Origin of the sequence: Pelosinus sp. UFO1, from assembly GCF_000725345.1 — a bacterium.
Lineage (GTDB): Bacteria > Bacillota > Negativicutes > DSM-13327 > DSM-13327 > Pelosinus.
Map to the genome: position 1 here is coordinate 1 of NZ_CP008852.1, position 115,343 is coordinate 115,343.

Annotated in this window: 85 protein-coding genes, 2 tRNA genes, 6 rRNA genes, 1 pseudogene and 3 riboswitches (1 of these 97 running past the window's edge); of the genes and pseudogenes, 80 read left to right on the top strand and 14 right to left on the bottom strand. The window is 41.1% G+C overall.

Features of this window, described 5'->3' with window-relative positions; all coding sequences use genetic code 11:
* The 12 genes from UFO1_RS00005 (at position 1) to UFO1_RS00060 (ending at position 14,619) form a co-directional block, all read left to right on the top strand.
* Positions 1-1,553 (top strand): 16S ribosomal RNA (locus UFO1_RS00005).
* 103 nt (positions 1,554-1,656) lie between these two features.
* Positions 1,657-1,733, top strand: a tRNA-Ile gene (locus UFO1_RS00010).
* 63 nt (positions 1,734-1,796) lie between these two features.
* Positions 1,797-1,872 (top strand) — tRNA-Ala (locus UFO1_RS00015).
* A 274-nt stretch (positions 1,873-2,146) separates the two neighbouring features.
* Positions 2,147-5,078: ribosomal RNA gene (locus UFO1_RS00020) — 23S ribosomal RNA — on the top strand.
* A gap of 100 nt (positions 5,079-5,178) precedes the next feature.
* A 5S ribosomal RNA gene (rrf, locus tag UFO1_RS00025) occupies positions 5,179-5,295 on the top strand.
* A 326-nt stretch (positions 5,296-5,621) separates the two neighbouring features.
* Positions 5,622-7,180 (top strand): 16S ribosomal RNA (locus tag UFO1_RS00030).
* Between the two features lie 307 nt (positions 7,181-7,487).
* Positions 7,488-10,419, top strand: a 23S ribosomal RNA gene (locus UFO1_RS00035).
* 91 nt (positions 10,420-10,510) lie between these two features.
* Positions 10,511-10,627 (top strand): 5S ribosomal RNA (rrf, locus tag UFO1_RS00040).
* Together the 16S, 23S and 5S rRNA genes with 2 tRNA genes alongside form the textbook arrangement of a ribosomal RNA operon.
* Positions 10,628-11,101: 474 nt before the next feature.
* Positions 11,102-12,154 carry an FAD:protein FMN transferase gene (locus tag UFO1_RS00045; RefSeq protein WP_038666278.1) on the top strand — a complete coding sequence of 351 codons (1,053 nt, stop codon included), beginning with the start codon at positions 11,102-11,104 and terminating at the stop codon, positions 12,152-12,154.
* Between the two features lie 29 nt (positions 12,155-12,183).
* Positions 12,184-13,110: a cobalt ECF transporter T component CbiQ gene (gene cbiQ, locus UFO1_RS00050; RefSeq protein WP_038666281.1), complete on the top strand. Its 927-nt coding sequence runs from the start codon at positions 12,184-12,186 to the stop codon at positions 13,108-13,110.
* 51 nt (positions 13,111-13,161) lie between these two features.
* Positions 13,162-13,956, top strand: a complete 795-nt coding sequence (locus UFO1_RS00055) for an energy-coupling factor ABC transporter ATP-binding protein (RefSeq protein WP_038666284.1) — start codon at positions 13,162-13,164, stop codon at positions 13,954-13,956.
* A 21-nt stretch (positions 13,957-13,977) separates the two neighbouring features.
* Positions 13,978-14,619 carry a CoA pyrophosphatase gene (locus UFO1_RS00060; protein ID WP_038666287.1) on the top strand — a complete coding sequence of 214 codons (642 nt, stop codon included), beginning with the start codon at positions 13,978-13,980 and terminating at the stop codon, positions 14,617-14,619.
* A 40-nt stretch (positions 14,620-14,659) separates the two neighbouring features.
* On the opposite strand, the gene UFO1_RS00065 is transcribed toward UFO1_RS00060, so the two are convergent.
* Positions 14,660-14,932, bottom strand: a complete 273-nt coding sequence (locus tag UFO1_RS00065) for a hypothetical protein (protein ID WP_236639296.1) — start codon at positions 14,930-14,932, stop codon at positions 14,660-14,662.
* A 327-nt stretch (positions 14,933-15,259) separates the two neighbouring features.
* Between UFO1_RS00065 and UFO1_RS00070 the strand changes: the two genes are divergently transcribed.
* The 12 genes from UFO1_RS00070 (at position 15,260) to UFO1_RS00125 (ending at position 29,240) form a co-directional block, all read left to right on the top strand.
* Entirely contained in the window at positions 15,260-16,513 is a 1,254-nt protein-coding gene (locus UFO1_RS00070; RefSeq protein WP_038666292.1) for a dicarboxylate/amino acid:cation symporter, read from the top strand.
* A gap of 190 nt (positions 16,514-16,703) precedes the next feature.
* A complete protein-coding gene (locus UFO1_RS00075) occupies positions 16,704-17,795 on the top strand; it encodes a glycosyl hydrolase family 18 protein (RefSeq protein WP_038666296.1) in 1,092 nt (363 codons plus the stop codon).
* Between the two features lie 234 nt (positions 17,796-18,029).
* Positions 18,030-18,251: a cation transporter gene (locus UFO1_RS00080; protein WP_038666299.1), complete on the top strand. Its 222-nt coding sequence runs from the start codon at positions 18,030-18,032 to the stop codon at positions 18,249-18,251.
* Between the two features lie 213 nt (positions 18,252-18,464).
* The gene (locus UFO1_RS00085) at positions 18,465-19,868 is read left to right on the top strand and encodes an LCP family protein (protein WP_038666302.1); all 1,404 of its coding nucleotides are present in this window, start codon (positions 18,465-18,467) and stop codon (positions 19,866-19,868) included.
* Between the two features lie 91 nt (positions 19,869-19,959).
* On the top strand, positions 19,960-21,750 hold the full coding sequence (gene mrdA, locus UFO1_RS00090; protein ID WP_038666305.1) for a penicillin-binding protein 2: 1,791 nt from the start codon (positions 19,960-19,962) through the stop codon (positions 21,748-21,750).
* A 98-nt stretch (positions 21,751-21,848) separates the two neighbouring features.
* Positions 21,849-22,493, top strand: a complete 645-nt coding sequence (locus tag UFO1_RS00095; protein ID WP_236639297.1) for a bifunctional precorrin-2 dehydrogenase/sirohydrochlorin ferrochelatase — start codon at positions 21,849-21,851, stop codon at positions 22,491-22,493.
* Complete coding sequence (gene hemA / locus UFO1_RS00100) at positions 22,462-23,778, top strand: glutamyl-tRNA reductase (RefSeq protein ID WP_038666311.1); 1,317 nt, start codon at positions 22,462-22,464, stop codon at positions 23,776-23,778. Before UFO1_RS00095 ends, hemA begins: the two co-directional genes overlap by 32 nt.
* Positions 23,738-24,670, top strand: a complete 933-nt coding sequence (gene hemC, locus UFO1_RS00105) for a hydroxymethylbilane synthase (protein ID WP_038666314.1) — start codon at positions 23,738-23,740, stop codon at positions 24,668-24,670. Before hemA ends, hemC begins: the two co-directional genes overlap by 41 nt.
* 38 nt (positions 24,671-24,708) lie before the next feature.
* On the top strand, positions 24,709-26,232 hold the full coding sequence (gene cobA / locus UFO1_RS00110) for a uroporphyrinogen-III C-methyltransferase (RefSeq protein WP_038666317.1): 1,524 nt from the start codon (positions 24,709-24,711) through the stop codon (positions 26,230-26,232).
* Positions 26,232-27,206 carry a porphobilinogen synthase gene (gene hemB, locus UFO1_RS00115; RefSeq protein ID WP_038666320.1) on the top strand — a complete coding sequence of 325 codons (975 nt, stop codon included), beginning with the start codon at positions 26,232-26,234 and terminating at the stop codon, positions 27,204-27,206. Before cobA ends, hemB begins: the two co-directional genes overlap by 1 nt.
* A 141-nt stretch (positions 27,207-27,347) precedes the next feature.
* A complete protein-coding gene (gene hemL, locus UFO1_RS00120; RefSeq protein ID WP_038666323.1) occupies positions 27,348-28,664 on the top strand; it encodes a glutamate-1-semialdehyde 2,1-aminomutase in 1,317 nt (438 codons plus the stop codon).
* A gap of 174 nt (positions 28,665-28,838) precedes the next feature.
* A complete protein-coding gene (locus tag UFO1_RS00125; protein ID WP_038666326.1) occupies positions 28,839-29,240 on the top strand; it encodes an HsmA family protein in 402 nt (133 codons plus the stop codon).
* A 250-nt stretch (positions 29,241-29,490) separates the two neighbouring features.
* On the opposite strand, the gene UFO1_RS00130 is transcribed toward UFO1_RS00125, so the two are convergent.
* Positions 29,491-30,801 (bottom strand): CitMHS family transporter, encoded by a 1,311-nt coding sequence (locus UFO1_RS00130; protein WP_371256717.1) that lies wholly within the window; start codon positions 30,799-30,801, stop codon positions 29,491-29,493.
* Positions 30,802-31,018: 217 nt separating this feature from the next.
* Positions 31,019-31,095: riboswitch (glycine riboswitch) on the top strand.
* Between the two features lie 8 nt (positions 31,096-31,103).
* A riboswitch (glycine riboswitch) is annotated at positions 31,104-31,205 on the top strand.
* Positions 31,206-31,356: 151 nt separating this feature from the next.
* Here UFO1_RS00130 and UFO1_RS00135 point away from each other — a divergent pair.
* The 26 genes from UFO1_RS00135 to UFO1_RS00260 all read left to right on the top strand — a co-directional run bounded on the left by UFO1_RS00135 (position 31,357) and on the right by UFO1_RS00260 (position 58,459).
* Positions 31,357-32,523: an ABC transporter substrate-binding protein gene (locus UFO1_RS00135; protein WP_038666331.1), complete on the top strand. Its 1,167-nt coding sequence runs from the start codon at positions 31,357-31,359 to the stop codon at positions 32,521-32,523.
* 268 nt (positions 32,524-32,791) lie between these two features.
* Positions 32,792-33,295, top strand: a complete 504-nt coding sequence (locus UFO1_RS00140; RefSeq protein WP_038666334.1) for a hypothetical protein — start codon at positions 32,792-32,794, stop codon at positions 33,293-33,295.
* Between the two features lie 184 nt (positions 33,296-33,479).
* Positions 33,480-35,150, top strand: a complete 1,671-nt coding sequence (locus UFO1_RS00145) for an ATP-binding protein (protein ID WP_038666337.1) — start codon at positions 33,480-33,482, stop codon at positions 35,148-35,150.
* A 228-nt stretch (positions 35,151-35,378) separates the two neighbouring features.
* Complete coding sequence (locus tag UFO1_RS00150; RefSeq protein ID WP_051788759.1) at positions 35,379-36,512, top strand: cyclic nucleotide-binding domain-containing protein; 1,134 nt, start codon at positions 35,379-35,381, stop codon at positions 36,510-36,512.
* A 42-nt stretch (positions 36,513-36,554) separates the two neighbouring features.
* Positions 36,555-38,282: a B12-binding domain-containing radical SAM protein gene (locus tag UFO1_RS00155; protein WP_038666340.1), complete on the top strand. Its 1,728-nt coding sequence runs from the start codon at positions 36,555-36,557 to the stop codon at positions 38,280-38,282.
* A gap of 155 nt (positions 38,283-38,437) precedes the next feature.
* A complete protein-coding gene (locus UFO1_RS00160) occupies positions 38,438-39,058 on the top strand; it encodes a viroplasmin family protein (protein WP_038666343.1) in 621 nt (206 codons plus the stop codon).
* Positions 39,059-39,071: 13 nt separating this feature from the next.
* Positions 39,072-39,536 carry a hypothetical protein gene (locus UFO1_RS00165; RefSeq protein ID WP_038666346.1) on the top strand — a complete coding sequence of 155 codons (465 nt, stop codon included), beginning with the start codon at positions 39,072-39,074 and terminating at the stop codon, positions 39,534-39,536.
* Between the two features lie 16 nt (positions 39,537-39,552).
* Positions 39,553-40,500 carry an AEC family transporter gene (locus tag UFO1_RS00170; protein WP_038666349.1) on the top strand — a complete coding sequence of 316 codons (948 nt, stop codon included), beginning with the start codon at positions 39,553-39,555 and terminating at the stop codon, positions 40,498-40,500.
* 451 nt (positions 40,501-40,951) lie between these two features.
* Positions 40,952-41,773 (top strand): nitrogenase iron protein, encoded by an 822-nt coding sequence (gene nifH, locus UFO1_RS00175; RefSeq protein ID WP_038666352.1) that lies wholly within the window; start codon positions 40,952-40,954, stop codon positions 41,771-41,773.
* Positions 41,774-41,814: 41 nt separating this feature from the next.
* Positions 41,815-42,141 carry a P-II family nitrogen regulator gene (locus UFO1_RS00180; RefSeq protein WP_038666355.1) on the top strand — a complete coding sequence of 109 codons (327 nt, stop codon included), beginning with the start codon at positions 41,815-41,817 and terminating at the stop codon, positions 42,139-42,141.
* A gap of 15 nt (positions 42,142-42,156) precedes the next feature.
* Entirely contained in the window at positions 42,157-42,567 is a 411-nt protein-coding gene (locus tag UFO1_RS00185) for a P-II family nitrogen regulator (protein ID WP_038666357.1), read from the top strand.
* Positions 42,568-42,585: 18 nt separating this feature from the next.
* Positions 42,586-44,199 (top strand): nitrogenase molybdenum-iron protein alpha chain, encoded by a 1,614-nt coding sequence (nifD, locus tag UFO1_RS00190; RefSeq protein WP_038666359.1) that lies wholly within the window; start codon positions 42,586-42,588, stop codon positions 44,197-44,199.
* A 1-nt stretch (position 44,200) separates the two neighbouring features.
* Positions 44,201-45,589 carry a nitrogenase molybdenum-iron protein subunit beta gene (gene nifK / locus UFO1_RS00195; protein WP_038666362.1) on the top strand — a complete coding sequence of 463 codons (1,389 nt, stop codon included), beginning with the start codon at positions 44,201-44,203 and terminating at the stop codon, positions 45,587-45,589.
* 213 nt (positions 45,590-45,802) lie between these two features.
* A complete protein-coding gene (gene nifE, locus UFO1_RS00200) occupies positions 45,803-47,176 on the top strand; it encodes a nitrogenase iron-molybdenum cofactor biosynthesis protein NifE (protein ID WP_038666365.1) in 1,374 nt (457 codons plus the stop codon).
* On the top strand, positions 47,169-48,548 hold the full coding sequence (locus tag UFO1_RS00205; RefSeq protein WP_038666368.1) for a nitrogenase component 1: 1,380 nt from the start codon (positions 47,169-47,171) through the stop codon (positions 48,546-48,548). Before nifE ends, UFO1_RS00205 begins: the two co-directional genes overlap by 8 nt.
* A gap of 156 nt (positions 48,549-48,704) precedes the next feature.
* Positions 48,705-49,928, top strand: a complete 1,224-nt coding sequence (gene nifB, locus UFO1_RS00210) for a nitrogenase cofactor biosynthesis protein NifB (protein ID WP_038674760.1) — start codon at positions 48,705-48,707, stop codon at positions 49,926-49,928.
* Positions 49,929-49,947: 19 nt separating this feature from the next.
* Positions 49,948-50,256: a 2Fe-2S ferredoxin gene (locus tag UFO1_RS00215; protein WP_038666370.1), complete on the top strand. Its 309-nt coding sequence runs from the start codon at positions 49,948-49,950 to the stop codon at positions 50,254-50,256.
* A gap of 28 nt (positions 50,257-50,284) precedes the next feature.
* Positions 50,285-50,914, top strand: a complete 630-nt coding sequence (locus UFO1_RS00220) for a Fe-only nitrogenase accessory AnfO family protein (RefSeq protein WP_038666372.1) — start codon at positions 50,285-50,287, stop codon at positions 50,912-50,914.
* The gene (locus tag UFO1_RS00225) at positions 50,911-52,023 is read left to right on the top strand and encodes a pyruvate carboxyltransferase (RefSeq protein WP_051788760.1); all 1,113 of its coding nucleotides are present in this window, start codon (positions 50,911-50,913) and stop codon (positions 52,021-52,023) included. The genes UFO1_RS00220 and UFO1_RS00225 overlap by 4 nt, the downstream gene beginning before the upstream one ends.
* 124 nt (positions 52,024-52,147) lie before the next feature.
* Positions 52,148-53,002, top strand: coding sequence for a homocitrate synthase (locus tag UFO1_RS00230; protein ID WP_038666374.1), 855 nt, complete (start codon positions 52,148-52,150; stop codon positions 53,000-53,002).
* A 279-nt stretch (positions 53,003-53,281) separates the two neighbouring features.
* Positions 53,282-53,989: an MgtC/SapB family protein gene (locus UFO1_RS00235; RefSeq protein ID WP_038666377.1), complete on the top strand. Its 708-nt coding sequence runs from the start codon at positions 53,282-53,284 to the stop codon at positions 53,987-53,989.
* 27 nt (positions 53,990-54,016) lie between these two features.
* Positions 54,017-54,637 carry a trimeric intracellular cation channel family protein gene (locus tag UFO1_RS00240; RefSeq protein ID WP_038666380.1) on the top strand — a complete coding sequence of 207 codons (621 nt, stop codon included), beginning with the start codon at positions 54,017-54,019 and terminating at the stop codon, positions 54,635-54,637.
* A 20-nt stretch (positions 54,638-54,657) separates the two neighbouring features.
* Entirely contained in the window at positions 54,658-55,632 is a 975-nt protein-coding gene (locus tag UFO1_RS00245) for a 3'-5' exoribonuclease YhaM family protein (RefSeq protein ID WP_038666383.1), read from the top strand.
* A 110-nt stretch (positions 55,633-55,742) separates the two neighbouring features.
* Entirely contained in the window at positions 55,743-57,086 is a 1,344-nt protein-coding gene (locus UFO1_RS00250) for a tetratricopeptide repeat protein (RefSeq protein ID WP_038666387.1), read from the top strand.
* Positions 57,087-57,171: 85 nt separating this feature from the next.
* Positions 57,172-58,026, top strand: a complete 855-nt coding sequence (locus UFO1_RS00255) for a hypothetical protein (RefSeq protein ID WP_038666390.1) — start codon at positions 57,172-57,174, stop codon at positions 58,024-58,026.
* Positions 58,027-58,096: 70 nt separating this feature from the next.
* Positions 58,097-58,459 carry a FlxA-like family protein gene (locus UFO1_RS00260; RefSeq protein WP_038666393.1) on the top strand — a complete coding sequence of 121 codons (363 nt, stop codon included), beginning with the start codon at positions 58,097-58,099 and terminating at the stop codon, positions 58,457-58,459.
* A gap of 178 nt (positions 58,460-58,637) precedes the next feature.
* On the opposite strand, the gene UFO1_RS00265 is transcribed toward UFO1_RS00260, so the two are convergent.
* The 3 genes from UFO1_RS00265 to UFO1_RS00275 all read right to left on the bottom strand — a co-directional run bounded on the left by UFO1_RS00265 (position 58,638) and on the right by UFO1_RS00275 (position 62,349).
* The gene (locus tag UFO1_RS00265) at positions 58,638-59,870 is read right to left on the bottom strand and encodes an LL-diaminopimelate aminotransferase (protein WP_038666396.1); all 1,233 of its coding nucleotides are present in this window, start codon (positions 59,868-59,870) and stop codon (positions 58,638-58,640) included.
* Between the two features lie 245 nt (positions 59,871-60,115).
* On the bottom strand, positions 60,116-60,973 hold the full coding sequence (locus UFO1_RS00270; RefSeq protein ID WP_038666399.1) for a zinc metalloprotease HtpX: 858 nt from the start codon (positions 60,971-60,973) through the stop codon (positions 60,116-60,118).
* A gap of 212 nt (positions 60,974-61,185) precedes the next feature.
* The gene (locus UFO1_RS00275; protein ID WP_038666402.1) at positions 61,186-62,349 is read right to left on the bottom strand and encodes a metallophosphoesterase; all 1,164 of its coding nucleotides are present in this window, start codon (positions 62,347-62,349) and stop codon (positions 61,186-61,188) included.
* A gap of 408 nt (positions 62,350-62,757) precedes the next feature.
* Here UFO1_RS00275 and UFO1_RS00280 point away from each other — a divergent pair, with 408 nt between their 5' ends.
* Positions 62,758-63,966 (top strand): YgeY family selenium metabolism-linked hydrolase, encoded by a 1,209-nt coding sequence (locus UFO1_RS00280; RefSeq protein WP_038666405.1) that lies wholly within the window; start codon positions 62,758-62,760, stop codon positions 63,964-63,966.
* 274 nt (positions 63,967-64,240) lie between these two features.
* A complete protein-coding gene (locus UFO1_RS00285; RefSeq protein WP_038666408.1) occupies positions 64,241-64,951 on the top strand; it encodes a Crp/Fnr family transcriptional regulator in 711 nt (236 codons plus the stop codon).
* Between the two features lie 145 nt (positions 64,952-65,096).
* Here the strand turns inward: UFO1_RS00285 and hcp are convergent, their stop codons facing one another.
* Both hcp and UFO1_RS00295 read right to left on the bottom strand, forming a co-directional pair.
* Positions 65,097-66,395 (bottom strand): hydroxylamine reductase, encoded by a 1,299-nt coding sequence (gene hcp, locus UFO1_RS00290; RefSeq protein ID WP_084159760.1) that lies wholly within the window; start codon positions 66,393-66,395, stop codon positions 65,097-65,099.
* Between the two features lie 228 nt (positions 66,396-66,623).
* A complete protein-coding gene (locus UFO1_RS00295; RefSeq protein WP_038666411.1) occupies positions 66,624-68,762 on the bottom strand; it encodes a cell division protein FtsA in 2,139 nt (712 codons plus the stop codon).
* 288 nt (positions 68,763-69,050) lie between these two features.
* Here UFO1_RS00295 and UFO1_RS00300 point away from each other — a divergent pair, with 288 nt between their 5' ends.
* From UFO1_RS00300 to UFO1_RS00320, 5 genes and pseudogenes are all read left to right on the top strand, one after another.
* Entirely contained in the window at positions 69,051-69,890 is an 840-nt protein-coding gene (locus UFO1_RS00300; protein WP_038666414.1) for a DegV family protein, read from the top strand.
* A 174-nt stretch (positions 69,891-70,064) separates the two neighbouring features.
* Positions 70,065-71,536 (top strand): annotated as a pseudogene (locus UFO1_RS00305) (DAK2 domain-containing protein).
* Positions 71,537-71,613: 77 nt separating this feature from the next.
* A complete protein-coding gene (locus UFO1_RS00310; protein WP_038666417.1) occupies positions 71,614-72,834 on the top strand; it encodes an EAL and HDOD domain-containing protein in 1,221 nt (406 codons plus the stop codon).
* A 193-nt stretch (positions 72,835-73,027) separates the two neighbouring features.
* Entirely contained in the window at positions 73,028-73,297 is a 270-nt protein-coding gene (locus UFO1_RS00315; RefSeq protein ID WP_038666420.1) for a hypothetical protein, read from the top strand.
* Between the two features lie 7 nt (positions 73,298-73,304).
* The gene (locus UFO1_RS00320) at positions 73,305-73,793 is read left to right on the top strand and encodes a hypothetical protein (RefSeq protein WP_038666423.1); all 489 of its coding nucleotides are present in this window, start codon (positions 73,305-73,307) and stop codon (positions 73,791-73,793) included.
* 158 nt (positions 73,794-73,951) lie between these two features.
* Here UFO1_RS00320 and UFO1_RS00325 read toward each other — a convergent pair whose 3' ends face one another.
* A complete protein-coding gene (locus UFO1_RS00325; protein WP_038666426.1) occupies positions 73,952-76,138 on the bottom strand; it encodes a Tex family protein in 2,187 nt (728 codons plus the stop codon).
* 141 nt (positions 76,139-76,279) lie between these two features.
* Between UFO1_RS00325 and UFO1_RS00330 the strand changes: the two genes are divergently transcribed.
* The 7 genes from UFO1_RS00330 (at position 76,280) to UFO1_RS00360 (ending at position 81,914) form a co-directional block, all read left to right on the top strand.
* Positions 76,280-77,977, top strand: a complete 1,698-nt coding sequence (locus UFO1_RS00330; protein ID WP_038666430.1) for a sensor histidine kinase — start codon at positions 76,280-76,282, stop codon at positions 77,975-77,977.
* A complete protein-coding gene (locus tag UFO1_RS00335) occupies positions 77,970-78,722 on the top strand; it encodes a LytTR family DNA-binding domain-containing protein (RefSeq protein WP_038666433.1) in 753 nt (250 codons plus the stop codon). The genes UFO1_RS00330 and UFO1_RS00335 overlap by 8 nt, the downstream gene beginning before the upstream one ends.
* A 246-nt stretch (positions 78,723-78,968) precedes the next feature.
* Positions 78,969-79,166, top strand: coding sequence for a hypothetical protein (locus UFO1_RS00340; RefSeq protein WP_038666436.1), 198 nt, complete (start codon positions 78,969-78,971; stop codon positions 79,164-79,166).
* A gap of 15 nt (positions 79,167-79,181) precedes the next feature.
* Positions 79,182-79,538 carry a spore coat protein gene (locus UFO1_RS00345; RefSeq protein ID WP_051788761.1) on the top strand — a complete coding sequence of 119 codons (357 nt, stop codon included), beginning with the start codon at positions 79,182-79,184 and terminating at the stop codon, positions 79,536-79,538.
* 167 nt (positions 79,539-79,705) lie between these two features.
* Positions 79,706-80,131 (top strand): Fur family transcriptional regulator, encoded by a 426-nt coding sequence (locus UFO1_RS00350; RefSeq protein ID WP_038666439.1) that lies wholly within the window; start codon positions 79,706-79,708, stop codon positions 80,129-80,131.
* A gap of 182 nt (positions 80,132-80,313) precedes the next feature.
* On the top strand, positions 80,314-80,952 hold the full coding sequence (gene deoC, locus UFO1_RS00355) for a deoxyribose-phosphate aldolase (protein ID WP_038666442.1): 639 nt from the start codon (positions 80,314-80,316) through the stop codon (positions 80,950-80,952).
* An 86-nt stretch (positions 80,953-81,038) separates the two neighbouring features.
* On the top strand, positions 81,039-81,914 hold the full coding sequence (locus tag UFO1_RS00360; protein ID WP_038666445.1) for a peptidase MA family metallohydrolase: 876 nt from the start codon (positions 81,039-81,041) through the stop codon (positions 81,912-81,914).
* Between the two features lie 57 nt (positions 81,915-81,971).
* On the opposite strand, the gene UFO1_RS25380 is transcribed toward UFO1_RS00360, so the two are convergent.
* Positions 81,972-82,139 carry a hypothetical protein gene (locus tag UFO1_RS25380; RefSeq protein ID WP_173406200.1) on the bottom strand — a complete coding sequence of 56 codons (168 nt, stop codon included), beginning with the start codon at positions 82,137-82,139 and terminating at the stop codon, positions 81,972-81,974.
* A gap of 147 nt (positions 82,140-82,286) precedes the next feature.
* On the opposite strand from UFO1_RS25380, the gene UFO1_RS00365 reads away from it, so the two are divergent.
* Complete coding sequence (locus UFO1_RS00365) at positions 82,287-83,636, top strand: phosphomannomutase/phosphoglucomutase (protein WP_038666448.1); 1,350 nt, start codon at positions 82,287-82,289, stop codon at positions 83,634-83,636.
* Here the strand turns inward: UFO1_RS00365 and UFO1_RS00370 are convergent, their stop codons facing one another.
* A complete protein-coding gene (locus tag UFO1_RS00370; protein WP_038666452.1) occupies positions 83,637-85,175 on the bottom strand; it encodes a PAS domain-containing protein in 1,539 nt (512 codons plus the stop codon).
* A gap of 134 nt (positions 85,176-85,309) precedes the next feature.
* Between UFO1_RS00370 and UFO1_RS00375 the strand changes: the two genes are divergently transcribed.
* Genes UFO1_RS00375 through rlmH form a run of 3 tightly spaced genes read left to right on the top strand, consistent with a single transcriptional unit; the run spans position 85,310 to position 87,691 of the window.
* Positions 85,310-86,098 (top strand): MBL fold metallo-hydrolase, encoded by a 789-nt coding sequence (locus tag UFO1_RS00375; RefSeq protein WP_038666455.1) that lies wholly within the window; start codon positions 85,310-85,312, stop codon positions 86,096-86,098.
* Entirely contained in the window at positions 86,098-87,210 is a 1,113-nt protein-coding gene (locus UFO1_RS00380; RefSeq protein WP_038666458.1) for a S1C family serine protease, read from the top strand. Before UFO1_RS00375 ends, UFO1_RS00380 begins: the two co-directional genes overlap by 1 nt.
* Before the next feature lies 1 nt (position 87,211).
* Positions 87,212-87,691 (top strand): 23S rRNA (pseudouridine(1915)-N(3))-methyltransferase RlmH, encoded by a 480-nt coding sequence (gene rlmH, locus UFO1_RS00385; RefSeq protein ID WP_038666461.1) that lies wholly within the window; start codon positions 87,212-87,214, stop codon positions 87,689-87,691.
* Between the two features lie 106 nt (positions 87,692-87,797).
* Here the strand turns inward: rlmH and UFO1_RS00390 are convergent, their stop codons facing one another.
* Positions 87,798-88,142, bottom strand: coding sequence for a CdaR family transcriptional regulator (locus UFO1_RS00390; protein ID WP_051788762.1), 345 nt, complete (start codon positions 88,140-88,142; stop codon positions 87,798-87,800).
* Between UFO1_RS00390 and UFO1_RS24225 the strand changes: the two genes are divergently transcribed.
* The 7 genes from UFO1_RS24225 to UFO1_RS00430 all read left to right on the top strand — a co-directional run bounded on the left by UFO1_RS24225 (position 88,085) and on the right by UFO1_RS00430 (position 104,410).
* On the top strand, positions 88,085-88,441 hold the full coding sequence (locus tag UFO1_RS24225; protein WP_236639299.1) for an LrgB family protein: 357 nt from the start codon (positions 88,085-88,087) through the stop codon (positions 88,439-88,441). The genes UFO1_RS00390 and UFO1_RS24225 overlap by 58 nt on opposite strands.
* A gap of 676 nt (positions 88,442-89,117) precedes the next feature.
* A riboswitch (cyclic di-GMP riboswitch) is annotated at positions 89,118-89,201 on the top strand.
* 157 nt (positions 89,202-89,358) lie between these two features.
* Entirely contained in the window at positions 89,359-99,180 is a 9,822-nt protein-coding gene (locus UFO1_RS23930) for a calcium-binding protein (protein WP_051788763.1), read from the top strand.
* A gap of 422 nt (positions 99,181-99,602) precedes the next feature.
* The gene (locus UFO1_RS23935; protein ID WP_051788764.1) at positions 99,603-100,784 is read left to right on the top strand and encodes a methyl-accepting chemotaxis protein; all 1,182 of its coding nucleotides are present in this window, start codon (positions 99,603-99,605) and stop codon (positions 100,782-100,784) included.
* 237 nt (positions 100,785-101,021) lie between these two features.
* Positions 101,022-101,495: a redoxin domain-containing protein gene (locus tag UFO1_RS00420; RefSeq protein WP_038666470.1), complete on the top strand. Its 474-nt coding sequence runs from the start codon at positions 101,022-101,024 to the stop codon at positions 101,493-101,495.
* Between the two features lie 157 nt (positions 101,496-101,652).
* A complete protein-coding gene (locus UFO1_RS00425; protein ID WP_038666473.1) occupies positions 101,653-102,732 on the top strand; it encodes a 6-phosphofructokinase in 1,080 nt (359 codons plus the stop codon).
* Positions 102,733-102,750: 18 nt separating this feature from the next.
* The gene (locus tag UFO1_RS25065; RefSeq protein ID WP_158442757.1) at positions 102,751-102,888 is read left to right on the top strand and encodes a hypothetical protein; all 138 of its coding nucleotides are present in this window, start codon (positions 102,751-102,753) and stop codon (positions 102,886-102,888) included.
* 136 nt (positions 102,889-103,024) lie between these two features.
* Positions 103,025-104,410, top strand: coding sequence for a PhoH family protein (locus UFO1_RS00430; RefSeq protein WP_038666477.1), 1,386 nt, complete (start codon positions 103,025-103,027; stop codon positions 104,408-104,410).
* Positions 104,411-104,495: 85 nt separating this feature from the next.
* Here the strand turns inward: UFO1_RS00430 and UFO1_RS00435 are convergent, their stop codons facing one another.
* Genes UFO1_RS00435 through UFO1_RS00445 form a run of 3 tightly spaced genes read right to left on the bottom strand, consistent with a single transcriptional unit; the run spans position 104,496 to position 108,924 of the window.
* On the bottom strand, positions 104,496-105,794 hold the full coding sequence (locus UFO1_RS00435) for a SpoVR family protein (protein WP_038666479.1): 1,299 nt from the start codon (positions 105,792-105,794) through the stop codon (positions 104,496-104,498).
* Positions 105,794-106,972, bottom strand: a complete 1,179-nt coding sequence (yhbH, locus tag UFO1_RS00440; RefSeq protein ID WP_038666482.1) for a sporulation protein YhbH — start codon at positions 106,970-106,972, stop codon at positions 105,794-105,796. Before yhbH ends, UFO1_RS00435 begins: the two co-directional genes overlap by 1 nt.
* A gap of 29 nt (positions 106,973-107,001) precedes the next feature.
* Complete coding sequence (locus tag UFO1_RS00445; protein ID WP_038666485.1) at positions 107,002-108,924, bottom strand: PrkA family serine protein kinase; 1,923 nt, start codon at positions 108,922-108,924, stop codon at positions 107,002-107,004.
* 440 nt (positions 108,925-109,364) lie between these two features.
* Here UFO1_RS00445 and UFO1_RS00450 point away from each other — a divergent pair, with 440 nt between their 5' ends.
* The 5 genes from UFO1_RS00450 to UFO1_RS00470 form a co-directional block, all read left to right on the top strand.
* A complete protein-coding gene (locus tag UFO1_RS00450; RefSeq protein ID WP_038666488.1) occupies positions 109,365-110,840 on the top strand; it encodes an RNB domain-containing ribonuclease in 1,476 nt (491 codons plus the stop codon).
* A 262-nt stretch (positions 110,841-111,102) separates the two neighbouring features.
* Positions 111,103-111,681, top strand: a complete 579-nt coding sequence (thpR, locus tag UFO1_RS00455) for an RNA 2',3'-cyclic phosphodiesterase (RefSeq protein WP_038666491.1) — start codon at positions 111,103-111,105, stop codon at positions 111,679-111,681.
* A 163-nt stretch (positions 111,682-111,844) separates the two neighbouring features.
* Entirely contained in the window at positions 111,845-113,038 is a 1,194-nt protein-coding gene (locus tag UFO1_RS00460; protein WP_144390850.1) for an amidohydrolase family protein, read from the top strand.
* Positions 113,039-113,278: 240 nt separating this feature from the next.
* Positions 113,279-114,643, top strand: a complete 1,365-nt coding sequence (locus tag UFO1_RS00465) for a sigma-54-dependent Fis family transcriptional regulator (protein WP_051788765.1) — start codon at positions 113,279-113,281, stop codon at positions 114,641-114,643.
* Between the two features lie 201 nt (positions 114,644-114,844).
* A protein-coding gene (locus tag UFO1_RS00470) for a CoA transferase subunit A (RefSeq protein ID WP_038666500.1) crosses the window boundary here: on the top strand, positions 114,845-115,343 show its 5' portion. 263 nt of this gene lie beyond the right edge of the window; only the first 499 of its 762 coding nucleotides appear in the window; its start codon is at positions 114,845-114,847; the stop codon falls past the right edge of the window.

Below are 115,343 nucleotides of genomic sequence, written 5' to 3' on the forward strand. Positions count from 1 at the left end.
TTATTGGAGAGTTTGATCCTGGCTCAGGACGAACGCTGGCGGCGTGCCTAACACATGCAAGTCGAACGGAGATTTCAGCAATGGAATCTTAGTGGCGAACGGTGAGTAACGCGTAGACAACCTACCTTCTAGATGGGAACAACACTGCGAAAGTGGTGCTAATACCGAATGTTGTATTTTAGATGCATATTTAAGATACTAAAGGTGGCCTCTATTTATAAGCTACCACTAGAAGATGGGTCTGCGTCTGATTAGCTAGTTGGTGAGGTAATGGCTCACCAAGGCGACGATCAGTAGCCGGTCTGAGAGGATGAACGGCCACACTGGGCTGAGACACGGCCCAGACTCCTACGGGAGGCAGCAGTGGGGAATCTTCCGCAATGGACGAAAGTCTGACGGAGCAACGCCGCGTGAGTGAAGAAGGTTTTCGGATCGTAAAACTCTGTTTTCAGGGACGAATGTGCGATATGTGAATAATGTGTTGTAATGACGGTACCTGACAAGAAAGCCACGGCTAACTACGTGCCAGCAGCGCGGTAATACGTAGGTGGCAAGCGTTGTCCGGAATTATTGGGCGTAAAGCGCGCGCAGGTGGGATAATAAGTCTGATGTTAAAGTTCGGGGCTCAACCCCGTGAAGCATTTGGATACTGTTATTCTTGAGTGCAGGAGAGGAAAGTGAATTCCTAGTGTAGCGGTGAAATGCGTAGATATTAGGAGGAACACCAGTGGCGAAGGCGACTTTCTGGACTGTGTCTGACACTGAGGCGCGAAAGCCAGGGTAGTGAACGGGATTAGATACCCCGGTAATCCTGGCCGTAAACGATGGGTACTAGGTGTTGGGGGTATCGACCCCTCCAGTGCCGGAGTTAACGCAATAAGTACCCCGCCTGGGGAGTACGGCCGCAAGGTTGAAACTCAAAGGAATTGACGGGGCCCGCACAAGCGGTGGGAGTATGTGGTTTAATTCGACGCAACGCGAAGAACCTTACCAAGGCTTGACATCGTCTGATGACTCTAGAGATAGAGAGTTCTCCTTCGGGAGACAGATAGACAGGTGGTGCATGGCTGTCGTCAGCTCGTGTCGTGAGATGTTGGGTTAAGTCCCGCAACGAGCGCAACCCTTATCCTATGTTGCCAGCACGTAATGTGGGAACTCATGGGAGACTGCCGTGGATAACACGGAGGAAGGTGGGGATGACGTCAAGTCATCATGCCCCTTATGTCTTGGGCTACACACGTACTACAATGGGCTTTAATAGAGGGTAGCGAGCCGCGAGGTGAAGCCAAACCCAAAAACAAGCTCTCAGTTCGGATTGCAGGCTGCAACTCGCCTGCATGAAGTCGGAATCGCTAGTAATCGCAGATCAGCATGCTGCGGTGAATACGTTCCCGGGCCTTGTACACACCGCCCGTCACACCACGAAAGTTGAGAGCACCCGAAGCCGGTGAGGTAACCAGCAATGGAAACCAGCCGTCGAAGGTGAGATCAGTGATTGGGGTGAAGTCGTAACAAGGTAGCCGTATCGAAGGTGCGGCTGGATCACCTCCTTTCTATGGAGATTTGAATCATTGAAATACATGGTTCTAATCCAAGGTCGACACATCTGGTTGTTCATCTACTTACATTGCTTAGTTTTGAGGGAATACCTCAAATGGCCCTATAGCTCAGCTGGTTAGAGCGCACGCCTGATAAGCGTGAGGTCAATGGTTCGAGTCCATTTAGGCCCACCATTATTTTGTTGTTTTGATTCGAGGTAACTCGGATTTTTTTAAACGAAAAATGGATTTTAACATGGGGAATTAGCTCAGCTGGGAGAGCACCTGCCTTGCACGCAGGGGGTCAACGGTTCGATCCCGTTATTCTCCACCATCTACTTTTATGTTCTTTGAAAACTGCACAGAAGAAAGCAAAGTAATAATTCTAATAGCAATATTAGGGTGATTACCGAGCATGTTAGGATTTTTTTTGAAACATGTATATTCGTTATTGAATATACCACCAACCAAAGGTTGGCAAGAAATAGTTAGATGCTAGGAGCGACGAGGACATGAAATGAGTCGTACGACTGTACGTCGAATGGAATGCCCGCAGAAGCGACAACGCAGATGACTGTTTATTGACAGCCGACTGTTAGTGAGACATAAGTCAAGCTAATAAGGGCATACGGTGGATGCCTTGGCGCCAAGAGCCGATGAAGGACGCGGTAAGCTGCGAAAAGTCATGGGGAGTCGCAAGCAGGCTTTGATCCATGAATCTCCGAATGGGGAAACCCAACAGTGGTAATGCACTGTTACCCATACCTGAGAGTATGAGGAGGGCACCTGGGGAACTGAAACATCTAAGTACCCAGAGGAAAAGTAATCAAGTGAGATTCCCTAAGTAGCGGCGAGCGAACGGGGAAGAGCCCAAACCGAGTCAGTTTACTGATTCGGGGTTGAGGACCGGCATAATTCGAGTCAGGCTTAGTCGAACTACCTGGAAAGGTAGACCATAGGGGGTAACAGTCCCGTAGGCGAAAAGCAGAGCAAGATGGCCGAGTTCCAGAGTACCACGAGACACGTGAAACCTTGTGGGAAGCAGGGGGGACCACCCTCCAAGGCAAAATACTCCTTGGCGACCGATAGCGTATAGTACCGTGAGGGAAAGGTGAAAAGCACCCCGGGAGGGGAGTGAAAAAGAACCTGAAACCGTATGTCTACAAGCAGTTGAAGACCCTTATGTGGTCAACAGCGTGCCTATTGAAGAATGAACCGGCGAGTTACAGTAACTAGCGAGGTTAAGCAGAAGATGTGGAGCCGCAGCGAAAGCGAGTCTTAATAGGGCGAATAGTTAGTTGTTGTAGACCCGAAACCGCAGTGATCTATCCATGGCCAGGTTGAAGCGCAGGTAAAATTGCGTGGAGGACCGAACTCGTGAACGTTGAAAAGTTTTGAGATGAGTTGTGGATAGGGGTGAAATGCCAATCGAACGCGGAGATAGCTGGTTCTCCCCGAAATAGCTTTAGGGCTAGCCTCAAGAAATAAGTACAGACGGTAGAGCTCTGATTGGGCTAGGGGCCTTATAGGTTACCGAACTCTGTCAAACTGCGAATGGCTGTACTCGGACCTTGGGAGTCAGACTGCGAGTGATAAGACCCGTAGTCAAGAGGGAAACAGCCCAGACCATCAGCTAAGGTCCCAAATGCCGTACTAAGTGGCAAAGGATGTGGAACTTCAGAAACAACCAGGATGTTGGCTTAGAAGCAGCCACCATTTAAAGAGTGCGTAATAGCTCACTGGTCGAGAGGTTTTGCGCCGAAGATGTCCGGGGCTAAAGTACGGAACCGAAGCTATGGATTTGTACCTTTGGTACAAGTGGTAGGGGAGCGTTCTATACGCTTTGAAGCAGTACCGTAAGGAGCTGTGGAGTATATAGAAGTGAGAATGCCGGTATGAGTAGCGAAAAGACAAGTGAGAATCTTGTCCACCGAAAGCCTAAGGTTTCCTGAGCAACGCTCGTCGTCTCAGGGTAAGTCGGGGCCTAAGCCGAGGCGTAAATGCGTAGGCGATGGACAACTGGCAAACATTCCAGTACCACCCACATCCGTTTGAGTGATGGAGTGACACAGAAGGGTAAGTAATCGCATGAATGGAAGAAATGCGTCTAAGCTTGTAGGGTGTTTAGTAGGCAAATCCGCTAAACGTATAGCCTGAGGAGTGACGGGGAGTTGCTAGCGATAGCGATGAACTTACTGATCCCACACTGTCAAGAAAAGCTTCTAGCGAGGCTGTGGGTGCCCGTACCGCAAACCGACACAGGTAGGCGGGGAGAGAATCCTAAGGTGCGCGGGAAAACCCTCGTTAAGGAACTCGGCAAAATGTCCCCGTAACTTCGGGAGAAGGGGAGCCCTTTTAGGTGATTACCCTTGCGGTATGAGCTAAAGAGGGTCGCAGAAAAGAGGCCCAAGCGACTGTTTACCACAAACACAGGTGCCTGCTAAAGCGAAAGCTGACGTATAGGTGCTGACACCTGCCCGGTGCTGGAAGGTTAAGGGGAGTGCTTAGAAGCAATTCGAAGGTGTGAACTGAAGCCCCAGTAAACGGCGGCCGTAACTATAACGGTCCTAAGGTAGCGAAATTCCTTGTCGGGTAAGTTCCGACCCGCACGAAAGGTGTAACGACTTGGGCACTGTCTCAACGAGGGACCCGGTGAAATTGAAATACCTGTGAAGATGCAGGTTACCCGCGACTGGACAGAAAGACCCCATGGAGCTTTACTGTAGCCTGACATTGAATTTTGGTAAATGATGTACAGGATAGGTGGGAGACTGCGAGATATGTACGCTAGTATGTATGGAGTCATTGTTGGGATACCACCCTTTATTTACTGGAATTCTAACTTTAATAGTAACGACATTAAGGACAGTGTCAGGTGGGCAGTTTGACTGGGGCGGTCGCCTCCGAAAATGTAACGGAGGCGCTCAAAGGTTCCCTCAGCGCGGCCAGAAATCGCGCGAAGAGTGCAAAGGCAGAAGGGAGCTTGACTGCGAGACGTACAGGTCGAGCAGGGACGAAAGTCGGACTTAGTGATCCGGTGGTACCGCGTGGAAGGGCCATCGCTCAACGGATAAAAGCTACCCTGGGGATAACAGGCTAATCTCTCCCAAGAGTCCATATCGACGGGGAGGTTTGGCACCTCGATGTCGGCTCATCACATCCTGGGGCTGTAGTAGGTCCCAAGGGTTGGGCTGTTCGCCCATTAAAGTGGTACGTGAGCTGGGTTCAGAACGTCGTGAGACAGTTCGGTCCCTATCCATCGCGGGCGCAAGAGACTTGAAGGGAACTGCTCCTAGTACGAGAGGACCGGAGTGGACGAACCAATGGTGTACCAGTTATCCCGCCAGGGGTACAGCTGGGTAGCTACGTTCGGAAAGGATAAACGCTGAAAGCATCTAAGCGTGAAACCAGCCTTAAGATGAGGTCTCTCATAGCGTAAGCTAGTAAGTCCCCTTGTAGATGACAAGGTTGATAGGCCAGGTGTGTAAGTCCAGCAATGGATTCAGCTGACTGGTACTAATAGGACGAGGGCTTGACTTAATTTAGTTAGTAGCGTAGCTACTAACGACTAACATGCAGTCTTTCTTCTGTGAAGTTTTGAAGGAACATATGAAAATATGTACTTCTTTAAAAACTTTAATCCGGTGACGATAGCTAAGGGGTTCCACCTGTTCCCATACCGAACACAGTAGTTAAGCCCTTATACGCCGAAAGTACTTGGTTGGAAACGGCCTGGGAGGATAGGTAGTTGCCGGTTAGAGCACTCATTCTTAGTGAGTGCTCTATTATTTTCTCTAAATAGTACTTGACATAACGTGTGACTTGATGTTATACTAAGTAAGTTGTCAGCGAGGCTGGCAATAAGTACTAAAAGAATTATGTTGACATGGTGAATAAAACTGTGTTATACTAATATTCCGGTTGCGAAAGCGACCATGTGTTCCTTGAAAACTAAACAATGTAAGTAAGATTAAAATAAGCCAGATGTGCGGTACTCGTTTGAGTACAAAACAAAGTTAGTCCACTTCGGTGAGATTAACAAAACTAGTTTTTTAAAGAGCCATCAAGGTTCTCTAATATAATTTATTGGAGAGTTTGATCCTGGCTCAGGACGAACGCTGGCGGCGTGCCTAACACATGCAAGTCGAACGGAGATTTCAGCAATGGAATCTTAGTGGCGAACGGGTGAGTAACGCGTAGACAACCTACCTTCTAGATGGGGACAACACTGCGAAAGTGGTGCTAATACCGAATGTTGTATTTTAGATGCATATTTAAGATACTAAAGGTGGCCTCTATTTATAAGCTACCACTAGAAGATGGGTCTGCGTCTGATTAGCTAGTTGGTGAGGTAATGGCTCACCAAGGCGACGATCAGTAGCCGGTCTGAGAGGATGAACGGCCACACTGGGACTGAGACACGGCCCAGACTCCTACGGGAGGCAGCAGTGGGGAATCTTCCGCAATGGACGAAAGTCTGACGGAGCAACGCCGCGTGAGTGAAGAAGGTTTTCGGATCGTAAAACTCTGTTTTCAGGGACGAATGTGCGATATGTGAATAATGTGTTGTAATGACGGTACCTGACAAGAAAGCCACGGCTAACTACGTGCCAGCAGCCGCGGTAATACGTAGGTGGCAAGCGTTGTCCGGAATTATTGGGCGTAAAGCGCGCGCAGGTGGGATAATAAGTCTGATGTTAAAGTTCGGGGCTCAACCCCGTGAAGCATTTGGATACTGTTATTCTTGAGTGCAGGAGAGGAAAGTGGAATTCCTAGTGTAGCGGTGAAATGCGTAGATATTAGGAGGAACACCAGTGGCGAAGGCGACTTTCTGGACTGTGTCTGACACTGAGGCGCGAAAGCCAGGGTAGTGAACGGGATTAGATACCCCGGTAATCCTGGCCGTAAACGATGGGTACTAGGTGTTGGGGGTATCGACCCCTCCAGTGCCGGAGTTAACGCAATAAGTACCCCGCCTGGGGAGTACGGCCGCAAGGTTGAAACTCAAAGGAATTGACGGGGGCCCGCACAAGCGGTGGAGTATGTGGTTTAATTCGACGCAACGCGAAGAACCTTACCAAGGCTTGACATCGTCTGATGCTCCTAGAGATAGGAAGTTCTCCTTCGGGAGACAGATAGACAGGTGGTGCATGGCTGTCGTCAGCTCGTGTCGTGAGATGTTGGGTTAAGTCCCGCAACGAGCGCAACCCTTATCCTATGTTGCCAGCGCGTAATGGCGGGAACTCATGGGAGACTGCCGTGGATAACACGGAGGAAGGTGGGGATGACGTCAAGTCATCATGCCCCTTATGTCTTGGGCTACACACGTACTACAATGGGCTTTAATAGAGGGTAGCGAAGCCGCGAGGTGAAGCCAAACCCAAAAACAAGCTCTCAGTTCGGATTGCAGGCTGCAACTCGCCTGCATGAAGTCGGAATCGCTAGTAATCGCAGATCAGCATGCTGCGGTGAATACGTTCCCGGGCCTTGTACACACCGCCCGTCACACCACGAAAGTTGAGAGCACCCGAAGCCGGTGAGGTAACCAGCAATGGAACCAGCCGTCGAAGGTGAGATCAGTGATTGGGGTGAAGTCGTAACAAGGTAGCCGTATCGGAAGGTGCGGCTGGATCACCTCCTTTCTATGGAGATTTGAATCATTGAAATACATGGTTCTAATCCAAGGTCGACACATCTGGTTGTTCATCTACTTACATTGCTTAGTTTTGAGGGAATACGTCCTTGTTGCTACAAGAAATTGTAGTGATAGGAAATGTAGTACCTTATATGTTCTTTGAAAACTGCACAGAAGAAAGCAAAGTAATAATTCTAATAGCAATATTAGGGTGATTACCGAGCATGTTAGGATTTTTTAAAAAACGTATGATCCTTTGGGATTGTACACCACTAATGATTGTTCATTTATGAGCAGTCGATTAGCAAGACATAAGTCAAGCTAATAAGGGCATACGGTGGATGCCTTGGCGCCAAGAGCCGATGAAGGACGGGGTAAGCTCCGATAAGCTAGGGGGAATCGCAAGCAGGTTTTGATCCCTAGATTTCCGAATGGGGAAACCCAACAGTGGTAATGCACTGTTACCCATACCTGAGAGTATGAGGAGGGCACCTGGGGAACTGAAACATCTAAGTACCCAGAGGAAAAGTAATCAAGTGAGATTCCCTAAGTAGCGGCGAGCGAACGGGGAAGAGCCCAAACCGAGTCAGTTTACTGATTCGGGGTTGAGGACCGGCATAATTCGAGTCAGGCTTAGTCGAACTACCTGGAAAGGTAGACCATAGGGGGTAACAGTCCCGTAGACGAAAAGCAGAGCAAGATGGCCGAGTTCCAGAGTACCACGAGACACGTGAAACCTTGTGGGAAGCAGGGGGGACCACCCTCCAAGGCAAAATACTCCTTGGCGACCGATAGCGTATAGTACCGTGAGGGAAAGGTGAAAAGCACCCCGGGAGGGGAGTGAAAAAGAACCTGAAACCGTATGTCTACAAGCAGTTGAAGACCCTTATGTGGTCAACAGCGTGCCTATTGAAGAATGAACCGGCGAGTTACAGTAACTAGCGAGGTTAAGCAGAAGATGTGGAGCCGCAGCGAAAGCGAGTCTTAATAGGGCGAATAGTTAGTTGTTGTAGACCCGAAACCGCAGTGATCTATCCATGGCCAGGTTGAAGCGCAGGTAAAATTGCGTGGAGGACCGAACTCGTGAACGTTGAAAAGTTTTGAGATGAGTTGTGGATAGGGGTGAAATGCCAATCGAACGCGGAGATAGCTGGTTCTCCCCGAAATAGCTTTAGGGCTAGCCTCAAGAAATAAGTACAGACGGTAGAGCTCTGATTGGGCTAGGGGCCTTATAGGTTACCGAACTCTGTCAAACTGCGAATGGCTGTACTCGGACCTTGGGAGTCAGACTGCGAGTGATAAGACCCGTAGTCAAGAGGGAAACAGCCCAGACCATCAGCTAAGGTCCCAAATGCCGTACTAAGTGGCAAAGGATGTGGAACTTCAGAAACAACCAGGATGTTGGCTTAGAAGCAGCCACCATTTAAAGAGTGCGTAATAGCTCACTGGTCGAGAGGTTTTGCGCCGAAGATGTCCGGGGCTAAAGTACGGAACCGAAGCTATGGATTTGTAACTTTGTTACAAGTGGTAGGGGAGCGTTCTATACGCTTTGAAGCAGTACCGTAAGGAGCTGTGGAGTATATAGAAGTGAGAATGCCGGTATGAGTAGCGAAAAGACAAGTGAGAATCTTGTCCACCGAAAGCCTAAGGTTTCCTGAGCAACGCTCGTCGTCTCAGGGTAAGTCGGGGCCTAAGCCGAGGCGTAAATGCGTAGGCGATGGACAACTGGCAAACATTCCAGTACCACCCACATCCGTTTGAGTGATGGAGTGACACAGAAGGGTAAGTAATCGCATGAATGGAAGAAATGCGTCTAAGCTTGTAGGGTGTTTAGTAGGCAAATCCGCTAAACGTATAGCCTGAGGAGTGACGGGGAGTTGCTAGCGATAGCGATGAACTTACTGATCCCACACTGTCAAGAAAAGCTTCTAGCGAGGCTGTGGGTGCCCGTACCGCAAACCGACACAGGTAGGCGGGGAGAGAATCCTAAGGTGCGCGGGAAAACCCTCGTTAAGGAACTCGGCAAAATGTCCCCGTAACTTCGGGAGAAGGGGAGCCCTTTTAGGTGATTACCCTTGCGGTATGAGCTAAAGAGGGTCGCAGAAAAGAGGCCCAAGCGACTGTTTACCACAAACACAGGTGCCTGCTAAAGCGAAAGCTGACGTATAGGTGCTGACACCTGCCCGGTGCTGGAAGGTTAAGGGGAGTGCTTAGAAGCAATTCGAAGGTGTGAACTGAAGCCCCAGTAAACGGCGGCCGTAACTATAACGGTCCTAAGGTAGCGAAATTCCTTGTCGGGTAAGTTCCGACCCGCACGAAAGGTGTAACGACTTGGGCACTGTCTCAACGAGGGACCCGGTGAAATTGAAATACCTGTGAAGATGCAGGTTACCCGCGACTGGACAGAAAGACCCCATGGAGCTTTACTGTAGCCTGACATTGAATTTTGGTAAATGATGTACAGGATAGGTGGGAGACTGCGAGATATGTACGCTAGTATGTATGGAGTCATTGTTGGGATACCACCCTTTATTTACTGGAATTCTAACTTTAATAGTAACGACATTAAGGACAGTGTCAGGTGGGCAGTTTGACTGGGGCGGTCGCCTCCGAAAATGTAACGGAGGCGCTCAAAGGTTCCCTCAGCGCGGCCAGAAATCGCGCGAAGAGTGCAAAGGCAGAAGGGAGCTTGACTGCGAGACGTACAGGTCGAGCAGGGACGAAAGTCGGACTTAGTGATCCGGTGGTACCGCGTGGAAGGGCCATCGCTCAACGGATAAAAGCTACCCTGGGGATAACAGGCTAATCTCTCCCAAGAGTCCATATCGACGGGGAGGTTTGGCACCTCGATGTCGGCTCATCACATCCTGGGGCTGTAGTAGGTCCCAAGGGTTGGGCTGTTCGCCCATTAAAGTGGTACGTGAGCTGGGTTCAGAACGTCGTGAGACAGTTCGGTCCCTATCCATCGCGGGCGCAAGAGACTTGAAGGGAACTGCTCCTAGTACGAGAGGACCGGAGTGGACGAACCAATGGTGTACCAGTTATCCCGCCAGGGGTACAGCTGGGTAGCTACGTTCGGAAAGGATAAACGCTGAAAGCATCTAAGCGTGAAACCAGCCTTAAGATGAGGTCTCTCATAGCGTAAGCTAGTAAGTCCCCTTGTAGATGACAAGGTTGATAGGCCAGGTGTGTAAGTCCAGCAATGGATTCAGCTGACTGGTACTAATAGGACGAGGGCTTGACTTAATTTAGTTAGTAGCGCAGCTACTAACGACTAACATGCAGTCTTTCTTCTGTGAAGTTTTGAAGGAACATATGAAAATATGTACTTCTAAAATCCAGTGGCGATAGCTAAGGGGTTCCACCTGTTCCCATACCGAACACAGTAGTTAAGCCCTTATACGCCGAAAGTACTTGGTTGGAAACGGCCTGGGAGGATAGGTAGTTGCTGGTTATATGGAAAAGCACTCACTTTTGTGAGTGCTTTTTTTATTGGCAAATGAATATTGTGTTGGTATTGTTGGTCGCGCCAGCTTCATATTATTAACGCTTCGCCATTAGCATTTAACCTCCCCTTATAATAACATGAAGCTGGCGCTTAGTCCGAACTTTATATTAAGATATAATGGCTGAATAAAGGTAATAAGCACTATAAATTTCAAAGAAGAAATTAGGGAATAATAAAGGTTTTAGGTATGAAAATAACGAAATATATAGTTTCTAGCGATTCTAGTTAATAATGAGACTAGATGTAATTGTCTTATGAAATAATAGATATTATAGTTGTGATTGTCTACTGAATATGGAATTTCATATTTTACGGGGATTAAAGTGACGAATACTTAGTGGAACTAATGAGCAAATTTGGGCGGCAATAAACAGCATTAATTAAGGCATAGGCTATAGTAAGGAGCAGGAAGGGGCTTACATGAAAAAGAAATTATCAATAGTATTAACAATACTTGTTATGATTAGTTTACTAGTTTTCGGATATTTACGGAATCATAATGTATCGGCTGCACAACCATATAAGGAAACCCAATTTCTTATGGATACTATTGTGGAAATTACAGCATATGGCCCAGGGGCAGAGGAAGCAGTTAAGGCAGCATTTGCGGAATTTCAACGATTACATACGATTACAAATAATTTTGATGAGAATAGTCAAGTATCAAAGATTAATCAAATGGCCGGCAAAGCTAAAGTAACTGTTGATCCAGATTTAGTTTATATTATAAAGTTTTCTCAAGAGGTATCTGATAAACTAGCAGACTCCTTTGATATGACAATTGGCCCATTAACTAAGTTATGGGGTATCGGTCATAAAGGGGAATTCGTTCCAAGTCAGGCTGAAATTGAAGCAGTGTTGCCTTTGGTGAATTATCATTTGGTAGAGGTGGATACCATTGAAAATACTGTATATTTGCCTAAAGAAGGTATGATGCTGGATTTGGGCGGAATTGCTAAAGGGTATGCAACAGATAAGGCAATTGAAGTATTGAAGGCAAAAGGAATTACATCTGCGTTGGTGAATGCTGGAGGAGATGTACGAGTAATCGGCAATAAGCCTGATGGCAAACCATGGAGAATTGGTATACAAAACCCTCGAGAGACAGAAGGAATTAGTGCAAAGTTAGCCTTAACGGATTGGGATACAATGGAGACCTCTGGTGATTATCAGAGATTTATTATAAAAAGCGGCATAAGATACTCTCATATTCTTAATCCTCGGACTGGATGGCAACCTAGGGAGGTCGCTAGCGTGACCATGGTCAATAATAGCTCAACCTATGGTGATATATTGAGTAAACCTATTTTTGTATTAGGTGTTGAGAAAGGACTAGAAATATTAAAACAGTTTCCTGGTAATGAGGCTGTAATTGTAACTATGGAGGGGAAAATTATTGTTACCCCTGGTCTTGAGGGCAAGATTGAATTACCATTAGAATCAGATAAAAAGCAACCGGAAACTAAGCCTTAGCTTATTCGGAAGGTGGAGTATGAAATACTGTGAATAAAAATAAATTGCCCAGTTGGTTAACAGCTACCTCGTACGCTAAGCTGCCAATTGTACAGTCTTCTTGGCATAGGGGGGATTATCTAGAAAAAACTCTAGATAATATTGGCCAGGTAATGGCTGAAGATATGTATCAAGATGTCGTTGCTAATCGTTCTAGATTGTTGCAAAGAATTCATCCAATTATTAAAATTATTGGGTGCACTGCATTGCTTATTTTAGTTGCCATATCCCATAATTTTTTATTCTTAGCAGGCATTCATCTTTTTACCTTAGCTATACTATTAATGTCTGGTATTAATATACTTGATTATATAAAGCGGGTATGGATACCCGCTTTTATTTTTTCTGGTATTATGATGTTGCCAGCAATAAGCAGTTGGATAACACCTGGAGATGAATTGCTGGTTATTTATCATTCGTGGTATTGGCATATAGGCGGATTTTCTTTGCCAGAGAAAATGATAATAACTAAGCAGGGGGTAAGAGCGGCCAGTTTTGTATTTATGCGAACTGCGACATCTTTAGCAATAATGGTCGCTCTTGTGAAAACTACACAATGGAATATTCTAACCAAGTCTTTAAGTAAATTAGGTGTACCTAGTGTGTTTGTAATGGTGCTTGATTTAACGTATCGTTATTTATTCTTATTTCTATTGTTGCTAAGTGATTTTATTTTTGGACGAAAAAGTCGTTTAGTAGGTAAAGAAGGGCCACTGAGCCAATGGGAATGGATTGGTGGAGCAGTTGGTGGATTTTTTCGGATGTCCTTAGAATACAGTGGAGAAGTGTCAGCAGCTATGATTGCTCGTGGGTATAATGGAGAAAATAAGCAAAGGTTAGATAAATCTGTTCGTTTACTGGATCTTTGCTTCTTGTGTGTAATTCTGGGCTTATGTATTTTATCTGGGATGCTGTAAAGTGATTACTAAGACATCTTGTGTAAAGTCAATGAGAGGAGCTGAGGGCTATTGTTATTTAATTTAAAAGATATAAGATATTGTTATCAAAGAGAAAAAGCGGCAATAGATGGGGTTTCTTTAGAAATTGATGCAGGGGAACAGATTGTGTTACTTGGACCAAACGGGTGTGGTAAATCTACTTTGCAGAAGGTAATCGCAGGATTAATCTTTCCGAGCCAAGGAGAGTTCTGGGCTTACAATACTAAAATTACAAAAAACAAGATGCAGGATAAGAACTTTGCAGCTGCATATCGACAAAAAATTGGTTTTGTTTTTCAAAATTCGGATGTGCAGCTTTTTTGTGCTAGCGTATTAGATGAAGTTATGTTTGGCCCATTGGCCATGGGACTTTCCTTTGACAAAGCAAAGAAGCAGGCAGAAGAGATCTTAGATTGTATTGGTATTACTTCATTAAAAGATCGATTACCTCATCACTTAAGTGGAGGAGAAAAGAAAAAAGTCGCCTTCGCCGCTGTGCTAGTTGTAAATCCAGAAGTATTAATTTTAGACGAACCAACAAATGGTCTCGACCCCAAAACCCAACGATGGATGAGAGGTATGCTTCGTCAGTTAAATGAATCTGGTAAAACGATTATTATTGCGACGCACCAGCTTGAATTAGTCCCAGACTTAGCAAAGCGAGTCGTTGTAATTGGTGATGGGCATACAATAATGGCCGATGATAAACCAGCCATTATTTTAGCAAATCAGGAGTTACTTTTAGCCGCTAATATTATTGATCAAGATCAACACGTGCATTTACACGGACAGTTACAACATGTGCATGTACATCGCCATGAATAGAATTAGGAGAATGATGTGGTAATGAAAGAATTCTGTGACAAACTTTCAGCTGCCTTAGCAGTTGCTATAGACAATAAAGGCAGCTACAATGAGTACTTTTCTGCATCTGTTTTGGTGCCCTTAGTATGGGACAATGGTGAAATTGCCGTACTTTTTGAAGTTCGATCCACCCAATTGTCCTGGCAACCTGGGGAGATCTGTTTTCCCGGTGGTCGCATTGAAAAAAACGATAAAAATCCCCTCTTTGCAGCTGTGCGTGAGACACAAGAAGAGCTTGCCCTGTCTAAGGATGATATACAGGTTTTAGGCTCACTTGAGGAAATACTTAGTCCCATTGGAGTTCGCCTACATCCCTATGTAGGATACCTTTCTCCCAAGCATTTAATTACCCCCAATGAAGGTGAGGTCGCAGAAGTCTTTACTGTGCCTTTGGAATATCTTATAAACTATGATCCTATGATTGGACATATGGAAATGGGTACTAGACCCTTAGAAGATTTTCCTTTTGCCTTAGTACCAGGGTATTCACAGGAGTGGCGGGTTCGCAAGAAGTATCAAGTATTATTTTATAAATATAAAGAGCATGTTATCTGGGGGTTGACGGCGCAAGTCCTAAAACGGTTTTTAGATGTATGTAAAAAAATAGGCAGTGAGGAAAAATAAAAATCCCCCTTATTATAAGGGGGATTTGTTTAGTTACTTTTTAGAAACTTTCAGCGATACGCCAAGCCTGTCCATGAATTACTTGGTTGTAGATCTCAGTAATGGTTTGAAATATGGTAGATCGTTTTACAGTTTGTTTTTTAGTAAGTAGGGAAAATTTAAACCAGTGACCTTCTCGGGAAAGCTGATAAATCGTGTTGTTGATTTCTAGACGAATGGCCTTACTAGGGGCTTTGCCTAAGGCATCCTCAAGCATTTTTACAGCATAGCCGTCAAGTGGAGGCATGGCAGTTATTACAGTTTCCTTTTTCAATATCAACACACTCCCTTTACTACTTGAATGAAATGTAGTTGCAAGCATTATACCACTTAGTGAAGAAAAAGTGTAATGGCTTTTTGGTAAAAAAATAGGGATAATTGGCTTTGTAACCTATTAACAGATAAGTGGCTACTTTATTTGCAAAATTCTGTTTTATTTTTGAAATAGAATCATATAAGAAAAAGCTTCAATAATTGTGTACAAAATACAGAAAATAACAGTAAAATGGTAGATTTTTCATGTTATAGCTGGTATACTAAAGTAGTTTTAAAGGGTGTATCCCATCGGGAGACATTAAGATAAAAAAGGGGAGGAATTACATTGGAGAAAAACAAAAAGGGTATAGGGTTAACTACTCAAATTTTTATTGCTCTTGTTTTAGGTGTTGTTTTCGGCTATGTTTTCCCTACGTATGGACAAGCATTGAAGCCAGTTGGTGATGCATTTATTCGTATGATTAAGATGATCGTTGTACCTCTGATTTTTAGTTCTTTAATTATGGGGATTGCCGGAACTGGTGACTTTAAAAAATTGGGACGCTTAGGGGCTAAAGCAATTATTTGGTTTGAAGTTGCAACTACATTGGCTTTGTTTGTTGGTTTACTTGTTGCAAATACTTTCCAACCTGGTGTAGGTGTCGCTCTTGCAACTGGTGCTGATGTTAGCACAGCTGCCGCAGCAGCGAAGAAAACAATTAGTATGGTAGATATGTTCGTTAATATTGTACCTACTAATGTTGTTGATGCTATGGGGCGTGGCGATATGCTCCAAATCATTTTATTCTCTACTTTCTTTGGCGTAGCAGCCGCTCATTTGGGAGCAAAGGGCAAGCCAGTTGTTGACCTTGCGATCAGTGTTGCGGAGATTATGTTCAAATTTACTTGGTATGTAATGAAATTAGCTCCTCTTGGTGTATTTGCTTTAATTTCATTTACCGTTGGTAAATTTGGTTTGGGTATGTTGATTCCTTTGGCAAAACTTATCGGGTCGCTGTATTTTGCCTTAATATTGTTCATAGTTTTACTACTCGCCTGTGCATCTCTCATCATTCGGATGAATTTCTTCCAGTTATTAAGAGCAATTAAGGAACCAATTTTGATTGCTTTCTCCACAGCTTCTAGCGAAGCAGCATTACCGATAGCAATGGAGAAGTTAGAAAAGTTTGGTGTGCCTAAACATATTGTTACTTTTGTATTGCCTACCGGGTATACTTTTAATCTAGATGGTTCTACGTTATATAGTGCGTTGGCAGTTATATTTATTGCCCAAGTTTATAATATTGACTTTCCGATTTCTACGCAGCTAGTTATGTTAGTTACTTTGATGATGTCAACAAAAGGTATTGCAGCAGTACCTGGTGCGTCTCTGATTGTTATCGCAGGTACAGCAGCGGCCTTTGGTTTACCTGTAGAAGGTATTGGTATTATCCTTGGCGTTGACCGGATTCTCGATATGGCTCGGACAGCCTGCAACTTGATTGGCAACTGTGTGGCCGCGGTTGTTGTGGCCCGTTGGGAAAATGAGTTACCTAATGAAGTATTGCAAGTAGCCTATACAAAAAATTACGACGAATAAATAAAATTAACAGAATAAAGACTATACAAAGGGCAGTATCTATGTTGATACTGCCCTTTGTATAGTAAAAAATAGAACATCTAGTGTTCTAATATTTTTTGTATAAGAAAATCCTCATCGCCAATACTATGATTAAGGGCAGAAAAAGCAAAATGAATGCTTGCTGCACTGAGTATAGTTTTGCGAAAGGGTGACTATATTGCGCTATTCAAAAATTTTAACAAGTATTGTGCTGTTACTTTTTGTGATTATGGTAATCGGAATTTCAGGAGGCTGTAGTAATAAACCAGCGCCAAAACCTTTGCCAGATACAACGGGTACAGCAGAGAACCCAGCAGGGAAAATTGCTATGCCGCCGCGCATGGTGCTTGGGTATTATGAAAATCCTTGGCCAGGCACACCTGATAAAACAGGGTCATTTCCAAGTATGAAATCTTTTGCCAAAAGCATGACTGGAGTTGGTCCCTTTTGGTATAAAGCCACTAAGAATGGGACTTTAGAAGCGAAAGATAGCCAACTTGTTTATGATTCTGCTAGGAGCCTAGGCCTGGCAATGTATCCGTTGATTACAAATAAAACAGGATCAAATGAACAAGTGCTAGGTGATCCAGCAATTCGTACGCTAGTAACGGACAATATTGTAAAACTAGTACAAGAGAAGCAATACGATGGTGTCAATATTGATTTTGAATTACTACCTCCAGCACAAAGAGATAATTTAACCAAGTTTATGGCAGAGTTATATCCAAAAATGAAGGCGATTAATAAGACTTTGATTATATCTGTATTTCCTCAGGTTGATGTAGCTGAAGATGTTTCAGGGGCTTATAATTATCCGGAGCTCGCAAAGAGTGCAGATTTTTTACAAATCATGACCTATGATAATCATTGGTCAACATCCAAGCCAGGGCCCATTGCGCCAATTGATTGGTATGAAAAAAATATTAAATACGCCATTGATAATTGTGGCGGGCCTCAAAAGGTCATTATTGGCGTAGGCTTTTATGGTTACGACTGGGTTGGCAAGGAAGGAGAGACGATTACCTATGTAGATGCGATTGTACGGGCGGAAGAAAATGGAGCTAAGATTGAGTATGATGAGGCGGCACAAGCGCCTCACTATAAGTACAAAGATCATGAAGTTTGGTTTGAAAATGATAAAAGTGTAGCGGCTAAGTTAGATGTTGTTGCAAAGTATAACCCAGCTGGAATTGCATTATGGCGTTTGGGACAAGAACAACCAGAAGTATGGCCTTTGATTGATACAAAATTTCCTAAGTAATGTAAAAATACCTGTCGAACCATCGGCAGGTATTTTTGCTAACAAATTCGAAAGTCTAAATAAGAATTGAGACTTTGACTAGAGTTTGTGACTTTGGAAGCCTTATTTTCTAAAGAATTTACTCTGATGAACAGGGTTGCAAGTATCTATAAAAAAGAATAATATAGTACATAAGAATAATAATTTGCGAAGTTTGTAGAAATACGTAATTCAATTATAACAGGGGGCGTAGTAATGAATGTTGAAAATTATATTCTTATAGTGGAAGGTATGAGCTGTGGGCACTGCAAAAATGCTGTAGAGAAGGCTGTTAGTACTTTGGCAGGAGTAATTTCAGCAGTCGTAGATTTACCAAATAAGACACTGGCTGTAGAGATTGATGCTAGTAAAGTAACATTAGAGAAAATAGAAGAAGCTGTCGATGATGAAGGTTTTACTGTTGTAGGTAAACAATAAAAATTTCTTTTATTTACTTATGACTAAGTAAATAAGCCGTGGTATATTGTGGTACAATGCACAAAAATCTTGACCTTTCATGTTACATTTTGTTATACTTAAAAGCAAGCCTCCCAAGTCGGAGGCTTGTTTATTGATTTTTTATTTGCAGTTTTTAAAATTAATACCTGGAGAGTGACATGTCTTGCAGGTAATAGAAGGGAGATGCGCATTATGGCAGAACTGGAAAAAAGATTAGCTGAGCGAAGAAGTGGCAAGGGAAAAAGTATTGTTACGATCTTAAGTATTCTGTTAGCATTAGTAGCAGTAGCCAGCGCGTCCTATTATTGGTTTAGTGGAGGAATTGAGCAAAGTAAGGAAAAGGGAAGTATTGTAACTCCTCAAAATAAAATCAATATTATGGTTATGGGAGTTGATGAACGTAGTGATGATGGAGGACGTTCGGATACGTTATTTGTTGTGACAATTGATACGAATACGAAAGAAGTCGCCATGCTTTCCATACCGAGGGATACTAGGGTTAAAATTCCGGGACACGGCTGGGATAAAATTAATCATGCTTATGCTTTTGGTGGTTACAAATTAACGCAACAAGCAGTAGAAAGTTTGTTAGGTATTAAAATTGACCATTATGTTACTATTAATATTGCAGGGTTTAAAAAGATTGTTGATGCCGTCGGCGGTGTTACAATTGATGTGGAAAAACGCATGTATTATACAGATCCCTACGATGATAATGGGGTCGGTGGTGGCGCTTTTGTAATTGATTTACGTAAAGGGGTACAACACATGGATGGCGAGACCGCTATTCAATATGTACGTTACCGTGATGAAGAAGGTGATATTGGCCGGGTTGAGCGTCAGCATCAGTTCTTAAAAGCATTAATGAAGGAAGTAGCTAGTCCGTCTGTTATCACTAAAATTCCTGGAATTATTAAAGAAGTGAGTAGTGTGGTTAAAACTGATCTATCGACAAGTGAAATGCTCACCCTTGCTAAAACCTTGAATGATGCATCGAAAAGTGGATTAAAAACAGATATGGTACCTGGAAAACCTGCTTATATTGATGATGTAAGTTATTGGTTACCTGATGTCATGTCATTAAGAAGACATGTAGCTCAGACATTGGGAGTAACCATGGAAGAAAAATATGTGGCTACAACTCAACGTGAAGTAAATGAATATGAAACCTCAATTCCTAAAGAAATGAAAGTGGTTGAAACTCCTAAGACAACCAAAACTTTAAATTCAGAAAAAACAACAACACCAGAGAAACCTAAAACTCCGGATAAACCTGGAGCTTCCACGGATGTAAGTAAACCTGTTATGAAAAGTGTAAATGCTAAAGTTAGTGTTGAAGTATTAAATGCTAGCGGTGTAGCAGATGCTGGTGACAAAGTTGCGGAAGTACTACGAAGTCAAGGTTTTGAAGTGTCGGGTGTAACGAGTACGCCTAACGCGTATAAAAATACAGTAGTCATCTCCAATTCTACAAATAGCACAGTGGTTAATAAATTAAGCTCATTACCATTTAAATATACGCTGCAAATTACTAAGGATGAAGGTAAATCTACAGATGGAATCGTTGTAATTGGTAAGGACTACGCAGCTAAATAATCAGGATTTAAATAGCCCATAGGGGCTATTTTTTTTTATTTGCGAGATACTATTTAGATAAGAATGTGAAGCTAAAAAGGAGTACCATCGAATGTGGATTACAGAGAAGTCTCGCAGAATTAATATTATGGCATGGATAGTTATTACTGTTATTGCCCTTTTAATTTTACGTTTGGCTTGGATGCAACTGCTACATGGTCCCCAGTATAAAAAAATTGCCGAAGAAAACCACATCCATCAAATTACAGCACAGGCACCTCGTGGTATTATGTATGATCATAATGGGGCTTTACTTGTCACTAATCGGCCTAGTTTCGCTATATCTATTATTCCTGCGAAATATAGTAAGGACTGGAATACTACATTGCTGTTAGCTAATATTATTGATGTGCAGCCTGATGAGATCGAAAGGTTGTTAAAAGTTGGATCAGAGTTCCCCTATACTCCTATCCAAGTTAAGCGAGATGTAGATGCAATGCTTCAGACAAAGATTCGTGAGCGAGAAGAAGATCTGCCAGGGGTAATTATTGAAGCGATGCCCATTCGAGAATATGTATACAAGGAATTGGCAGCTCATGTATTTGGTTATCTTGGCAGTATTAATGAAGAAGAATATGTAAAACGTAAAGAACAGGGGTATAAACCAACAGATTTTATTGGTAAGGATGGCTTAGAGCAAGAGTGGGAAGAAGTATTACGGGGGATAGATGGTGGATTGCAGATTGAAGTTAATGCTGCAGGCGAAGAAGTACAGATCATTGGAGATAAAAAAGCAATAGCCGGTAAGGGGTTAGTGCTTACTCTTGATGTAAACCTACAAAAGGCAGCCCAGGACGCCTTAATGCAGCAAATAGAAGAAGGACAGAAGAGGGGAGAACCAACAAAAGGCGGAAGTGTTATTGTTCTGGATGTAAAATCAGGAGCAGTGCGTGCTATGGTTAGTTATCCTTCATTTGATCCCAATCAATTTGCAAGTGGAATCAGTAATTCCCATTGGAATAAGCTTATCAATAATCCCTATCATCCTCTTACGAACAAAAGCATTCAAAATGTTTATCCTCCAGGTTCGGTTTTTAAAATTGTGACGGCAGCAGCTGCCTTGGATATGAATTATGTGACTAAGGATGAAATATTTGATGATAAGGGCGTGTACGTACTTGATGGGTGGAAATTCTTTGGATGGCAAACTAAGGGATTAGGAAAGCTCAATATTGTAGATGCAATCGCTTGGTCAAGTGACCCTGTTTTTTATGAATTAGGTCGCCGCATGGGAGTTGATTCCTTAGCGAGTTACGCTATGACCTTTGGGTTAGGAAAAAAGAGTGGGATTCGTCTGCAGGGAGAAGAGGAAGGCACTGTTCCTACAGAAAATTGGAAAAGGGTTACCTATGATGAACAATGGTATATTGGTGAAACTGTAATAGCCGCCATAGGACAAGGATATTATCTTGTAACACCATTGCAACAGGCAATGTTATTAATGGCGGTAGCAAATAAGGGAACTATTTATCGACCAATGCTGGTAGAAAAAATATTAACGGCAGATGGTGCAGTAGCAGAAACCTATCAACCGGAAGTCCTTCATACCATTTATTTAAAAGCTGAAACATGGGATTTACTTAAGCAAGGATTAGTGGCTGTAACCACTAAAGGTACTGGACTCGGTGTGTTTCAAGGAATGACGACCACAGTAGCTGGTAAAAGTGGATCTGCTGAAACAGGAACAGGCACGGTTCATTCCTGGTTTGCTTGCTATGCGCCAGCAGAAAATCCTGAAATTGCTGTCGCGGTCCTAGTTGAGGAAGGAGGCGAAGGTTCTGTTGCGGCAGCACCTGTTGTCAGAAAAATAGTAGAGGCGTATTTTGGGCTTAAAAAGAAATAAAAGGAGTATGCAATTAAAAGTTATACTTTCTACAATTGAATAGAGGATTATTACATTTTTAGTGCGAAATATGCTAAAATATGAAGGATGTGAAAAATGTGCCGTTCTATCCGATAAACTTACAAATAAGTCGCCAACCTTGTATTGTTGTGGGGGGCGGCAGCGTTGCTGAGCGCAAAGTAGCTGCACTTTTGCTTGCAGGTGGAGATGTTACTGTACTTAGCCCAGAGATTACCAAAGGGTTGGCCATTTTGGCAGAAAGAAGAGAGATTACTCATATTGCCCGGGGTTATCAGCAGGGAGATGTTAAAGGCTTTTTCATTATTATTTGCTCCACGGATAATCCTTCGGTAAATAAGCTGGTAGCGGCAGAAGGCAAAGAGCTTGGTGTTCTTGTTAATGTGGCAGATGCTCCTGAATTGGGCAATTTTAGTGTGCCAGCCCAAATTTCTCGTGGCGACTTATTGCTTACCATCTCTACCGGGGGGAAAAGCCCGGCAGTAGCCAAAAAGTTACGCGAGGAATTAGGTGAACGTTATGGTCCTGAATATGGTACATACCTTGAGTTGGTGGCAAAGGTTCGAGAACAAATAAAAAAAGAACTGCCAACAGCAAAGGAACGAGAAATCGTTTGGCGAAGAACCATAGATCAGGAAGTAATTAGCTTGCTGAAAGATGGCAAGATAAAAGAGGCGGAGGCTAAGATTTATAATGCAATTAGTTGTTCTGGGACTCAATCATAAAACCGCATCGGTTGATGTGCGGGAATGTTTTACTTTTTCTGAAGATACAATAAAAATGGCTCTGAATCGTCTTCATGAATATGAAGAAATCAGCGAATGCGTGATAATATCTACCTGTAATCGTACAGAAATGTACGCTGTTGTGGATGATGCAGAAGATGGCTTTCCAGTAATGCAGCAGTTTTTGCAACGAATTTCTGAAACTCCCTTAGATGTCGCAGACTTCTTTTATTATGCGGAAGAAGATTGTATTAACCATTTATTTCGTGTAACATCGAGCCTTGACTCCTTAATTATTGGTGAAGGACAGATTTTAAGTCAGGTAAAAAAGGCTTATTCCATAGCAAGGGATGTTGGTACTACAAGTACCGTTCTTAACACTTTATTTCATAGGGCGATTGCCGTAGGAAAGAAAGTCCGGACTGAAACCCGTATTGCTCATAGTGCAGTATCAGTAAGTTATGCGGCAGTTGAGTTAGCAAAAAATGTATTTGGCGATTTATCAACTTCCAATGTATTGTTATTAGGTGCGGGACAAATGGGTGAACTTACAGCTAAGCATTTAGTAGGAAATGGTGTTAAAGCTGTATTTGTTTCGAACCGTAGATATGAGAGGGCTGTTGAATTAGCGAGTCAATTTCGTGGTATAGCAGTACCTTTTGAGAATTTTATGAAAAGTGCTGTGGAAGCGGATATTATTATTACTTCTACAGGTGCTCCTCATTACATTATTAGAGCTTGGGATGTTGCTCACTTAATGCCAAAAAGGCAAGGACGTCCTATCATTATTATTGATATTGCTGTACCCCGAGATGTGGAGCCTGAGGTATCTGCGATTTCCGGTGTACGTTTATATAACATTGATGATTTGGAAGCAGTTGTGGAATCCAATCTGCGTCTTCGCGAGCAAGAAGCGGAGTTAGCTGAGAATATTATCAAAAAAGAATTAGAAGAATTACTGATCAAATTTCGCTATTTATCCTTGCGGCCTGTTATGGCACGTTTGACGGATAAAGCGGAAAGAATCCGTCAACGGGAATTAAAACGTGCCTTAACGAAATTGCCTGACATTACGGCAGAGGAACGTAGGGCTGTAGAGAACATGTCTAAGATGATTATTCGAAAGATGTTAAGGGACCCTATGGTTTGTATCAATGAAGGGGCCTGTACCCAGAATGAACAATTATATTTAGACGCAATACTAGATTTATTTAAACTCGATACAATAGGAGAGGGCAGACATCGTGAAAAGAAAAAAACTTGTTATCGGTACGCGCAGCAGTAAATTGGCTTTATGGCAAGCTAATTATATTGCCGCCTGTTTAAGAGATCAATATCCGGGGATAGAAGTAAATCTAGTCCATATCGTAACTACGGGTGACAAAATAGTGGATGTTCCTCTTGCTAAAATTGGCGGGAAAGGGTTGTTCACAAAAGAATTGGAGACTGCCATGTTACGGGGAGAAATTGATTTGGCAGTACATAGTCTTAAAGATATGCCGACGGAATTGCCAGAAGGCTTATTGTTGGCCGCTATTACAGAACGAGCTGATGCTGGTGATGCTTTTATTAGCCCGAAGTATGGCACCGTGGAAAATTTGCCACAGGGTGCTAAGGTTGGGACGTCTAGTTTAAGGCGTAAAGCACAACTGCTCAAGTATCGACCTGATCTAGTGATTCATGACCTACGGGGAAACTTAGATACGAGATTGAAGAAATTAGATACGGGAGATTTGGATGCGATTCTATTGGCAGTTGCTGGTCTAAAACGATTAGGCTGGCAGGAGCGAATTACCCAAGTTCTATCAAACGAAATTTGTTTGCCGGCAGTTGGACAAGGAGCCCTTGCAATTGAAGCGCGTAGTGATGATGGGGAAGTTTTAGAAATGCTTGCCTTTTTGAATCACCAAGAGACTCGCCTAGCTGTAGAGGCAGAGCGTGCTTATCTATCGGAGGTAGAGGGCGGTTGCCAAATTCCCATTGGCGTCTATGCGACCGTAAATCAGGATGTATTAAACTTAGAGGCTGCTATATTGTCTGTTGATGGTGTTCGCCAAATACGCAAGACGATTAGTGGTGCCCCAGCAGAGGCTAAAGAGCTTGGTCAAGCGTTGGCTCAGGAAATGCTAGATGCAGGTGGACGGGAAATTCTGCAAGAGCTAGATGTGAATCATTAAGTAACGGTTTTAAATGCAGCCTATCAGGAGGAGAGAATATGAAACAAGGTATGGTTTATTTAGTAGGGGCAGGTCCTGGTGATTATAAATTAATCAGTGTAAAAGCCCTAGAATATATACAGCAAGCAGATACCATAGTTTATGATCGATTAGCAGATGATCGACTTTTGTCAACAGCCCGGCCAGATGTAGAACTTATTTATGTAGGGAAGGCTTCTAGTAATCATACTATGCGTCAGGAAGACATTAATCAGTTACTTGTGGATAAAGCTAAAGAAGGTAAAAATGTAGTACGGCTAAAAGGTGGAGATCCTTTCGTTTTTGGACGGGGCGGGGAAGAGGCATTAACCTTAGTTGAGAATAAAGTATCATTTGAAGTAGTACCAGGTATCACTTCCGCCATTTCCGTACCTGCTTATGCCGGTATTCCTGTGACTCATAGAGGTATTGCGACTTCATTTGCAGTCATAACGGGTCATGAAGATCCAACTAAAGCAGAATCTACGATTAAGTGGTCCCACTTGGCTACTGCGGTAGATACCTTAGTATTTCTAATGGGGGTAGAAAACCTGCCTCATATTACAACAAAATTAATAGAAAATGGCCGCTCTGCGGATACTCCCGCTGCAGTCATTCGTTGGGGTACGAAACCTGAGCAACGGGTACTAGTTACAACAGTAGGCAAAGCAGCTGCTGATGTAGCAAGGGAGGGTATTAAACCTCCTGCTATATTTATCGTCGGAGAAGTAGTGAATTTACGTCAAGACTTGGCTTGGTTTGATCAGCGGTTGTTATTTGGTAAAACAGCACTTGTTACTAGGGCTCGTGAGCAGGCTAGTGCTTTAACTTGTCAATTAGAAAACTTAGGTGCGCAATGTATTGAAGCACCATCCATAAAATTGGTTCCACCAGAAAGTTATGCAGAACTGGATAAAGCCATTGATAAGCTTGCTACCTATAATTGGATGATTTTTACTAGTGTAAATGGAGTAGAACATTTCTTTACCCATTTATATAGTAAAAAACGAGATAGCCGAGCTTTAGGCAATGTGAAAATTGCTGCCATAGGAGCACAAACAGCAGCTTCGCTTAAAAATTACGGAATTTTAGCCGATATTGTACCTTTGGAATTTAGAGCGGAAGGTATTGTTGCGGCATTGAATGGACGGATTGAGCCAGGTATGTCCGTGCTCATTCCAAGAGCATTGGTAGCCCGGGATATTTTGCCAGAAAAGCTAAGAGAAATGGGCGCTACTGTAGATGTAGTACCAGTGTATCGTACTCTTACAGGGGATAGCGATGGCGAAATGCTGGCACAAAAATTGTCAGCCGGAGAAATTGATCTTGTTACATTTACCAGTTCTTCTACAGTGACTAATTTATTAGAGCTATTAGGTTCTAAGGGATCAGAACTTTTGAAAACTGCCAAAATTGCATGTATTGGTCCTATAACAGCTGGTACGTGTTTAGAAAATGGCATTAAGCCGGATGTAATAGCAGAGGAGTATACCATTCATGGGATGGTAGAAGCAATTACAACCTTATATAAGGAGGCTAAATAATGAACGAGCTTCTTCGTCCCCGTCGCCTTAGAGTATCAGCGGGAATACGAAAATTAGTAAGGGAAACGACTCTTGAGATAAATAATTTAGTTTATCCCTTGTTTGTTGTGCCAGGAAGTGGGATTCGTAAAGAAATTCCTTCTATGCCCAATGTATTTCATTTATCTGCGGATATGGCAGTCAAAGAAGCGGCTGAAGCATATGCCTTAGGCATACCCGCTGTTATTATATTCGGAATCCCTGAATATAAGGATGAACAAGGTTCAAGTGCCTGGGATATGAATAGCCCGGTACAAAAAGCGATGAGTTTGATTAAAGCAGCACTTCCTGATATTGTTGTGATCGGCGATGTTTGCCTATGTGAATATACGAGTCATGGCCATTGTGGTATGCTAGAGGGGCACGAGGTTGACAATGATAGTACACTGCCAGTATTGGCGAAAGTTGCTCTTAGCCAAGCCCAGGCAGGGGCAGATATCATTGCTCCTTCGGACATGATGGATGGCCGGATTTTAGCCATTCGTAATGTGCTAAATGAAAATGGGTACAAGAATGTATCCATTATGTCCTATGCAGTGAAGTATGCTTCGGCCTATTATGGTCCGTTCCGTGATGCAGCTGATTCTACACCGCAGTTTGGTGACCGTCACAGTTATCAAATGGACCCAGCTAATAGCCGAGAAGCTATGCGTGAAGTAGAGTTAGATATAGCCGAAGGTGCAGATATTATTATGGTAAAACCAGCGTTAGCCTATTTGGATATTGTTCGCCAAGTGAGAGATAACTTTGATTATCCTCTTGCTGTGTATAATGTGAGTGGTGAATACTCTATGGTAAAGGCAGCAGCAGCCCAAGGCTGGATTGATGAGAAACGTACTGTAATGGAAACTTTGCTCAGTATGAAACGGGCAGGTGCAGATATTATAATTACTTATCATGCTATGGATGTTGCCCGCTGGTTAAAAGAAGAATAAAGATAGCAAATATATAACCACCAAGACACAATGCCACTAGCATGGCACACAAAGGAGAACATAAAGGATAAGTCCTTTGTGAAAAATTTTGTGCCCTTTGTGTCTTGGTGGTTCAATTATTATTTTTTAGGGGGTCTACTAATGACATTGAACTTGGAAAAATCAATTAAGGCATTTCAAGAAGCGAAGGAATATATTCCTGGTGGCGTCAATAGTCCTGTTCGCTCTTTTCGTGGTGTAGGTGGTACACCACCCTTTATTGCTAAGGCAAAGGGAAGTTACTTATATGATATCGACGGAAACCAGTATATCGATTACATTGGTTCTTGGGGACCCATGATTTTAGGTCATGCCCATCCTGCAGTGGTGGAAGCTTTGACCCAGGCTGTAGGTAAAGGAACTAGTTATGGGGCACCTACTCTTTTGGAGACAGAACTAGCTAAATTAGTAAAGCAGGCTGTACCCTCAATGGAACTGGTTCGTATGGTTAATTCTGGTACAGAAGCTACTATGAGTGTCCTACGGTTGGCGAGAGCTTATACGAAACGTAATAAAATTGTAAAATTTATTGGCTGTTATCATGGTCATCACGACAGTCTATTAGTGAAAGCCGGATCTGGTGCGGCTACCCTAGGAGTTCCTGATAGTCCAGGCGTTTCTCAGGCTGTTGCTGGCGGAACAATTTCCGTAGGTTATAATGATATTGCCGCACTGAAAGAAACTTTTAGTAAATACGGTGAGGAGATTGCGGCCGTTATTATAGAACCTGTAGCAGGTAATATGGGTATGGTATTGCCGAAAGAGGGTTATTTAGCAGCTGTACGAGAAGTGACAGAACAATATGGTGCATTACTAATCTTTGATGAAGTAATGACGGGTTTTAGAGTAGCTTATAATGGCGCTCAGTCTGTGTTTGGCATAAAACCTGATCTTACCTGCTTAGGCAAAATTATTGGCGGTGGATTGCCTGTAGGTGCGTATGGTGGACGGCAAGATATTATGGAGTTAATTTCTCCAGCGGGTCCCGTATACCAGGCTGGTACACTGAGCGGAAATCCATTGGCAATGACGGCAGGTATTACAACGTTGTCAATACTATCTCAGGCACCTGAATTGTACGAAGTATTAGGCAAGAAAACAGAGAGCTTATGTGCAGGTATTCGGACACAGGCAGAAGAATTTGGATTCTCCTTGCAATATCATCAACTTGGCGCTATGTTTGGTATGTTTTTCACCGACAAACCAGTTTATGACTATGAAAGCGCTAAACAATCAGATATTGGTGCTTTCAATACTTTTTATCATGCAATGCTAGAAAAAGGGGTATATATGGCCCCTTCTCAATTTGAAGCAGGCTTTATGTCAGCGGCCCATTCAGAAGAAGATATTGCTGTAACCATTGAAGCTAGCGCTTATGCTTTTGGCAAAGTGGCAGAATATCATAAGCAAAAGAAATAATGCAGGGTAAAACCCGTATGCAGATTACCCACAGCCAAATGGCTGTGGGATTATTTTTTTAGGAGAGTAGTGTCAGTTTGTTTTTATGCAATAAATCATCGTTTATTTCGTCAATAAGAGTAGTAAAATGATTAAAGTTGAATCGATGATATTTGGTAGAAATGAGGAATTATCATGTCGAGTGGAATTATCTTTATAAATTCTGCCTTTGTATTCTATACCATTGGAGTTTGGAGTGAAAAAATACAAGGTGAGTTGAAAAGAGTACATTTGATCCTATTTTGGTTTGGGATTATTTGTGATGCTTTAGGAACAAGGGCGATGGGGGAATTATCTAAGACACACGTAGAGGGAGTTAACCAAGCTATTTCTCAGTATGTGCAAATACCTAGCAATTTTCACAGCCTTACTGGTATAGTGGCACTTTCATTAATGCTACTACATGCATGTTGGGCGACTATTATTATTGTAAATAAAAAAGATATTTGGACAAGGAAATTTCATCGTTATAGTTTGATCGTTTGGATACTATGGTTAATACCATTTGTAAGTGGAGCAGTTTTTCATTTCATGTAAAAAATTGATCAGGTAAGCTCGACTAACACACATAAGAAAAACGCTAAGCGTCCTTTTTGAACCACAAAGACACAAAGGTCACAAAGGGGGTCTATCCATTTCATTCCCATCTTCTTTGTGTGCCGCGATAGCGGCATTGTGTCTTTGTGGTTCAATCTTTTAACTAGAAACTTATAAATTCTGATACCATAAAAAAACTCCTACAGCTTTTCGGTTTGAAAAGACTGTAGGAGTTTTATCAATTCTATTATTATAAACTAATTGCTCCAGTTACTAATGCTACCACGATATTCAATACCATTAGTCCAAAAGCCCACCATATGCCACCTTTTTGTAGGTCGCCAAAGGTAATGTCACACATTCCGACCAATAACCATAACGCTGCCACCAGGGGACTCAGCATGTGTACTGGTGTTCCCAATAAGGAAGCCCGACCGATTTCCCCAGCACCTATTCCATAAGTAGCAGCCATCTGGTTCAGTACGGGTAGCACGCCAAAGTAGAAGGCGTCATTGGATAACAAGAAGGACAGTGGAGCACTTAACAGCGCTGTAATCATCCCCATGTGTGATCCCAAACCAGTTGGGATAATTCCTATTAGAAATGTTGCCATAGCATCTGTCATTTTAGTTCCTGTTAAAATGCCCATAAATATCCCAGCGGCGAAAACCACCGCGGTAACCTGTAGAGCTTCTTTAGCATGAGCCAACATACGCCCTTGCTGTTCTTTAACCTTAGGAAAGTTTACAATTAAAGCCAATGCGCTTCCCGCCAAAAAGATGATTGGAATCGATACTCCGATCTTCTTTTCTACAAGTAACAGGCCCATAAGAGTTAGGGTCATAATCAGATTAACCCAGAATAATTTAGGACGCTTAAACTCAGGATTTTTCGATACCACTTCTTTGGCGATACCGTCGATCATAGAATCTTCTATCTGGATAACTCCCAATCTAGCCCGTTCTCTTTTACCCAATACATATCCCATCAATGCTATATAGGCAAATCCAAAAATGATTACAGGAACCAAGGGATTAAAAATTTCTGCTGCATCGAGTTTTAACGCCGCTAAAACCCTAGCCGTAGGAGCTGCCCATGGGAACATATTCTTCACGGCAGTTACCATTGCACATATTACTGCTAAAATAACAGGATTAATACCGATCCTCTTGTACAAAGGTAACATTGCGGTACAGGTAATCATAAAGACTACAGCTCCCTCTCCTTCTAAAGAGGCAATGATTGACAAAAAAGTCGTTCCCACAATGATTTTTAACGGGTCACCTTTAACTTTCTTTAATATTTGAACAATGAGTCCATCAAACAAGCCCACATCCACCATAATTCCAAAATACATAACAGCAAACATCATCATAATTGCCGTTGGTGCTATGGTCTTAACACCATCCATCATTAACTTACCAATTGTGGGGGCAAACCCACCTAATAACCCAAATGCAATTGGTATAATAATTAGTGCAGCAAACCCAGTCATCCTTTTGGACATTATTAAGTACATGAAAGTAATAACCATAAGAAATCCAAGTAGAGTTAATATAATAAAACGACTCCTTTCAAATTAACAGATTCTTTTTAGATTATAAAATTAAATATTATGAAAATATAGAAAAAGGTCATTAAAAACATTTAGTTCATAAAGAAAATGGAGAGTTGAAAATTTTAAAAATACTTTTATAATACCATTGAAAAATGTGATGTATTGTTTTATAATGATACTTACAGTGAATGTTTTTCCTACAACTACATATGTTTACCGAATGAAGTTTGCGGGAGAGTGGCTAGAATAGCCCGCCGAAGGAGTAAAACTCTCAGGCACTCGGACCACCGAGTAGAACCGTAAGTGGACGGAACTCTGGAGAGACTCTTAAATTGAGCGCCGAAGGTGAAATACAGCAATGACAAGTTGCTGACAAATCTCTCAGGCAAAAGGACAGAGACAAAAATCGTGATTTACAGGGATATTTCTATATCTCTTATATTGTGATGCTGAAAACGCCTTTTTTGGTGTGTTCATTTGTTTTTCCAGAGTCAAATCAGAGATGATTTGGCTCTTTCATTTTTATATAGATAATTTAAAAAAAGGGGAGAAATTTTTATGAGTAAAATTAGTTTTAAGCTGGTAGTGGTATCTTTGGTAGTTCTAATGATGGCGGGGGCTCTCGCGGGTTGTGGTAGTTCTGCCTCGAAAGATATCAAAATTGGTATTCTCAATGAGATGACAGGTGGTAATGCGACGATGGGGACTTCGTCGGCAAATGGCGCAAAAATGGCAATTAAAGAAGCCAATGCAAAAGGTGGAGTACTTGGCAAGCAACTCCAAGCCGTCATAGCGGATAATAAAAGTGAACCTTCCGAATCGGCAAATGCTATGACAAAATTAGCAACACAAGATAAAGTAGTAGCCGTAACAGGTATCTTTGCTAGTTCCAATGCCATCGCAACTTCAAGCGTAGCGGAAGCAACTAAAATTCCTTTTGTGGCAGTAGGGGCTACAAATCCTAAAGTAACAGTAGACGAGAAAAGCGGTAAGGTGAAAGATTATACCTTTAGAGTCTGTTTTATCGACCCCTTCCAAGGGACAGTTGGAGCAAACTTTGTACTTAATACATTACAACTGAAAAAGGCAGTTATGTTAGTTGATAATAGTAGTGATTATAGTAAAGGTTTATCATCCTTCTTTAAAGATGCCTTTACCAAAGGCGGCGGAAATATTTTAGCGGAAGAAGCTTATTTGCAAAAGGATCAAGATTTTAAAACCATTTTGACAAAAGTTAAGGCATTAAATGCGGAAGTAATTTATATCCCGGGTTATTACGAAGAAGTAGGTAAAATTGTGAAACAAGCTCGCGAAATTGGGATTACGGTACCAATCGTAGGTGGGGATGGATGGGATTCTCCGAAGTTAGTAGAAGTAGGAACCGGAGCCGCCCTTAACAATACTTATTTTACCAATCACTATTCGGTAGATGATACTAGTGCGACTTCCCAGGCTTTTGTAGAAGCTTATAAGAAAGAGTATGGGCAAGTGCCAGATGCTATGGCTGTCCTTGGTTATGATGCAGCGAACATTGTAATTGATGCGATTAAACGTGCCAATAGCATTGATCCTGAAAAGATTCGTGAAGCCTTAGCCGCCACCAAGGATTTTCCAGCAATAACGGGGGCTACTACCCTAAATGCAACTCATGATGCTGTTAAAAGTGTAGTTATTATTGAAATGAAAGATGGCAAACAGGTATTTAAAGCCACTGTAAAACCGTAGCAAGACATAGCATAAGCTCCTGTACTATTCTACTAAGAATTTGTACAGGAGTTTTTTACCGGAATCAGAAAGTATAACACTTCCTTGATTCCAAGTAAGAACGACTAAGGCTTCTGCCTGCGTCCGAGGACTTGGCACAAGCCAAGTCTTTTCTTATATTGCACGTTTTTCCTCTGTTTCGCATAGAATACAAAAAAAGTGTAGTGATGTATTAGTATAGATATATCTGAATAACTTAAATGAAATTTCATTTCAGGAGGGAAAATGTATGGAAGAGGATAGAAAATCCAAAGCGTGCGATGGTTGTTGCGATTTGATTTTTGAAACTATGCCCAATAATCGGCCAGCTGCGATTGCCCAGGCTTTTTGGCTGCAGGCAACTGCTACAGGAGAGATTTGCGGCAGAGGGTGTGAAGGACATATTCAAGTATCAGCTCAAGGGCTAATTCCCCTAGGAGTGTATACTCTATTTTTTGTAACGGATAGAGGGCTTTGGCCGGCAGCTCCTTTATCAGCTGTTTATACCTCCGATGGTTTTGACCCAAATCGATTGGTTGTAAATACTAATGGCACTTTAAATTATTATGTTGCCCCCTTAGATTATAATCCCTTAAGAGGCATTCCCACACCGAGTGGTGTAGCTAAAATTACAAGTGTAATTATATCACTACACAGTGATCGGCTTACCAATGGCTTAAGTCTTGGTGATCCCAATGTTAATGTATTTAATCAGTTAACGGCTCCTATGTGTTTTCCCCGTACGGAGGAATAAGAATACCTAATAACAAAACACTATTCCATTGAAAAAATGGCAATAGTGTTTTGTTATTTACTGAATTACATATTTTTACACTTAATTCGAAATATATAGGAAATAATAGAGGGTTTTAAATGAATATATAGAAAATGTTTACATATATGGAATTAGCGCTTGCGATAAAAAATGAGGTGTAAATGTGACATTTATTGATACATCCCTTTTAGCAACAATATCTGGTACGATGGCAGTGTTACTTGTATATATATATCTATATGTACAATATAAAGAGCCATTCATAGGATTGTGGATTTTAAGTTGGCTAATTCATCTTATTCGGATTATTTGTTTTAAAATGCCCTTCATTAGAGAATCTGATTTAGAAGTTCAAATTATTTTTCAATTTTTATCAGTTTTATCTAGTTTACTACTTGTATGGGGAAGTAATAAGTTTATTAGTAAGGGTGTAAACAGGTTGTGGTTATATGGGGCAGTTCTTAGTACCATATTAAGTGAGTTAGCTATAGGATTTCATCAAGATTATTTCTATAAGGCTCTGCCCTCATGTATTTTTATTGGTAGTATCTATATATGGACTGGTATGGTGTTTTTCTACTATTTAAACATTACTGGGGTGGGTAAATATATTACTGGAGCTGCGTTTCTTCTCCTAGGAGTCCATACTATCGATTATATTTTTATGGAGAATGTAGTATGGTTTGCTCCATGGGGATATTTATTTGATGCAATATTACGATTCATTATTGCTGTAGGCACCTTATTAGTGTATTTTGAAAAGACGAGGCAAGATCTAACGAATAAAGAAAAATACTATCGATTATTTACTGAAAATGCAGTGGATATTATTTTCCGTTACCGGATCGTCCCCGAGCAAGGTTTTGAATACATTAGCCCGGCAGTTACAGAAATTACTGGATATACGGCTGAGGAATTTTATAATGATCCTGAGCTAATATTTAAAATGATTCACCCTAAAGATGTAGCCTTATATGAAGATGCAAAGAAAAATTTTCATCTGGTTAATCCTATGGTGACTACCCGGATACTTTGTAAGAATCTTAGTGAAATATGGGTTGAACAAAAGTTTAATCCTATTTATGGAGAAAATAATCAAATCATCGCCATTGAAGGAATCGCACGGGATATAACTACTCGAAAAATGTTGGAACAAGATGTAGCCCGTCTGGATCGATTGAATACAGTTGGGCAGATGGCAGCGAGTGTAGCTCACGAGATTAGAAACCCTATGACTACGGTACGTGGATATTTGCAGCTAATCGGAAATAAGAAAGAATTTGCTCTTTATAAGGAACAGTTTGTGCTGGTAATGGATGAATTGGATAGGACAAATTCCATTATTAGTGAATATCTTTCTCTTAGTCAAAATCGGGTAATGGATTTTAAATTGTGTCAGTTAAATGAAATTATTGAATCTATGTATCCACTGCTGCAGGCTGATAGCAACGCCTGTAATAAGTATATAATGTTAGAATTACAGAGGATTCCTGAATTATATATTGATGAAAAAGAAATTCGTCAACTAATATTAAATCTTGTTCGTAATGGGTTAGAGTCTATGAAAGAGGGGAAATCATTAACAATCCGAACCTATTTGGAAAATGAGGAAACAATTTTGGCTATACGGGATGAAGGTGGAGGGATCGCTGCTCATGTTTTAGATAATTTAGGAAAACCCTTTGTGACTACGAAGACAGACGGAACAGGAATTGGTTTAGCAATCTGTTATCGAATTGCAAATCGCCATAAGGCGAAGATAACGGTAGAGACCAGCACGCAAGGAACCACATTTTTTATTTGTTTCAAATTATCCCAGGGATTGGCAGTGTAAAAAAGTTAATAGAGTATTAGGAAAAGAGAACCTTTAAACTAAGGTTCTCTTTTTTTATTGAAAAATTTACTTATAATTACAAAAATGTCCATTATATTACAAATCTTACAGGAGTTTTCATTGGTGAGAGAAGAACATGGTTCTATTAGGAGGTGGTGTTTATGAATCGGCAATAGCTTTTCTCTAGTCAATAGATAATTTTATGATCAAAAAAAGGGGGAAGAATGTATGGGTTTGCAAATTGCAGAGCTAAAAGTAAGAACTAGTGAGGTTAGTGAAAATCGTATAAAAATTAGAATAGCTTCGACTAAAAGAGAAAAAGAAGCAATTTATAAGTTGCGTTATCGAGTGTATGTAGAGGAAATGGGCAAAACACCCATAGCATCAGCTAATCACGAGAAAAAGAAAATCATGGATGTAATGGATGATCAGAGTGTATTATTATATGCCCAATTAGGATCAGAAGTAATAGGTACTCTAAGAGTAACCATTGGAAAAATTGAATTATTTCCGAGTGAATTACAAGAAATATTCAAGATGCAACGGTTTGCTACTTTCTTGCAAGGATCAAGAAACCAGAAACAATGTTTAAGCACTAAAATGATGGTTATTTCTAAATACCGAAATTCACAGGCGGCCTACCTATTATTATCAAAAGGGTATGAGGTAGGACGAGATGAGGGGGTGCAGTTTTCTTTTGGAGGATGCAGCCCCCAATTAGTTCCTCTATATGAACGACTTGGTTTTCGTAGACTAGGGTATAACTTTTTTGAACGTGGCTTCGGTCTAATCATTCCCTTATTTCTAATTCTTGAAGACCTTGAACATCTGCAGGCAGTGAGATCGCCCTTTCTCCGTGTTGCCAAAAAAAGAAATAACAGTCCGGAAGCGGCAAAATGGTTTTTAGAGGAATTCCCCCAGTTGACTAAGGTGGTAAACACCCAGTTAACCAGCAAAGAACAGATGTGGGCTTATGTACAAGGAGAATTAAGAGGTCAAAGTATTCCTATTCTCAAAGGACTAATGAAAGAAGAAGCAATGCAGGTATTGCATATGGGAACAATCTTTCATTGCCAAGAAGGTGATACCATTATAAATACTGGTGAAGTAACGAAAGAACTATATATCTTGCTGTCAGGGAAGGTTACTGTACTATGCAATGGGGTGACGAGTGAGAGGGTACCAGGGCAAAGCTTCGGAAGAACAGGGTTAATACAACCACAAGTACAAATAAACGACGTTTCTGCCACTGCTGATTCAGAGGTTATGGTTATTTGCCAACAATCTTTCGAAAAGTTTTACAGAAGTTATCCTACGATTGGGATCAAGATTTTACAGAATCTAACTAGTTGCAAAGGGTAAAACATAGAGGTTTTCTAAAAATAAAAAAATGGGGGAATTTAAATGAAATATGGTGTTGAATTATTACTGGTAAACAGCCTTGCAATAAGACAGCGCATTACTTCGGATACGGCGTTAGAAAATAGTTTGGCAATGATTCGTACATATCTTGAAGATCAAGGAATTGAGGCAGAAATTATTGATAATGTCCGTACCTCTTACGTCGAAAAAGGCGTACCTAGATGGTGCTTGGCACTTCTTCGCTGGATTGTAGGATTGCAGTTAGAAGTATATCAGAAGGGAAATCAAAAATTAGCTTTATTTCTTATGCTATTTAGTTGGCCCTTGCAAGCCTTGTCCTTGTTTTGCAAGCGTAGGTACATGAATCAGATGGTGGAAGAAATCGTTAAGATGGTTAAAGAAAAGGAGATTCCTTTCGTCGGTATTAAGACATGGTATGGTGATTCTTTTCAATGGGCGATTCATTTAGCGTCTCGCCTTAGAACTGAATGTCCCGAAACCGTTGTGATTGCTGGTGGACCTCAAGTAAAGGTATACGGCGAAAATACCTTGAAAGATGATGAGTTTGACCTAGCCATTATGGGGCCGGGCGAAGAAATACTAGAACAGTTAATTAGATTGCATAGAAGAACCCAAGGAAAAACTGAGTTTTTAAAAGCAGTGAGGGATGAGAGTGGCAGTTCCCCCTTACTTAGAACTGGTGGTTTTCATGCCGTAAAATGCGTAGGTGAAAAGGCAAATTTTCAGGAAACCATTCCCCGTTATCGAAGTGTTGATTTAGAAGACAAAATACTTTTTCACACCTTAGTGGATGGTGTGGGGTGCAGCTGGAATCAATGTAACTTTTGTTCCCATACTAGGCAGCTTATTCATTATCAAGGTCGCCCTGTAGAGCAAATTATCGAAGAAATGAGAGCTATGACACAGCTTGGCATTGCTTTTTTTCGATTCAGTAGTTCAGAGACACCTCTTGAACAAGGACGAAATATTGCCCAGGCAATACTTGATAGTGGCCTAAAGGTAAACTATTCTATGTTTATACGAGCTACCAAAGTATCTAGTCAAACCTATGATGATTTTTCAATTATGATAAAATCAGGCTTGAGAGCAGTTTTTATGGGGGGCGAAACGGGGCATGATCTGATTAATGACCAGGTTATGAATAAGGGGGTTACTAAGAAAGAGATCATTGATACGATACAATGCATAAAGTTAGCTGCGGATATTGTCAATGAACCATGCCGTATTGGGCTTTCCCTGATCTATCCGTGCCCCCTAGTTGCGAATGTAACATTAGAGGATGTTTTCGCAGAAAATATCAGCTTAATTGAGCAAACAATGCCGAGTACGGTTGTTGTAAATCCTCCTGGTGCTTTTCCTGATACGGAATGGTTTGATAAGGCAGATCAATTTGGTTTTGATATTGGTGATGATTTTATCTACAATCTTATGCGCTATGAGTATTCCATCTATAAGCCTGCTGAGTTCTGGCCTAAGTTAAATGTGTCTTTACAAGGCAAGCAAAGTATAGATTTACTCCGCGAAACTGGCAAACTACGTAATGCTATTGCGGATATGGGGATTCCTACGGATATTTCTGATGAGTATCTCATGATGACAGAAGCGATTGGTTATCGCTCCAAACTGGATTTATTGAATTTCAAAAAAGATTCCCTTTTGGACATCATGACAGGGAGTACCTATTATTCAAAAGATATTGTAAAACGTATTAATGATCATAGCAGAAAGTTAGCAAAGCTGAATCAATAAATGTACCTAACTTTGAGTAAATAGGAAGGGCTAGACTTTCACTAATTATGTGAAAGTCTAGCCTAAAAATTAATTACTTGCTTTTTATAAATCAGAAGACATAAAATATAAGTGGACTAACCGGACATGTGAGAACCAAAAGTAAGGAGAGACATATGGCAGATATAAAAAAAGTGTACGCCGTTAGGAAAGGCAGACAGGCAGGTTTATTCTATAGCTGGCCCCAGTGTCAGGAACAAATAAAAGGATATTCAGGAGCTGAGTATAAGAGTTTTAAGACGGAAGAAGAAGCGAATGCTTACCTTGCGGGAGCAGTGAATAAGGTAATGCCATCTCTTCCTACAGGAGAAATCTCCGATGATGTTATGCTTGCTTACGTTGATGGCAGTTATAACATTGCAACAAAGGAATATTCGGCGGGAGTCGTTATCTTGTGGAAAGGAGAGGAGGTTACCTTTAGTCAAAAAGGAAATGATCCTGAGTTGGCACCGATGCGTAATGTAGCAGGAGAAACCATGGGGGCTAAAATCGCAATGACTTATGCCTTAGAACAGGGAGTACCTACAATCGTTATATATCATGACTACGAAGGCATAGAAAAGTGGTGTACCAACGCCTGGGAAGCAAAACAAGAGGGAACCAAAAAGTATAAACAGTTTTATGAACAAGCCGCAAAACAATTGGAGATCCACTTTGTAAAGGTTAAGGCCCATTCAGGAGATAAATATAATGAACAGGCAGATCAATTAGCTAAGGCAGCTTTACAGCTACAGTAATGGAGGAAAAACAATGAATGAAAAATTTTTACAGATGAAACCTGGGCGGGATTTAGATATTGCAGTGGCCCTAGAGGTGATGGGGTTTATCTGGTTGAAGCACTTATTACAATTTAGCGCTGAACTTGCCGTAAAATGGCTGGGAACACCAGCGGATATTGAACAATCTGGCGGAGTGTATACTGCACTGACAAAAGAGAGTGAAATGGTGAGTTTAAAACTTAGAGAGAATTTTGATGAGGCAGTACCTGCCTTTTCTACGGAAATGGGGTCAGCCCAAAAGGTAATAGAGCATATGAACGCCATTGGGTATGTCTACAATCTAGAAAATAGGATTGTAGAATGCCAAAGCGTATATTATGCATCGTTTAAAAAAGATGGAATTCAGTCAGAGGTAGCCTCTGCAGGCTTTGCAACTGAACTAGAAGCAATAGCTAAAGCGGCTCTTGTGGCTGTATTATCTGATAGGGAAAAGTAGGTTAGGAGTCTTTATTATGATTATTTTTCATACAATTGAAAGTATATTTAGTATTGTTTTAATGATTGCAACAGGTTATATTCTTACAAATAAAGGCTGGTTTAACCCCGAGGCATCCAAGTTATTTTCCCGTATCATAACGAATATTGCACTTCCTACTTATATGATTTGGAATTTAATGAGTACCTTTAACAAAGATGGATTACTTCATCTAGCAACAGGATTGGTTGTGCCCTTTTCTTCTATGCTAGCTTGTTATATTGTAGGATATGTTGTTTCCAAAGTAATAAAGGTAAAATCGAATCGGCAAGGAACTTTTCGATCAATGTTCTTTGTTTCCAATAGTATCTTTATTGGCATACCTGTAAATTTAGCCTTGTTTGGCGAAGAAAGTGTGCCTTATGTCTTATTGTATTATATCGCCAACACATCTCTATTTTGGACGATTGGCGCCAGTGGTATTCGGAATGATGGTGCGCTAGGTAAAGAAAAAGTATCTCCTCTAGAGGTAGTGAAAAAGATCTTCTCACCACCGCTGTTAGGATTTTTGTTCGCCATATTTCTTATTTTATGTAATATAAGTTTGCCTCGCTTTATTCTTGATACTTGCAAATACCTTGGCAATATGACGACTCCTCTATCCATGCTCTTTATTGGGATTGCCATATATGGTGTAAAATTAAGTAATATTAAAGTCAGCAAGGATATGATTGCTATTCTATTAGGAAGGTTTGTAGTATCCCCACTGATTGTTATGGGAGTAACTCATTTTATACCCTTACCTCTTTTGATGAAAAAAGTATTTATTATTCAAGCCATGTTGCCTGTAATGACGCAAACATCCATTGTTGCCAAATCCTATGGAGGCGATGCTGAATATGCTGCCATAATGACTACGGTGACAACCGTAATAGCAATCGTTGTTATTCCTGTATATATGTTGATTTTTCAGTATTATTTTTAGTCGAGTATAGTGGGGGCGGAGGCTTTAAATTTAATATTGCGACTATTTAAAAAGGGTATTGCATCGCAAAAAGATGTATGCTATACTCAGCTCAAGTTAATAGGCAGAAGCAATGAAGCTTACAAGTGGTTTTTTAAAACCCTTGTGAGCTTTTTGCCTTTTTGTCAGGAAATAGACACATAAGCAATGGGGCTTATAAACGGAGTACGTTTATGAGCCTCATTGTGTTTTTTTTAGTAATTAAGGAGGTGGTTCTATCGAATAAGTATGATGGTAGACAAAAAAAATGCCTTATGGATATTTGCGGTATCCATAAAGCGTTGGTAATCTTAGTTCCCCAGCAGTCACCAGGGTTTGTTTGATGTACCTATTTTTATTATAAGTGAATTGTAAGTAATTTTCAACTATATCGGTAAAAAAATGCGTTTAAAAATAGAGGGAGGTTTTCATTATGAGACAGATTGCTATATACGGAAAAGGTGGTATTGGTAAATCTACCACTACTCAAAATACAGTAGGTGCCTTAGCAGAGGCTGGTAAGCATATTATGGTTGTTGGCTGTGATCCTAAGGCGGATTCCACTCGCTTATTACTTCATGGATTATGCCAAAAAACAGTACTAGATACGTTACGTGATGAAGGCGACGATATTGACCTAGAAGATATCTTAAAGCCAGGATTCGGCGGTACCATGTGCGTTGAGTCAGGTGGTCCTGAGCCAGGTGTAGGTTGCGCAGGTCGTGGTATCATCACTTCGATTAATATGTTGGAATCCTTAGGTGCTTATACACCAGATCTTGATTATGTATTTTATGATGTACTGGGTGATGTTGTTTGTGGTGGATTTGCAATGCCGATCCGCGAAGGTAAAGCAGAAGAAATTTATATCGTTGCTTCTGGTGAATTGATGGCTCTTTATGCAGCGAATAACATTGCAAAAGGGATTCAAAAATATGCAGTTAACGGTAAAGTTAGACTTGGCGGCATTATTTGTAACAGCCGTAAAGTAGATAAAGAGTATGAATTATTAAAAGCCTTTGCTGAAGAAATTGGATCCCAATTGATCTACTTTGTACCTCGTGACAATCTCGTCCAACGTGCGGAAATTAATAAAAAGACAGTTGTAGACTTCGATCCAGAATCTGGTCAAGCTAACGAATATCGTGAATTAGCAAAAGCCATCGACGGTAACAAAATGTTTGTTATCCCTAAACCAATGACACAAGACAGATTAGAAGAAATCATGATGCAATATGGCTTTATGGATGCCTGATTGTCAAAGAAAAAGTAGATAAAATATTGGAGGGAAACAATATGTTATTAGTTAGAGCCATTATCAGACCAGAAAAGAAAGAGGAAGTATTAGCTGAGTTATCAAGAGCTGGTTTTCATGCTGCTACAGTTGTGGATGTAGTTGGGCGCGGTAAACAAAAAGGGATTAAAATATCCGGTATCATTTATGATGAAATCCCAAAAGCCTTATTAATGATGGCGATCCGTGATGAGGATAAGGAAGATATGGTTCGTCTGATTTTAAAATACGCGAAAACAAGTGAACAAGGTGCTTATGGCGATGGAAAAATATTCATAAGCTCCATTGAAGAAGCTTATACCATTTCTAGTGGCATCCCAAGTCTATAAGAAGGAGGGATAAGGATGAAAGAAATTATCGCTATTGTACGGATGAATAAGACAAGTGCTACTAAAAAAGCGTTAGTAGAAGCTGGTGTAGCTGGTTTTACTGCTTTTAAAGTAGAGGGGCGGGGCAAGTTAGTAACCAATCCAAGCTTGATTTTGGAAAGAAAGAAAGAACTCCTTCTTATGGCTGGGGAGGATCAAACAGGGGAAGCAGAAAAGCTGATTACAGATTTTTTGGTTGGTACTACATTATTTCCACGGAGATTGTTTACCATTCTTGCCCATGATGAAGACGTAGCTAAGATTGTAGACGCTATTATTCAGGCTAATAAGACTTGTAATAATGTAGGTGATGGCAAGATCTTTGTCTTACCAGTTATGGATGCGATAAGGGTTCGTACTGGGGAAACAGGAGAAGTTGCAGTATAACAGGGGAGGTAAGGGAAAATGGAAATGAATGAAGCAAAACTTCAAGAAATACTAGATCAATATCCAGCTAAAGTTCAAAAAAATCGTAAGAAACATATATTTATAAAACGTTCCGAGCTAGAAAGCCAACAAATCGAAGCCAATACCCGGACCATTCCTGGTATTATCACTAATCGAGGCTGTGCTTATGCGGGATGTAAAGGCGTTGTTCTAGGTCCTATTAAAGATATGGTGCATATTGTTCACGGGCCGATCGGTTGTGGATATTATGCATGGAATACACGTAGAAATAAAGCCAAATCCGATGATCCAAAGCAAAATTTTATCAACTACTGTATATCTACCGATATGCAAGAAAGTGACATAGTCTTCGGTGGAGAAAAGAAATTAACCAAGGTAATTGATGAGGTCATGGAGATCTTTAAACCGAAAGCCATTACTCTTTCTGCTACCTGTCCAGTAGGGTTAATTGGAGATGATATGGGAGCTGTTGCTAAAGCAGCAGAAGCCAAACATGGCGTTCAGGTACTATCCTTTAGCTGTGAAGGTTATAAAGGCGTTAGCCAGTCAGCAGGTCATCATATTGCCAATAATATATTAATGGAAAAGGTCATCGGTACAGGTGAACAAGAAGAGGCTCCTGCTAAATTCCCGATTAATCTCTTAGGGGAATACAACATAGGCGGCGATGGTTGGGAAGTAGAACGAATCCTTAAGGAAATTGGCTATCATGTTGTATCCGTTATGACAGGGGATGGCTCTTATGAAGCAATTAAAAATGCGCATACAGCAGAACTTAATTTAGTTCAATGTCACCGCTCGATTAACTATATTGCTGAGATGCTCGAAACCAAATATGGTACACCATGGTTAAAAGTTAACTTTATTGGAATTCAAGGAACCATTGAGTCTCTACGTAATATGGCTCTTTACTTTGATGATAAAGAATTAACTCTTAAGACAGAAGCAGTAATCGCTAGTGAATTGGCAAGGATTGAACCTGTGTTTGAGCAATACAAAAAGATCTGTGAAGGAAAAACAGCTTTTTGTTTTGTGGGAGGATCCCGTGGTCATCATTTCCAAAATTTGTTTAGTGAATTAGGAATTGAAACCTTATTGGCAGGTTATGAATTTGCTCATCGTGATGATTATGAAGGCCGTGATGTCATTCCTACCATTAAAACTGATGCGGATAGTAAAAACATTCCTCACTATACGGCAGAAGTTGATGAAAAACGTTTTCGCTTGAAAGTAACACCAGAAAAATTGGAAGAGCTAAAAGCAAAAATACCTTTAGGTCAATATAATGGGATGCGTTTTGATATGAAAGACGGCAGTATCATTGTGGATGATTTGAATCATTTTGAAACAGAAGAGTTTATCAAGCTACTAAAACCAGATATTTTCACTTCTGGAATCAAGGATAAATATGTTATTCAAAAAATGGGGATTAATTCAAAGCAATTACATTCTTATGATTACAGCGGACCCTATGCTGGCTTTAACGGTGCAGTAAAATTTGCTGAAGATATTAGTATGGGATTTGCATCTCCAACTTGGAATTTTATTACTCCCCCATGGAAAAATCAACCTTTATTAGAAGGATCAGTAACTGAGGAAGGAGTGGCATAATATGTTAGATTGTACACCAAAAGAGATAACAGAACGTAAAAGCGGCGGTATGATTAACCCCGCCAAAACTTGTCAACCAATTGGCGCCATGTATGCTGCTCTAGGGATTCATAAATGCTTGCCTCATAGTCATGGATCACAAGGGTGTTGCTCTTATCACCGTATGCATTTGACTCGTCATTTCCGTGATCCAGTTATGGCTTCCACTAGTTGCTTTACAGAAGGATCATCCGTCTTTGGCGGTGGTGCTAACTTAAAAGCATCAATACAAAACGTTTTTCACATCTATAAACCGGATGTTATGGCGATACACACCACTTGTTTAACAGAAACGATTGGTGATGATGTCTCCAGTATTATTAAAACAGCGGAAGTTGCTGAAGGTAAGCTTGTTATTCATGCTAATACGCCTAGTTACGTAGGGTCACATATTACGGGATTTTCCAATATGACAAAGGCTATGGTTAGCTATATCGCAGAAAGTACGTTGCCAGTAAAAAAAGAACAAGTTAATATTATTCCTGGTTTCGTCAATCCTGGAGATATGCGAGAAATTAAACGTTTAGTTAAAAGTATGGACATTGAATATATTATGTTTCCTGACACATCAGGGGTTGTCGATTCACCAATGACTGGAGAATTCGAGATGTATCCAGAAGGTGGTACTACGGTGGAACAAATAAAGGATACTGGGAATTCGCAACTCACCCTAGCTTTGGGTAGATTTGCTTCTAGTGACCCTGCGGATCTTTTAAACAAACAATGTAAGGTTCCAGCAGCCGTTTTGAAGACACCGATTGGTATTAAGGCTACAGATGCTTTATTAATGACCTTGCGAAATAGTTTTGCGCGGGAAATTCCTAAAGAACTAGAAATAGAGCGGGGCCAATTGGTTGATATTATGACGGATACTCATTTTCACTTTCATGGAAAAACCGTGGCGATCTTTGGTGATCCTGATATCGTTACCGGTATAACTGAGTTTGTATTAAGCTTAGGCATGATACCTGTCCATGTACTGACAGGTACTCCTGGGGGATCTTCTAATTCTGCAGCAGGAAGCTTTGAAGATGACATTAATGAAATGTTAACAACTGCAGGAATTACAGCGAATGTTAAAAGTGCTGGCGATTTGTTTACCTTGCATCAATGGATTAAAAATCAGCCTGTAGATTTATTAATTGGTAATACCTATGGCAAATATATTGCTCGGGCTGAAGATATTCCTTTTATGCGGGTAGGATTCCCAATTCTAGATAGAAGTGTCCATTCTTACTTGCCAATCGTTGGTTACCAAGGTGCTATGCGATTGATTGAAATGATCAGTAATACCCTCTTGGATAGAGCTGATCGTGATGCAAAAGATGAAGATTTCGAATTAGTAATGTAAGTAGTAGGCTATTTAAAGAAGATGTTCGATTATCGGGAAAAAACGTTGAAACACGAAGAACGCAAAGATGCACAAAGAACACGAAGGAATAGTATTCTTATATTCCATTCTTCCTAATCTTCGCGCCTTCGCGTTTCAAACGGTTTTTTCTCTATATTTACAAGAATAGCTAACTTTATCCATATTGCTTTTGGAGAGGATGTGAGATGTACTATGGCTGAAGATAATGCAGGAAGGATTGCAGAAAGAGATGGATTTATTGTTACAAAAGGCAAGAATAAGAAACAACTTCAATGTGATACAGATAGTTCTGCTGGGTGCGTAAGTCAAAGAGCTTGTGTGTATTGCGGAGCCAGAGTCGTGCTCAATCCAATTACGGATGCCATACATTTGGTACATGGGCCTATTGGCTGTGCTAGTTACACTTGGGATATTCGCGGCAGCCTAAGCAGCGGCGCTGAGCTATACCGCAATAGCTTTTCTACAGATTTAAAAGAGCAAGACATCATTTTTGGCGGGGCGAAAAGATTAAACGCAGCCATTGATGGATTAGTGGAAAAGTATCAAGCAAAATTAGTTTTTGTATATTCAACTTGTATTGTGGGTGTAATTGGTGATGATCTGGAAGCCATCTGTACAGCAGCCTCTCAAAAACATAATATCGAAGTAATACCTGTTGAGTCTAGCGGGTTTATTGGCAACAAATCTGCTGGCTATAGGGCAGCGGGAGATGCTCTGCTTCGCCTTATAAAACCTTCAGAACCGATAGTGAAGTCCAATAGTATCAACTATTTAGGCGATTTTAATCTAGCTGGCGAAGCTTGGATTATTCATAATTATTTGCGGCAGATTGGTGTAGAATTAAATGTTACTTTTACTGGGGATTCTCACTATACAGCTTTGAAGTCAGCTCCTAAAGCCAAACTAAACATAATACAATGTGCTGGCTCGATGTTATATCTTGCGGGAAAAATGGAAGAACTTTATCAAATTCCTTATATTCAAATCTCATTTTTGGGAATTGAAGATACAGCAGCCTCCTTACGAAAAATAGCGGCTACTTTAGGAGAGAAATCGATGATTGCTAAGGCGGAAGCCTTGATTGCCAAGGAAACTGCTAGAGTAGAAGCCATTATTAAAGGATATCGGGAAAAACTGCAAGGCAAAAAGGCTGCCATTTATGTAGGTGGAGGATTTAAAGCCATCTCTCTCGTTAAACAATTTAGGGAAATTGGGATTGATGTCGTTATGATTGGTACACAAACAGGCAGAAAAGAAGAATATGAAACCATTAACAATTTAGTGGATGATGGAACTGTTATTTTAGATGATGCAAACCCTGCCGAATTGGAACGATTCATGATGGAAAAGGGAGCTCATTTACTAGTAGGTGGTGTAAAAGAACGTCCACTGGCCTATAAGCTAGGGATTGCCTTTATTGATCATAATCATGACCGAAAACATCCTTTAAGCGGTTTTGAGGGTGCTGTCAACTTTGCAGAGGAAGTATACTCTACGGTTTGTTCTCCTGTATGGAAGAGTCTTTCAAAATCAGGCATTGACAGAGGGGTGACAAACCATGGCTGAAAAAGATAAAAATCATGTCCATTACCGAGATGTGAATGAAAATCCCTGTAATATGTGTATGCCCATGGGCGGAATTTTAGCCTTAAAGGGAATTGAAAAGTCCATGGTTATTGTTCATGGATCCCAAGGCTGTAGTACCTATATGCGTAGGCATATTGCGGAACATTTTAATGAGCCTGTTGATGTAGGATCTTCTTCTCTAAATGAAAAAGGCACAATCTATGGTGGGGAAAAGAATCTCAGACAAGCCTTAGATAATATTGTGAAAGTGTATCATCCCGCTCTGATTGGTATTGTAACAACCTGCTTGGCCGAGACCATTGGTGAAGACATTGAGAGAATTACAGGTCAATATCTGATCGATAAAGAAATGGAAGATTTCCCTATTGTTACGGCAGCAACGCCTGGTTATGGTGGGAGTCATTTTGAAGGCTATTTTCTAACCGTAAAAAGAGTTTTAATGCAGTTAACGGCAGCAACTAAAAAAAATAATAAAGTTAACGTGATTATTCCCAACATGAGTCCTGCTGATATTCGTGAAATCAAGCGTATCTTAGAATTGATGAAAATTGAATATGTATTATGCCCTGATTTTTCGGATACCTTAGATCGCCCTTTTTCTCGCCCTTACACCAAAATGAGTGACGGTGGTACAAAGCTAGTCGACATAAAAGAGATGGGTGGTGGCCTAGCTACCATTCAGATGGGAATTACACTGGATGATTCTATATCTCCAGGAAAATACCTAAAAGATGAATTTGGTGTTCCTTTATATAATTTGGCCATACCGATTGGTGTGGAAAGTACAGATGTTTTTATTAATACGTTAGTGGAAATAACCGGTAAGACGGTTCCTGAGAGTCTGCAAAAAGAACGTGGACGTTTGCTAGATGCGATGATTGATTCGCATAAATATAATTTTCAAGGAAGATGTGTTATTTTTGGTGAACCGGAGATGGTCTATGCGGTAACCAAAACTTGTGTTGAAAATGGAGTTTTCCCAGCAGTCGTGGCTACGGGTAGTCAAGGTGGCAAGCTAAATGAATTAGTTGGGCTAGCAGTGACCGATTTTCTAGAGAGAAGCAATTTATTTATTGAAACTGATTTTGCCCATATTTTAGCTGCTAGCCAGGATGCCAAAGTCAATATTGGGATTGGTCCTTCAGATGGTAAGTATCTTACAGAAAAAGGTGGAATTCCCTTAGTTAGATTGGGATTTCCCATTCATGACCGAGTGGGAGGGCAACGCATTTTGTCCGTAGGTTATACAGGTACTATGATGTTTCTGGACCGAGTAACCAATACACTACTGGAAAACAAATATAAATCATACAGGAGCTCCATGTATGAAAAATTTTATCAGTCATCATAAGTTTATGAACCACAAAGACACAATGCCACTATCGTGGCACACAAAGGAAATCTCAAACGTTCTATAGTGTCCTTTGTGCCTTTGTGGTTCAAAATTTAAAAAAACGATAATTTAAATACTACCCTGCAGTTGTTGGGGGAAATTGAGGTGAAGGGTATGGAAGAGAGCAAACATCCTTGTTATAGTGCTGATGCGCATCATAAATATGCCCGAATGCACTTACCAGTGGCGCCCCAGTGCAATATTAGCTGTAATTATTGTAATCGTAAATTTGATTGTGTAAACGAAAGTCGACCAGGGGTAACGAGTGAAGTGTTAACGCCAGAACTCGCAAGTCAAAAATTTTCCTGGGTTAAAGAAAATATTGAAAATCTTAGTGTTGTTGGAATTGCTGGACCAGGAGATGCCTTAGCTAACTGGGACGTTACGAGAAAATCCATCGAATTGATTCAGGAAAAGGGTGAAGATGTAATATTTTGCTTATCAACAAATGGCTTAATGTTACCAAGGTATGCTCAGGAACTGGTTGAGCTAGGCATAAAACATGTAACGGTTACTGTGAATTGTCTCGATCCTAACATTGGTGCTCAGCTTTATAAAGTCGTTAATTATGAAGGGAAAAGCTATACAGGGGTTCCTGCTGCTGAATTGATGATAAAAAATCAACTAGAAGGAATTACGTATCTGGTAGCCCATGGAGTACTGGTCAAAATTAATATTGTAATGGTAAAAGGGATTAATGATCAGCATATTCCTGAGGTTGTCAAAAAAATGAAAGAGTTAGGCGTTTTTATTACTAATATCATGCCATTGATTCCTGCTCCAGGAAGTGCATTTGAAACATTCCCTCAGACCAGTATGAAAGAGATTAATGAAATGAGAGATCTTTGTCAGCTGGAAATGCAGCAAATGAGACATTGTAAACAGTGCCGAGCGGATGCCATTGGTTTACTTGGTAATGATCGATCTAATGAATTTCGTATGACAAAGCCAAAAGTCGAAGATAAATCGCTAGAATCCAAGGAAGATGATAAAGCATATAAAATTGCTGTTACTTCTAAGCATGGTAAGTTAGTGGATCTACATTTTGGCCATGCAACGGAGTTTTTAATTTACCAAGGAAAGGGTAACGAGTTTACTTTGTTAGAGAGTCGTAAGGCAGAGCAATATTGTTCTGGAATTTCCGATTGTGACACAGATGAAGAGCGAAAGAGTGCAGCGATGCAAGCTGTTGCTGACTGTGATGCGGTACTAACCATGCGTATTGGTTACCATGGACAGAAAAGGTTATCAGAGCAAGGTGTTATGAGTGTTGAGTATTGTTACACCGTAGAAGATGGATTAGGGTATGCGTTAGAACAATTAAAAAAAGCAATATGAAAAAGAAAGGAAGGATATTATGAATAAGCCAAAGTTCCATATATTTGTATGTACAAGTTCTAGAATTAATGGACAACAAAAGGGGTACTGCCATGCCAAAGGCGGTGTAGATCTTGTTATGAAATTTACCGAAGAAATTGAAGAAAGAGGTTTAGGTGGAGAGGTATTTGTAAATAACACAGGCTGTTTTGGTGTTTGCGAGCAAGGACCAATTATTGTTGTATATCCTGGAGGCGTTTGGTATAAGGGCGTTACTATTGATGATGTAGAAACGATTATGGAAGAACACATTGAAGGTGGTAATGTTGTTAGCCGATTAGAAATCTAAAGGCGTATTGTGGAAAGGAGTGGTTGCAGTGGCAGAGCATATTGCAGTCTGTATGAATGATAATGGTGTAACCAGTTCTTTATATGATGCTAGCGCCATTGTCATTTACCAAAAAGAACTCGGTAATTGGGACATTCTTAGAGAGAAAAAGTTTTCTTTGGATAAGCAAGGCGGAATGGTTGGAATGCGGAGGCAAATGGCTGAGTTAATCCCCTTTTTAGAGCAATGTAAGGTTTTTGTTGGAGAGTCTGTTGTTGGTGTACCTTACTTTGAATTAGAAAAGATGCAATGTAGTATTTGGGAGTTTGAAGGAGAGCCATTGTCTTTTCTAGATTATGTTTTAGAACAGGAAGAGAGCAAGGCACAGGAAAATGCAGTTCAAGGCAGTAATGCTGTACCTGTTCCTGTAGAAAGGGAAAATGGAGTTTATTATATATCTATTAAAGAGATTCAAGAGAATAGTGGTGGAATAACCTCTAAACAAGTGCTATTGCCATTTTTGCGTCAGGGGAAATTTTATAGCTTAGAAGTCCTCTGTAATCATATTCCCCCTTGGCTTGAAGCAGAATTATCAGTTGGTAATTTAATTGGTCGGGTAGAGAAGCTGGCGCCGACAGAAACCCATGTTTATATTGGTAAAAGAGGCTGCGAGACATGATTTGGGTTGATCAAACCTTACAAGAGGGCTTAGCTAGGGGGTTAAATAGGGAAGATCTAAATCGGATACTATCGGGTTTACAGGAACTCTCCGTAGGAATTAGTGATGTTATAATAACGGACTGGGAACAAAAGGGCTTTTCAGAGCTTACTAGATTCGAGAAAGAGCGAATGCGAGGAATAACCAATGGTACCGTGGAAGAAGTGGAGCTCGCAAATGCCTTAGGTTTCAAAAGTATTATTATTTCTTGTGCTCCCCATCTGGGGCAAGGTTTAATCAGTCAGGTTTGTGCCGCTTTATTTGCAGCCCAAAAGATGGGGATGAAGGTAAGTCTTTGTATAGAAAATGCTTCTCAGTTTTCCCTAGAAGAAATCGGTTTTCTATGGCGAGATATTCCCATTGATGGGATAGAAACTTTTATTTATAGTGATAGGGATAGTCTTCTTGATCCTTTATCTACTGCTAGGATTATGGCCTTTTTACGTAAAAAAATTCCTGTTACCTTAGAATTTCATGGACATAATGCCTATGGATTGGCGAGTGCGAATGGATTGGCTGCTTTGCAAGCTGGTGTAAAAGACATTGCAGTAGCAGTGGCTGGCATAGGTTTACACGGGCATGCAGCCATAGAAGAACTTATAATGGCGCGAAAGAGTTTATTAGGCGAAGGGTCTGGGGTGAATTCGCAGTTGGCTCAGCTATGTTCACAGATGATATCCCTTATAGGACTTAACGTTCCAAGTAGTAAGTCTATTATCGGGCGGGATATTTTTGCACATGAATCGGGAATTCATGTAGATGGAGTAGTTAAAAATCCACAGTTGTATGAAGCTTTTTCTCCTGAGGAAGTAGGGTTAGAAAGACGTTTGGTAATTGGTAAACATTCCGGAACATCATCCATACAGGCTAAGTTTCGCCAATGGAATCAAATTCTGCCTGTAGCGGATGCACAAATTTTATTAAAGCAGGTGCGTGAATTGGCTGTGGCGGAAAAAAAAGAAGTGGATGATAATGCTTTATGGGAAATGTACCAGGCTATGATCTATAAACGCAGTAAGAAATTCTCCACGCTCGAGGTTAAGCACCAACGTTTTGTTGCAGGTGTTTAACCTCAATTTTTTATATACTAGAATCTATATAGAATGCATTAAAGAAATTGCGTCTTGCCATTTATAAATATTTAATTTAACGTATCTAGATGTTTTAATAGTATAAGGGAAAGGATAGATCAGTATGCAAAAGGTAAGAAGAGTAGAAATTGTGGATACCACTCTTAGGGATGGGGAACAGTCGCCGGGCATCGTTTTTTCAGCGCAGGATAAAGTGAAAATTGCTACTGCGTTAGATGAGGCGGGCATTTCATGGATTGAAGCTGGCGTTCCTGCCATGGGAGGCGACGAGCAAGAAGCTATGAAAATGGTATTAGCGGAGCCACTGAAAGCAAAGATAATTGCTTGGAATCGCGCCAGTAAAGAGGATATTTTAGCGTCCATTTCTTGTGGCTTTTCCTATTTGCATATTTCCGTTCCTGTTTCCGATTTGCATATAAAGCAGAAATTGAAAAAAGACAGAGAGTGGGTACTGGATCAATTAGAACAGTCCATCTTATTCGCGCAAAGTTTTGGTTGTACTGTTACTGTGGGAGCTGAGGATGCTTCAAGAGCTGACCGGGAATATTTTTTGCAAGTAGCAGACGTAGCGGCAAGGCTGGGGGCAATCCACATTCGTTATGCAGATACGGTAGGTTGCCTTAACCCTTTGATTACCCACACTATTTTCCAAGAGCTAATTCCACGCTGTCCTTTGCCCGTTGAAGTACACATGCATAATGATTTTGGATTAGCGAGTGCCAATACTATAGTCGCGTTGCATGCTGGAGCAGCTTTAGCCAGCACAACCGTTGCTGGTATTGGGGAACGGGCAGGTAATGCAGCTTTAGACGAGGTTGTTACAGCCTTGCAAGTTATGTACGGTATAAGCACTCCTATTGATAAAGACGCCTTTTCAGGTCTTAATAGCTTAGTAATGCAGGCCAGTGATAGAACCACTTTTCCTTATAAGCCGATTACTGGTAGTGCATTCGCCTAAAGCCTAATATATCGGTCTTAGTATCTGGAAAAAGTCTACTGTATTAACCTATTTATAGGATAATATCTTAAACTCCAAGAGGAGCTTGCGTGAGCAAGTTTTTCTTGGAGTTTTATTTGCAGGAATTTATGAATTTAGTATGGAATTTAGAAAAAGTGCATTTCAATAGGGTTGTTGGAAAGCATAGTAATTAAGACACCTAAAATAAGGACCGTAGGCCAAGTATTGAAAAAAAGAATACATTGTTAGATGTGTCGATAAAATAGATTGAGGTGAAATATGGATGTTATAGATTTTTCTTTACGTTTGAGTGCGGCTTTAGTTTTTGGTGCAGCCATTGGTTTTGAACGTCAAAGGCGGCAGCGTATGGCAGGGATTCGAACCAATGCCTTGGTTTGTGTAGGAGCTGCTATGTTCGTGATGCTGGGTTTATTAACACCAAATGAGGCCAGTCCTACTAGAATTGCAGCCCAAGTAGTCACTGGCATTGGTTTTTTGGGGGCTGGTGTTATTATGCGGGATGGCCTCAATGTTCGAGGCATGAACACAGCGGCAACCATGTGGTGTGTAGCAGCAGTAGGTACTCTTACTGGGATGGGGTTTATTCTGCATGCAGGGGTTGGAATGATAGTGATCTTAATTGCTAACGTTTTACTAAGGCCGTTAGCACGTATCATCAACGACAAGCCTATGCTTATGGAAGATACAGAAATACGCTATTTTTTCCGTGCAGTATGTCGTGCAGAAGGAGAAGTTCATGTGCGGAATTTATTGTTACATATTGCGCATGAGGAACCTGTAATGCTGAGAGCAATTCATAGTGAAGATTTGGAAAACTCAGAGATGGTAGAAGTCGTGGCACAATTTGTTGCCAATAAGCGTACAGACAAATCTATGGAGCAAATTGTAAGTCGTTTGAGTATAGAGTCTTCTGTCAATGCAGTTAGTTGGCGGATTATGGATAATATTGATAATGATGCGGATTGACCTCCTAGGAAAAAAGGGAGCAGTAGTGTGAGTGTATTAAATTTATTTGAAATTATTGGAACGGTGGCTTTTGCAGCAGCAGGGGCCTTGATTGGAATTGAAAAGAAACTTGATGTTTTTGGTGTATTTATGTTGGCGCTGACAACTGCGGTAGGTGGAGGTATTGTGAGGGATATGCTTATCGGTGTCACACCACCAACTGCCTTCGTATTTCCCCTATTTACAATCATAAGCTTGATTACAGCGATTGTGGTTTGTGTCGGATATCAATGGATTAGTAAATTCAATAATATTATATTAATTTGTGATGCAGTAGGCCTAGGAGCTTTTACGGCAGCGGGGGCCAATTTGTCAATTACCTATGAATATCATCGATTATTTATTACTGTTACCATGGCTGTATTAAGTGGTGTAGGTGGCGGTGTAATCCGTGATGTGTTTGTACGGGATATTCCCTTTATTTTTCAAAAGGAAGTTTATGCAGTGGCCTCCATAGCCGGTGCCATATGTTTTTTCTATGCCAAGCCTTCTATGCAAGGTAATGGTGCCATGTATTTGTGCTTTTTAGTTACGGTATGCATTCGCATGATTTGTATGAGATATGATATTCATTTGCCGGTTATTGGAACAAAATCAAGTGAAAATTAAAAGAATATGGGAGAGGCGAGATGGAAAATAAAAAAATTAGAGATTTTCAATCGGGCGATTTGGTGCAAAGTTACTTTTTAGTGAAGGCCGCTGAATATAAAACTACAAGCAATCAAAAAAACTATCTTGATTTGACATTGGTAGATCAGACAGGTGAAATCAATGCTAAACTTTGGGATTATAGTCTAGAAACCGAGCCCCAATACGTCTCTAGTATGTTAGTTCGGGTACGAGGCACTATTTCCGAATGGCAGAATCGGTTGCAACTTAAGGTCGATAGAATACGAATGGCTACTGAGGAAGATAACCTTGACGTTGGTGATTTTGTACCAGTAGCTCCTTATAGTCCAGAAGTAATGTTTGCTGAAATTGAAGAATATATAGGTATGATTAAGAATACGGATATATATCAGATCGTTAGTACCTTAGTGGCTAATAATAAAGAAAAGCTATTATTATATCCAGCAGCTAAGCAAAATCATCATGCGATTCGTTCAGGCCTTTTGTATCATATTACCACTATGCTGAAAATGGGGAAAAAAGTTAGTGAAGTATATATAGGTCTTAACCGGGATCTTTTATTTGCGGGGATCATTCTGCATGATATTGCGAAAACAGCCGAGATGAATGCAAGCGAGCTTGGCATTGTCTCTGAATATACCGTGGAAGGTGAGCTCCTTGGACATATAATTCAAGGAATAAAAATGATTGAAAAGGCGGCTATTGAGCTGGGGGTAGACCAAGAGGTCTCCTTATTGTTACAACATATGATATTGTCTCATCACTATGAGCCAGAATTTGGTAGTCCTAAACGACCGATGATTCCAGAAGCCGAAATTCTGCATTATCTCGACATGATGGATGCTAGAATGTATGATATGAAGCGAGCCTTAGAAAAGGTGGAAGATAAGCAATTCTCCGATAAAATATGGCTGCTAAATAATCGGAAATTATATAAATCAGCTATAAAGTACAATGGAGAAAATGTAGAATGATAATTCCATTTTCGAGTAAGAAAAATAGTGATACTAGAAATGGGAAGGCTCTTTAGAGAGCGCTTCCCATTTTGTTTAAAAATAACATCAAAGAGAGGAAATACAGAAATATGAATGCACAATCACATTTTAATAGTGGAGTTGAAGCCGCACATAAAGGCGATGCATTGCAAGCGATAGAATTTTTTCGGCAAGCAATCTTGCTGAAGTCAGATTACGCTGAAGCATATAATGCGATTGGTGCGTTACTAATAAATATGAATAATCTAAATCAAGCAGAATTTTATCTTCAACGTGCTATAGAGTGTAAGGAGAACTATTATGAGGCGCTTTATAATTTAGGAACATTATTTAATAAGACAGGCCTTCTATATGAAGCGGAAATTTGCCTGCGTGAAGCGATAAACCTAGATTCAAATTTTCCAGAAGCACATTTCCGACTTGGAATGGTTCTTAAACAGTTGGAACGTCTAGAAGAAGCAGAGACTCATCTATGTAAGGCTATTGAGCTAAGACCTAATTTTAAAGAAGCCGATTTCGCTTTGGGAATATTATACTTACTTCAGGGTCAGTATGAGAAAGGTTGGAAACGTTATGAATTGCGTCGCCAAATATTTGACTCTTTTGATCCTGGACTAAGGCATTGGAAAATAGAAGATCTAATAGGAGAAAAAGTTGTATTATTTCATGAGCAAGGTTTTGGTGATACGATACATTTTTCAAGATATGTTAAAGAAATTGCAAAAGTAGCTGCTGAAGTAATTTTGTTAGTTCCTAAACAATTAGAAAGAATAATGTCCAGCTCGCTAAAAAATATTACAATTCATTCGGATGAAAAAATGGTAGGAGAATATAAATTTTCCTATCCATTACCTACGCTGCCTTTTTTATTTAATACCACTTTACATACAATTCCCAAATCCATTCCATACATAAAGGTAAACAATGACGTTATAGAAAAGTGGCGTAATATTGTAGAAAAAGAAATAAACGTAAATAATTATAAAGTTGGTGTAGTTTGGGCTGGAAATCCTAATCATAAAAATGATCGAAACCGATCAATTCCTTTTTCTACGTTTAAACCGATTTTTTCTATTAAGGCGGTAAATTGGATAAGCCTACAGATAGATGATAGAGTTAATGAGTTACAAACAATTTCGGATGAAGTACTCGACTTTCATGAATATATAAATGATTTTTCAGAAACCGCAGGACTTATTGAGAATATTAATCTTGTTATAACCGTAGACACGGCAGTTGCGCATTTAGCGGGGGCGATGGGAAAAGAAACGTGGCTTCTTTTGCCAATGGATCCTGATTGGCGTTGGCAAATCCAGAGGCAAGATAGTCCTTGGTATCCAACTATACGTATTTTTCGCCAACTTCATATTGGTGATTGGCAAGAAGTTTTGGCTAGAGTAACAGTTGCTTTGGAAGCTAAACTTAAAAAGTAACAATAAATTACAAAAAAACAAAGGCAATTCCAATAATAAACATCGATATAAAAAATAGACCAACTATATAAAGGGGGAAAAGTTAATGTCTATTTCGTCTATCAGTTCTAATGATGCATATTGGGAATTACTAGCCAAAAGAGCAAGTGCAAAAGCAAGTGCAACAACATCCACCACCACAACAGCAACGGATGATAGTACTTCTTCGACAAAAAAAACGAGTAGTACTGACACACAAGACAGCTTTGCAGAATTAATGTCTATGCTGTCAGCAATGTCAGCCACGTATGCTGGAAACACGCAAACCGATACTAGTGGGGAGTCCAGCTCTGATTCTGATCTCAGAAGTTTTCTAGAAAAGGTAAAATCGGGAACTGTTACCACAGAAGATCTAACAAATATGCAAGCTTCTCTTACTAATAGTACTACAGGGCCTACTGGTACAAATAATGATTTTGATACTAAACTTACAGCGTTTCTTGATAAAGTGAAAGATGGGACCGTTACTACAGACGATTTAACAAATATGCAAGCTCTTCTTGCCAGTGGACCTACAGCACCTAGTCAAGGTACTTCCTCAGGCGATGATTTTGATTCTAGCCTTACAGCCTTTTTAGATAAAGTGAAAGATGGGACCGTTACTACAGACGATCTAACAAGTATGCAAGCTCTTCTTGCCAGCGGCCCCACAGTTTCTAGCCAGAGTACTAGCACAAGTAATGATTTTGATTCTAGTCTTACAGCCTTTTTAGAAAAAGTGAAAGATGGCACCGTAACGACAGACGATTTGACAAGCCTACAAGCTCTTCTTGCCAATGGCGCGAAACCACCTAGCCAAGATAGTCAAGACTTTTCTCAACAATTACTTGAACTAGCTGCAAATTCCTACGAAAAGGATTATCAATCAGTTGATAGCGCAACCGCTTCTTGGAAAGTTTAAATAAGTAAGAAATTATTATTTAAACATGCCATAGATATATCGTCTCTGGCAAGAAAAGGGAGGTCTAATTATGTCGATAGCAATTAGCGGCAGTACCCAAACCAGTCAATCTAGTTCTGATAGTAATGTATCTGCATTGCAGAAGCAGTTAAAAAGTCTTACGAGTCAAATACAAGAATTGCAAACCGAAGATGCAACCAAAAATGCAAAGCAAATTGAGTTGCTTGAACAGCAAATGCAACAAATTGAAATGCAAATTCAACAAGCACAACAAAAATCCCAATCTCAATCGCAAAATTCTAATAAAAATCAAAATAGTTCAACAAAGTCAGAGATTGGACCTGCCTATGAAGTGAGCCTTACTCAAACTAGCAATCAAACGGCTCTTAACAGTGAAGAAGCGTCAGAAACAGATGATGCTACTAAATCATAAACATAAGTGATTCCACTCAATGTAGCGAAGTTAAATAATTAAAAAACAGGGAACGGTCTTCAAACCGTTCCCTGTTTTCTCTTACGGAATCAGAAAGTATAACACTTCCTTGATTCCAAGTAAGAACGACTAAGGCTTCTACCTGCGTCTGAGGACTTGGCCTAAGCCAAGTCTTTTCTTATAATTTTAATTTAGTTTTAATTCTTTCCACCGCTTCTATGGTAGCCTCTTTGTTACCAAAAGCAGTTAAGCGGAAGTAACCTTCCCCTGCAGGGCCAAAACCTGTTCCAGGAGTACCGACAATGTGGACTTCATGAAGCAGTTTGTCAAAGAAAGACCATGAATCCATACCTTTTGGTGTCTTTAACCAAATATAAGGAGCATTTACACCACCAAAGGTTTCCAGTCCAATGCTATCGAGGCCTTCTTTAATGATTCTTGCATTGTCCATGTAATAGCTGACAATGCCTTTGATTTCAGCTTGGCCTTCAGGAGAATAAACGGCTTCTGCGCCTTTTTGGATGATATAAGGTACGCCATTAAACTTTGTAGTTTGTCTACGATTCCACAATTTATTCAGAGGGTGTGGTTCTCCTTTGGAGGTGAGGCCCATAACTGTTTTAGGAACAACAGTAAAGGCGCAGCGAGTACCAGTAAAACCAGCAGTTTTAGAAAAAGATCTAAATTCAATCGCAACGTCTTTTGCGCCTTCGATTTCATAAATGCTATGAGGAAGTTCTGGATCTTGAATATAGGCTTCATAAGCAGCATCAAATAAGATGATGGAGTTATTTGCTTTGGCGTAATCCACCCATTTTTTTAACTCACCTCTAGAAAGAGTAGTTCCTGTTGGATTGTTAGGAACACATAGATAAATAAGATCTACCTTTTCTTTCGGTAATTCAGGGATGAATTTGTTTTCCGCATTACAAGGTAAATAAGTAACATTTTCAAAGACTCCGTTTGAAATAGTGCCTGTTCGGCCAGCCATTACATTAGTGTCTAGATATACAGGATATACGGGATCCGTAATAGCGACTTTATTATGTACACCGAAAATTTCTTGAATATTACCTACATCACTTTTTGAACCGTCACTAACGAAAACTTCATCTTCATCTAAGGTAATACCTCTAGGAATATAATCTGTTTCTATAATTTTCTTAATTAGAAAATTATAACCTTGCTCTGGACCATAACCTCTAAAGGTTTCAGCATTTGCCATTTCGTCGACTGCCTTATGTAAGCTCTCAATGACAGTAGGTGTTAAAGGTTTTGTAACATCACCGATTCCTAAGCGAATAATGTTTGCTTCAGGATTTTCTGCTTTAAATTGAGTTACCCTTTTCGCTATTTCGGCAAATAAATAGCTGCCTGGGAGTTTTAAGTAGTTTTCATTTAATAATGCCATATGTGTGATAAGCTCCTTTCAAATACGATAAGTAAGGACTAAAAACGCGAGTTCTTAGTTTTTTACGTAGACTATTTTAATTATACAATGTAGGTTGACATTCCTGCATATACGGAGTAGATATTACAGAAATACAGCTAATTTTTAGTATAGATTGTATAGAATAAAAATATACACTGATAAACAGTGTATATTTTTAGCCTTCACGAAGAATTCAAACTTTATCGTTTTACTCTGGGAGGAAATTAATGACGGCCTGCCTGCTCTCTAAGACGAGCTACCCGTTCTTTTGTGGTTGGATGGGTGCTGAATAAGCTCATAGCCCAATTTCCTGCCCCGCTTAAGGGATTAATGATAAATAAGTGGGAAGTGGATGGTGTAGAGGAGGGCAGCACTTGATGTTTCGCATAATAATCGATTTTTTCTAAGGCGCTGGCCAGAGCCAAGGGATTATTTGAGATTTTTCCGCCAGCTTGGTCAGCGAGGTATTCTCTTGAACGGGAAATTCCTAATTGAATTAGGGTTGCCGCTAGAGGGGCTAAAATAATGGTAAACAGAGTACCAATAATACCACCATTATCCTCCTCATCATTACGACCCATACCAAACATAGCAGACCACTGAGCCATATGAGCAATCCAGGTAATGACACCAGCAATAGAGGCAACAATTGTACTAATAAGTGTATCGCGGTTTTTAATATGGGCTAGTTCGTGGGCAACGACTCCTGATAATTCGTCATAGGTTAAGGTTTTCATGATCCCTGTAGTAACCGCTACTACACCATATTGGGGACTGCGACCAGTAGCAAAAGCATTTGGTACATCGGTATCAATAACATAAACTCGAGGCATGGGAAGATTTGCTCTGTGGGCAAGATTTGCGACCATCTTAAATAGATCAGGTCCTTGCTCCGGGGTAATTTCTCGTGCATTGTACATTGACAGCACGATTTTATCGCTAAACCAGTAACTACCAAGATTCATGGCAAGGGAAACTAAGAGCATAACCCCAACTCCAGATCTACCACCGAATAGGCCGCCGATTGCCATTAATATACCTGTTAATGCAGCTAATAACAAGGTTGTCTTTAGATTATTCATTGAAAAAACCTCCTTTAATTGAATCACGTAGGCTAGGTAATATAAACAGACCCTACCTCATATTATGGAACATGAGGCAAGGTCTGGCTTGCAATAATTTATTGCCAGCATCGCCGGGATAATCCGTATTGACGACATATGCTGTACAGCTACTCCCCTTGCAGGGATACATATTCTATTTGAATATATAGTAGCATGAGAAGGGTTGAAGGTCAATCTTTATTATTAACAAAGTGAATTGTCAAATTGATAATTTCTGGACGATTTCCAATGCGAATGGGGGGGCCCCATGTGCCTACTCCACAGGATACAATAACTTGTAAATTTTCTTTAGATAAATAGCCCCAATCTAATTCATACAGCTTTTTAGTAATTAAATTGTTAGGGAATAGTTGCCCTAAGTGAGTATGACCTGATAGTTGTAGATCAACACCTTGATTAACCGCATCTTCTAGACTGGTAGGTTGATGATCGAGTAAGAGAATCGGTAAACTGTGATCAATGCCCATCATAACAGAAGCCAAATCTTGCCGCTTAATTCCTGTATAACGTTGTTTAGATACATCATCTCGGCCCACTACGTAAAAGCTATTTGCAACAATGGCCCACTGGTCCCGAAGTATATGGACGTTACCTTGTTCCATATATTGAATAACACGATCGGGCTGTTTGTCAAAATATTCATGGTTACCGAGTATCGCATAAGTGCCAAGCTTGGGATGAAGCCTGCTAAAATTCTCGATCATATTTTGATCTGGGAGAACATCTACTTGATTGTCAATGATGTCGCCAGCAATAAGAACAATATCGGGCTCAAGTTGGTTAATGCGGTTCACTATTTTTGTTAAACGTCGATTATCAATAATTTTTCCTAAATGAATGTCAGAGACCATGACAACTTGTAAAGTTTCTAGGGAACCTGTAGTTTTTGGAATCGTAATTTCGTAATTCATCGTTACCGGGTGGCGGGCATTCCAAGTTCCATAAAGGATTAGACCTGTCGTCAGCCAAAATATAACGGTAGCTACGAAAAAAGGATGTTGTGTTGCCCTCTTGGGCAAAAAAGGTTTATATTTATGTAAGACACGTAGTAGATCAATGAAAAGGGTAGCTATCAATAAATAGTAGATCATACCTAGCCAAAAAGAGCCAGCGTAGGTGAGGTTATCACCAAGGGTAGAAGGAGAAAGAGTTTGTATTAAACTTCCTAGTGGATAAGATAATGCACAGATGCCAAAAATTAAGAGATAAAATAGGCGAAAAATAGGTGAAGATCTAGTAGAGAAAGTTTGCCATCCGCGTATGCCAATATAAAAATTGACGGCACTGTATAGTATCAGTATGATAATAAGTATAGTAGGTAAATGAATATTCATAGTAGCTTGTTCGCTCCTTAGTATATATTGTTATACTGTGCAACCTTTATTATAACAAAAAATTGAGCTATCAGTAGTTTTTTTTACGGAATCAGAAAGTATAACACTTCCTTGATTCCAAGTAAGAACGACTAAGGCTTCCGCTTGCGTCCAAGGCCTTGGCACAAGCCAAGTCTTTCCTATGGTATCAGAACTTATAAGTTTCTAGTAAAAAAGATTGAACCACAAAGACACAATGCCGCTATCGCGGCACACAAAGAAGATGGGAATGAAATGGATAGAACCCCTTTGTGACCTTTGTGTCTTTGTGGTTCAAAAAGGACGCGTAGCGTTTTTCTTATGAAGCGAGAGTTAGCAATCATAACATATAATTTGAAAAATGCTGAAATATAAGGAGATCATGGATGTATGGAAGATAAAAAGAGTATCCCACCCTTTGGTATAGTGGATGAGGAGAAAATGATTGGTTTTTGCCAAGAATTAATCCAAATTCCTAGTTATACTGGACAAGAACAGGAAGTAGCGGATTATATCGTAGAGAGAATGCTTACATTAGGGTATGACCGTGCCTGGGTAGATGGAGTTGGAAATGTAATTGGTGAAATCCGCGGCGAAAAATCAGGTCCTAAGTTGCTATATGATGGGCATATCGATACCATACCTGTAAGTGGGAGTGAAGAGTGGATAAACGAGCCCTTCGAAGGGATAGTAGAAGAGGGGTATCTTTATGGTAGGGGTGCTGTGAGTAAAGGGGCCTTAGCGGCTATGGTTTACGGGTTGGCACCTTTGGCTCAGCATAAGGCACAGTTAGCCGGTTCGGTGTTTGTTTCAGGTACCGTTGGGAAAGAGCAATTTGAAGGCCTAGCATTTCGCCAAGTTATGCAGGTGATTAAACCCGATTATGTCATCATCGGCGAGGCTTCAGGACTAAACATTTGTCATGGACAACGGGGGCGGGCCCAAATCATTGCCATGACTTCAGGAAAGGCAGCTCATTCAGCAATTGCTTCGGCAGGTAAAAATGCCGGATATAAGATGTTATCACTAGTGCAAGAAATGTTAAAACAGGCTACCTTTTCCAAAGAGTCTTTAGGGCAAGGTAGCCTAGAATTAATTCATATAGCTTCCGCCCCTTCTCCAAGTAGTTCCACAGTACCTCATAAATGCTGGGCAACATTTGATCGGTATATAGTACAAGGAGAGACGGAAGAGGCAATTTTAGAACCTTTTCATAAAGTTATTGAATTTTTACGAGCTGAGGATGTTGGATTTGAAGCCGAAGTAGGTATTGTAGAAGCTGGTATTGAATGTTACACTGGGCAATACCTGACGGGAAAACGCTTTTTTCCTGCATGGATGATACCTTCTGAACATGAATTAGTAAGTCGCTCACTAGCGGCGTTAACCAGGGCTGGTTTATCTCCTAAACTTTCCTGCTATCAGATTTCTACCAATGGTAGTTATTCAGCGGGTATGGCGAAGGTGCCGACGATTGGTTTTGGTCCGGGGTGTCAAGAAGATATGCATATTGCTGACGAGAAGCTGGAATTAGCCCAGTTAAGTGCAGCAGCGAAAGGGTATCAGATTATTTCCTATCCGTTTTTGTTTAGTGAATAAAAAAGACGAGTGGTCTTTTTTACGGAATCAGAATTTATAAGTTTCTAGTTAAAAAGGTTGAACCACAAAGACACAATGCCGCTATCGCGGCACACAAAGTAGATGGGAATGAAATGGATAGAACCCCTTTGTGACCTTTGTGTCTTTGTGATTCAAAAAGGACGCGTAGCATTTTTCTTATCTTGCGTGTTAAGACTACTAATTATTAAAGGAAAATTGCTTTTTTTATAGAATATTTATTCATAAGGATAGTTTAGAAGATAGAGGTGTGGGAATGAATATGACGGAGAATAAAACGGACGAATTAGATTATCTAAAAGACATACCTGTGTTTTTAAATTTACCAGAGGAACAATTGCGAATTATTCACAATCATACAGTTGAACGGCGTTTCGGTAAAGGTAATATTATCTTCTTAGAAGGTGATTCTGGGGAAGGATTTCATTACGTAAAAAGTGGCAAAGTAAAAGTGCTAAGAACCTCAGATGATGGTCGGGAGCATATTATCAAAATTTTAGGTGCAGGTGAAATTTTTGCGGAAGTCTTGATGTTTAATAATCAGCCCTATCCAGCAACAGCAGTAGCAGTAGAACCTTCTTGTGTTGGAATGATTCGTAATGTGGATTTGGAGCAGCTTGTCCTTAAAAATAATGTATTAGCCTTGCAGCTAATTAAAGCATTAAGCCAACGCTTAATTTATGCCCAGCAGAAAATCAAAAATCTAGCGTTGCATGATGTTATGTCACGTACTGTAGAGGTATTATTGCGATTAAGTCAGGAACAAGGTCATAAATTAGAAAGTGGTGTTATTGAGATTGATCTTGACTTATCAAGGCAGGATTTAGCGAGTTTGGTAGGTACAACAAGAGAAACCGTTACAAGAACGCTAAGCTCCTTAAAAAAAGATAAAATCATTGATTTCGATGGTCATAAGGTTAGAATTCTTGATGTAGCCTATTTAACGAAATTATTATCTTTATCCTAAAGAGAGTATAAAAAGATCCTGGATGAAATTCATCCAGGATCTTTTTGCGGAATCAGAAAGTATAACACTTTCTTGATTCCAAGTAAGAACGACTAAGGCTTCTGCCTGCGTCTGAGGACTTGGCCTAAGCCAAGTCTTTCTTATGTTAACCAAGAATGGCTTTTAAGTCCTCATCAGGGGTTGTGATGAGTTGTAGACCAAAGGATTCATTCAATACTTTGAATACGTTTGGAGAGATGAAAGCAGGTGGTGTAGGGCCAATGCGAATATTTTTGACTCCTAAGTGAAGTAACGTTAAGAGAATAGCCACTGCTTTTTGTTCATACCAAGATAAGACAAAAGAAAGAGGTAAATCATTAACGCCGCAGTTAAAGGCCTTAGCTAAGGCTACCGCTACTTGGATACCAGAAAACGCATTATTACATTGTCCTAAATCCAGTAGACGAGGGATACCATCGATATCACCAAAGTCAATGTTATTAAAGCGATATTTACCGCAAGCAACTGTAAGGATTACGCAATCTTTCGGAACTTTTTGGGCAATTTCAGTGTAGTAATTGCGGCCAGTTTTTGCGCCATCGCAACCGCCGATCAAGAAGAAACGTTTAATTTTTCCCGCTTTAACAGCATCCACGATTTTATCAGCCAAGCTAAGAATTACATTGTGATGGAAACCAGTAGCAATTGTATAATCGCCAGCAGTTTCAGTTAATGCTGGTAGTGCTTTTGCATGAGCAATGATTTCAGAGAAATCACGATCAAGAATTTGTTTGCCACCTTGTAAACCGGTAATGTTACGCATATAAATGCGGTCACCATAAGTACAGTTTTCAGTTAGAGGCATTACACAGTTTGTTGTTACCAAAATAGCACCAGAGAAATTTTCAAACTCTGTGCGCTGATTTTGCCATGCAGTACCAAAATTACCTACTAAGTGTTTATATTTTCTAAGTTCAGGATAGGAATGAGCAGGTAACATTTCTCCATGAGTATAAACATTAATGCCTGTTCCTTCTGTTTGTTTCAATAATTCTTCAAGATCTAATAGATCATGTCCAGTGATGACAATACCGTGACCTGCTTTAGTACCCGTAAATACTTGTGCAGGTGCTGGTGAACCATAACGGGCAACATGAGCATTATCTAAAACTTCCATAATTCTAAGATTCATTTCACCACATTTTAACACCATTTCAATATGGCGCTCTAAGCTAAAGTTAACGTTAGTTAGAGTGAAGAATAAAGCATCATGCATAAAAGCGTCAACTTGTTCATCTCTAGCGCCTAGTTCCCGAGCGTGGTGAGCATAAGCGGAAATTCCTTTTAAACCAAAAACAAGGGTATCTTGGAGACTGGCAATATCCTCGTTTTTACCACAGACTCCTACTTTGGTACAGCCTGTACCACCTGCAGTTTGCTCACATTGACGACAGAACATACTCATATTTAAATCCCCCTTACATTCTTTTTATTACATAACTTATTATAGCGTTATAGAAGAAGAATGAATGTGATGTATGTCACAATTTGCTAAAATATAAGAAAAGACTTGGCTTCGGCCAAGTCCTAAGACGCAGGCAGAAGCCTTAGTCGTTCTTACTTGGAATCAAGAAAGTGTTCTACTTTCTGATTCCGTAAAAAAATGAACGGAAGTAAACGTGCTGGCGAAATATTATCGAGATGTAACAAAAACATCGATTTCGTCACCGTTTTTAACAAGAGAAGTATATTCTGTAGGTTGTTTATTTAAATGAATTTTTACAGTACTGCCAGGAGGTAAGGTTTTCGTATCAAAATCCGCGGCAAGTAGAACATCAGTAACCATAGGATGTTCTTGGTCAGTACATGAAAAATTAATGATACTGTTATTGTGAGCAGTATCCGTTGCTTGTGCCGGTTTGTCATTCATTATAATAGTAAAGCGCCGTAAGGGAACGCTACAGTTGGTTTTATTAAATAAGACGGTAATAAAATTTTCCTCATAGTTATCTAATCCTAACAATTCCTCAACTGTAGGTTCAGAAAGTACGCCAGTAAGAATAATATCATCTTTATTTACGGAGCTAGTACTCTGGGCAGAGACTCCGTTAATGCTATATTTGGGCCACACATTGTATTCGCGTTCGCTGCCGTTAATAATATAACGATAAGGGGTTATTTCTACTACATTGTCCGTGACCGTCAATACCTGCTCTAGAGTTGTTGGTAAGCGATAGGTAACATGATCCCGATCAGCTAAAAGAGTGTCTAGTTCAGCTGGAATGCCATTTACGGTAATGATAGGATGTATATCGTAAAGCTCTTCGTTAATAGAAACTGTATAAGGCGGTAAAACGTTAACTACATCGCGAAGACAAAGGGTCGGAACTGTTCCAGAGGTACCTTTTGTTATTTTGATAGTATCATTTTCTTTGATTTGTTCAGATAGGCCGGTTTTAGTATCATTTAGTTCAATAAGACTGGGTGTACCATGGGTCCCAGGGAAAAAGTGGGTTTCCTCGTTAATTGTGATAGTGATACCTAGTCCAGGTCGACCATGCAAACTTCGTATATCTATTCCAGCAGCAAGTAGTGCATCGGCGATGGTCAGTTGCCCAAGATTGAAAAGATGGAGAGGTTGCTCATTTAATGTAACATTTATAAAATTGAGGGTGCGACTGGCAGAAAGTCTCAAAATACCAAGAGGAGTAACTGCGTCGGGCGTGCAAAGGTCATCTGGGATTTGGCTAATTCCTTCTATTGCATCAGGACGGCGAACGGCAACTCGAGGAGCTGGAATGTCAAGGGATTGGGCCAAGGCTTCTGCTAACATAGGAGTCAGGGAACCACCACCAATTAAAAGTACGGCTTGTGGTGGCGTGACATTAAGCATCAAAATTTCTTTAGCAATAGCCTGAGATAATTCGGCGACATGGCGCTCAATACGTTGAGTGATCTCCTTGGTAGGTACTTCTTGTACCAAACCTAATACGTCATTGAAACGGATAGTTTGATTTTCGGGATCATTTAGTTGGCGTTTAACTTTTTCAGCTACATTGAAATCTAGCAAATATTGCTGGGAAATAGCTTCGGTGATTTCATCACCAGCGCAGGGGACCATACCATAGCCAGTAATTGAACCATCCTTGGTGAGAGCTACATCAGAAGTACCTGCACCTATATCAACTAATGCTAAGTTTAGATGGCGCATAGTTTGGGGAATGAGTACGTTAATGGCTGCAATCGGTTCTAATGTTAAGGTAGCCATTTCTAAATTTACAATTTTAAGAGCCGATTGTAGGGAATCAATAACTTGTCTAGGGAGAAAAGTGGCAATTAGCTCAATCGTAGCTATTTTTCCTCGTTGTCCCACTAAGGTCTTTAAAGGTGTATTGTCAAGAGTATAACTGACAACACTATAACCAACACAATAGTAAGAGGTAGGATCTGTAATTGTATTAGAAGTAGCTAGCTTGTGCTGCGCTGATTGAATGGCGGCTAATTCTAAAGAATGTTCATCGCTAGCAGTTAGAATACCACGTTCGCCTGCATCAATTTCAGCGTTAGATTTAATTGTACATAGGGCCCGTCCAGCTGCTGCTACCGATACTTTTCGTAAGGGGCCACAGGAGGCTTCCAATTTAGCTTTTACTTGTGCGATAATGTTTGCTACTTCCGGAACGTCGTGAATTTGGCCATCCATCATAGCCCTTGTATGATGTTCTAGGCGTTCAGAGGCTATAATACGAATGCTATTATCTACTTTTTCGCCGACTAGGCCGACGACACTACGTGTTCCAATATCTAATGCAAATAGTAGATCTTTTTCCATGCTGTGCTCCTTTTGTCTTACTTGTTTTATATTAAAAACTTATAATGTAAATTAACAAAATTCTTTGAAGAATTTATCGTACAATTAATAGTACTTTCGCGGTTTTTGGCAAATTTCCTTTTTGAATGAAATAATTGCTCTGCAAAGGACAAACAGAAAAAATTTGTGTATTTATAGCGAATTTTTTGATAAAATGTAACATAAGTATAAGAAAGAAACTTAAAAATATACTGGGTTGATGGCTTATGTAGTAGGCAAAAGTCTACTTAACTTGAGAGGAGTTTAATTGTGTCGCAAATACACATTGTTGTTGATAGCATTGGGCAAGTTCCAGCAGAAATGCTTGCAATGCATCCAAATTTACATATAGTTTCTTTAAAGGTGCGAATCGGTGATCAGGAATGGCAAGAAAATGAAATTTCAACTAAAGAATTGTTTCAAATAAGTAAAGATAAAAAGCTACATCCTATGACTTCCCAGCCCGCTCTAGGTGATTTTATCGAAGTTTGTAAACCTCTCATTGCAGCAGGTAAAGAGATTATTATCATAACTGTATCGGGAGGATTAAGTGGCACGGTAGAAGGAGCCCGATCTGTTGCAAAGATGTTAGATGAAGAACATATCCATGTACTGGATTCAGCAACTGCATCTGTCGGTATGGTACAGATGGCTAAGGCGGCACTAGAAATGGCATCCTCAGGCTGTAATGCGAAGGAAATCGTTGCTACTGTTGAGGTAATGGCAAAAGCTACCCACACCTTTTTAATTCCTGATACTTTAGAGTATTTATATAAAGGTGGACGTATTGGGGGAGCTGCCGCATTATTCGGCAGTATTTTACAAATAAGACCATTATTGCATTTAGTAGATGGAAAAATTGCTGTAATAGATAAGGTTCGTACCAAGCAGCGGGTCATAAATCGCATGCTAGACGAACTGCAAAAGTATCAAACGTTGGAATATATTGGTATTGGCCAAATCGATGTTCCAGAAGAAGGGGAAGCATTAGCAGCCCGGATTAAGGGAATGTATCCTAATACTCCTATATTACCTGCAAGAATTGGCTCTGTGTTGGGTGCTCATTTGGGACCAGGGTTATTAGGGCTTGTTTTTCAGGAAAAAATCTAAGAAAGTAATCTTTTTAGGTGGGGAGGATTTATCATGCAGGGAACGACTGAATGGCTTACAGGTAATGATTTTCGTCGTATGATTGTTGGATCATATCAAACTTTTATGCGTGAATATGAATATATTAATAACTTAAATGTTTTTCCAGTACCAGATGGTGATACTGGCACAAATATGTTGTTAACGTTAAAAGCAGTAGCGCAAGCTGTAAAAGAAGCACCTGATAGTGGTATCGGTTCTTTAAGTAAACGGGCTGCAGATAGTGCTATTATGGGGCAAGGGGAAATTCGGGGGTGATTTTATCCCAAATTTTTCGTGGTATTGCTCGGGGATTAGTTGGCAAAGAGCAGGCTACCTCTTCTGAAGTCGGTAAGGCTTTTCAGTATGGTGTATTGTACGCTTATCGCGCAGTTTCTAAACCTGTTGAGGGGACGATTCTTACAGTAGCAAAAGGCATTGCCAAAGGTGCTCACCGAGCAGTGCGGGATGGTTTAGATTTTATGGATGTTTTGTCCCATGCAATTGAAGCAGGTGAGGTAGAACTTGCAAAAACCCCAGAACTATTACCCATTTTAAAATCGGCAGGAGTGGTAGATGCTGGTGGCAAGGGACTTATTGTATTTTTAACCGGCTGCCTAGAAGGATTAGGTGGAGGATATGCGGGGCCCGAAGCCGATTTTGATAACAGTTTGCAGGCCATTACCCTTGGAGAGACAAAAGTAGATATCACTCATCCCTATTGTACAGAGTTTTTAGTGAAGCATTGTAGTCTAAGTGGGGCGGAAGTAAAAAAGATCCTCCTTCCTTTGGGGGATTCCTTAGTAGTCGCACAAGGAAATGCTGTTATGAAAGTACATATTCATACTGCACGCCCTGGGGTGGTATTAGAGTCAGCCATGTCTTGGGGGACCTTACATGATATAAAAATTGATAATATGGCAGATCAGCATCAACAGCGCCATGAATTTTTGCCGGTGTCGCCAGGGCATAATGATATAGCAATCATTAGTGTGGCGGCAGGCCAAGGGCTAGCTGAGATTATGAAACAAATGGGCGCTGGTAATGTCATTATGGGCGGACAGACCATGAATCCGCCAGTTGAAGACTTTATTGATGCTGTACATCGGGGCAATGGAGAAAAGTATATTATTTTGCCGAATAATAAAAATATTCTCTTGGCAGTAGCCCAGGCGAAGAAGCTATTAGGAGATCGGGTAGAGATTGTACCTACAACGAATGTACCTCAAGGTTTAGCCGCGCTTGTAGCTTTTGACGCCAATCTTTCCATTGGGGATAATGTAGAGCGTATGATAGCACGCAGCACTGAAGTTAAAGCTGCGGCTGTAACGATAGCGGTGCGTGATAGCGTAGTAGAAGGTCGTACTGTTACGGCTGGCAAGTTTATTGGTGTAGTGGATAATCGGGTCATCGTAGATGCAGATGATGTAAAGACTGCATTGTTAAATATGGTAGGCTCTTTACTCGAGGAAAAAGATGAAGTTGTGAGCCTATACTACGGTGCTGACCTTACGGAACAAGGAGCCCAAGAGTGGGCCGATGCTTTGTCCAACCAGTTTCCTGATATTGAGGTTGAGTTGTATCCAGGTGGTCAGCCTCATTATTACTTCATTATTAGTGTTGAATAAATTGAATGCAAACCTTCTTAGAACCATTCTAAGAAGGTTTGTTTTAGACTTAATTTTTTAGAAAGGAGGCTAGAAGAATGGATGTTTTTGTAGCTAGACAACCAATTTTTACCAAGAGCCAAAAAATATTTGGCTATGAATTACTATTTAGAAATAGTCTTGATAATGCTTACAATTGTAAAGATGGTGATCAGGCTACATCGGACGTAATCTGCAATAGCTTCTTTGCTATTGGTATGGATAACCTAACAGGCGGTAAACGTGCTTTTATAAATTTTACTGAGAACTTATTAATAAAAGAGATACCTATGCTTTTACCTAAAGAATTAGTAGTCGTTGAAATACTAGAAAATGTAGAGCCGACTATAGAATTAATTGAAGCCTGTAAAAAGTTAAAAGAGGCGGGCTATTTACTGGCGTTAGATGACTTTGTCTTTCAACCCAAATTTGTACCACTTTTAAATCTTGCGGATATTATTAAAATTGATTTTTTAAGTACAACCGGACATGATAGAAAAAGGGTAATACAAGATGTTGGTGACCGAAGTATTAAATTTTTAGCGGAAAAAGTAGAAACTCGGGCGGATTTTGAGCAAGCATTAAAACTAGGATATGCTTATTTTCAAGGTTACTTTTTCAGCAAACCAATTGTACTAAAAGGCAAAGATATTCCGACGAACAAAGTCAATCAATTACGAGTCATTCGCGTACTTCGAGAATTAGAAAAAGAAAACTTTAAGTTTGGTGCGATTGAACAGTTTATTATGTATGATGTTACTCTCTCTTACCAATTATTACGGTTTATTAATTCAGTGGCTTTTTCTTTAGCAAATGAAATTTCTTCCGTAAAACATGCCTTAGTATTGCTCGGAAAAAATGAGATTTTCAAGTGGGTATCACTAATTGTTATGCGTACAGTAGGAGATAATAAGACAGATGGAATCCTTGTTACTTCCTTGACTAGGGCTAAATTTTGCGAATTGATTGCTGAAAAGGCCGGTTTAAAAGAGCGGGAGCCCGAATTATTTATGATGGGGATGTTTTCTTTAATTGATGTGTTTATTAGAAGGCCTCTTAAAGCTATTTTAGCGGAGCTGCCAATAAGTGAAGATGTTAAAGGTGCTTTATTAGGAGAGACCAATAAACTTAGCCAAGTGTATCGTTTAACCTTATCCTACGAAAGAGCGGAGTGGACAGATTTTACTATGTATGCTGCTAATTTAGGCATTAAGGAAGAGGATATCCCTGACTATTATAAAAAAGCAGTAGCCTGGGCGGATGAAATATGTAGATTATAGAGCGGGAAACTAATTTATAGTGAAAGTACTGTTCTTTTTTCGTATATTGTATATAATATAGATATACTCGTGAGGATGAATATCTTTACAAAGAGTATCCTTGAATGTTTTTTTGAAGTATTAAAAAATGTTCATCTTAGAAGAAAGAATGCCATCCTAATTATTATTAGGGTAAAAAGGAAAGGGGAATATTATGTCTGAAAGAATAAGTTTGCAAGATGTGCTGCGCGATTATGGCGTGCCCCTGGTAACTTTGGATGTGAAAGCATCAGAAGCAGAGTGTCATAAGCTTCGCGATCATTTAAAAACACTGACGAAAGATAAAGAACAGGGATATTTAGAGATAAATTGCTCCTTCTTTATTGATATTCATGATATTGATCGTTATTTAGTTGGTGAGTTACCGAATTTGTCGGCTATTTATGCTTTCCCGGAAGATGTGAAAGTGCATAAGGAGGAGTAATTCGTTTATGCGAAAGATAATAGTATTAACAATGATGCTTATGTTATTAGTAAGTACAGTCTGTTTTGCTGCTGTGAGTAGTTCAGGTAAATCTTCTTCTTCAGGTACTAAGTCTTATTCGGCACCTTCATCAAGCAGTTCTTCTGTTAAATCAACAGCTCCAGACAGTTCGAGTGGAAGTTACAAACCTTCGGCTCCTGCAAATAGTTTTGGTGATAAAGCTCCAACTGCAGCTTCTGGAGTACAATCCAATACCCAAAATCAATCCTCTTCAGGTGGTTTTCTGCGGAATGCCGGTATGTTTGGCGGCGGTTTCCTAGCAGGTAGTTTGTTAGGGAATATGTTTGGTTTTGGCGGCATGGGTGGAGGAATGTCTTCTTTGTTTGGCATGATTATAAACCTGCTGCTAATTGGTGGCGTGGTTATGCTAGGGCGTACCTTATGGGATAAATATAAGAATAAAGACAAAGATAGAGACCGAGATCGATATAGATAATAAGAAAAGACTTGGCTTGTGCCAAGTCCACGGACGCAGGCAGAAGCCTTAGTCGTTCTTACTTGGAATCAAGAAAGTGTTATACTTTCTGATTCCGCAAAAAAGCCGATTGCATATGCAATCGGCTTTTTTGTTGTCTTATCATTAGAAAGTATATGCTATTGCTTGCCTTCGACTGTTTTTGCCTGTTTTAAACTTAGAGCAATGCGATTACGGCTTTCATCCACGCTAAGAATCATTACCTCTAGGATGTCACCTACAGAAGTAACATCTAATGGATGGCGGAAGGGTTTGTGGCTGAGTTCTGAACGATGGATAAGGCCATTTGTTTTAATGCCGATATCTACAAATACGCCAAAGTCAGTCACGTTATGTACGGTACCTTTGACGATGGATCCAGGGGTTAACTCAGAGAGCTTAACAATATTTTTTCGCGTCATAGGAGCCGGTAAATCTTCCCTCGGATCACGACCAGGCTTAGCAAGTGCTGCTAAAATGTCTCGAACGGTAGGCTCGCCTGCTTCTAATTCTGCTGCAAGAGTAGCGGCATTTGCTTTTTGAGCTTCATCTTGTATTGTTTGCAACGTCTCTTTATCTTTTAAATCCTTAGGGGTAAAGCCAAGTTTAGCTAAAATAGCGGCTGCCAGTTTATAGGATTCAGGATGAACAGGTGTATTGTCAAGAGGCGCCTCCCCATTCTTAATACGAAGGAAACCAGCACATTGAATGAAAGTAGATTGTCCTAAACGAGGCACTTTTAATAACTGAGATCGACTTTTAAAGGTGCCATTTTCATCTCGGTAAGCTACAATGTTTTTGGCAACAGTAGCATTAATACCTGAAACATGTTTGAGTAATTCAATAGAAGCTGTATTTAATTCAACGCCAACATGATTAACAGCAGATTCTACTACGTTAGATAGAGTATTACTTAATTCCTTTTGGTTGACATCATGTTGGTATTGGCCAACGCCAATGGATTTGGGATCAATTTTTACTAGCTCGGCTAAAGGATCTTGTACTCTTCGGGCAATAGACACTGCTCCTCGTAGGGTAACATCTAGATCAGGTAGTTCATCTTTTGCTAATTTCGAGGCGGAATAGATAGAAGCCCCTGCTTCATTTGTAATTAGATAGTGAACTGGCAATTGATGTGTATTGATCAGCTGCGCGGTGAACTCCTCTGTTTCATAAGAGGCTGTACCATTACCAATGGCAATAAGAGTTACGCCATGTTTTTTTATTGCATCTAATACAATGTGAGTTGATTTTTCTTTTTGTCCCTCTCCCATGGTTACATAGATAACATTAGTGTCCAGTACGGAACCCGTAGGGCTTACTACTGTCATTTTACAACCTGTGCGGTACCCCGGATCTAGCCCCATAACGGTATGGCCCGCAAAGGGAGGTTGAAGAAGTAGTTGACGCAGATTAAGACTAAATACGCGAATTGCTTGCTTTTCTGCATTTTCGGTAAGGAGAGAACGGATTTCTCTCTCTAGGGCAGGGAATAATAAGCGCTTGTAGCCATCTGCTATGGCAGATGAAATACAATCGGTGAAAATTGATTTGCCAGTATTGACCTTACGGTTTATAAGTTCCACATTGGTTTCATGAGGTGCTAAAAGGGAGACTTTAAGTATTTTTTTATCTTCGCCCCGATTAACCGCTAAGATGCGATGAGATGGAATGCGATTAACAGGTTCGCGATATTCTTTATAGGTGAGAAATTCTTTACCGTCCTCTTCTGGAACTGCCATCTCAGTACAGACTTCAGTTGTTTTCCACAACTGCTTACGCATATCGGCTCTAATATCTGCTTTTTCACTTATTGTTTCCGCAATGATATCAAGGGCACCACTGAGGGCATCTTCTGGTGTATTTACTTCTTTCTCTGCATTAACAAAGTCTGCAGCAATAAGAAGTGGTGTCCCCGTTGTCAGTTGTTGGTCCATGATAATTTCAGCTAAAGGTTCTAGACCCTTTTCTCTGGCAATTTGGGCACGAGTACGTTTCTTTTGTTTGAAGGGCAAGTATAAGTCTTCTAGTTCCTGGAGCTTACTAGCGGAAGTAATCGCTACCTTTAGTTCAGGTGTTAGTTTGCCCTGCTCTTCAATACTAGCTAGTATATCTTCTTGGCGTTTAACGAGATTTCGCAAATACTGTAAGCGCTCTTCTGTAATACGAAGTTGCTCTTCATCTAGCTCACCAGTTACTTCTTTGCGGTAACGCGCAATAAAAGGAACCGTATTACCCTCATCCAATAACTGAATGGTGGCGACTACTTGAGGAACTTTAATAGTAAGCTCCTTTGCGATTAGTATAGGAATATCAGTATGTAACATAATGCACCAACTTTACGATTTTTAGATGGTTTTTATTATACCACAAAATGACCTTCCTATAATGTAATATCTTATTTTAAACAGGAATTTGACTGATGTCGACGAAAAGAACAATAAGAAATCCTTGTATGAGGTGATGATATGGATAGTTTTTTGTTATGGGAAATGGTAGAAAGGATGAGTGTTGCTGCAACTTCTGCCTTTTTGTTATCGCAGTTCTCAATATTTCGCAGGATGATTTACCGACAAGGAAGTTTTAGTGAAAAAGCAACGATCACCATCGTCTTTGGCATGATAGGAATCTTAGGAACCTATGCGGGTATTCCCGTTGGCGATGCATTAGCTAATTCTCGAGTAATCGGCGTAATGGCTGCAGGATTAATTGGCGGCCCTGCTATGGGAATTGTTGCGGGAGTTATTGCTGGTGGTCATCGCTATTTATTAGGCGGTTTTACTGCTTTTTCTTGTGGAATTGCAAATATCTGCGAAGGCTTATTAGCAGGAATGGTTCATCGTTATTACCCCGAAAAACTGATTCCTTGGTGGGTGGCCTTAGTGGCTGGCGTAGTAGGGGAAGTCATGCAGATGGTGATTATTTTACTTACAGCCAAGCCCTATGGGATGGCTAGAGAATTAGTAGATGCCATTGGTATACCTATGATTGTTGTTAATTCTTTAGGTATCGCTATCTTTATGTTAATTGTTAAAACGGCTATGTGTACTCAAGAACAAGTGGGAGCGGAACAATCCCATAAGGCTCTGGACATTGCTACCAAAACATTACCCTTCTTACGGCATGGACTTGATGGCCGCTCGGCCCAGGAAACAGCCCAAATTATTTTTGACGCAGGGGGTTATGAAGCAGTAGCTATTACAGATACAGAGCAGGTTTTAGCTTTTGTTGGAATTGAGAAAGCCCATCATGCCCCGGATACTTTAGGGTTAACAGTCTCGACACGTAATGTACTCTCTAGTGGAGAAATGTATATTGCACAAAGCCCATTCGAAATTGGGTGTTCTTGCAAGAACTGTAAATTGGCTAGTGGCATTATTGTACCGTTAAAAAGGGCAAATCTTGTTATTGGTGCTTTAAAGCTTTATTATACGCGGACAAATGCTGTGGGGCATGCTGATATGGTATTTGCCTCTGGTGTAGCTCATTTATTTTCAACTCAATTAGAACTGACGGAAATTGATCGCCAAGCAAAATTGGTATCTAGGGCAGAGTTAAAAGCTCTTTATGCGCAAATTAATCCTCACTTTTTATTTAATACCCTCAATACCATCACTTCTTTGGTACGTACGAAACCTGATTTAGCCAGAGAACTTCTGCTTAAGCTTAGTGCCATGTTTCGCTATACCTTGCATAAAACAGGGCGTACGATTACTATTAGTGAAGAATTGGCCCAAGTGCGGGCTTATTTGACCATTGAGCAAGCGAGACATGGGGATAAATTAGTTATTGAGGAAGATATTTCGGCAGAAGTAGAAAAGTTTTTAATTCCTTCTTTGACCATTCAACCTTTAGTAGAAAATGCGATAAAACATGGATTGCAGCCTAAAGAGAATGGAGGATGTATTGTCATAGGAGCGAAAGAGGGCGATAAAGATATTACCATTACCATTCGTGATAATGGTATTGGAATGGACGTTAAAGGGCGATGCCCTTTGGCAGCCCCTTCTCCAGATTGTATTGGTTTATCGAATGTTCATGAACGATTGCGGGGCCAGTATGGCATAGGGTTTGGATTGACGATTTTTAGTACCCCTGGCAGTGGAACGATGGTAACGCTGCGCATACCGAAACTTTTGTGTGATGAGGGGGAAGAATGTGCTTAGTATTTTAATTGTAGATGATGAAAATCCAGCTCGGGATGAATTAACCTATTTATTGTCTTTGGAAAATCAAGTGGAAATAGTAGGTGAGGCGGATAGTGGCGCTGCCGCCATTGGTTTAGCGGCGCAATTAAAACCAAATGTGATTTTTATGGATGTTCAAATGCGTGGTATGAATGGTCTTGAGACGGCTGCTGTACTTCGCACTATCATTCCAGATACCTTGCTTGTATTTGCTACTGCCTATGATGAATATGCGGTGCAGGCTTTTGAAGTTGGGGCTGTGGATTATCTCTTAAAGCCTTTTGAAAGTGGGCGGGTTCATATGACAGTAGAGCGTCTTAAAAGTTATCATGGCGATGAGTGGGGAGCAGCCATTCAGCGTGTAGATGCAGCCTTGCATAAAGCTAAGGTGGTTGTTCAAAAACTTCCTCTAGAAAAGAACGGCAAAATTATTATGGTACATTATAATGACCTTATTTACGTTTATACTCAAAAAGGTATGGTGACCGTAGTGACCATCTATGGCGAATATGGTTATGTAGGCACTCTTACAGAATTAGAAGATCGTCTAATACAGACGGCATTAGTGAGAGTGCATAAGAGCTATATCGTGAATTTGGATAAGGTAAAAGAAGTAGTTCCCTGGTTTAAAGGAACCTATTGGCTCAAAGTTGAAGGGGATATTGAAATTCCCGTTAGTAAAAGCAAGGTTAAAGAAATCAAAGGCATATTAGGGTTGAAATAGTGGAGGAAGAATAATGCTGGTTGTACTTTCAGCTTTTCTATTATTATGGAAGGCAGGTACGATAGCCGATTAGACTAATAAGCAGTGCAAGGGCAAAGCCATCTGGTAGGTTAATCAACCTTATCAGATGGTTTTTTAAAAAAAGCTGTGTATAGTTGATGTTTTATCGTACAAGCTATAGTAAGTGCGGGAAAACCTAATTTGCGTTTTTCGCGCGGTGAAAAATGTGGAAAGGGGGGATCCATAATGTTATCATCCAAAGAAGTTATGCAGCTAGAAGACTTTTTAGGTATGGGACAAAGTACTGTTAAGACATTGAATTACTTTGCCAACACAATTCAATGCAGCCAAACTAAGCAACTTTTTCAGCAAATGGCACAAAAGAATCAACAACATTGCCAAACAATGAGTAAACACTTAAATGCAGGTCAAAAATTACAATAATAGGAGGTGATATTTATGGTACAAGCAGGTCAACAGCAAAATCAACAAAGTAACTACCAAGGTAGCCAACAGCAACAGCAAAGTAACCAACAACAAGGGCTATCAGGACAAGGCAGTCAGTTTGCTGATCGGGATATATTACAGTTAGTATTAAATGAAAGCAAGCACACTGCAGAATCCATTAATTCCTATATTCTCGAGGCTGGCGATGAGCAATTGCGTAGAGATTATATGACAGTGCTTGGTGATGTTTACAGCCAACAAAAACAAATTTTTGATGTGATGCAGCAAAAAGGTTATTATAATGTAGAAAGCGCATCTGCCCAACAGATGGCAAAAGCACAAAGTAAATTTAGCGGTCAAATGCAATAAAGCAGTATATAAAGAAGAACTCCTGCGCAGATAGGAGTTCTTCTTTATATACTGCTTTAGCAAGGGATAATTTTTCTTGACAATAGTTTTTAATGTATATTAGAATATAGATAAAACTATTCAATAATCACTTTCCATAAAAAATAAATAAGATAGGTGGTGAGTAAATGGAAATTTGTATTACTTCTTTACTTCGCGATAAAGGATTTAAAGTTACCCCTCAGCGGTTAGCTATTTATAATATGTTATCTTCAACAAAATCGCATCCAAATGCAGAAATGATTTTTAGTGAGCTGCAGGAGATGTATCCAACTATGAGTTTAGCTACTGTTTATAAGACAATGGAAATCCTGAAAGAAATTGGTTTAGTTCAAGTCTTAAATGCTGGTGAAGATAGTTTTCGCTATGATGCGGTTACAACAAATCATCCTCATGTAAGATGCACTGAATGTGGTCAGGTTGAAGATGTTCATGGTATTGATATTGATGCTTTTGTTGATCAAGTATCCCAAGGTACAAATTATAAAATTATGGGTCAACAATTTTATTTTCATGGAATTTGTCCGAATTGTCAACCCAAGCAAACCAATTAATGAATAATTTTAAATTGCTATCTAGGTTTGGCGAATGCCAAACCTTTTTTTCGAGCACTCATCTTGTTTTCCGATGATTAACCATATATAGAAAATTATGGATGTGATTAGAGGATTTTTGCCAAAGAGTACGAATAATAATGTTAAGATAATCTCTATCTAGGATGCAAAGGAGAATGAAAATGGATTTAGCAAATTATATTGATCATACAATTCTGAAACCAGAGGCGACCCCACAAGATATTCGTCGTTTGTGTAGCGAAGCCATAAAATGTAACTTTGCTGCTGTTTGTGTTAATCCTTGTTATGTGGATTTAGCAGTAAGTTTGTTGGTCGGTTCGGGTGTTAACGTTGCTACTGTAATTGGCTTTCCATTAGGAGCAAACTTGTCCGTTGTAAAGGCGTTTGAAGCAAGACAAGCAATCTTGCATGGTGCAGATGAGCTAGATATGGTTATCAATGTTGGTGCTGCTAAGCTAGGGCTTTGGGAGGCGGTATCGTATGATATTGAGCAGGTCCTTTCAGAAGCGCAGGGTCGTACGGTAAAGGTTATTGTAGAAACTGGATTATTGACAGAGGAAGAGAAAGAAAAGGTTTGCCACATTGTTTTAGAAAGTGGAGCCCAATATATAAAAACATCTACAGGTTTTGTACCTGGTGGAGCTACCGTCGCAGATATAAAATTGTTTAAGTCCATAGTAGGAGATAAAATTGGCATCAAAGCGTCAGGGGGTATCCGTACTCTCGAAGATGCTAAAGCCATGATAACTGCTGGTGCCACACGTTTAGGTACCAGTGCGGGTGTGAGTATCGTTAGTTAGTTTACATAAAATACCGATGGTTAGTAAGTATCGTCCATGCTATAATAAGCATCTGCAACTCTTTTCTTTAGGAAGGAGGGTGCCCTATGCGAAAAGTAGAAATCGGCGATACCGGTATGTTGACATTGGTGATTGGACTACTATGTATTCTAGTGCTAGTCTTCATCGTGCCGTCAAGAACTCGCTCATGGGTATACCCTATAGTACGTCAAGCTGTGCAGATTAAAGTCAATTATGAAACACGTGACATGGCATCTTATGAGACCGAACATTTTAGGATTAAATACACTTCATCTGATGCCGATGTGGTAGGTATGATAGCTGAGGCCTCTGAGGCAGCCTATCAGCCTGTGGTAAATGCATTAGGATATGCACCTCGTGGCAAAAACTTGATTCTTATACACCCTAACAAAAATGAATTGCGCCAGGCTTTTGGTTGGTCTGATAATGAAAGCGCGATGGGTGTCTATTGGGGTGGTACGATTCAAATTTTGTCACCTCATGTCTGGTTAAATAAGGGAGAGTCAGTAGAGGAGTTTATTCATTCAGGACCAATGGTACATGAGTATACTCACATGGTTTTTGATTATGTAACAAATGGAAATTATCCTCGTTGGTTTACAGAAGGATTAGCCCAATATGTGGAATATCGTGTAAATAATTATGAGTGGAAGACGAAAAGTAATACGTTAGATGCTAGTATGTATACGATGGCAGAGTTAGATCAGCAATTTGACGAACTGCCTAATCAAGCATTAGCCTATCGGGAGTCTTTAGCAGCTGTACGTTATATTGCAGAAGTATATGGTGAAGATAAGCTGCAAGAGGTTATAAGCGGGCTAAAGGCTGGAAAAACTATGGGCAATTCCATAAGTCAGGCTTTGGGGCAAGATTACCCCTTGTTTACAAGCTCTTGGCAACAATGGGCAATATTGCATATGAATACGGAAACAGGGAAGTAGTAAGAGATAGGCCTCGAGATATCTCTTACTACTTTTCTGTCATATTGGCACTTAGTGCTATTCTTGATCGTTAACAATGGTGAGACGAGTATCTTCTAATAATTCGAGGAGTTGCTTATTTTGAAGAATAAGAATTTCCTGGTTTTGTATAATGGTAGCCAGTGGCGCTGTGCCTTGTCTGATTTCGTCTAATAACATTTTTATCATCTTTTCAGGACTAGCCAAGCTGATTCCCCCTAGTATTTTTATTTGGTAAATATTTTGCTATATTTTATGTTGAAAGGGGATAAAAGGTGACTGTAAATTGTACTTACATCCTTTAAGGTGCTACAATAATTATAATATTGTTGTGAAGGGAGAATGGCTTATTCTATGAAGATTTTCCATGCGTGTGATATTCGAGGAATTGCCGGTAGTGAACTGACAGAGGAGATGGCACACAAAATAGGCTTGGCAGTAGGTGTTAAACTGACTGGTCAGAAAGTAGTAGTGGGTGGCGATATTCGTCTGTCTACTCCTCTTTTGAAAAGTATTATGATAAAAGCTTTGGTGAACTCAGGTTGTGAAGTTATTGATATTGGAACCGTTGCGACCCCTGTGTTTTACTATGGACTAAAGGTCACGAAAGCTGCGGGTGGCGTTATGGTCACGGCTTCTCATAATCCGGCACCTTATAATGGTTTTAAACTAGTGTTTGGCGATCAACCAGTAAGTGAGGCAGATATTCTAGAAATAAAACAGATGGTTGAAGAGGGGTGTCAAGTTTCTGGTGATGGTGCAGTTACTAACTTGCCAGTCATTGAGGATTATACAAAATTTACTGCATCATTAGCCCAGCCAAGCAGACTACGGGTAGTAGTAGATGCAGGGAATGGAGCAACGTCTCATATTGCACCCGCCTTATTTAAAGAGCTGGGTTATGATGTAATTGAATTGTATTGCCAGCCTGATGGAAATTTTCCTAATCGTTCCCCGAATCCAGCTTTGGCAGAGAATTTGAAAGGCCTTGGGGAGAAAGTAGTGAAAAGTGGTGCCAATTTAGGAGTGGCCTTTGATGGTGATGGTGATCGAGTTGCCTTTGTTGATGAAAATGGGCGTCCTGTGGACAATGATGATATCATCGTGCTCATTGCTAAATATTATTTAGAACAACAGCCAGGAAGTATTATTTATGACGCGAAATGCTCAATGGTTGCGCCGGAACAAATAAGTAAAGCGGGTGGAAAGGCTGTTATGGCAAGAGCCGGACATACATTTTGCAAGGCAGCCTTTCTAAAAGAAAAGGCATTATTCGCTGGCGAGATAAGTGGTCACTTTTTCTTTCGTGAGCTTGGTTATGATGATGGTATGTTTGCCGGTCTAAAAGTATGTGAATTTGTTGCTACCCATGGCTCACTTGCTGCATTAGTAGATGAAATTCCTAATTATATTTTAACTCCTGATATTCGCATCACTTACAAGGGGAACGATAAAGAAGCAGTTTTGGATCAGGTGGCCCAGAAACTTAGTGCATACCAACCGAACCGAATTGATGGTGTACGGATTGAGTTTGAAGATGGTTGGGGTATGATTCGTGCATCTGTAACGGAACCTTTATTTACTTTGCGTTTTGAGGCAAAGTCATTAGAACGTTTGCATGAAATAATTAGCCTTTTGGTATCTGCTTTGCCAGAAAATATAAAAACGGCAGTAATGGATGCATTACCGCCACAGTATAAATAGCTACTGATTAAATTTTATATAAAAGGTTGTGCCTTGGGGACTGGTATTGAAAGTAATGGTAGCCTTATGTCTGGCTGCAATACTATAGCAAACGGCTAAGCCCAGACCAGTTCCCGTTTCCTTGGTTGTGAAAAAGGGTGTTCCCAGTTTCTCAATAGATTCAGGAGGGATACCTGTGCCTTTATCTTGGATTGCTAGTATCACTTGGTCTTCTTGAACAAAGGATGCAATGTTTATGGTGGTATGAGGTGGCATAGCTTCTAAACCATTATGAACTAAATTCAAGATGAGCTGGCGAATCTCTTGGGAGTCAAGGAGTAAATCAGGAATATCCTGCAAGTCCAAGTGGAGATATTTATTAGACATAATAGCATTTGATTCAATTAATGGGGCGATGGTCTTAATAATTGTATTCAGATTTTGTTTTTCCAGCCTTACTTTTTTATTCTTTGCCAAAGATAAAAACTCACTAATAATCGAATTCGCTCGATCTAGTTCATCGATCATTAGGGAAAAGTATTCTTGGAATTTACTACATTCTTTTTTGTTGCTAAGAAGTTGCAGGAATCCTCGGACTGTAGTCATAGGATTTCTCACTTCGTGCCCAATACTGGCAGCCATTTCACCTACTAAATTTAGCTGATCGAGACGGGTAAGCTCTTGTCTTAAATGTTTTAGTTCTGTAATGTCTCTAATGATAACTAATACGCTATCAGAATTATATGTAATAATACGCCCTTCTAAAGTACAAATAACATCATTTATTGGTAGTTGATATTCTAAGAACTGCATTTTACCGCTTTTAATGGCCTTCTTAACGGCAGTCTTGATTTGCGAAGCCTGTTCAGCAGGTAGTACCTCAGATATATGTTTACCAATACGACTGTGATGAGGTTTATAGAGTAAATGAGGGTTAGTTACATGATAATCTAAATAGACGCCTTCATTTGTAAGAAAAAACAGAATATCGGGCAAAGAGGACAATAATTTGTGATTACGTTCTTCACTGGCACGTAGCTCCAGTTCAGCTTTTTTTAATTCACTAATATTACGAAATGTACATAAGACAGAAGGGACACTACCATCTTTCGAAAACTCGGGAACAAGACGAGCATGATAATAAAAGTGCCGTCCTTTATAATTGGTAAAGTCAGCTTCAAAGGCGATGCTTTTTTTCGTTGTAAATACTTTTTCTACGTGTGCTTTCCAAGAACGATGGTTCTTACTTGTTAAATTTAACTCATAAATAGTCTTCCCTATACATTGGGTAATTGGTATTCCAATTACTTCGATAGTAATGGAATTTGCATATAAAAATCGTAAATCTTTGTCAAAACGAACAATGGCATCGGGAGACTTTTCAACTAGTTTTTTAAACTCCCCTTCGCCTGGGTAGCTAGATTTTCTAGTTTGTAAAGGCAATTCAATTGGTTGCTTAGGTATTGTTTTTTGGGGGGATGCTTTTAATGCCTCTAATTGCTGGCGTAATTCAGATAGTTCCTGGATAAGTTGTTCCTTCGATTTTTGTTGATCGCTCATTTAAGAATACCTCTTTATATAGAATAATGCTAAAAAGATAAACTGTTTTCTGATATAATACTATATAGTTTTCAAAACTGTTTTACAAGTAGCAAAAGGGTAAAATGTATCAATATATAATGTAAGGAGATATTATGCAAGTTCATGTTTTAGCAAGTGGCAGTACTGGAAATGCCATTTTTTTAGATTTTAAACATACCAAAATATTGGTAGATGCGGGTATTAGCACTAGGCGTATCAAAAATAGCCTGGCTGCCTTAGGTACTGATATAGAGGAGCTTAATGGAGTCGTGATTACTCATGAACATAGAGATCACGTGAGTGGCCTACCGACAATGACCAAAAAGTATAATTTGCCAGTATACGCTAGTCCTGACACCTGGCATGCTATGTACTGCCGTGGGGTAATACCAGATAGCTGCTGTAAAAGGTTAACTAGCAATCTGACGATTGGTCAAGTGCGAGTGGAACCTTTTAGCATCTCTCATGATGCGGCCGATCCCGTAGGATATCGATTTTATAATGGTACAGACAAATGTAGTGTTGTTACAGATCTAGGTTTTGTAACAGACGCAGTGAAAGAGGCAATCTCTTTAAGCGATATCTTGGTATTGGAATCCAATCATGACCTGGACATGCTAGAGAATGGTGCGTATCCTTGGCATTTAAAACGCCGTATTAAGAGTAATCGCGGTCATCTATCCAATGTGGATGCAGCGTGGGTATTAGCTAATTTAAAGCGCAAGCCGAGTATGCAAGTATTTTTGGCTCATATAAGCAAGGAAAATAATGATCCTGAATTGGCAAGAAGAACTGTGAGTGCTATATTAGAAGAGCAGGGATGTAAGCTTGGTTCAGAAATTGAACTTCATGTTACTTATCCTGACCGTACAGTGAGTAGTAATTTTAAGGAGGTTGGATGATGTTTAGAAGGATTGGGCCTCTATTTTTGATTGCTGTCATGGGGGCACTGATTGGTGGTAGTTTAGTACTAGCATATGGTGGCAGCTTTCTAACAAAGCCAATGTCACAAAATGCAACACCTGTTGAGCAGTTACTTACAACACCTACTGCTAAGGCACAAGTGTCAGAAGCACGTAATACTCCGATTGTCAGAGCCGCGCAAGCTGTTGGCCCCGCAGTCGTGGGAATAACAAATAAAGCGTATGCTCAGAGTTCTTTTAAAAAGAAAGTACTTGTAGAACAAGGGACTGGATCAGGTGTGATTTTTGATGCCAATGGATATATTGCTACCAATAATCACGTGGTAGAAAATGCTCAGGAAATTACGGTATCTTTAGCTGATGGGCGAGTGCTAACAGGGCGAGTCCTTGGTGCCGATCCTGCTACGGATTTGGCAGTAGTAAAAGTAGAAGCCACTGGCTTACCTATCGCTGTATTAGGTGACTCAGACAGTCTGCTTGTGGGGGAACCAGCTATTGCTATTGGTAATCCTCTTGGTTTAGAGTTTAAGGGAAGTGTAACTGCTGGGGTGATTAGCGCCTTAAATCGCTCTATTGAAATTGGTGAGCGCAAGTTTAAATTAATTCAAACAGATGCTGCGATTAACCCAGGGAATTCAGGAGGAGCATTAGTCAATGCTGATGGAGTAGTTGTTGGTATTAACAGCGCCAAGATATCCGTTGCTGGTGTAGAAGGAATTGGTTTTTCCATTCCTATAAATACGGCTAGACCAATATTGCAATCGCTAATAGAGAAAGGTCGTGTAGTAAGGGCTTACTTAGGAGTGGGAATTTTAGATCGGAATACGGCTGCTGCCTATGGCTATGAACTCGCGATAGATAAAGGAGTTTATTTAGTGCAAGTCGCAAAGGGTGGCCCAGCAGGTAAGGCTGGACTTAAGGAAGGCGATATTATTTTAAAGATAGCAGAGACAGAGATTAACAGTGTAGCAGATCTAAGAGGTGCAGTTGATGCTCAGGCTGTTGGTGGTACCGTAAGTGTTACTATTGTACGTAAAGGTCAGCAGCAGGTTGTGAACGTACTTTTAGAAGAAATGCCGAGTCAGCAGTAATATGAAAATTACCATTGTTGCCGTTGGCAAAATAAAAGAAAAATATCTTACCATGGGCATTGCTGAATTTGTTAAACGTCTTACCCCTTACTGCCGCTTATCAATTATAGAGGTCGACGAAGAACGCATGCCCGATAACCCTTCTGATGCCGAAAAAGTGAAGGTTCTATTTAAAGAAGGGGAACGTATGTTAAAACACGTTAAGGAAGGGACACACCTTATTGTCCTTGATGTGGTTGGCAAGCTAGCTTCCTCAGAAGAGCTGGCAGAAAAAATCAGTATCCTAGGTATTTCCGGGAAAAGTGATATCACTTTCGTCATTGGTGGTGCCTTTGGTCTTTCCCCCGATATAGTCAAAGCAGCCAGCGAACGGTTGTCTTTCTCTAAGATGACCTTTACTCATCAGATGATACGCTTGTTATTAGTTGAACAGGTGTATCGGGCATTTAAGATTAATCGGGGGGAACCGTATCATTTGTAGTGGCGAAAATGGCATGTAATAACCTTAAAATTTGAACAAAGTCGCCCTAGCAAGGAGAATTTCTCTTTGCTAGGGCGGTTTTGTTCAAATTATGAAAGAAAAGTCACTAAATTTTAGTTAGCAGGCGGGCGGAAATTAATCCTAGTTGCAGTTGAAATTGATGTTGAGAATTTTCAGGGTCAAATCCCGTGATTTCATGAATACGATTTAAGCGATATTTCAAAGTATGCCTATGCACAAAAAAAAATTGTGAGGTTTCTTTAATATTGCTATTGCATTCCAGAAAAGCTTCAAAAGTAGTTACCAGCTCACTTTTATGATTGGTATCATAATCAATCATTGGCGCTACCGTTTGCATGTAATAATTGTATAATTCCATTTCATTTACGTTATTTGCAAATAAATTATAGGCCCGAGATCCATAAAATAATATACAATCTTTTTTTTGCAACCGATCGGCGACATCTTGGCGGAATCCCTGCGCTGACAGCCGCCTTCGTAATTACCACCGGTATTATCGGCACTAGACTGAGTCCTATAGTTTTCCGCTGGATGAAGCAGGTCAGTCCTATAACCAAAGGACTGATGCTTGGCGTGGCCGCTCACGGAGCGGGAACTGCCAAGGCGCAGGAATATGGCAAAATGGAAACGGCCATTGCCAGTCTGGCGATGATCTTTATGGGCATTATTACAACGCTGCTCGCCCCGGAGGTTGTACCGTTGTGTTTTCAGTTTCTTGGTATAAATTGATAGTAGCAAGTGTATTTATTGATCGATTGAAAAGAGAAGAAATGGCCACAACATTATAGGCAAGCACTCATTGAGGAAGAAAGACAAGGGGACGGAGGAAATGTCTTTGTAGACAAATCCACCGTCCTTTTGTCTTGCCAGTTAGAATTGATTTGTTAGATTGGCATACTATTTCGCCAGAATTCCCAAAAGTGATCGAGGCAGAGTATGAGATCATTTTTCCTAGAAAAGAAGAGGGTAATCAAAGTGAGCATAAAAACTGAACCGTTGGACTCGATACGGAGAAGAACCGTATCACTGGTAACGGCGAAAAATAGAAAAAAAGAGTTGGAAGTCCAATCTTCCAACTCTTTTTTTGATGTTACCGGTATACTTTGTAAAATACTCGGGATTGCTCACACAGACATGCCGTCCCTGTGAGTCTGAGCCACCTTACCTTATAGCACTATTATGAAGCGAATTGGTGTACGCTATAGCCCCCCATTTTACTTAAGGGATGCTTTATTTGTGATAATGAGGCTTGAATTATTGTCGATGTTTGTCGTATTGAGTAAATTTTTGTTGATGAAATGGGACTTTGAGGCCAACGAAATGGGACCCCGAAATAAAGGTAATTAATGTGAGAGAGTGGAAATGTAGAATGTGTAAATCTTGTGTATAATTTAATATTTTCCTTAGGATGGGATTAAGCAATGAATGTCAGCCTGTATGTGGACACTTGGGCTGTCAGGAGCTGGTAGTGTAACCGGGATCTCTTTTTTTGTGTTTTTATTGACGGGTAATAGACCAAAAGTAAGCATAATTTGTTAGCCAAAGATGTGAAATGAGTAGCCTGGAAAATGTTCTAAATATAAAGCAATTTCAGTTGGGAGATAACCATGTATGCAGTTCCAAAAAACTCATGGAGGGATTAGATTATGGGCAAAAGCAAAACTAATAGTGAAGCTGGTAGCGATATTTCGTATATCGGATATGACCAAGACGTTTTAACTGGCGGAAATGGTAAAGACCATCAAAACGGTAAAGGCGGCACAGGTAGTTTACCTGGTAAAAACGGAAAGTCTGCTTTAATCGGCGGGGAAGGTAATGATAATCTTCACGGGGGAAACGGCAAGGACATTGTAGTTGGTCAAGGTGGTAACGATACCCTGTATGGCGGAAATGGTAAGGACCTTTTAATTGGCGGGGAAGGTAATGATAATCTTTACGGCGGAAATGGTAAGGACATTCTAGTCGGCGGAGCGGATAATGATACCTTGTCTGGTGGAAAAGGCAAAGACATTCTTAGTGGTGGCGTGGGAAATGATTTGCTTGACGGTGGTTATGGAGCCGATTTTATGGCTGGTGGCAACGGCGATGATACTTACGTAGTAAATAATTATCGTGATACAGTAGAAGAGAGAGCAGGCGAAGGCATAGACACTGTACAGGCAAGTATCTCATATACCCTAGGCGCCAATGTAGAAAATCTAACTTTAACCGGTAAAGCAAATCTTGACGGAACAGGAAACGAACTAGACAATGTCATTATAGGAAATAGCGGAAATAATGTTCTTAATGGTGGGGCTGGGAACGACTTTCTGGACGGTGGAATTGGTGCCGACACCATGTACGGTGGCCGGGGTGATGACACCTACATCGTCGACAACGTTGGTGATGTGGTCGTGGAAAAAGCAGGCGAAGGCAACGACACTGTGCAGGCAAGTATATCATATACCTTAGGCGCCAATGTGGAAAATCTTACTTTAACCGGTGAAGAGAATCTTAACGGGACAGGAAACGGACTAGATAATGTCATTATAGGAAACAGCGGAAATAACGTTCTTAATGGTGGGGCTGGGAACGACTATCTGGACGGCGGAATTGGTGTCGACACCATGTACGGCGGAGTGGGCGACGACACTTTTATCGTTGACAATGTTGACGATGTGGTAATCGAAGCTACAGGCGAAGGCACTGACACTGTGCAGTCGTCGATAAGTTATGTATTAACCGCTAACGTGGAAAACCTGACTTTGACCGGCAGCGCCAACATCAATGGTACCGGTAATGAACTTGATAATACTATCATCGGCAACAGTGGCAACAATATTCTAGACGGCGGAGCCGGAAATGATACATACATTTACGGAATTGGTTCAGGTAATGATACGATTGATAACTACGAATTGGCGGGCAGTAATGGCTTTGACGTTGTGCAATTCGGACAAGGGATTGACAAGAATTCATTTGAATACCTAACGGAAGGATCGGATCTCATTTTACAATTAAAAGAAACCGGTGAGACGCTTACGCTAAAGAATTGGTATCTTGGAGAAGACTACCAGGTAGAAAATTTCCGTTTTTCCGATGGTAGCATACTTACACCAACTGATATAAATGATTCTCTTATGATTGTAGGTACTGAAGGGAATGATACACTATATGGTCGTGAGAACCGCAATGACAGAATTTTTGGCCTCGGTGGAGATGACAATCTATACGGCTATAGCGGCAAAGATAAACTAGATGGTGGAGAGGGCAACGACCTTCTAGACGGCGGAATCGACGCCGACATCATGTATGGCGGAGCGGGCAACGATACCTTTATCGTCGACAACGCCGGTGATGTGGTAATCGAAGCTGCGGGCGAAGGTACCGATACGGTGCAGTCATCGATCAGCTATGCCCTTACGGCGAATGTGGAAAACCTGACTCTGACCGGTAGCGCCGACATTAACGGCACAGGCAATGAACTTGACAACATCATCCTCGGCAACAGCGGCAACAATATCATCGACGGCGAAGCGGGCAACGACATTATTGACGGCGGAATCGGGGCCGACACCATGTACGGCGGAGCGGGCGATGACATCTTTATCGTCGATAGTGTTAGCGATGTGGTGGTGGAAAACGTCAATCAAGGCAGCGACACAGTGCTATCATCTAGCAGCTATACTTTAAGCGCCAATGTAGAAAACCTGACTTTAACCGGCAATGCCGACATCAACGGCACCGGCAATGTACTTAACAACGTTATTACTGGCAACAGTGGCAACAACATAATTAACGGCGAAGCGGGTGCCGACACCATGTACGGCGGAGCGGGTAATGACACCTTTATCGTTGATAATGCCGGCGATATGGTAGTGGAAGCTGCGGGCGAAGGCACTGATACGGTGCAGTCTTCGATCAGCTATGCCCTGACGGCGAATGTGGAAAATCTGACTTTGACCGGCAGCGCCAATATCAACGGCACTGGTAATGAACTTGACAATACCATCCTTGGCAATAGCGGCAACAACATCGTCGACGGAGGAATCGGGGCTGATACCCTGTACGGCGGAATGGGCGATGACATCTTTATGGTTGACAATGCCGGCGATGTGGTAGTGGAAGCTGCGGGCGAAGGCACCGATACGGTGCAGTCTTCGATCAGCTATGCCCTGACGGCGAACGTGGAAAATCTGACCCTGACCGGCAGCGCCAACATTGAAGGTACCGGCAATGAACTTGACAATACCATCCTCGGCAACAGCGGCAACAATATCATCGACGGCGAAGCGGGCAACGACATTATTGACGGCGGAATCGGGGCCGACACCCTGTACGGCGGAGCGGGCGACGACATCTTTATCGTCGATAGTGTTAGCGATGTGGTGGTGGAAAACGTCAATCAAGGCAGCGACACCGTGCTATCATCTAGCAGCTATACTTTAAGCGCCAATGTAGAAAACCTGACTTTAACCGGCAATGCCGACATCAACGGCACCGGCAATGTACTTAACAACGTTATCACTGGCAACAGTGGCAACAACATCATTAACGGCGAAGCGGGTGCCGACACCATGTACGGCGGAGCGGGCAATGACACCTTTATCGTTGACAATGCCGGCGATATGGTAGTGGAAGCTGCGGGCGAAGGCACTGATACGGTGCAGTCTTCGATCAGCTATGCCCTGACGGCGAATGTGGAAAATCTGACTTTGACCGGCAGCGCCAATATCAACGGCACTGGTAATGAACTTGACAATACCATCCTTGGCAATAGCGGCAACAACATCGTCGACGGAGGAATCGGGGCTGACACCATGTACGGCGGAATGGGCGATGACATCTTTATGGTTGACAATGCCGGCGATGTGGTAGTGGAAGCTGCGGGCGAAGGCACCGATACGGTGCAGTCTTCGATCAGCTATGCCCTGACGGCGAACGTGGAAAATCTGACCCTGACCGGCAGCGCCAACATTGAAGGTACCGGCAATGAACTTGACAATACCATCCTCGGCAACAGCGGCAATAATATCATCGACGGCGGAATCGGGGCCGACACCCTGTACGGCGGAGCGGGCGACGATACCTTTATCGTCGACAACGCCGGTGATGTGGTAATCGAAGCTGCGGGCGAAGGCACCGATACGGTGCAATCTTCGATCAGCTATGCTCTGACACCGAATGTGGAAAACCTGACTTTGACCGGCAGCGCCAATATCAACGGCACTGGTAATGAACTTGACAATACCATCCTTGGCAACAGTGGCAACAACATCATTAACGGCGAAGCGGGTGCCGACACCATGTACGGTGGAGCGGGCAATGACACCTTTATCGTTGACAATGCCGGCGATATGGTAGTGGAAGCTGCGGGCGGAGGCACCGATACGGTGCAGTCTTCGATCAGCTATGCCCTGACGGCGAATGTGGAAAATCTCACTTTGACCGGCAGCGCCGACATCAACGGCACTGGTAACAATCTCAACAACGTTATCACTGGTAACAGCGGCAACAACATCATTAACGGCGGAGCGGGTGCCGACACCCTGTATGGCGGAGCGGGCAACGACACCTTTGTTGTTGACAATGTAGGCGATGTAGTAGTGGAAGCAGCGGGCGAAGGCACCGACACGGTGCAGTCGTCGATCAGTTATGCTCTGACGCCGAATGTGGAAGATCTGACCCTGACCGGCAGCGCCAATATCAACGGCACTGGTAATGAACTTGACAATACCATCCTTGGCAATAGCGGCAATAATATCATCGACGGCGGAATCGGGGCCGACACCCTGTACGGCGGAGCGGGCGACGACATCTTTATCGTCGATAGTATTAGCGATGTGGTGGTGGAAAACGTTAATCAAGGCAGCGACACCGTACTATCATCTAGCAGCTATACTTTAAGCGCCAATGTAGAAAACCTGACTTTAACTGGCAATGCCGACATCAACGGCACCGGCAATGTACTTAACAACGTTATCACTGGCAACAGCGGCAACAATATTATTGATGGCGGAGTGGGCAACGACTTTCTGGACGGTGGAATCGGGGCCGACACCATGTACGGTGGCGTCGGCAACGACACCTTTGTCATTGACAATGTCGGTGATGTGGTAATTGAAAATGTCAACGAAGGCATTGATCTTATCCAGTCGTCTGTCAGCTATACTTTAAGCGCCAATGTGGAAAATCTGACCCTGATCGGCAGCGCCAATATCAACGGCACTGGTAATGAACTTGACAATACCATCCTTGGCAATAGCGGCAACAACATCATTGACGGCGGAATTGGTGCCGACACCATGTACGGTGGCGCGGGCGACGAAACCTTTATCGTTGATAATGCCGGCGATGTGGTAGTGGAAGCTGCGGGCGAAGGCACCGATACGGTGCAGTCTTCGATCAGCTATGCCCTGACGGCGAATGTGGAAAATCTGACTCTGACCGGCAGCGCCGACATCAACGGCACAGGTAATGAACTTGATAACACCATCCTTGGCAACAGCGGCAACAACATCATCAACGGCGGAATCGGGGCCGACACCCTGTACGGCGGAGCGGGCAACGATAACTTTGTTGTTGACAATGTTGGCGATGTAGTAGTGGAAGCTGCGTATGAAGGCACCGACACGGTGCAGTCGTCGATCAGTTATGCTCTGACGGCGAATGTGGAAAATCTGACCCTGACCGGCAGCGCCAACATTGAAGGTACCGGCAATGAACTTGACAATACCATCCTCGGCAACAGCGGCAATAATATCATCGACGGCAGAATCGGTGCTGACACCCTGTACGGCGGAGCGGGCAATGACACCTTTATCGTTGACAATGCCGGCGATATGGTAGTGGAAGCTGCGGGCGAAGGCACCGATACGGTGCAGTCTTCGATCAACTATGCCCTGACGGCGAATGTGGAAAATCTGACTTTGATCGGCAGCGCCGACATCAACGGCACTGGTAACAATCTCAACAACGTTATCACTGGCAATAGCGGCAACAACATCATTGATGGTGGAATCGGGGCCGACACCCTGTATGGCGGAGCGGGCAACGACACCTTTGTTGTTGACAATGTAGGCGATGTAGTAGTGGAAGCAGCGGGCGAAGGCACCGACACGGTGCAGTCGTCGATCAGTTATGCTCTGACGCCGAATGTGGAAAATCTGACCCTGACCGGCAGCGCCAATATCAACGGCACTGGTAATGAACTTGACAATACCATCCTTGGCAATAGCGGCAACAACATTATTGATGGTGGAATCGGGGCCGACACCATGTACGGTGGCGTCGGCAACGACACCTTTATCGTTGACAGTGTTGGCGATGTGGTGGTGGAAAACGTCAATCAAGGCACCGACACCGTGCTAGCATCCGTCAGCTATACCTTAAGCGCCAATGTAGAAAATCTGACTTTAACCGGCAGCGCCAATATTAACGGCACCGGCAATGTACTTAACAACGTTATCACTGGCAACAGTGGCAACAACATCATTAACGGCGAAGCGGGTGCCGACACCATGTACGGCGGAGTGGGCAATGACACCTTTATCGTTGACAATGCTGGCGATATGGTAGTGGAAGCTGCGGGCGAAGGCACCGATACGGTGCAGTCTTCGATCAGCTATGCCCTGACGGCGAATGTGGAAAATCTGACTTTGACCGGCAGCGCCGACATCAACGGCACTGGTAACAATCTCAACAACGTTATCACTGGTAACAGCGGCAACAACATCATTAACGGCGGAGCGGGTGCCGACACCCTGTATGGCGGAGCGGGCAACGACACCTTTGTTGTTGACAATGTAGGCGATGTAGTAGTGGAAGCAGCGGGCGAAGGCACCGACACGGTGCAGTCGTCGATCAGTTATGCTCTGACGCCGAATGTGGAAGATCTGACCCTGACCGGCAGCGCCAATATCAACGGCACTGGTAATGAACTTGACAATACCATCCTTGGCAATAGCGGCAACAACATCATTGATGGTGGAATCGGGGCCGACACCATGTACGGTGGCGTCGGCAACGACACCTTTATCGTTGACAGTGTTAGCGATGTGGTGGTGGAAAACGTCAATCAAGGCACCGACACCGTGCTAGCATCCGTCAGCTATACCTTAAGCGCCAATGTAGAAAACCTTACTTTAACTGGCAGCGCCAATATTAACGGCACCGGCAATGAACTTAACAATACCATCCTTGGCAACAGTGGCAACAATATTATTGACGGCGGAGTGGGCAACGACTTTCTGGACGGTGGAATCGGGGCCGACACCATTTACGGTGGCGCCGGCAACGACACCTTTGTCGTTGACAATGTCGGTGATGTGGTAATTGAAGCTGCGGGCGAAGGCACCGACACGGTGCAATCATCGATTAGCTATACCCTGACGCCAAATGTAGAAAATCTGACCCTAACCGGCAGCGCTAACATAGACGGTACCGGGAATGAACTTAACAACGTTATCACTGGCAATAGCGGCAATAACATGATTGACGGCGGAATTGGGGCCGACACCATGTACGGCGGCGCCGGCAACGATACCTTTATTGTCGACAATGTTGGTGATGTGGTGGTGGAAAACGTCAATCAAGGCACCGACACCGTGCTAGCATCCGTCAGCTATACTTTAAGCGCCAATGTAGAAAAACTGATTTTAACCGGCAGCGCCGACATCAACGGTACTGGTAACACCCTAAACAACGTTATCACTGGTAACAGCGGCAATAACATCATTAACGGCGGAGCGGGTGCCGACACCATGTACGGAGGAGCGGGCGACGACACCTTTGTCGTTGACAATGTTGGCGATGTGGTAATTGAAAACGTCAATGAAGGCATTGATCTTATCCAGTCGTCTGTCAGCTATACTTTAAGCGCCAATGTGGAAAATCTGACCCTGATCGGCAGCGCCAATATCAACGGCACCGGTAATGAACTTGACAACATTATCACTGGCAATGGTGGCAACAACATTATTGATGGCGGAATTGGGACTGACACCATGTACGGCGGTGCCGGCAATGACACCTTTATCGTTGATAATGCCGGCGATATAGTAATCGAAAATCTCAATGAAGGCATTGACACAGTGAAATCGTCGGTTACCTATACCTTAAGTGATAATGTAGAAAATCTCACTTTGACCGGTGTGGCTGAAATTGACGGTACCGGCAATGAACTTAACAATACCATCCTTGGCAACAGCGGCAACAATATTATTGATGGCGGAGTGGGCAACGACTTTCTGGACGGTGGAATCGGGGCCGACACCATGTACGGTGGCGTCGGCAATGACACCTTTGTCGTTGACAATGCCGGGGATGTGGTAATCGAAGCAGCGGGCGAAGGCGTCGACACGGTGCAGTCCGTCATCTCCTACACGTTAACCCCGAATGTAGAGAACCTAACTTTGACCGGCAGCGCCAACATAGACGGTACCGGAAATGAACTTGATAACACCATCCTTGGCAACAGCGGCAACAACGTCATCGACGGCGGAGTGGGCAACGACTTTCTGGACGGTGGAATTGGGGCCGACACTATGTACGGTGGCGCCGGCAACGACACCTTTGTCATTGACAATGTCGGTGATGTGGTAATTGAAAATGTCAACGAAGGCATTGATCTTATCCAGTCGTCTGTCAGCTATACTTTAAGCGCCAATGTGGAAAATCTGACCCTGATCGGCAGCGCCAATATCAACGGCACCGGTAATGAACTTGACAACATTATCACTGGCAATGGTGGCAACAACATTATTGATGGCGGAATTGGGACTGACACCATGTACGGCGGTGCCGGCAATGACACCTTTATCGTTGATAATGCCGGCGATATAGTAATCGAAAATCTCAATGAAGGCATTGACACAGTGAAATCGTCGGTTACCTATACCTTAAGTGATAATGTAGAAAATCTCACTTTGACCGGTGTGGCTGAAATTGACGGTACCGGCAATGAACTTAACAATACCATCCTTGGCAACAGCGGCAACAATATTATTGATGGCGGAGTGGGCAACGACTTTCTGGACGGTGGAATCGGGGCCGACACCATGTACGGTGGCGTCGGCAATGATACCTTTGTCGTTGACAATGCCGGGGATGTGGTAATCGAAGCAGCGGGCGAAGGCGTCGACACGGTGCAGTCCGTCATCTCCTACACGTTAACCCCGAATGTAGAGAACCTAACTTTGACCGGCAGCGCCAACATAGACGGTACCGGAAATGAACTTGATAACACCATCCTTGGCAACAGCGGCAACAACGTCATCGACGGCGGAGTGGGCAACGACTTTCTGGACGGTGGAATTGGGGCCGACACTATGTACGGTGGCGCCGGCAACGACACCTTTGTCATTGCCAATGTCGGTGATGTGGTAATTGAAGCTGCGGGCGAAGGCACCGACACGGTGCAATCATCGATCAGTTATGCCCTGACGCCAAATGTGGAAAATCTGACCCTGACCGGCAGTGCCAATATCAACGGCACTGGTAATGAACTTGACAACATTATTACTGGCAACAGCGGCAATAACATTATTGACGGCGGAATTGGGGCCGACACTATGTACGGCGGCGCCGGCATCGATACCTTTATCGTCGACAATGTTGGCGATGTGGTGGTGGAATACCTCAATCAAGGCACCGACACTGTGCAGTCGTCAATCAGCTATGCCCTAACGCCGAATGTGGAAAATCTGACCCTAACCGGTAGTGCCAATATCAACGGCACTGGTAACAATCTTAACAACGTTATCACTGGTAACAGCGGCGACAACATCTTTGACGGCGGATTGGGCAACGACTTACTGGACGGTGGAATCGGGGCCGACGCCATGTACGGTGGCGCCGGCAACGACACCTTTGTCGTTGACAATTTCGGCGATGTAGTAATAGAAGCTGTGGGCGAAGGCATCGACACGGTGCAGTCCGGCATTTACTACACGTTAACTTCTAATGTAGAAAACCTAACTTTAACCGGCAGCGCCAACATTGACGGTACCGGCAATGAACTTAACAACGTTATCACTGGCAATGGCGGCGACAACATTATTGACGGCGATGCCGGCGCCGACACCATGTACGGTGGAGTAGGCAATGATATCCTATACGGCGGAGCGGGCAACGACACCCTAGACGGTGGAGCAGGCAACGACATCCTAGACGGTGGAGCAGGCAATGATATGTTGCGTGGTGGTCTTGGAGACGACAGCTATTTTTACGGCGTAGGTTCAGGCAACGATACCATCAATAGTTATGAAGGAACATCCGGTAACGGTGTTGATACCCTTCAGTTCCAGAACTTGCTTATAGCAAGCATCGATTTTACTAGAAGTAATAACAACTTAGTATGTACAATAATTCCGACAGGCGAAACGATTACCCTATCAAACTGGACTTTAGGTGAAAACTATCAGGTAGATCAATTCAAGTTTATGGATGCAACATTGACTGCCGCCGATGTTAGCAAAAAAATTGTATAAGAGGTAAATCTAGTAATGAGTCAGGGCCGGTCCCTTGACTCATTACTCTTTTATATGTAAATCGAAGAAGCACTAAATATATTTACATATCATTTATAACTGCGAAGAATTAAGAAAACTTTTGTCAGATCCTGTAGATTCTGGCAAGAGTTTTCTTAATTCTTTGAAGAGCTGATGATAGGTGCCGCGAAGACGATGGCTATCATCATTACCATGTATTGAAATTTACGGACAAATTTATGGTAGCTTCAGAGTCGGCGATCGAGAGTAGTGGCAGGACTAACAGGCTAGGAAATAAGGCTATATTGTCGCTTTATGTTACTGATGCAGCATTTTCATGATATAATTAGTAAAATTATCCTAACGTGAAAACTTTTTTCATCTAAATTATCATATTAGTAGACGTTATAGGGGGAATTTGAATGAGTACTAAAGTTATTACTACTGCAGGTGATCAATTAGTCGCACAAGAAATCCTAACTGCAGTGCAAGCTGTATTAGGACCATCGATAGAAGGCAAAGCATATACCCTAAGTGGTTTGCCGGATCACCAACAAGCTGACCTGTTTGTCTGTATCTCATCGAGAAAGGATGAGGTAGCTAAATTTGTTCCTGAGGGAAAGATAGTTGGAATCCAGATGGTTCCTGAAAATCGATTTTTCATTGATTTGGCTAAGCTACCCAAAGGTCAACGGGTTACCATATTTAATAATAGTATGAGCTACGCAAAGACACTAATACAATATTGTTTAGATATGACCATTGACCACATTGTATTTGAGGTCATCGCCTATGATGAAATATCCTCCGAAGAGATGGTAAGTGCGCTAGAAAAGGCAGAGCTTATTGTTGGTGTTGACGCGATTGTTGGCTCAAAGGGGGTATTGATGACTCAATATAAACAGCATATTCGTCCTGGGGCAAGGGTTATAGCTTGTAAGCGAGTCACCAATGTAAGTTCTGCTTGTGAATTGATGAGATCACTAACCTTACTTAATCAGCGTCAATTAGCATCGAACGTATCTGATAACTCTAACAAGCTAGCCTCGCAAATCCAAGAGATCACCTCAATAACAGATACAATGGCAAACACTATCAAAGACGAAATCCAAGCATTCAGCACCCTCAGCAGCCAGATGGCTCAAGGGGTTGGCAAAATAAGAAGTGTCCAAGATCTTTCCATACAGCTGGAGAAATCAACTAAGAATGTCGGTAATATCGTTGACTCCATTAAACACATTTCCTCACAGACCAATCTGTTAGCATTAAATGCGACGATAGAGGCTGCAAGGGTAGGGGAAGTTGGGCGCGGGTTCGCAGTTGTGGCTAGAGAGGTAGGTAAATTAGCTGCTGAAAGCCAAAAATCAACGGAAACAATCCGCAAAGTTATCACTGAAATTCAGGAAGTCGTAGCGCAGATCGCCCCTTCTTTAGATGCTGTGTCTAATGAGCTGAGCAGTAATCAGAGCATTTTTCTAGAGGTAACGGAGAATGCTAAGTCCGGTAATCAATCTGTTTTGAAGATTTTTAACGCATTAGGGAATATCAGCAATATGACGGATAAGCTGTTGGATTCTGTCGTAGAGCTGAATACAGCAGACTAGGAATTTATTTTGACGTTAAATAGATTTGCCGTTAACAGATGGTACGTAGAAATTCTATCATCTTTTAACGGCGAAGGCAGGCTGGAGGATCCTTTGGGAAAATAAGGATACAGGCTGTGAAATGCTTTAGTGAAAGTAGACCGAGGTTTGGTTGATCTAGGGTTTCCTGCTGATTCTCTAATAAAATAGTTACTTTAGGAAATAATATATTGGTAAACTAGAAAAAGGAGATTCAGCATGAGACTTATTGCAGTGGGAGATTCGGCACCAGACTTTGTTGTAAAAGATAATAACGAAAAGGACATACGCCTATCAGACTATAGAGGAAAAAAGGTGCTACTCTCCTGGCATCCCCTTGCTTGGACACCAGTTTGTGCTAAACAAATGAAAGCACTGGAAGTTAATTTTGAAAAATTCAAAGAGGCCAACACCATTCCCCTAGGGTTTAGTGTCGACTCCTCGCCGTGTAAAAAAGCCTGGTCAAGTGAGCTTAATATTACGAATGTCAGCCTCCCTGCGGACTTCTGGCCACACGGAAAGGTTGCCCAAGATTATGGTCTTTTTCTTGATAAAGACGGATTTTCTCAACGTGCCAATGTTCTCATTGATGAAAATGGTAAAGTCACATGGGTGAAAGTTTATCCTCTGGAGGAGTTGCCTGATATAAATGAAGTCTTAAACATTTTGGGCAATCCGCAAGCTTTAAAATAACGAATAACTAAAGAACTCCTGCCAAATTCTGTTTTAATTTGGCAGGAGTTTTGTATTATATAGGAAATGTAGATGTATAAAAGTAAGTTTCGTTTAAAGATGACAACTTATTTCCCAGAAGAAATAGCACTAGCAATAATGAAAGGAGTTTTTAAATTTGAAGACAATTGCAGTATTAACTGGTGGTGGGGATTGCCCGGGATTAAATGCAGTAATAAGGGCAGTTTATAAGACTGCACATTCAAATGGGATAGAGGTCTATGGGGTGAAAAATGGGTTTAAAGGTTTAGTTGAGGATGACCTATCTATACTTGGTCCTGAAAGCGTTTCTGGTATATTACCTCGTGGAGGAACAATATTAGGGACTACAAATAGAGATAATCCTTTTAAATATCAGTGCATCGACCACGGCGAACTTGTTTACAAGGATATGTCACGGCAAGTTTTATTTAATCTTAAACAACGAGATATAGAAGCCTTAATTGTAATTGGTGGTGATGGGACACTTAAGATTGCAAGTAAAATTGCAGAATTAGGATTTCCCGTAGTTGGTGTTCCAAAGTCAATTGATAATGACTTACCTAAAACAGAGAGAACCTTCGGCTTCGATACAGCCGTTAGCATCGCGACAGAAGCGTTAGATCGATTGCATACAACTGCCGAATCCCATCATAGGGTAATGATCCTAGAAGTAATGGGACGCTATGCAGGGTGGATTGCTCTTCATAGTGGTATAGCTGGTGGAGCGGATTGCATTATAATTCCTGAGATTCCTTTTAAGTGGGATTCCATTATTGAGAAAATTAAGTTACGACAGCAGAAAGGAACTTTGTTCAGCATTATTGTAGTGGCCGAAGGAGCTAAACCTATTAATGGGAATTTATCCGTAGCAAGGATAGTAAATAATTGTCCTGAAACAATACGATTAGGTGGCATAAGTGATAAAATTGCTCACGAGTTAGAAAATTTACTGCCAGTGGAATGTAGATCTACAGTATTAGGCCATCTTCAACGTGGTGGTAGTCCGACTGCGTATGATAGGGTATTGTCTACCCGATACGGTGAGGCTGCAGTAAATGCAATCATTAATAAAAATTTCAAGACAATGGTGGCATTACAAAATAACGAAATTGTCTCAGTTAATTTAATTGATGTAGTTGGAATCCCCTATTTAGTTCCAACTACACATGATTTGATTAAAACTGGACGATCTCTGGGAATTTCTTTTGGTGACTAAAGGAAAAGGGGAATTAATGTGTTAAAACCGCGTATTCAGCAAGCTGCTTTTCCGTATCTTTTCACCAATATAATTGACAAGCGGACAGGGAACCTGGTCGAATTAATTAGGAATTTACCGCTTATTCCTAAATGGCTTGTCTTACCAATTGCGTAGAGCGCTTAAATGCCTTGTATCTCATATAACTACAAACCAAATATTAATATAAATTTAATGAATTCCTAACGCAGCAGTCCCTTGGACAACCTATACTGGAAAGGAGAAGAGGTTCTCAATAAAGGGAGGAATTCTGTTGAAAAAATATTATGTCATAGACACTAATGTTTTGCTGCACTCACCGAATGCTCTATACGCTTTTAATGAACATACAGTGGTAATTCCCGAAGTTGTTATTGAAGAACTAGATCGATTTAAGCGAGAATCAACAGAACGAGGTGCTAACAGTCGCCACGTTAGCCGCATTATTGATAATATGCGTACCCAAGGTAATCTGTTAGAAGGAGTACCTTTAAACGACAATGGCGGAACTCTTATTCTAGAGTCCAATCATACAGCTACGAATATGCCTATTTATTGGGAGAAGGATAAAGCCGACAATCGTATTCTACAAGTTTGTAAGGGACTGGTCGAGAGCGGTCAACAGGCTGTTTTGGTGAGCCGCGATACCAATATGCGTGTCAAGTCATCCATCCTGAAAATTCAGGCTGAGGATTTTCGTAATGATAAAGTTTCAAGCATTGAGGAGCAATATACTGGTCGTATAATTGTTTATACCTCTAGTGACGTAATCAATGCTTTCCATGAAGATGACAATCGGTGGATAGATCCTGATAAACTATATATTTTCGATAATCAGGCAGGTATATTAATTCCTGCCACTTTTATTACCAATCAATTTCTGCTAATAAAGTCAACAGATAATGACCGCCATACCGCGCTAGGCAGATTTGACGGTAAAAAAGTAATTCACTTACAATATCAAAATCGTAATCCTTTTGGAGTAGTTCCTAAAAATGTGGGTCAAATTTTCATGCAAGAATGCCTCATGATGAGTGCCGATGAGGCACCTCTAGTTATTTTAAAAGGAATTTCAGGAACTGCTAAGACGTTTTATTCCTTAGCAGTAGGACTTTACAACTATATGGAATGCCGCCCAAAACAATATCAACATATTCTTATCTGTCGTCCAAATTCAATGCTAGACGAGGGCATAGGCTTCCTTCCTGGAACAGAGGCTGAAAAAATCGAACCCTACATGCGAGCTATTAAAGATAATTTATTTACATTAATGTCAGGAAGTTCTTCTATGGAAGATAGAGACGTGCTGCAAACGGAAGATACGGTTAACATGCTCTTTGAGAAACGTATCATTCAAACAGAAGCATTAGCATATCAACGAGGTCGGTCACTACAAAAATATTGGGTCATCTTCGATGAGATGCAAAATGCTACTCCGCGCCAATCCAAGGCCGTACTCACTCGCCCTGGTCTCGGTACTAAAATAATTTTACTTGGAGATCCAGCGCAAATTGATAATCCTTTACTGGATAGCCAATCCAACGGTTTAAGCTATGCCAGTGAAAAAATGATGGGATCAAAATTATGTTTTCAAGTAACTATGTTACCTGAAGAGTGTGAACGGTCTCCCTTAGCGGCTGAAGCTGCGATGAGGTTATAACAAAAAATAAGATCAATATAGGGGAAAGTATAAAAAGGACTGTATGACATTAATTTGTCATACAGTCCTTTTTTAACCTAAACGCTTAGCTATGTACAGTCACTATTTTAGCTTCACTACAACTGATAATTCTAATGTCATTATCTATCTTTGTTCGCAAATCTACTTTTCCGCCCCAAAGATCAACAACATATTTGATAGTTTCTTGAGCGTGTTTTAACTCTAATTCCCGACTATCGTAGATATGCTCCAAAATTAAGGTGCCATTTTCTACTGATGAGGGCTGGATTACTGGTATACTACCTAAACCAACAGAATTAGCCAGATTATCTCGCACGGCTCTCCAACCATCTTCATTAGATACTTCTGTAACGACAATATTGTCATCTTGAATACCATAGGAGAATAATTGTAGCTCTTCGCACAATTGTTGGTTCAAATGCCGGCGTATAAAAGACTGATCACGATCCTCAGCTCGTATCGACATAATTTTTTCCCGCCCGCCGGGTTGTTTATCCAAGTATTCAAAGATTTTAAATCCTACAAAATAGGGATTAATCCTCCCTTTGTGAGGACAGATTACCAAATTATGAAGTTTCAAAAATTCCAGGTGGAGACCTTGGGGTAAGTCGAGCTGATTCATCAACTGATAATGCCAATAGCTGGCCCATCCCTCATTCATAATCTTGGTTTCTATTTGAGGAATAAAATAAATGGATTCTCTTCGGACGATATTGATCAAATCACGTTCCCATTCAGTCAAATTGCCTCTCTCGGCTAGATAAGCTAATAAGTCACCTTGCAGCCTTTCAGGTACAGGTTGATTTGCCTCTAAGTTACGTTGTACCTTATCAGGTTGTTTTCCTTCCCCATTGCGGCTCACTTGAAATTTAAGTCCGTGGGCAGCATTCAAAATTCGTTCTACCTTGTCTGGTCCAATACTTGGGTCTTGTATGTATTCTCGTATACGATTGGCATGGGTTTTAAACATATCAACTTCTATATTAGCTCGTGTATCACGCTTGAATAAACGATTATTTTTAAAAAAATCATTATGTCCGTATACATGGGCCATTGTTAAGATTTGAGTCAGCAATGTATTATCTTTCATAAGATAGGCAATACAAGGATCGGAATTAATCACTAATTCGTAAGGTAAGCCAACAACGTTATATTGATAAAGACTTTTTTGTCTATCGTAGGCTTTACCAAAGCTCCAGTGTGGATAATGGGAGGGGATACCTAAATATGCCTCATAGCACAGCATATCTTCATAACTGCAAATTTCAAAGTGTTGCTCATAACAGTCGAGTCCTGCAGCTATAACCAATTTCTCGATTTTTTCATTCCAATCCTCTAATTTGTTTATGCTATAGTCTGACATCAGCTATTCCCCCCGGGAGTAGATTCCTTATCTAAAATTTTCCTAAATGCTGGCCAAATATCTGCCTTACTATTCATAGTTACTATAACAAAATTATCTAGATTGAGGTGCTTCTCATATTCTTTGCTTATAGAGCTGGCATACATCTTATTGGTATTAATTTCGCAATACCCAAATAGATTGCTGATGTTACATAGCTGCTTTACCAAGTCAACAGCTTTACTATTATCTTCACTCCAATTGTCACCGTCGGAGCAATGAAATGTATAAATGTTCCAAATGCTTGGATTATATCGTTGTTCAATAATTTCTAGAGCTTTGGTATATCCACTGCTAATGTACGTTCCGCCTGTCTCGCCACGGTGGAAGAAGTCATCTTCGTTCACTTCGTGGGCTTCCGTCGTATGGGCTATAAAGGCAACCTCGACATGCTCATACTTCCAGCGAACGAATTGGTACAGTAGAAAATAAAAACTACGGGCCAGATATTTTTTAGTTTGATCCATCGATCCAGAGGTGTCCATAATGCAAATAATGATAGCATTTGAATGTTTACGAACATCTTTTTTAATTCGGCTATACCGCAGATCATCCTCATGAAATGGTATGCGATCAGGTATAGGCTCTGCCTCGCTGTCCTGAGGGTCTCGTTTATTCATTTGTGTTCTCTTAAGTTTTTGGATGGTTGATCTTTTTTTATTTAAGCGTGGCGAGATGCCCTTGCGTTGAAATCCTGAGCGTTTAAACTTGTATTCTGATTCGATCAGGGCGAACTTTTTCCGCTCTATATCCGGTAACTGTAAGTCTTCGAAAAGATAATTTGTAAGTTCTTCTATTGTAACTTCCGTTTCATAAACATCCTCACCAGGGTCATTGCCTGGTTGCCCCAGTCCTGCTTCTTGCTGCCCGTTGGCCTTACCGAGGACCTGACCTTTTTGTTCCCCGCCAGTCCCTGTACCCGTACCGCCAGTATTTTTCCCGTAAATAAATTGATATTCTTTAATACCCTTAATGGGAATTTTAATTTTTTTATCCTTACTTTGCCCAATAATACTTTCTTCGGCGATAATATCGCCCAAATTCTTTTTTATGCTCTCTTCCACCAATTGCCGGTGGCGTTTCCGGTCCCACGCTGAACGGTCGGACTGACTCATATCCCTATCTTTAAAAATAGCCACAATCTACTACCTCCCTAACACGAAAGGCCTTAGTCCTTCCAAAGATTATTGGCCGCATATTTTAAGATGACATTACAGCAATGATCACAATAACCGTTACATTTCATTTCTTCTTCCATGACATTATACTTGGAATCTTGTTCACCGTCCCGCACCCTGGCCTTGGTGATAATACGAGATAATTCTTTCACTGCAGCCGTTAATTTCTTCTCAATGGCTTCTTTTAATGGTTCATAGCTCTGGTAATCAATTGTGCCTCCATTACGTAATACCGAGAACATATAAGCAGTAACATCCTGGCGAAAACCACGAGCTGATGCATTGAAAACACCAATTTGTTCCTCTATGGACTGAAGGAACTTGATGTCAGGTTCTAATTCCTCTCCAGTATTTTTATCTTTGATCTTAGTTGAGTTAGCAAACGCTTCAGCATGATCTAAATAATTATTAAACAAACTTTCAGCCTGTTCGCGATAGCCGTGTATAAAAGCCCGTGTGATTTCTTTTTCGAGGATTTTGTGATATTCCTTTTTTATTGTATCTTGCAAAAAACCTAAATACCGTTTTTTATCATCCTCTGCAATGACCATTTCCTTAACGGCCTTAATTAGATTATCTAGAATACTGATCGGGTTGATACAATTATTCTCTGATTCAGATAACGCCACATCGATCGCTTTCATAATAAAACGAGTAGAGATACCAGTCATACCCTCTCGATTTGCTTCATCCCGCAGCTCGAAAATATCTAATTTTTTAGTTGAGCCGTTTTCGACGATTTCCTCGCCATTATATATTTTCAACTTTGTTAATGGATCAGCCTTAGTTGATGGTGTTAACCGAGTTAATATTGCAAACATGGATGCCATTTCAATGGTGTGTGGGGCAATATGAGCATCAAAATTACTATTTTTTAAAATCTTTTGGTAAATCTTAACTTCTTCATCCAACTCTAGACAATAAGGAACCTCAATTTTAACAATCCGATCTAAAATAGCTTCATTTGTATGATCTGATTTAAATTTATTCCATTCCGCTTCATTCGAGTGGGCTAAAATAATGCCATCAAAGTAAATCATTGATCCTTTGCCCGGGGAGGTTATCGACTTTTCTTGTGTAGCAGTAATCATATTATGCAAATACTCAACATCATTTTTAAAAACCTCAATAAATTCAACCAAACCTCGATTGCCTACATTAAACGCCCCGTTTAGCGATAATACCCTAGGATCATCTTCAGCATAAAGATCCATTTTAGAAATATCAACAGACCCAATGAGCACCGATGTATCTTGGTTATTCGGGTCAACTGGCGGCACCATGCCAATTCCTTTACGGGCTCGAGTGGAGAATTCAGAGGTTGTTATGGGAAAACGTTCAAACTCACCATGATATTCATTTTTTAAACGATATCGACAAATCGGACAAAGATCACCCTCAATTTTTACTCCTAATAATTGCTCAAATTTAGGTCTGAGATGTTTAGGAATTAGATGTAATGGCTCTTCACGCATTGGACAATCTTTAATTACATAAATAGGAGGACTCATTTCCAGAGCCCGCTTTAACGCTTCCAAGATAGAAGATTTACCCGCTCCAACTGGCCCAACAAAATATAGCACTTGGCGAGATTCTTCCCCCTTCATGCCAGCCGAATGGAAATAACGCATAATTTTCATAATTGTTTTGTCGATACCAAAAAAATCGTTTTCAAAATATATATAACGCTTCAATACATCATTACCGTAAATTCGTTTCAACCGGGGGTATTCCTCAGTCTTGATTGTTTTCACACCATTCGCAATCAATAGTTCATACATTCGTTGATGTGCTAATATAGATACCTTGGGATTTTCCTTAACGACATCTAGATAATCAAGAAGCGAACCACTAAACTGCTGATGCTTTTTTGCCTCCCGATCCTTTTTTATCAAGTCATCAAAATTACTCATTGCCGCCCCTCTCCTTAACTTTCAATTGTAAAAGCTAAGATGCAATTAAGATTTTAATTCCCAAATGAAAATTGCCTTTTTATCATGCTGATCATAACATCATGCCATGTAATATCTTTTATGCGATTATATACTATGAATAAATCCAGAGGCTTCATGGGGAATTTATATAATAGATATGCAATGCCGTACAGCGAATATCACTCTAATTTAATTTATTTAAGCCTCTTTAGGATTTATCGCAGCTAATGCCTTTTTCTACTCATGTGAATTATAGAGGTTTCCTCAAAAATTTGGCGAATTTCATACATTAAAATAATTATAAATTTATTATATTTTAAGGGCGGCATCTGGTATCGCCGAACTACAGGTATTTAAAACAGTGCAGCGTAAAAAGATTACATACGATAAATTCTGATTCTTTTATAGGAAGGTGTAATATGAGTAATACAAAAGAAGTACAAGACCGTTCTAGGTTGCAGCAAATTGCACGACAGGCTATGATAGACCGGAGACTCCTTCCGGATTTTTCTGTTCAGGCAATTGACCAGCTTAACGGAATGGATAGTAATATTTCTAAATTTGAAGAGTCGACACAAGATCTTAGAAATCTTTTGTGGTGTTCCATCGACAATGATGATTCAAACGATTTGGATCAGCTTACCACTGCGATAGAGATGTCAGAGGGAGCTACAAAGATTTATATTGCGATTGCGGATGTTGATGCCTTCGTCAAGAAGTCCTCTGCAATTGATGATCATGCAAAGCATAATGCTACTTCGGTCTATACCGCTGCGCAGATATTCCCCATGTTACCTGAGAAAATCTCGACAGATATTACCTCTCTTAATTATGAAGAAGATCGCTTTGCCCTCGTTGTTGAGATAATCATTGCCGAGGATGGATCGATGCAAAGTTCGCAGATTTATAAAGCCATAGTCCGTAATCACGCAAAGCTTGCATATAATAGTGTTGCGGCTTGGCTCGAAGGTAGTGGACCTATGCCTGAGGCAATTAGTGCAGTTAATGGCCTTGCAGAAAACATTTTACTGCAAAATCAAGTGGCAAAAAAGCTAAAGGCCCTCAGGCACATGCATGGGGCGCTTGATTTTGAAACGATAAAAGCTCGCCCTGTTTTTCACGAAGATAAGATCAAAGACTTAGAAGTAGAAAAACGGAACAGTGCCAAAGATATAATTGAGGATTTCATGATTGCGGCTAACAGCGTAACCGCGCAATACCTCACAGCTAAAAATTTTCCGTCAATACGACGCGTTGTTCGCAAGCCCAAACGATGGGAACGGATCGTTGAGCTTGCCGGGGAGTTAAACTTCATACTACCTAAGGAGCCCGACTCAAAGGCATTAGATCAATTTCTGGTGTTATCAAAAGCCGCCGATCCGCTTCATTTTCCCGATCTTTCTCTTAGCATTATCAAGTTATTAGGACCTGGTGAATATGTCGTAGAGCTTCCAGGCGAAGATTCTATTGGACACTTTGGTCTCGCGGTTAAAGATTATGCTCATTCCACAGCACCGAACCGCCGGTATCCAGATTTAATTACCCAACGATTACTGAAGGCAGCGATAGCAGGAAATTCTATTCCTTATGAAAATGATGAACTTGTAACGCTGGCAAAGCACTGCACGGAAGCTGAGAATGCAGCGCAGAAAGTGGAACGGCAGGTTGAAAAATCCGCCGCTGCCATTCTTCTGGAATCCAGGATTGGAGAAACCTTTGATGCGATTATCACTGGAGCATCTGATAAGGGGACGTGGGTTCGTCTGCTGCACCCTCCTATTGAAGGGCGATTACAGGGTAACTTTGAAGGTGAGGATATTGGTCTTAGGCTTCGCGTACAGCTAATTCGCGTTGATGTAGAACGGGGTTATATTGACTTTAAAAAGGTAAGATAAGGGATGGTTAGTGCGCATCATTTACAATAACGACAGAGCTCCTGCTAAAACTCCTAGAATTTAGCAGGAGTTTCGTATTATATAGGACACGGACAAAGGAGGATGGTACTATAGACGGATTAAAAAAATATAGTACCACTATTGGGTATGGCTATTGGGAGAATGGAATAAAAAAATCCTAGATCAATGGCGAGTCGTTGGATAAAAAAGGGGGCAATATATAGCAATGTAAAGTTATCAAAAAGTTTTGGAGGTTTTTAAAATGAGATTGTTCATAGGAATAGAGCTCCCAGAACAGATTATTGCCGAACTTCACTCCCTACAAAATCTACTAAGGAAAAAGGTGCGAAGAGGGCGCTTTCCATCGAAACATAACTTACATCTTACATTACAGTTTTTAGGGGAAACATCTGAAAACAGAATCGAAGACATTATACGTTTGTTACAGACAGTAGCGAAAGTGAATTCCCCATTTAAGTTATCATTCAATGCACACCTAGGTTCTTTTGGACATAAGAATCCAGTACGTGTAGTTTGGGTAGGAGTAAAGGGAGAGATGGAAGTACTGTTACAGCTTCAAACCAGTATTGTAGGACGTATGCAAGAGTTAGGGTTTCCAGCTGAGACTCGTGGCTATCATCCACATGTTACCTTAGCCCGTGATGTTGACTTTATCGACAAGGACTTCTTGTTGGATCAAGAGGAAGGAGAGTTTGATATTGGGCAACTTTCCTGTTTCAATATAGATCATTTTTGTTTACTATCGAGCAATGTAGAGCAGGGAAAGCGTATATATAATATAGTAGAGACATTTAAGTTGATAGACACAGATACGAAGTGAAAAGGCTAAAGAACTCCTGCCATATTTTGTAGAATTTGGCAGGAGTTTTCGTGTGTTTGGTAAATAAAGTAATATAAAGACACGCTCAATCACAGACAGAAATCCGCAAATTAAGAGGAGGTCGTTCATTACGTATGACCGTTTGAGGAACATAATTGAAACAATGAAAATTATTGACGATCATGGTCACCCAGGTTTTGCAATGTACTTTTCAGAACTGCCGGAAGACCGGAGAATACCGTTTGCGACGGATGAATATAAAACTCCAGAGGAAAGCTGTGGTGGATTTCCCTTTCTACGGGAATTACATTACGAGAGCTATGCCAGTCTTTATGGTTTTGAGCGCAGCGATATTCAGGATCTGGCTAAAAGAAACGAATTAGCCGCAATATATAACCAAAAGAGACTTGCCATTGCTGACTGGATTGACGATATTATGGACCAGGCTGGGGTTGAAGTGCTTATGGCAAATATAGCATTGCCAGAGGGATTGAAAAACAAAGCGAATATTCGCTTTGTTCCCTCTGTTGACCCATTAGTGTTTCCCTTTGACAACTCATACTTAAAAAAACGTCCATTAAGTAAGTATTTCCTCGGTTATTTTGAATATTCCTTAGCTGAATTAAAGATGAAATTCCAATATAAGGATGATGGATTTAAAAGCTACCTAGTCTTTATTGACCATGTCTTAGAAAGTTATTTGCAGGAGAACTCAGCTGCTTTTAAATTTGCCATGGCTTACGCACGAGATACTTCTTTTGAAAGAATTAATATGGAAGAAGGACCGGCGTTATATGAAGCCGCTAAGGGCGGTGACCAGCAGGCCTATACTAAGTTGCAGGATTTATTCGTCTGGTATATCATGCGTAAAATTGTGAAATACGATATGGCTGTGCAGTTTCACTTTGCTATTACGGATAACTATGTGAATTATTTTGATCCGCTCAATCTTTCCAATATGCTTGAAGATGAAGAACTAAAAAATGCAAAAATCATTATTTTACATGGCGGATACCCTCGTTATGGAAGTGCAGAGATACTTGCTTTAGGTGGATTAACTCCCAATAACGTTTGCATTGATATCTCAGGTAGGATTATGTTTGCTAATCATCCGAAAGTTATCGCGAAAATGCTGCGGGGATGGCTGGAAAAACCAATATTATGGGATAAAATAATTTATGGGTCAGATGTACTTTGGGGAGAACGGTATATTTATACCTGTGCAAAAACTGGCAGGGCTGCAGTTTATTTTGCACTGAGTGGTATGATTGATGAAGATATTATTGATGAAGATACAGCTATAGTTATTGCACGAAAAATTCTTCGTGAAAATGCTATAAGGATTTATAATCTTTAAAGGCGGCTGTGTCATAAGTAGTTACTGATCAAGCATCATTTATCAGTTAGATAAATGATGCTTTTTATTGTCTGGCGCAAAATATGATATAGACAAGCTTTTCAATCAATAATATTATAAGTGTAGCAATTAAAGTCATTTTTCAAGGATAGTGTTCGGAAAAACACCATAACCGTCTCTAAAAGAGACATTTATGGTGTATGGCTTAAAAATAGTAATACGAAGAGGAGCGGTTTGATTATGAACGTTGCAGATTCTAAATACTGTAATGAGCAGTTTGATGTCAGATTAAAGATGATCCTGGATAATCCCTTTGAGGGAAGTATGGCAATTGACGAAAACGGAAATGTCTTTTTTGTAAACTCATTTTTTTTAGAAATTCTAAATTGCGTAGAAGAGGATGTAGTCGGTAAGAAAATCTGGGATGTGATTCCTTCTTGCCGGTTGTTCGAAACAGTTGGGCAGGGCTATTCTATTTGGGGTGAGACATTAAAAATTAACGCCAGGGAATTTTTGGTGGCCCGATTTCCTCTGAAAAGTGGCGGGCAGACTGTAGGAGCAATGGTTAAGACTTTGTTTCCTGACCAAACCATTGCCAAGGAAATTGTGGATAAGCTGTCGCGACCGGTAAAGACGGAGAACTGCATGAAGAGTACGCTTTGTACATGCCGCGATATTATTGGGGAAACACCGCCGATGTTATATGTGAAGAAACTGGCGAGGAGAGCTTCGCGGACTAGTTCCACTTTGTTGATTACGGGAGAAAGCGGTACCGGCAAAGAAGTTATTGCTCAGGCGGTTCACACTCGTTCTGTCCGGCGGGAGGGACCGTTTATCAGTGTGAACTGCGGTGCTATTCCGGAAAATCTTCTCGAATCAGAATTGTTTGGTTATGTCGATGGCGCCTTCACTGGAGCAAAAAAGGGAGGAAAACTCGGAAAGTTTGAACTGGCTGATGGTGGAACTATATTGCTGGACGAAATAGGCGATATGCCTCTATATATGCAGGTCAAGCTGCTTCGGGTATTGCAAGACAGGGAAGTTTGGCGCATTGGATCTACGGTTCCTACCAAATTAGACGTGCGGGTTATGGCCTCCACTCACACTGACCTTGTACAACTGGTGAAAGAAAAGAAATTTCGCGAAGACCTTTATTATCGCCTCAACGTGTTGGAAATCAATATGCCTGCCTTACGAGAGCGAATTGAAGATTTACCAATGCTAATTGATGCTTTAATTCAGCGCATAAATCGGAAAATAGGTGCGGATGCAACGGGAGTTTCCCAGGAATCCATTGAAATTATGAAAACGTATAGTTGGCCTGGAAATGTGCGCGAATTGGAAAATCGGCTTGAGCAGGCGATCAATTGGAGTGATGATCACATTATTAATATTCGCAACATTCCTGTTAGGCCTTGGGAAAGAGAGCTTAACAATGTAACGGTGAATGTGGATGCAGGCTTTCGTGGTTGTATGCAAGAAACAGAGCGAGACCTTATTTTAAACGCTTTAGAAAAAATGAAGGGAAATAAAACCCAAGCAGCGCGAATGTTGAATATGCAGCGCTCAGTACTATACAAAAAAATGAATAAACTAAACATATGAGTGTAGCTTTTGGGTGCAACTCTGTCTTCTAAAGAGACGGCAAAAAGACTCCTGGGTGGAAGCCTAGGAGTCTTTTTGATTGAAAATTCGCGCATTTATTGAAACTAGTATCCATTGGCACGGTTATTGCAATATTTAAGTAATGCTGATGGCCATCGGTTTTAACCAACGAAAGATTACTATCTGGAGGAGGAAAAGCGCGTGTCTAAATTTTCTAACAAAGTTAAGTCCATTGAGGAAGCACTAAGTGGCATTCCAACAAGCGGCGCGACAATTATGATGGGAGGGTTTGTTGGGGCAGCGGAGCCGACTTGCTGTATCGAGTGGTTAATCAAGAACCAAATTCGCGAAATAACCTTGATTACCAATGAACCGGGTTTGAGCGGTTTTGGCAGAGCGATGCTATATAAAAACGGCTTAGTACGAGAGATTATTTCCAGTCATGTCGGTACTACCCAAGAGTCAACCGATGAATACCTGAAGGGAAATCTTAAAGTTGAACAATTTTACCCGATGGGTACCTGGATTGAAAAGGTTCGGGCTGGTGCAATGGGTCTAGGTGGTGTGCTTGTTCCAGTTGGTGTAGGCATATTGGACGATCCGACCCTGTTCCCAGAGATGAAAGAACCCAAACAAATTATTGAAGTAAATGGAATAAAATGCTTTGTTGAGCCTGCCTTGCGAGCACCGATTGGTCTTG

Coding starts and splice junctions, on each gene's coding strand:
- UFO1_RS00045 (WP_038666278.1), top strand. CDS start 11,102: ATGAAAAAGAAATTATCAATAGTATTAACAATACTTGTTATGATTAGT.
- UFO1_RS00060 (WP_038666287.1), top strand. CDS start 13,978: ATGAAAGAATTCTGTGACAAACTTTCAGCTGCCTTAGCAGTTGCTATA.
- UFO1_RS00080 (WP_038666299.1), top strand. CDS start 18,030: ATGAATGTTGAAAATTATATTCTTATAGTGGAAGGTATGAGCTGTGGG.
- UFO1_RS00085 (WP_038666302.1), top strand. CDS start 18,465: ATGGCAGAACTGGAAAAAAGATTAGCTGAGCGAAGAAGTGGCAAGGGA.
- mrdA (WP_038666305.1), top strand. CDS start 19,960: ATGTGGATTACAGAGAAGTCTCGCAGAATTAATATTATGGCATGGATA.
- hemA (WP_038666311.1), top strand. CDS start 22,462: ATGCAATTAGTTGTTCTGGGACTCAATCATAAAACCGCATCGGTTGAT.
- cobA (WP_038666317.1), top strand. CDS start 24,709: ATGAAACAAGGTATGGTTTATTTAGTAGGGGCAGGTCCTGGTGATTAT.
- hemB (WP_038666320.1), top strand. CDS start 26,232: ATGAACGAGCTTCTTCGTCCCCGTCGCCTTAGAGTATCAGCGGGAATA.
- hemL (WP_038666323.1), top strand. CDS start 27,348: ATGACATTGAACTTGGAAAAATCAATTAAGGCATTTCAAGAAGCGAAG.
- UFO1_RS00125 (WP_038666326.1), top strand. CDS start 28,839: ATGTCGAGTGGAATTATCTTTATAAATTCTGCCTTTGTATTCTATACC.
- UFO1_RS00135 (WP_038666331.1), top strand. CDS start 31,357: ATGAGTAAAATTAGTTTTAAGCTGGTAGTGGTATCTTTGGTAGTTCTA.
- UFO1_RS00140 (WP_038666334.1), top strand. CDS start 32,792: ATGGAAGAGGATAGAAAATCCAAAGCGTGCGATGGTTGTTGCGATTTG.
- UFO1_RS00150 (WP_051788759.1), top strand. CDS start 35,379: ATGGGTTTGCAAATTGCAGAGCTAAAAGTAAGAACTAGTGAGGTTAGT.
- UFO1_RS00155 (WP_038666340.1), top strand. CDS start 36,555: ATGAAATATGGTGTTGAATTATTACTGGTAAACAGCCTTGCAATAAGA.
- UFO1_RS00160 (WP_038666343.1), top strand. CDS start 38,438: ATGGCAGATATAAAAAAAGTGTACGCCGTTAGGAAAGGCAGACAGGCA.
- UFO1_RS00165 (WP_038666346.1), top strand. CDS start 39,072: ATGAATGAAAAATTTTTACAGATGAAACCTGGGCGGGATTTAGATATT.
- UFO1_RS00170 (WP_038666349.1), top strand. CDS start 39,553: ATGATTATTTTTCATACAATTGAAAGTATATTTAGTATTGTTTTAATG.
- nifH (WP_038666352.1), top strand. CDS start 40,952: ATGAGACAGATTGCTATATACGGAAAAGGTGGTATTGGTAAATCTACC.
- UFO1_RS00180 (WP_038666355.1), top strand. CDS start 41,815: ATGTTATTAGTTAGAGCCATTATCAGACCAGAAAAGAAAGAGGAAGTA.
- UFO1_RS00185 (WP_038666357.1), top strand. CDS start 42,157: ATGAAAGAAATTATCGCTATTGTACGGATGAATAAGACAAGTGCTACT.
- nifD (WP_038666359.1), top strand. CDS start 42,586: ATGGAAATGAATGAAGCAAAACTTCAAGAAATACTAGATCAATATCCA.
- nifK (WP_038666362.1), top strand. CDS start 44,201: ATGTTAGATTGTACACCAAAAGAGATAACAGAACGTAAAAGCGGCGGT.
- nifE (WP_038666365.1), top strand. CDS start 45,803: ATGGCTGAAGATAATGCAGGAAGGATTGCAGAAAGAGATGGATTTATT.
- UFO1_RS00205 (WP_038666368.1), top strand. CDS start 47,169: ATGGCTGAAAAAGATAAAAATCATGTCCATTACCGAGATGTGAATGAA.
- nifB (WP_038674760.1), top strand. CDS start 48,705: ATGGAAGAGAGCAAACATCCTTGTTATAGTGCTGATGCGCATCATAAA.
- UFO1_RS00215 (WP_038666370.1), top strand. CDS start 49,948: ATGAATAAGCCAAAGTTCCATATATTTGTATGTACAAGTTCTAGAATT.
- UFO1_RS00225 (WP_051788760.1), top strand. CDS start 50,911: ATGATTTGGGTTGATCAAACCTTACAAGAGGGCTTAGCTAGGGGGTTA.
- UFO1_RS00230 (WP_038666374.1), top strand. CDS start 52,148: ATGCAAAAGGTAAGAAGAGTAGAAATTGTGGATACCACTCTTAGGGAT.
- UFO1_RS00235 (WP_038666377.1), top strand. CDS start 53,282: ATGGATGTTATAGATTTTTCTTTACGTTTGAGTGCGGCTTTAGTTTTT.
- UFO1_RS00245 (WP_038666383.1), top strand. CDS start 54,658: ATGGAAAATAAAAAAATTAGAGATTTTCAATCGGGCGATTTGGTGCAA.
- UFO1_RS00250 (WP_038666387.1), top strand. CDS start 55,743: ATGAATGCACAATCACATTTTAATAGTGGAGTTGAAGCCGCACATAAA.
- UFO1_RS00255 (WP_038666390.1), top strand. CDS start 57,172: ATGTCTATTTCGTCTATCAGTTCTAATGATGCATATTGGGAATTACTA.
- UFO1_RS00260 (WP_038666393.1), top strand. CDS start 58,097: ATGTCGATAGCAATTAGCGGCAGTACCCAAACCAGTCAATCTAGTTCT.
- UFO1_RS00265 (WP_038666396.1), bottom strand. CDS start 59,870: ATGGCATTATTAAATGAAAACTACTTAAAACTCCCAGGCAGCTATTTA.
- UFO1_RS00270 (WP_038666399.1), bottom strand. CDS start 60,973: ATGAATAATCTAAAGACAACCTTGTTATTAGCTGCATTAACAGGTATA.
- UFO1_RS00275 (WP_038666402.1), bottom strand. CDS start 62,349: ATGAATATTCATTTACCTACTATACTTATTATCATACTGATACTATAC.
- UFO1_RS00280 (WP_038666405.1), top strand. CDS start 62,758: ATGGAAGATAAAAAGAGTATCCCACCCTTTGGTATAGTGGATGAGGAG.
- UFO1_RS00285 (WP_038666408.1), top strand. CDS start 64,241: ATGAATATGACGGAGAATAAAACGGACGAATTAGATTATCTAAAAGAC.
- hcp (WP_084159760.1), bottom strand. CDS start 66,395: ATGAGTATGTTCTGTCGTCAATGTGAGCAAACTGCAGGTGGTACAGGC.
- UFO1_RS00295 (WP_038666411.1), bottom strand. CDS start 68,762: ATGGAAAAAGATCTACTATTTGCATTAGATATTGGAACACGTAGTGTC.
- UFO1_RS00310 (WP_038666417.1), top strand. CDS start 71,614: ATGGATGTTTTTGTAGCTAGACAACCAATTTTTACCAAGAGCCAAAAA.
- UFO1_RS00315 (WP_038666420.1), top strand. CDS start 73,028: ATGTCTGAAAGAATAAGTTTGCAAGATGTGCTGCGCGATTATGGCGTG.
- UFO1_RS00320 (WP_038666423.1), top strand. CDS start 73,305: ATGCGAAAGATAATAGTATTAACAATGATGCTTATGTTATTAGTAAGT.
- UFO1_RS00325 (WP_038666426.1), bottom strand. CDS start 76,138: ATGTTACATACTGATATTCCTATACTAATCGCAAAGGAGCTTACTATT.
- UFO1_RS00330 (WP_038666430.1), top strand. CDS start 76,280: ATGGATAGTTTTTTGTTATGGGAAATGGTAGAAAGGATGAGTGTTGCT.
- UFO1_RS00340 (WP_038666436.1), top strand. CDS start 78,969: ATGTTATCATCCAAAGAAGTTATGCAGCTAGAAGACTTTTTAGGTATG.
- UFO1_RS00345 (WP_051788761.1), top strand. CDS start 79,182: ATGGTACAAGCAGGTCAACAGCAAAATCAACAAAGTAACTACCAAGGT.
- UFO1_RS00350 (WP_038666439.1), top strand. CDS start 79,706: ATGGAAATTTGTATTACTTCTTTACTTCGCGATAAAGGATTTAAAGTT.
- deoC (WP_038666442.1), top strand. CDS start 80,314: ATGGATTTAGCAAATTATATTGATCATACAATTCTGAAACCAGAGGCG.
- UFO1_RS00360 (WP_038666445.1), top strand. CDS start 81,039: ATGCGAAAAGTAGAAATCGGCGATACCGGTATGTTGACATTGGTGATT.
- UFO1_RS00365 (WP_038666448.1), top strand. CDS start 82,287: ATGAAGATTTTCCATGCGTGTGATATTCGAGGAATTGCCGGTAGTGAA.
- UFO1_RS00370 (WP_038666452.1), bottom strand. CDS start 85,175: ATGAGCGATCAACAAAAATCGAAGGAACAACTTATCCAGGAACTATCT.
- UFO1_RS00375 (WP_038666455.1), top strand. CDS start 85,310: ATGCAAGTTCATGTTTTAGCAAGTGGCAGTACTGGAAATGCCATTTTT.
- UFO1_RS00380 (WP_038666458.1), top strand. CDS start 86,098: ATGTTTAGAAGGATTGGGCCTCTATTTTTGATTGCTGTCATGGGGGCA.
- rlmH (WP_038666461.1), top strand. CDS start 87,212: ATGAAAATTACCATTGTTGCCGTTGGCAAAATAAAAGAAAAATATCTT.
- UFO1_RS23930 (WP_051788763.1), top strand. CDS start 89,359: ATGGGCAAAAGCAAAACTAATAGTGAAGCTGGTAGCGATATTTCGTAT.
- UFO1_RS23935 (WP_051788764.1), top strand. CDS start 99,603: ATGAGTACTAAAGTTATTACTACTGCAGGTGATCAATTAGTCGCACAA.
- UFO1_RS00420 (WP_038666470.1), top strand. CDS start 101,022: ATGAGACTTATTGCAGTGGGAGATTCGGCACCAGACTTTGTTGTAAAA.
- UFO1_RS00435 (WP_038666479.1), bottom strand. CDS start 105,794: ATGTCAGACTATAGCATAAACAAATTAGAGGATTGGAATGAAAAAATC.
- UFO1_RS00445 (WP_038666485.1), bottom strand. CDS start 108,924: ATGAGTAATTTTGATGACTTGATAAAAAAGGATCGGGAGGCAAAAAAG.
- UFO1_RS00450 (WP_038666488.1), top strand. CDS start 109,365: ATGAGTAATACAAAAGAAGTACAAGACCGTTCTAGGTTGCAGCAAATT.
- thpR (WP_038666491.1), top strand. CDS start 111,103: ATGAGATTGTTCATAGGAATAGAGCTCCCAGAACAGATTATTGCCGAA.
- UFO1_RS00460 (WP_144390850.1), top strand. CDS start 111,845: ATGAAAATTATTGACGATCATGGTCACCCAGGTTTTGCAATGTACTTT.
- UFO1_RS00465 (WP_051788765.1), top strand. CDS start 113,279: ATGAACGTTGCAGATTCTAAATACTGTAATGAGCAGTTTGATGTCAGA.